We start from the raw sequence: 107,029 nt of genomic DNA on the forward strand, positions 1-107,029 counted from the left end.
GCGCGGGCGCAGCCCGCGCCTGCCTGGCCCCCTGCCGTCCGCAGGACGCAAGGCCGTAGGCCGCGCAGGGTCTTTCAATACTGCTTTACAGGTGCGGTGCCTGATCAATCTGCCCTTGCAGCCACCCGCGAAACGATCTGAGCGGTTCGGATTCCGCGCGGGATTGCGGCCAGACAAGATAGAAGTCCCCAAGGCTTACCCCCGGGCCGCGCCAGGCCGGCACCAGCCGACCCGCCGCCAAGTCGGACTCGATCAGGTAGCTGGGCAGCAATGCCACGCCCAGCCCGTGAATCGTTGCCTGCCCCATGGTCGAGAACTGGTCGAACAGCATGCCGCGTATGCCGGTGATCTCATGGCCTTGCGCGGCGAACCATCTTTCCCAGGCGTCGGGGCGCGTCTCGAGGTGCAGCAGGGGTGCATCTGTCAGCCAGCTGATGATCTCGGCGTCATCGGGCAGCAGGTCGGGTGAACACACCGGCAAAACGTCTTCACGCATGATGCGTAAGTAGTTCACACCGGCCCAGTCGCGCTGGCCAAAGTGAATCGCGGCGTCGAAATGTTCGGTGTCGAAATCGAACGGCCGCAGGCGGGTGTTGAGGTTCACCGTGACCTCCGGGTGGCGGCGCGCGAAATCCTGCAGGCGCGGAGCCAGCCAGTGCATGCCGAAAGCGGGCAGGATTGACAGGCTCAGTGATCCTCCGGTGGGGTTTGCTTTCAGTTTCAGGGACGCCTGTGCCAGTTGGTTCAGCGCGGTGCGCGCGACCTGTACGTATTCTTTCGCCGCCGGTGTCAGGTGCAAACGCATCTGGCTGCGCTGGATCAGGTCCACGCCCAGTTGCTCCTCCATCGACTTGAGCTGACGGCTGATCGCGCTTTGCGTCAGGGAAAGCTCGTTGGCTGCGGCCGAGGCGCTGCCAAGGCGGTCGACGGCCTCTAGCGCCAACAAAGAGGGGATCGAGGGCAGGAACCGGCGCGGCGCGATCATATGATGAATCCTCATACCTTTCGAATGGAATATCACTGGCATTTGCCGGGCGCCAGCCCGATACACATACAGGCTTTTCTTTTGGGTGACCGGTCAGGAAACCACGTGCTATCCAAGATGAAATCGCCCACCTGAAGACATGAAGACCGGGGAACAGGCCATGGATCGCGCTCAGATCGTTCACGAAAACTTCCTGACGCGGGTTGCGAAAGGTGACTTTCCCGAGGGCGCGACCCCGCAGTCGGGCCTCAGCAACACCGCCGCTGTTTCGCTGTTCCGCTCTCAGGTTCTGAGCCGCGCGCTGGATCGGACCAGCCGGGCGATGCAGAAGGCAGGGCAGGGGTTCTATACGATCGGTTCATCCGGGCATGAGGGGATGGCAGCGGTTGCCCACGCACTGCGCCCGACCGACATCGCGTTCCTGCATTACCGCGACGCGGCGTTTCAGATCGCCCGGGCCGAGCAGGTGCCCGGCCAGCAGATCGCTTGGGACATGTTGCTCAGCTTTGCGTGTTCGAAAGAAGACCCAACCTCGGGCGGGCGGCACAAGGTGTTGGGGTCAAAGGCGCTGATGATCCCGCCGCAGACCTCGACAATCGCCAGCCATCTGCCCAAGGCCGTTGGTGCGGCCTATAGCCTTGGCGCAGCCCGGCGGCATGACCCTGAACATAGGGAACTGCCCGGGGACGGGATTGCGATGTGTTCCTTCGGGGATGCCTCGGCCAACCATTCCACCGCGCAAGGGGCGATCAACACCGCCGGGTGGACCAGCGTGCAATCCACGCCGCTGCCTCTGCTGTTTGTATGCGAGGACAACGGCATTGGCATCTCGGTGAAAACGCCCAAGGGTTGGATACAGGCGTCGATGGAGCATCGTCCGGGCATAAGGTATTTTCAGGCCAACGGGTTGGACATCTATGAAACCTACGCCGTGGCGCAGGAGGCCGCCGACTATGTGCGCACGCGCCGCAAACCGGCCTTTCTGCACCTGAAAACCGTGCGTCTTTACGGTCATGCGGGGGCGGATGTACCGACCACCTATCTGCCGAAGTCCGAGGTCGAAGCCGATGAAGCCAATGACCCCCTGCTGCACAGCGTGCGCCTGCTGGATCAGGCGGGTGCTTCGTCACCTGCGGAAGCGCTGAAAATCTACGTGGACACCTGCGCCCGCACCGATCGTATCGCGGCCGAGGCGGCAACCCGCCCGCATCTGGGTAATGCCGCCGAGGTGAAGGCCAGTCTGATCCCGCCGAAACGTCCCTGCAAACCCACCAATGGCCCCAGCGCCGAAGTCCGATCCAAAGCCTTTGGCGGGGACATGCGCGCGATGGATGATCCTCAGCCCATGAGCCGCCTGATCAACTGGGCGCTGACCGATCTGATGCTGGAACATGGCGAGGTCGTCTGTATGGGCGAAGACGTGGGCCGCAAGGGCGGCGTCTATGGCGTGACCCAGAAACTGCAACAGCGGTTTGGCCCGGACCGGGTGATCGACACGCTGCTGGATGAACAGTCCATTCTGGGGCTGGCCATCGGCATGGGGCATAACGGGTTTATTCCGATCCCCGAAATCCAGTTCCTCGCCTATCTGCACAATGCCGAAGACCAGATCCGGGGTGAGGCCGCGACGCTACCGTTTTTCTCGAACGGTCAGTTCACCAACCCGATGGTGCTGCGGATTGCCGGGCTGGGCTATCAGAAAGGGTTCGGCGGGCATTTCCACAATGACAACTCTCTGGCTGTGCTGCGGGACATTCCCGGCGTGATCATCGCCTGCCCCTCCACCGGGGCGGACGCAGCGCAGATGCTGCGCGAATGCGTGCGGCTGGCGCGGGAAGAGCAGCGGGTGGTGGTATTTTTGGAACCTATTGCCCTTTACCCGATGCGAGACCTGCAGGACGCGCAGGATGGTGGGTGGATGACGACCTATCCCTCGCCGGATCGGCGGATTGCGCTGGGTGAGGTTGGCGTGCATGGGGATGGCACCGATCTGGCCATCGTGACCTATGGCAACGGACATTACTTGTCTCGGCAGGCCCTGACCGAATTGGAGGCCGCTGGCGTGAAAACCCGGATCATCGACATGCGCTGGCTCGCGCCGCTGCCGGTCGACGCGCTGCGCGAGGCCACCAAACCCTGCACGCATGTTCTGGTCGTGGACGAATGCCGCCGCACCGGCAGCCAGTCCGAGGCGCTGATGACGTTCTTCGCCGAGGAAAGCCCCGATACCCCAACCGCCCGCGTTGTGGCCGAGGATTGTTTCATCGCCACCGGCCCGGCCTATGCCGCTCCGTTGCCGTCGAAAAATGGCATTGTCGCCGCTGCGTTGGCTCTGACCGGAGGCCGCTCATGACCCGCACTGCCGTTGTGATCTGCCCCGGGCGGGGCACCTATAACAAACCCGAGTTGGGCTATCTCCACCGCTATCATGCGCAGCGGATGGACCTGTTTCACAGCTTTGACGCCATCCGCGCCGAGGCGGCGCAGGAGGCCGTCACCGCGCTGGACGGCGCCAGCCGTTATACGGTCAGCAAGTATTCCCGCGGAGATGCGGCCTCACCCCTGATCTATGCGGCCTCGCTGGCAGATGCGCAGGCTATTGCTGAAGACATCGACGTGGTCGCGGTCACCGGCAATTCGATGGGGTGGTACATCGCCCTGGCTGCAGGTGCTGCCCTGTCACCGCAGGACGGGTTCTGCGTGGTGAACACGATGGGCACGCTGATGCAGGACCAATTGATCGGTGGGCAACTGGTCTATCCGTTTGTGGGCGACACTTGGGAAAACGATGCCGCCCAAAAAGCTGACTTGCTGGCCGATGTTGTGCGGATCAACGCGTCTGACGGGTGTGATCTGGCGCTGTCCATTGATCTGGGCGGGATGCTGGTTCTTGCGGGGAATGAGGCAGGCCTCAAGGCGTTCGAGGCTGCGCACCCCACAATACAGGACCGCTTCCCGATGCGGCTTCCCAATCACGCGGCCTTTCACACCGCGTTGCAGGCCCCCGTTGCGGCCGAAGGGCGGACCCGGTTGGGCGCCGAGATGTTTGGCCAGCCAGAACGTCCCCTGATCGACGGGCGCGGTAAAATCTGGTGGCCGGGGGCGACGGATACACAGGCGCTGTGGGATTATACGCTGGGCCATCAGGTGACCGAGACCTATGACTTTACCCGCGCGATCCAGACCGCCGCGCGTGAATTTGCACCTGACCTGTTCATCGTGACAGGTCCGGGCGCGACGCTGGGCGGTGCGGTGGCGCAATCGCTGGTTCTGGCCGACTGGCATGGCATGTCCGACAAGGCCGCGTTTCAGGCACAACAGGACGCGCAGCCTTTCCTGATCGCCATGGGCCGCGACGATCAAAGGGCGCTTGCAACCGGCTGATCCAGCCCCGATGATCCGCGCACATTCAAGGAGCCCTGCGTGAGCGACCACAACCAGCCTCTCTGGCTGAAAACCTGCCCGGAGCATGTGGAAAGCCTGCCTCTGACCGGCGATATGTCCGTTGACATGGCGGTGATCGGTGGCGGCTACACGGGCTGTTCCGCAGCGCTGACGGCGGCGCAGGCCGGGGCGTCGGTCTGCCTGCTGGAGGCGCATGAGATCGGCCATGGCGGTTCGGGCCGCAATGTCGGGCTTGTGAATGCCGGGCTGTGGCTGCCGCCCGACGACATTCGCCAGTACCTTGGGGACGAGGCCGGGGATCGTCTGATCGACCTGCTGGCCGCCGCCCCCGGTGATGTGTTTGATCTGATCGACAAACATGACATCAACTGTGCACCGGTGCGGAACGGAACCCTGCATTGCGCCCATTCGGCCAGGGGACTGCGGGATTTGCAGATCCGGCACGCGCAGCTATCCGCCACGGGTGCTCCGGTTGAGTTAGTGTCTGCTCACCAGACAGCGCAGCGCACCGGCAGCGCCGCGTTCCAGGGCGCTCTGTTCGATCCCCGCGCGGGGACAATCCAGCCGCTTAGCTATGTCCGGGGCCTTGCCCGCGCCGCTGCTCGGGTCGGGGCACGTATTGCGACCCGAAGCCCGGTGCAGTCCATGCAGCACAATGACGGTGTTTGGACGTTGAAAACCGATCAGGGCACGGTGCGTGCGAAATCGGTGATTCAGGCCACCAACGCCTATCATCAGGGGCTGCAGACATCCGCCCCGGAATTTGTGCCGGTCTATTACTTCCAGTTCTCCACCGCGCCGCTGTCGGACAATCTGCGTGCCAGTATTCTGACAGGCGGAGAGGGGTGCTGGGATACCGGCCTGATCATGACCTCGTTCCGCATGGATGCCGAGGGCCGCCTGATCATCGGCGCGATGGGCGATCTGGGGCACGCGGGCCGCGCCGCCCATACCGCCTGGATCAGACGCAAACTGGCCGAGCTGTTCCCGCAATTGGCCGACCAGCCGCTGATCGAGGGGTGGCATGGGCGGATCGCCATGACCTCGGACCATATTCCCAAGATCACCCAGATCGGCCCCAACGCCCTGTCGGTGCATGGGTATTCCGGGCGTGGCATCGGACCGGGCACCGTTTTTGGTCGTCTTGTGGCGGAAAGCCTGCTGCAGGATAACCCATTGCTGCTGCCAGTTCCGGCAGTTGCAGAATACCATGAGAACTGGACGGGCCTGCGGCGCGCTTACTTTGAAATCGGCGCGGCGCTGACCCATTTCGTGAAGGCACGGTTCTGATCGCGGTATCCTAGACCTGCAACGCTGCGGCAACGGCTTCGATCCGATCACGCAGCCAGCGATGAGCCGGATCGTTGGTCGAGCGCTGGTGCCAGACCATGTAGATCGAAACCGGCTCGCACTCGAACGGCAGCGGCGCACAATCCAATGCCGCCAAAGGCCCCTGCTTCATCAGCAGCGTGTCGGTCGAGATCAGATCGCTGCCCTTCACAAAGGACGGGATGGCATTGAAATGCGGCAGGGTCACGGTGGGTGGCCGGATCTGGCTCTGATCCACGCCGCGCATCACGGCCCGAGAGCTGCGCCCGTCGGCAAATCGCACCTCGACATGTTCGGTTTTGCAATAGCTCGGCCAACTGTCCGGAGGCGTGCGCCGCGCAGCATCGTAGAAGATCATCAACGGGCTGATCAGCACGCGTTTCTGAAAGATATCCGGCCCGTCGGGGGGCAGAGGGGTCAGCATCAGTTGGCACCGATCACTGCGCAGCAGGTCCGGATCGGGGACGCCTGACGGAATGAACCCCAGACGCAGCCTGACGCCTTCGGCCCGCAATGTGCGTAACAGCGGCGGAAAAATCAGCTCGCGTGGCATGTCGTTGGTCGCAATCTGGATGCCGATCTCTTCGGCCAGAGGGTCAAATGGACGGTCATCGGTCAGCGCGCGCATCCCGTCCAACACCTGTTGAACCGGCTCTTTCAGGGACAGGGCGCGCTCGGTCGGCGTCAGGCCCTGACCCGAGCGTACGAACAGCGGATCACCCAGCACCTGCCGCAGCTTGGCCAGCGTGTGGCTGATCGCCGATTGGGTCACGCCCAGACGGTCAGCGGCTTTCGAGACCGAGCTTTCCTCGAGGATGATCAGAAAGGTCCGCAGGACCTTGCCGTCCAGATCGGTAAAATCAGTTTTGCTCATACCATCTATGACTAGTCATGAATGGATTTGCGGTCCAGCGCGCATTAGGTGACATTGATCATCAGGAGGCACACGATGGGGATCCGCTTTTTCTCGGACAAGAACCGGCCGGTTCATATGGGCAAATACCCACTGGAGCGGCTGGCGCGGCAGGCGGCCATACCAGACTTGTCCGCGGTGAAGCCGATGCAGACGCTCAGCTTTCATCGCCCGGATCAGCCCGAAAGCATAGTCAACGCAATGGGTGAGTTTCAGGCGATGATGGATGCCATCCGCGATGGGTTCGTGAACCCGGTGGCGTCTCAGATCCCGGCCAATCCGTCACAGCGTGCCAATCACCTCAAGGCGTTTGGCTATTTCAATGATGCCTCGATGATGGGGTGCGGCCCGCTGCCACCCGAAGCGATGCTGCCCGAACCCCGTCGCAATCCCGATATCGACCGTCTGGCCCATGCGCTGAAAACGCGGCAGACCAAGACGCTGGCCTCGGGGATCGATCTGATCATGGCTGACCTGAAGGACAGTATGGAGGCTGCGCCCAAACCGATGGACAGGCATCGCCACGCCATCGTCTTTCTGTACGAACACAACCGCGATCCTGATCCCGGGGAACCCGGTGCAGAGTGGATCGGCGACGCGCAGGATCATCGCGCCTGCCTGCTGGCGACCGAGAATGCGGTGGTGATCGCCAATTATATCCGCCTGCTGGGCTTTGACGCGCGGGCGCATACGGCAATGTCATCCGAGGTCGATCTGGGCAGGCTGGCAGTAGCGGCGGGTCTGGCCTCGGTCGAGGACGGAGACCTCGTCGCCCCGTGGCTGGGCAGGCGGTTCGGTCTGGCCGCCGTGACCACCGAGATGGAGATCGCCCATGACCAGCCCCTGCAACCAATGGCGCAGCAGCCGTGGTTCCGTACTCAGGGACCTGCTTGGTGGCTGGGCGCGGGGTTTGCCAAGAATGCGATGAACCGTGACGCTTACGCCAGACGGCGTTACGTGGACGGGGCGCATCCGTTTGAAAACCTCAAGCGGGTTGAGGAGCCGACCACCTATATCGATGAGGAGAACGTCGCCCGCGTCCCCAAGCGCGCCGACATGTTCGCGCGGGCGCAGTTCGGCGACATGGGCAAGCCCCTGCAGGATGCGGCCAAGGGCGGGTATTATGTGCGCAAGGCCGCCCCCAGTTGCGCGCAACGCCGCGCGCTGGGCGCGTTTGTGTTGCTGCAGGACGGCGACAGCGCCGACGCGACGCCGCCGACCGATGCTGTCCGCAACGCCGCGAGTATCAAGGCGGCGACTTACTTCCTTGGCGTCGATGCGGTGGGCCTCAGCCGGTGCCCGGACTGGGCGTGGTATTCCCATGACGCGACGGGCGAGGAGATCACTCCGACCCACGATCAGGCCATCAGCATGATCATTGATCAGGGCTATGAAACGATGGAGGGCGCCAGCGGCGATGACTGGATCAGCGTCGCCCAGTCGATGCGCGCCTATCTGCGCTTTTCCCTGCTGGGCGGGGTGATCGCGCAGCAGATCCGCAACCTCGGCTACAAGGCCAAGGCGCATACGGTGATGGATGGAGAGGTGCTGCAACCTCCGCTGCTGCTGCTGTCTGGGCTGGGTGAGGTTAGCCGCATCGGCGAGGTCATCCTGAACCCCTATCTCGGCCCACGCCTGAAATCCGGTGCGGTGACGACGGATATGCCGTTGGCACATGACAAGCCGATAGATTTCGGGCTGCAGAGGTTTTGCGAAACCTGCAACAAATGCGCGCGCGAATGCCCGTCGGGGGCGATCACCGCCGGGCCGAAGCTGATGTTCAACGGCTATGAAATCTGGAAGTCCGACAGCCAGAAATGCGCCACCTACCGGGTGACTACTCCGGGTGGCGCAATGTGCGGGCGGTGCATGAAGACCTGTCCGTGGAATCTGGAGGGTATCTTCAAGGAACGCCCGTTCCGCTGGGCCGCGATGAACATCCCCCAGGCCGCGCCTGCTTTGGCCAAGCTGGATGATGCCGTGGGCAATGGCGGGCTGAACGACGTCAAGAAATGGTGGTGGGATATCGAGTTGCAGCCGGATGGGGCCTATCGCCCCTCGGAACACGCCCTGAACCGGCGCGGTCTGCAAACCGATCTGGATCTGAAATACGAGGACCAGACGTTGGCCGTTTACCCCGCCTATCTGGCGCCACACCCCTGGCCCTATCCCTTTGCGATGGACCGCGAGGCCGGGATCGCCGCTTATCAGGCAATGGTCACGGCCGATGAATACAAGGCCCGTAAAGCCGCAGGCGATATGTCTGTGATCCACCGCTATACCATCGCCGGAGACGCGCCGGTGATGCGGGTCGAGCTGACCAAGGTCGACAAGATGACGGCGGATGTAACCAAATACGAATTCTCGACCCTCGATGGCGCACCCCTGCCCGAATGGACCGCCGGGGCGCATCTGGACGTGCTGGTCGCGCCGGAATTCCTGCGGCAGTATTCCATGTCCGGCGACCCTTCGGACCGGGCGATCTATCAGATCGGTGTATTGCGCGAGGATGAAGGGCGCGGCGGGTCGGCCCTGCTACACCGCATCTTCAACGAGGGGCGCAAGGTTTTCATCTCGAAACCGATCAACCATTTCGAACTGGATGAGACGGCGACCAAAACCTTCCTGATGGGCGGCGGCATCGGCATCACGCCGATGATCGCCTTTGCCCACCGTTTGCACGCTTTGGGTAAACCGTTCGAAATGCACTATTCCGCCAGCACTCGCGCAGATGCCGGGTATCTGGACGATCTGGCCACGATGCCCTGGGCGGATCACGTGCACTATCACTTTTCGGACGAAGGCACGCGCGCTGATCTGGACGTGATCCTGTCCGGCTATCAGGTCGGGTGGCATGTCTACACCTGCGGCCCGGACCGCTATATGGACGGCGTCATGCAGGCGGCGGAGCGGCAAGGCTTCCCCGAGGACGCCCGGCACCTTGAGTACTTCTCGGTTCCCGAACAGCCGGAATATGAAAACCATCCGTTCACCCTGAAGCTGATGCGATCGGGCCGTGAGCTGGCGGTTCCTGCAGAAAAAGATGCAGCTCAGGTGTTGAACGAGGCGGGCATTCACGTGGATGTGAAATGCGCGGACGGTATCTGCGGGGTCTGCAAATGCGGTGTGGTTTCCGGCGAAATCGAACATCGCGATTTCGTGCTGTCCAATAAACAACGCGAAAACGCTGTCATCCTGTGCCAAAGCCGCGCGGCGCAGCCGGATGGTGTGATCGAGCTTGACCTCTGAAATAAGGTCGGGAAACGACATCCGGTACCGGAAAAATTGGTCGCTCCTGCCATGGACGCCGGGGGGTTGCTGCACTAACGTCCCCTGCGAACCCCAGTCTACCCTGATCAACAGGTGCGAGGTAACTTCATGGATTATCACAGCCCCGCCAGCTTTGCCGAGGCGTCGGCTCTGGCTGCAAACGCAAAGGGCATCACGCGGTTTCTGGCAGGCGGCACGGATGTTCTGGTGCAACTGCGCTCGGAACTGGTGACGCCCGATACGCTGATCGACATCAAGAAAATTGACGGTGTGCGCGACATCGCCCGCAATGCCGATGGCGGCTGGACGCTGGGCGTCGCCGCCACTGGCGCCGAGATGACTGAACATCCCGATCTGGGCCGCGACTGGCCCGGCGTGGTCGAAGCGATGGACCTGATCGGCTCGACCCAGGTGCAGGGGCGGGCGACGCTGACCGGCAACCTGTGCAATGGCTCTCCGGCGGCGGATTCGGTGCCTGCAATGGTGGCGGCGGGTGTAACCGTAACCGTGACTGGCCCGGACGGAGACCGAGAGGTGGCCGTAGAGAACATCCCCACCGGCCCCGGCAAGACGTCGCTGGCGAAGGGAGAGGTGATTTCGGCTGTCAACATCCCGGCGCGGGGTGAGAATGGCGGCGACGCCTATCTGCGGTTCATTCCGCGGACCGAGATGGACATCGCCGTGGTCGGCGTTGGCGTGAACCTGCGTCTTGAGGGGGATACCATCGCCGAGGCGCGCGTCTCGCTGGGTGCTGTCGCTCCGACCGTTCTGCTGGTTGATGACTGCGCCAAGGCCATCATCGACAGCACGCTGGATGAAGCCGCGCTAGACGCTTTGGCCGCCGCAGCCTCGGCCGCCTGCAACCCGATCGACGACAAACGCGGTACGATCGCATTCCGCACCGAGGTCGCTGGTGTTCTGGCCAAGCGCGCCGCAAAAATCGCCTATGCCCGCGCCAAGGGAGAAGATGTATGAGCAAGTTCCACGTATCCACCACCGTGAACGGTGACGCGGTCGAATACCTGTGCGACCCGCGTGAAACTCTGCTGGACTGCCTGCGCGACAAGCTGAACCTGACCGGCGCGAAAGAGGGCTGCGGCACCGGTGATTGCGGTGCCTGCTCGGTCACTGTGGATGGCCGCCTTGTCTGTTCCTGCCTGATGCTGGGCGTTGAGGCTGACGGCAAGTCCATCGAAACCGTCGAAGGCATCGCTGATGGCGACGTCCTGCATCCGCTGCAGCAGAAGTTCATCGAACACGCCGCCCTTCAGTGCGGTATCTGCACCCCGGGCATTCTGGTGGCGGCCAAGTCGCTGTTGGAAAAGAACCCCAACCCGACCGAGGAGGAAACCCGGTACTGGCTGGCAGGCAACCTCTGCCGCTGCACCGGGTATGACAAGATCATTCGCGCCGTCATGGAAACGGCGGAAGAGCTGCGGGAGGCTTCGTAATGGCACTCGACGATCGCAAATCTGAGTTTACTTTCGTTGGCACCCGCCCGGATCGTCCGGATGGGTTGGACAAGGTCACGGGCCGCGCCAAATTCGGCGCCGATGCCTATGCGCCGGGGATGCTGCACGGGGCGATCCTGCGCTCGCCGCACGCCCATGCGCGGATCGTGAAAATCGACACCTCGAAGGCCGAGGCGCATAAGGATGTCAAAGCCGTCGTGACACGTGCGGACTTTGCCGAAGTGCCGTTCAAGCCTGGTCTGGAAGGTGAGTTCTGGAACGTGCTGGAAAACGTCATGGCCGGGGAAAAGGCGCTGTATGACGGGCATGCGGTGGCTGCCGTTGCCGCCACCTCGGCGCTGGCAGCACGTGACGCGCTGAAACTGATCGAGGTCGAATACGAGGTTCTGCCCCACGTCACCGACGTGGACAAGGCGATGGCGCCCGACGCACCCGTGATCCGCGAAGGTGCTGCGGACTATTCCGTGCCCGAGGGGATGCATCCGAATGTCGTGCGGTACCACGAAAGCGGTCACGGCGATGTTGAGGCAGGCTTTGCCGAGGCCGATCTGGTCATCGAAGACAGCTTTGCCACCGAGGCGACCCATCAGGGTTATATCGAACCGCACGCCTGTCTGGGGATGCTGGGCAATGACGGCAAGGGTGAGCTGTGGTGCACCACCCAAGGCCACTGGATCGCGCAGAAGACTTGCGCAGCTTTGCTGGGGATCGAAACCTCGCAACTGCGCGTCACCGCATCGGAAATCGGTGGTGGCTTCGGCGGCAAGACCACCGTGTTCATCGAACCCGTGGCGCTGGCGCTGAGCCGCAAGGCCAACCGTCCGGTCAAACTTGTCATGAGCCGGTCCGAAGTGTTCCGGGCCACCGGTCCGACCGCCTCGGCGTCGATGGACATCAAGATCGGGATGAAGAAGGACGGTGCCATTACCGCCGCACAGGGCGTCTTCCGCCTGCAGGGTGGGGCGTTTCCCGGTGCGCCGGGTGATTTTACTGCCATGTGCGCCTTTGCGCCGTACAACGTGACCAATGTTAAGCAGATCGGCTATGACGTCATGGCCAACCGCCCGAAACAGGCCGCCTACCGCGCGCCGGGCGCGCCGATGGGGGCCTTTGCGGTTGAATCGGTGATTGATGAGCTGTGCAAGAAGCTTGACCTCGATCCCATCGATGTCCGTCTGAAAAACGCCGCGCATGAAGGCACCAAGGCCAGCTATGGCCCCCGGTACGAGCGCATCGGACTGGTGGAAACGCTTGAGGCCGCCAAGGCCCATCCGCACTACTCGGCTCCGCTGAAACCGGGGCAGGGGCGTGGGATATCCTGCGGGTTCTGGTTCAACCACGGCGGTGAGACCAGCGTTTCGCTGGCCCTGTCCGAGGACGGCTCGGCGCAGCTGATGGTCGGCACGCCGGATATTGGCGGCTCGCGGGCTTCGATGGCGCTGATGGCGGCCGAGGTTCTGGGTATTCCCTATGAGAACATCCGTGTCACCATCGCTGACACGGCAACGCTGGGCTATAACGACGTCAGCCACGGCTCGCGCGTGACCTACGCGTCGGGCCTGGCGACCATCAAGGCGGCAAGACACGCTGTCGAGAAACTGTGCGAACGGGCAGCGGCCAGCTGGGGCATTCCAACCGAAGCCGTAAAATGGGAAAACGGCTGCGCGGTGCCTTCGGGCCCAAATGCAGGTGACTTCGACCCGCGCCCGCTGGCAGACATTACCGCACATATGGGGTCGACCGGTGGTCCGATCTCGGGCCATTTCGAAGCCACGCCCGAAGGCGCAGGCGTGTCCTTTGGCACCCATATCGTCGATGCCGAAGTTGACCCGGAAACCGGCAAGACCAGCGTCACCCGTTATACGGTCATTCAGGATGCCGGTAAGGCAATCCACCCGACCTATGTGGAAGGCCAATTCCAGGGCGGTGCCGCACAGGGCATCGGCTGGGCGCTGAACGAGGAATACATCTATGGCGACGACGGCCGCCTGCAGAACTCGATCTTCCTCGACTATCGCATCCCGGTGGCCAGCGACCTGCCGATGATCGACACGGTGATTGTCGAAGTGCCCAATCCCGGCCACCCGTTTGGTGTGCGCGGTGTGGGCGAAACGGGCATAGTGCCGCCTCTGGCCGCCATTGCCAATGCGGTTTCGCACGCAGCGGGTGTCCGCATGCGGCAACTGCCGATGTCGCCGCCGCGCATCCTTGCGGCGCTCAAGGACAATGGTTGAGGTCCACCTCTGGTCCGGCCTCCGGTCTCTGACCGGGGGCCTGCAGGTGGTCGAGGTTCAGGCCAAAACCACCGGTGAACTGTTGCGGGAATTGGTACGGGTGCACCCGCAGCTGCAGGGGCCGATTGATGCGGGTGTGTCCATTGCCATCGACGGACGCGTGATCGCCAGCGGGTTAACCGAACCGATTCCCGAGGGCAGCGAGGTCTACCTGATGCAGCGTTTGCGGGGCGGTTAAGCCTTGGGCGACCACGGTTCGCGGTCGACCATACGGTCGGCTTCGGCAGTGATATCGTTCATGTGCTGCTCAAGGCTTTGGCGCAGTTCTTCGATCTGTTCTTCCGAGGCTTTGCGCGGCACGGTTTCGGTCCATTCGCGGCACAGAAACACACCCTTGTTGCGCCAGGGCCGGGGCATCAGCAGGCGATCCCATGTGCCCGCCTCGCTGCCATGCTGCGCGGAAAAGGTGATCCCGAATACCCGTTTGCCCGAGGTGCGCGCCCAAACCAGAGGCACCGTCGACAGCACCCGTTCCGGCCCGCGCGGGCCATCCGCGGCGATGCCGATGGAAATCCCCTGCTTCATCTTGCCCAGCACTTCGCGTGACACGGCAACGTTGCTTTTGTGTTTGCTGGCCATGGCAATCGTGTCCATGCCGAACAGCTTTTGCACGCGTCCGACCATACTGCCTGCCCGCGCAGAGGATGTGATCGAACAGATACGCCCCTTGTCCAGTGGGAAGAAATAGGGCGATTGCGCCAGCCGCTGATGCCACAGCACAACGATGACCGGTTCACCCTGTTCGACCAGTTGGTCCAGTTCCTCGTACCCGATGCGCTGCCAGCTTGTGTTGCGGTTGACCATCCGGATATAGCTCGCAATCCGTCGAGCGGCCCAGTTCAGAACGGCTTCGCTGTTGGCGATCTTCTTGCGGATGCTCACGGTTGGGGTCCTTTGTGCTGACCAAATCGTGTCTTATAGAACTCAACGCCGCGCGCAACTTGTTTGTCAGGTGCATTAGTCGCGCGGAATCTGAAAAAGCCTCTTGAGTCCGTCGCGCGGCTGGCATATCTGAGGCGCACCTTAGGGGTATAGCTCAGTTGGTAGAGCGACGGTCTCCAAAACCGTAGGTCGCGGGTTCGAACCCTGCTGCCCCTGCCATTCCAAACAATCTTTTGGACTTAGCTGCGCGCACAGGGGCAGTGGTTTTCCGTGCTGTGTGAACCGGTCCTGCTTTGATGCTGTAATACGCCTAAACTCAGACAGCTTCAGCGGGGCGAGATCACCTTGCTTGTTCGTCAGGCCAGCAAAGCCTGGTCTCCGATGGTTGTGCTGTGTCGGGTCGGCATCGTTTTCGCGTCCTGACCGTCGATCGTCAGGGCAAGGTCCTTGTAGAAAGCCTTGCTGTCGAACCACCACCGATGGGATTTGGTCCTGTTGCGTTTTCCTTTGGGGACATCTCGCTTGTACTGATGGTCGCAAAAGAGGTCCCAATGCCCCTTTGAGGTCAGCTTGGGCATTCCGGCACGACCGATGCGAGGCTTCCCGCCATTCACGATGCCGCTGGAAAGTGCCAGAACCTTGTCCATGCCGCTGTAGTAATTGGTAAAGCGTTTGCTGCGTTTTTTCAGTACAAGATCCCCCCACGCCCCTTTTTCAAACCAGGCCGCCTCTGCATCGCCCGACACGAACATGACCTGATCTGCGGACCAGACCTTTTTGCCCGGTCCCGCGGAATCACCGAAATCGGAAAAGGCCCGCAGCACGACCAAAGCTCCCATCGAATGCGCAACAACGTGAACCTTGGGTCTGGGAGACATTCCCAACAGTGCCAATATACCGTCGCCAACGAAATGGGGGGCGACCGCCTTGGCATCGGCCCGGTCCCGGTCATAGGTGTGCAGTGATCCATCGCTGGGCCAGTCAAACGCGATAACCGCGCCTTTGTGCCCGTTGGACCTGAGGCCGGATTCTATTTTCTCCAAACGATCCAGCATGTCCTTCTGGCTTGTGTTGAAGCCGTGAACATAGATCAAGACGGATGTGTCTCCGCCCTGTTGGCGCACGAGGTCCAGCCATTTCGCCTTTTTGACTATGCTGCCCTTGCGAATGCTGCCATCCGCGTTCTTCTTGGTAATATTGACATATCTCGTTTTTGCCGCTGGCTTCAGGGTGAACTTTTTCTTCTTGGAATTGTACGTGCGGCGGGAAAAAAACAGTGCCATGTCATGAACTCCATTTTGTTTAATGCCTGAATTCTGGCACGAACTGCTGTTTCTGCAAAATTCCCGACCTTGAGGGTCGCGGTTGGGAAAGCCACCAAGCCCCGCGCGGCTGGTTGCGCGGGTGCTGTCAGACAGGTTGTTGTTTCGGTGCGCGCGATCCGGCCAATCCAGGTTTCCTCTGTCACCGGAATGGCATAAGGTCCCGTCCATTACGAACACGCGGATGGGGATACATGTCGCGCTTTGATGGATACTTCCTGCGGCAATTGCTGATTCTGTTCGGCTTTTTCACGCTGGTTCTGGTCGGCGTGTTCTGGATCACCCGATCCGTCAGCCTGTTTGACCGTGTGATCAGCGGTGGCCAATCGGCGATGGTCTTTCTGGAATTCACCGCCCTGACCCTGCCGACGCTGATCCGGACGGTGATGCCGATGGCGGTGTTCGCCGCTGCCGTCTATGCCACCAACCGCCTCAGTCGCGAAAGCGAGATGACGGTGATGTTGGCCACCGGTTCAAGCCCGTGGCGTCTGGCGCGGGCCGTCGTTCTGTTCGGTCTGGTGGCCGGGTTGATGATGGCCGTCATCAGCGTCTTTCTGCGCCCGGCCTCGGTCGAGCAACTTGAGCAGCGTCAGGCCGAGGTTGCCGGTGACGTCACAGCGCAATTGCTGAACGAGGGCGAGTTTCTGCACCCCACCTACGGCGTCACGGTCTATATCGGCGAGATTGATCTGGATGGCACCCTTTCCGAAGTCTTTGTCTCGGACCGGCGCGATCCGGTGAACCCGGTCAGCTATTCGTCAAAGACGGCCTATCTGGTCAACAACGACACCGGTATCCACCTTGTCATGCTGGACGGAATTGCACTGCGTCTGGATCAGCAGGGCCTGACCTTGTCCTCGACCCTGTTCGAGGATGCCTCGTATGACATTTCCCAGCTGACCAACACCAACAATATGGCCAAGCGCAGCCTTGAGGCCATTCCAACGATCGAGCTTATGCGGGACCGCGATGCGATCAGCGCCTCGGAAGAGTTCACCAAAGGCGAGCTGATCGACGAGCTTCACCAGCGGTTTTCCTGGATTGCCATATGCGTCGCCGTGGCCATGGCCGGATATGCGACCCTGATGCTGGGAAGCTTCTCACGCTTTGGTCTGTGGCCTCAGATTCTGGGTGCCTTTACCATTCTGGTTTTGCTCGAGGGCGTGCGCGGCTTTGTTTCGCCTGTTGTGATCGAAGATCCGAACATGTGGGGCTTGCTGTACCTTCCGGCCATCATAGGCATCGCCATTTCGTGCCTGTTCCTGCTGATCGCCGGGCGGCCGTTGATGCGCAGGCGGTACAGGGATGCGCCGGGCGCGCTGTCGCGGGCTTAGACCGCCGCGCGCAGGTCGGTCAGACAGGTCAGGATGTCCGCGCTGGTGGTGCTGCCACGGCGGGTCACCAGATACAGGGGCAGCATCAGGTCGATGGCTCCGGCCACTGGGGTCAACTCACCTGCGGACAGGTGATCCCGTATGACATATTCCGGGAAATACCCGGTCCCGCCCCGCCGCAGAACATAGCGTAGGGCCATCAGGCAATTGCCCAGAAACAGGGTTTGCCCCGCCGCCTGTCGCGCCGCCGAGCGCACGTGATCCTGATACACCTCGCCCAGTTCGAGATTGACGAAGACCGGGTCGCCCGTGTTCGGCGTTTCAACCAGCATCAGGCGTTCGGAGTTCAACTCATGCGCCTGAATGCGCGGGTCGGTCGGCTGTTCATGCGTCAGCGCCGCGTCCAGAACCTGAGTGGCGACCGCGTCTATCATATTCAGGTCATGGTCATAGTTCAGCGTCAGCAGCAGATGCCCAAGGCTCTTTTCGAACCGCACGGCCAGATCTACCAGCAACGGGTCCCAGATGCTCAGCTGCGCACCAAGACGCAGCGTGACCCGGTTCTGCGTTTGCGCGGGCAGATCGTGCGAGGCAAAGGACCACAGCGACAGCATTTGTTCCGCATAGGGCCGGAACTGCCGCCCGAAATCGGTCAGGCTGGTTCCCCCGGCGCCGCGTGTGAACAACGGCTTGCCGGTTTCCTCTTCGAGCAGGCGGATGCGCGCGCTGACGGCCGTCTGGGTCACGTTCAGCTTGCGGGCCGCGGCGTGAAAGCCACCGGTTTCGGCCACGCACAGAAAGGTCTCGATTGCCTTGAGTTGCATGCCGAAAGTATTTTTTCATCGTGGTGATAAAATCAATTCATTTTTTTGATTATTCGATCCGGGCTAATCTGACGCCAACAGATCAGCCAAAGGACCGCACCATGCTGGACAAAAGCCACAAACCCACCTGGACCAGTTTTGAAGAGGCCACCAAGGCCGACTGGGACGCTGTCATGGAATATGAAGAGGCGTATAACGCCGCTCTGCCGGACCGGATTCTGGACGCAATCCGCTCGTTGGACGAGGACTGGACGCCCTATCCTGTCAACCGCTACCAGCACAGCCTTCAGGCCGCGACCCGCGCCTATGAGGATGGCGCGGATGAGGAACTGGTGGTGGCCGCGCTGATCCATGACACCGGCGATATCCTGTCGCCCTACAATCACGGTGAGCTGTCAGCGGCGATGATGAAACCCTATGTCAGCGAAAAGACCTATTGGATTCTCAAGCACCACTGCGTGTTTCAGGGCTATTACTACAACCACCATCTGGGCGGCGACCGCAACGCGCGCGACAAGTACCGCGACAGCCCCTATTGGGAGGACTGCCGCTATTTCTGCCATGAATACGATCAGAAAGCGTTCGACCCGGATTACCCGACCAAGCCGCTGGAGTTCTTCGAACCCATGCTGCGCCGCATCCTGAACAAAGGCGAGGGCCACATGGAATTGAACCAGACCGCCAAGGATTAACAGGCGGCCATCAGGCGATAGACGATCTGAGCTGCTGTAAAGTCCCAGGCGGCATTGCCGTCCGGGGCCAGTTCAACCACGTCGAAGCCCACGCATTTGCGGCCCTTCAGGGCGTGTTCGACCAGCCGCAGCGCCTGATAGTACCCCAGCCCACCGGGCACCGGTGTGCCGGTTGCGGGCATTTGTGACGGGTCGAGCCCATCGACGTCAAAGCTGACATAGACCAACTCGGGGAAATCTTCGGGCAGGTCGACGGCGTGGATGTTGCCGGTGACCAGTTCCTCGGCATCCACGTGGAAGATATGGTTCTTCACACGGCTCTTGGCCTCTTCGATGGAAAAGGCCCGCACGCCGAATTGCGCCAGCTTGATGCCTTCCTCAGCCAGCAGATGCATGACCGAGGCGTGGGAATGTTTTTCACCCTGATAGGCGTCACGCAGGTCGGCATGGGCGTCGATCTGTACGATGCCGATGGGCTGGTTCAGTGCCCGCGCAACCCCCATGACCGCGCCGTAACTCAGCGAATGCTCTCCGCCCAATGTCACCGGTACTTTGCCCGCGCGGACGGCGGCCTCGGTGCGCTGGGCAAGGCGTTCCATGATCTCGGATAGCGACGCGTCACAATCCACAGGCTCTTCGGTGAAGATGCCCTCGACACAGGGCTCAGCGTGGCCAGTGATACGCTCAAGTTCGCTGCTGGCCTCAATGATGGCCTCGGGGCCTTTGGCAGTGCCGGATCCATAAGACACGGTGCGCTCCAGCGGCACCGGGATCACGCGGAACCGGGCGTCTTCGGAGCGCTCTGACGCGGTGAGTTCGCTGTCGAGGAAAATGCTCATGAGAGTCTGTCCTTAAAGTCGTCATAGCCGAACTGCTTGATGATTTTCAGTTCGTCCGTTTCGCTGTTCCACAGGGCGATTGTGGGTAGGGGAACACCGTTGAACGTGTTGGTTTTGACCATCGAATAATGCGCCTGATCGAGGAAGGCGAACCGCTGTCCGATCTCCAGCGGTTTGCCCCACGTGTAATCTCCGATCACGTCGCCCGCCAGACAGGACGGGCCGCCCAGACGGTAGGTGTGGCCTGCCTCGGCCTCGTCCATCAGGGCGGGGCGATAGGGGGCCTCGATCACGTCGGGCATGTGGCAGGTGGCCGAGATATCGGTGATGGCAAGGTTCATGCCATTGGTCGGCAGGTCGAGGATTTCGCCGACCAGAATGCCTGCGTCCAGCGCGACGGCTTCGCCGGGTTCGAGATAGACGTCGATACCGTAAGTCTCGCGGATGGTTTTGATGAAGGTTACCAGCCCGTCGCGGTCGTAGTCGTCACGGGTGATGTGGTGACCGCCACCGAAATTCAGCCATTTGAGCTGGCTCAGGTAAGGTTTGAGTTTCGGTTCGACGGCGTCCCAGGTGCGCTGCAGCGGTTCGAACCCCTGTTCGCAGAGCGTGTGCATGTGAAGACCGTCCACGCCGGTCATAGTCTCAGCGGTCAATTGGCTGACCGGCGTACCCAGGCGCGAGCAGGGTGCGCAGGGATCGTATTTTGGGATCTCACCCTCGGAATGTTCCGGGTTGATGCGCAGGCCGATCTGAACATTTGCGGCTTGGGCCTTGGCAAGGAACCGGTCCTTTTGCGCCGGAGAGTTGAAGATGATGTGGTCGGACAGCGACAGGATATCGTCCATGTCGGCATCTTTGTACCCGGCGCAGAAGGTTGCGACCTCGCCACCGTATTCTTCGCGGCCCAGACGCGCTTCGTAAATGCCGCTGGCGCAGGTGCCGCCGAGGTGCTGGCGGACAAGTGGGGCCAGCGAGAACATGGAGAACGCCTTGAGAGCGCTGAGGACATGTGCACCTGATCGGGTGCCGATGTCAGCAAGGATGGTCAGGTTCCGTTCCACGGCCTTTTCGTCGACCACAAAGCACGGCGTGGGCACACGGCTGAGGTCGAAATCGCGGAAGGCTCCAGCGTCACCGGCTTGGGTGGTCATCATGTCGGACATGTCCGGCGTCTCCGATTGGTGGAGAGGCCGGGGGCGCTGCCCCCGGACCCCCGGAGTATTTAGGAAAAGATGAAGATCAGAAGCTCACTGGCCCATCGAGTTCGTGGACCTGCCACGGCAGACCGTGTTCGTTCAGCATATCCATGAAGTCATCGGGGTCGAGCTGTTCCATGTTCCACACGCCCGGCTGGGTCCAGTTGCCTTTCAGCACCTGTGCCGCGCCGATCATGGCGGGGACGCCGGTGGTGTAACTGACGGCCTGGCTGCCGACCTCGGCATAGCATTCTTCGTGGTCGCAGATGTTGTAGATGTAATAGGTTTTTTCGCCCGAGCCGTCCTTGGCCTGACCCGTGGCGATGTCGCCGATGCAGGCCTTGCCCTTGGTTTCCGCGCCCAGATCGCCAGGATCGGGCAGCAGGGTTTTCAGGAACTGGATCGGGATGATTTCCTTGCCGTCATGCATCACCGGGTCGATGCGGGTCATGCCGACGTTCTCCAGCACTTTGGCGTGGGTGATGTAGGCGTCGCCGAAGGTCATCCAGAAACGGGCACGCTCGATCTCGGGGAAGTGGGTGCTGAGCGACTCCAGTTCCTCATGATACATCAGGTACATGTTCTTGGGGCCGATGGCGGGGAAGTCGAACTCGACCTTGTGGGTCATAGCGGGGCTATGTTGCCATGCGCCGTTCTCCCAGTGGCGGACCTCGGCCAGCACTTCGCGCAGGTTGATTTCCGGGTTGAAGTTGGTGGCGAATTCCTGATCGTTGCTGCCGCCATTGGCGTCCAGAACGTCGATCTGACGGATGGTGTCCAGCTTGTGTTTTTTGAGCCATTTGGCGAAGACGCTGGTCACGCCCGGATCGAAGCCCGAGCCGAGGATGGCGGTCAGACCGGCCTCTTTGAAGCGCTCCTGATAGGCCCATTGCCAGTGATATTCGAACTTGGCCTCGTCTTCGGGTTCATAGTTCGCGGTGTCGAGATAGTTGATGCCGGCCTCGAGGCACGCATCCATCAGCACCAGATCCTGATAGGGCAGGGCGAGGTTGACGAGAATTTCAGCGCCGGTTTCCTTGATCAGCTTGACCGTGTCTTCGACCTTATAGGCGTCGAGTTCGGCGGTTTTTATATCAACGCCGACGCGGTCCTTGACCGCCGCAGCGATGGCGTCGCATTTCGATTTTGTGCGGCTGGCCAGGGTGATCTCGGTGAAAATACCCGAATTCATCGCCATCTTGTGCACGGCTGCGTGGGATACGCCGCCTGCGCCGACAACCAGTGTTTTGCCCATGGTGTGTCTCCTTTTTATTCGTAATAGGTGTAGCCGTTGATCGAGTCGCGATAGGCGCTCATCAGGGTTTTGCGGTCTTTGGCTTTCAGAGTACCGGTCGAGATCGCCTCGTCCACCATTTTACGGAAAGCGGCGACACAGTCCTGCGGGTCGAATTCGACATAGGACAGGACCTGGCTGATCGTGTCGCCCTCTTGTTCATGCAGCAGGTCAAACCCGCCATCGGCACGTAGGTCGATGGTGACGACGTTGGTGTCGCCAAACAGGTTGTGCAAATCGCCCAGAGTTTCCTGATAGGCGCCGACAAAGAAGACGCCCATGTAGTATTCGTCATTCTCGGGCAGGGAATGCACCGGCAGGCTGGGTGAGACGCCATCGGTCAGGATGAAGCGGTCGATCTTGCCGTCGCTGTCGCAGGTGATGTCGGACAGAACCGCGCGGCGGTCCGGTGTCTGGTTCAGGTTCTGCAGCGGCACGATCGGGTGCAGTTGGTCGATGGCCCAGACATCGGGAAGGGATTGGAACAGCGAGAAGTTGCAGTGATAGATATCGGCCACTTTCTCAAGCTGGTCATCGACGTCGGTTTCCAGCTCGTCGCTGGCCGCCAAGGCTTTGATCCGGGCCATCAGTGATAGGTAAACCCGTTCACCCCGGGCCATCTGGCGCAGGTCGACATAGCCGCGGCGGAACAGGGCGCGCAGCTCGTTGCGATAGAAATTGGCATCGTTCCAGCATTCCTGCAGACGGTCGCTGGACAGGTATCCCTGTACCGCCGCCAAATCCGAAAGGATATGATGATCATCAGCTTCGACCGCCGGGGCAGTTGCCGCGTCATAAAGCGTGCTTTCCAGCACGTTGAACACCAGCATGGACGACGTGGCCACCACGGCGCGGCCACTTTCGGTTACCAATGTCGGGTGCGCGACTTCGGCTTCATCCATCGCGTAGGCCACGGTTTCGACCACGTTGGCGCAGTATTCCTCGACCGTGTAGTTGATCGAGTTCTCGGCGGCCTTTTTCTCGCCGGTATAGTCCACGCCCATGCCTCCGCCGAGATCCAGATGGGTCAGCGGCACGCCCTCACGCGTCAGTTCGGTGTAGTACCGGCAGGCCTCGCCCACAGCGCGGCGCACATCGTTGACGTCCTGCACCTGCGAGCCAAGATGCGAATGCTGCAGTTTCAGGCAATGCAGCAAGCCCGCGTCTTTCAGCTTATCCACCGTCGCGACCAACTGGTCGGTGTTCATGCCAAAGGCGGACCGGTCGCCCGAGCTTTCCTCCCACTTGCCGCTGATCTGGTTGGTCAGTTTGACCCGCACGCCGATCAGGGGTTCGATGCCCAGCTCGTTATAGACCTCGATCACCGTGTCGGCCTCTTTCGGGCTTTCCAGAACGATGACCGTATTGAAGCCGATCTTGCGGCTGAGGATCGCCAGTTGGATGAACTCGGCATCCTTGACGCCGTTGCAGACGATCAGGGCCTGGCGCGACAGACGGTGGGCGAGGGCGATCACCAGTTCTGGTTTGGACCCGGCCTCGAGCCCGTATTCGTATTGCTTGCCAAATTCGACGATCCGGTCGACGACCTGCGCCTGCTGGTTCACCTTGATCGGGAACACACCACGATACTGGCCCTTATAGCCGACGCGGGCGATGGCATCGTGAAAACTCTGGTTCAGATGCGCGATCTCATGCTCCAGATATGAGCTTACGCGCAGCAGCATCGGCGCCTTGATGCCCCGGTCGTCCAGATCGTGCAGAATGCCGGGCAGGCTGATCGCATCGGCCTCGGGGGCCAAAGGATTGCGCAGACCGATCTCGCCATCCCCTGTCACCTCGATGAGGCCTTTGCCCCATTTTTCAACCCCGTAGATGGAATGCGGTGCGTCGGGCGTCTGTTTCAATCAAGTCGGTCCTTAACGTAGGGGTGCAAGTTTAGCGCCCGCCAATACGGCAGCAGATTGATTCGTCCAAGTGTAATCTATGTAACTGGATTTGCCGAATTCACGCGACCGGGCGAATTGGGATCAGGTGATTGTCCCATTGGCAGTCCGGTCGTGCGGAAATCTGGACCCCGGCGGTCAGTTCGCCGACGATTCCGGTGCCTGTGGTGAAAACGAAATCTCTGGGTCCGGGACCCAAGCCGCAGACGTCCTCCAGCGGGAAGGCACCGGTTAGCAGGCCGCTTGCGACGTTGAACCGGTGCAGGGCGTTGCCACGGGGGCAGGTGATGGCAACGGCCTCTCCGTCACCGGAAAAGGAGATGCTGCCGGCATAACCTTGCAACGTGCTTTGCTCGGCGTCAGGAGCCGACAGCAGGCGCGGCGCCTCGCCGCGACGGTGCAGGCCCAGCAGCGGCGGATGTTGCGCCTTGTCTCCCTGCCATTGCATCGCAAACGCTACCAGCCCGTCTTGGCGCACGGCCAGATGCCGGATCGAGTTCTTGTGCAGCGCCTGCGGCAGCTCCACCTGTTCCAGAACCGTACCGTTCAAGTCTAGGTAGGACAGGCGCGGTTGCATGGTTGGCAGGTTTAGTTTGGTACGCCCCATGTCAGGGTGGGTTTCGATGCCGCCATTGGCGATGACCAAAGTCTGACCATCGGGCATCAGCCGCATGTCATGCGGGCCAACGCCACCTGACGGGAATTCGCCCAGGCGTCTGTAATCGGCGGTGTCCCAGATGCCGATCACGCCCTCTCCGGCTTCATAGTCGTTCTCGGTGGTGAAAAGCCGTGTGCCATCGGGTGAGAAGACGCCGTGGCCAAAGAAATGGCGGCCTTCAGGGGCGGTCAGCCGGGTCAGCTCGGTGCCTGTGGCGCAATCAATGACCAGCGCGAAAGTGCCGGGACGGCGCGCGAAGGCCACCGCTTGCGCGTTGACGGGATGAGCTGCAGCCGCATGGCCGCGCGCTGGCAGGGGGAGTGAGAACAGGATATCGCCGCCCGTATCCAGCCCGGCCAGACGGTAGCTGCCGTCCGGAAACAACGCCGCTGCCAGATAGTCGGGCGCACCGACCGAGGCCCAGCCGCGCAGTGGGGTCAGGCTGCTTGCGGCCAATCCGGCCAGAAAATGTCGGCGGCTTGGCATGGGTCAGTCCCCGTCCAAGGAGTTGAACCCGGCGCTGATGCCCAGTGTCGGGCCAAGCTCGGTCGAGGCGATCTGGCGGATATCGTTGATCGACTGCTGCAACGCCTCGACCCGGAACCGACCCTGCGGATCGGCCACGCCTGCAAGTGCCGGATCGTCCAGTGCCTGCGCGCGGGTGATGGCCTTGTCGAACGCGCCATCCAGATCAGACGCGATCTGCGGGTGATCGACCGACAGATGCGCTGCCAGATGGCGCAGCGCGATCAAAGACAGCTCAACATGGCGCAGGGATCGTTCAGAGCGGCGGGCTTCGGCGCGGTTGGGGCGGGGGCGGTCGAACGTGCCCATCGGGCGACCAAGGCGGGTGTCGCCGGTGAATTCCAGACCGGTGACCAGTGCCTTGTAAAGCTCTTGCATCGCTTCGTCACCGGACCGATAGGGGCTGTTTTCGCCCGGTTGTGTCAGCGCCGTTGCGAAGCGTGACCAGTCGTCGTTCATCGCGCGGGCGTTCAGGTCGATATCGTTGGCGATGGCCTGTATCAGAGCGCAGCGATAGGCGTCGTTGCCCTGATCCGCAAAGCGCGGATCGTAAAGCATCTGTTCCAGCGCAAAGAACCCCCTTGCGGCGATCGAGGTTTCGGCAAAGGCCTCGGGGGTTTCGACGGCGTCGTCTTCGGCGGCGATCAGACCGGACAGGGCCTTGGGCGTGAATCCTTTGGTATCCGGCCAGAACGCCAGCGCAAAGGCCCGGTCACCGGTTTCCGAGGGGCCAAACCGCAGATGGCTGACCAAAATCCAGCCGTCAAAGGCCGTGTGATAGGCCGCGCGCAAATCGGGTGACGTCGCGGCGCAATCGGTTCGCGCCGCCTGTGCCAGTGCCCCTGTTGTGTCTGAAAACGCGGCGAAGCCGGGCAGGACATGTTCCTGGGCTGCAGCGGTCAGGATCGGGCCCCGGTCCTGCGCCAGCGCAGGGAGGGGCAACGTCAAGGCTAGGGCAAAGGCAAGCAAACGCATGGGTCAGAGGCTTTCGAGAAAACGGATCAGGGCATCGCGGTCGGGTTTGGGCATCGCTACAACCGTATCACGGGCGGCCTGAGCCTCGCCCCCGTGCCACAGGATGGCCTCGAGCAAGGTTTGCGCGCGTCCGTCATGCAGAAACTGGGTATGGCCCGAGACCTGCCGGGTCAGTCCAATCCCCCACAGCGGCGGCGTACGCCATTCGCGTCCGGTGGCGCGGGCTTCGGGGCGGCCATCGGCCAGCCCTTCGCCCATGTCATGCAACAGCAGGTCGGAATAGGGCCAGATCAGCTGAAAACTATGCTCGGGCCGGTTTTCCATGCGATGGGTGACAAAGGCGGGCGTGTGGCAAGAGACACAGCCGGTGTCGTGAAACACCTGCTTGCCGCGCAGAACCTGCGCATCGTCCACGTTCCTGCGTGCCGGGACGCCCAGATTGCGGCTGTAGAAGGCCACCAGATCCATGCCCAACTGGTCAACTTCAAACACGCGGTCGTCGCCATCGCCATGCGGAGCGTTCACACAAGCCGCTTGCGCGTCGGTGCAGTCACCATGACCCGCAGGGTAGAGCGGGCTGGAAATGCCGATATCGCCGGAAAAGGCCGCCGCCGATTGCTCCATGATCGTGGGCATCCCCGCCTTGAGGCCGAACCGACCCATCATCGGCGCGCCGAATTCCTTTGACCAGACGATGTTCGGGCGCCCGGAAATGCCGTCCCCATCCGCGTCATCAGGATCGGCATTGGCCAGCAAATCCTCGACCGGGATTGCCTCGAGCAGGCCCAGGCCGATCATCTGCGGCGCCACCCGCGGGCTGAGCATGGCCCCGGGGTGCAGCGGGCCGTATCCCAGATCCGCCGCCTGATAGGTCGGCTTGCGCAGGGTAACAGTTTCGCCATCGGACAGGGTCACGGCGACATCTTCATAGGTAACGTCCAGCCGGTATTCCGCCGCGTGTCCGGGCAGGGCCAGATCCTGCATCTGGCCGCCATAGTTCGGCTCGGGTTGGGTGGCGATATAATCCTCGATCTCGTCGTGGCCGTCACCCCCCGGGATCGAGACGCGCAGGAACATGGAGGTCGCATTGTCGCCGGGCCCTGCGGGCGTATGGCCACGCCCGTCCTTGATGTGGCAGCGTTGGCATGAGCGCGCGTTGTAAAGCGGCCCCAACCCGTCCGAGGCCAATGTGGACGCGGGCGAAGACACCCAGATCTTCTTGAACAACCCGTTGCCGACTTTGAAGTCCAGCTCCTGCTCAAAGCTCAGGTTGCCGGAGGGTTGCGAAAACGCATCGGCATCGGTGCGGACGCGGACCGTGGCGGCCCCGGCGGGCAATTCCTCGAACCGTTGCGGCGCGGCGAAATCTTCCGGTGCCACGATGACGTTGGCGATCCGGATGCGCTCATCTTCGGTTCTGGGTTCGAAATTGAGGTGGAGATCCTGCAGGTCGGCTGCGAGGGATTGGGTGGCCGCAAGGGCGGCCACCGTCAGGACGGCAAGGTTACTCGTCCTCGTCCATTTTCGATGCGTTGAGTTGCGCATAATTGGCTTCGCCAATCCTTTCGTACAGATCAAGCTGCGTTTCGAGGAAGTCGATATGTCCTTCTTCGTCGCGGATCAATTCCTCGAACAGGGACATCGACGCATAGTCACCGGCCTCGCGGCAGTATTCGCGCGCTTCGACATACAAGGCTCGCGCGTCATTTTCGGCAGCCAGATCACATTCCAGGGTTTCCTTGGGGTTCTGGCCAATTCTCAGGGGGTCGAGCTTTTGCAGGTTGGGGTGACCTTCCAGAAAGATGATCCGCTCGATCAGCTTGTCCGCGTGGCCCATCTCTTCGATGCTCTCCTCGCGGCTTTTCTTGGCCATGTGGCCAAGGCCCCAGTCCTCTTGCAGGCGGTAGTGCAGCCAATACTGGCTGACCGCCGTCAGTTCATGCCGCAGAGATTTGTTGAGATACTCTATGACTTTGGGATCGCCCTTCATCTTCACTCTCCTGTGGTGCTCCGGTGCGTAGCGCCCGAAGTTGCATGGGGACTTCCAGATTATCGCTGGAACGCATCATGTCTAGGAAAAGCGGCATACAGCCGCCGCAATCCGCGGATTTCCCAAGGGCATGATAGATCTTGCCGGGGGTGATGATCGCCTGAGCATCTGACGTCCGCATCCAGTCGATTGCGGCGCGGATATCGTGGTCAGTTATGTTGGTGCAGTGACAAACGATCATAGCGAATCTAGGCTCGATAGGTTCCCTACTTAATTAGTAAGGTATTTTATTTCTGTCCAGTCACAAACTGGCGTGATCAGAGTGCCGGAAGCATGAGTTCGCCCACGCTTCCGGCCTAGGAGAGTTTACTGGAAGACCGCGTCGGGGTTATCCAGGCTGTCCGAGCCTTCAAAGCTGATCTGGTCCAGACCCAGAGTGGTCACGATCCGCTCGATGGTTTTGGTCTGGTCAACCAGTCCGTTGACACCGCCCATGATCAGCAGTTCACCGCCTTCATTGCCGCGTTCCAGCATCTGGTCGTAGGCGAAACCGGCTTCGGCGGTCGATTTCAGACGACCCAGCGCCTGCATGGTGTTGGCCAGCTTGACCTTCATTTCAGCGTCCAGAGAAGGATCAGAGGCGATCACCAGATCCGACAGCGACGCGCCGCTGACAGGGGTGCCGTCGATACGGGTGTAGCTGCCCAGATAGACATTTTGAATGCCCAGCCCATCATAGTAGTGGCTGTTATGGGTGTTGTCCGAAAAGCAATCGTGCTCTTCCTCGGGGTCGTTCAACATCAGGCCCAGACGCATCCGTTCGCCGGCCTGCTCACCGTAGGACAGCGAGCCCATGCCGGTCAGAATGGCGCTTACACCTGCGGTTTCATCTGCGGACAGCGCGGCGCGTGCCTCGCCCCCTTCAGCCCATTGAGCTGCCATCCATTCCAGATCGCTGACCAGCAGTTCCGTCACGGCGTTCAGGTACTGCGCCCGACGGTCGCAATTGCCACCGGTGCAGCCGTCACCCTGAAGATAGTCGGTATACGGACGGTTGCCCGCACCTGCACCGTGGCCGTTCATGTCCTGGCCCCACAGCAGGAATTCGATGGCGTGATAGCCGGTGGCGACGTTTGCCTCAATCCCGTCAGCTTCGTGCAGGGTTTCAGCCAGCAGCTCGGGGGTGATTTCGCTGGCGTCGATGGTTTCGCCTGACAGCTCAAAGCTGGGGTTGGCGACCACGTTCAGCGCGGCGAACTCGTTTTCATCCGTCGGGCCACCATAGGACGCGTCGACATAGTCGATCAGGCCTTCGTCCAGCGGCCATGCGTTCACTTTGCCCTCCCAGTCGTCAACGATGGCGTTGCCGAAACGATAGACCTCGGTCTGCTGATAAGGCACGCGTGCGGCAACCCATGCGGCGCGAGCTGCGTTCAGGGTTGCGTCGGACGGCGCAGCGATCAGGGCGTTCATGGCCTCTTGCAGGGCTTTGGCCGCGATCAGGCTGTCATCGTATTTGGCTTCGGCAATGTTCGCATAGGTGTTCAGAACATCACCCTTCGACGGGGCGTCGGCGGCAACGGATGCGGATGCGATGCCAAGGGTCAGAGCGCTGGTAGCGGCGAAAAATCGGGTCATGAAGGCGACACTTTCCTGTCAGGTAAAATTTCACAGGCGCCGCCTCTGCGACGCATACTTCCTGATACCTGAGTTATTTAGTCGCCTATGTCAACCTGAGTTTTATCCTCGGATAAGCTGATCCTTGCTCTCCCCTTATTTGGCGGGGTCGCGTGGTCCGGGCCGAGATTGCGCCAATTTAGAAACATACTAAAATAAACTCCGTGATTCCCTGGTAGGTGGTGCCTGTTTATGAGAAGCGCAGCTCTCGCTCTGACTCTGATCCCTGCGGTCGCCCTGTCGCAGACGCAAGCGGGGATTGAGCATGAACATGGCACGGGTCATCTGGACATTGCGGTCTCAGGGGCCGAGCTGTCCTTGTCGCTTGTGGTGCCTGCTGCGGATATCGTTGGATTTGAGCGCCCGGCGCAAACCGATGAGGATCGGGCCCTGGTCGCCGGAGCGATTTCCGATCTGTCCAAACCGCTGGAATTGTTTGTCCTGCCCGAAGACGCGGCCTGTTTTACGGCAGCCGCCAATGTCACACTTTTGGCAGAAGGGCTTGGCCCCGAAGCCGAAATCGCCCCGTCTGCTGATCAGGACCAGCACACCGAATTTCAGGCCGACTACCAGATACAGTGTCAGACGATTGACGTGATCGACGCCATCGGTTTCGCCTATTTCGAGCGGTTTCCGAACGCTTTGAAACTGGTTGTAAAGATCGAGCGGTCCGGCGAAGTCCAGTTGCATGACGTCACGCGTTCCATGCCGAACCTGCCGTTGTAGGCAACCAGAGCAGTTTGTGTGGTCGTTGTGTGCGGCTGCCCCGTGCCGGGGGTAGTTCAGACGTCGATACAGACGACCAGAGAACCTTTGACCTGTTGTGCCTTGGGTCATCTACCAACCTTTGAGTGACCACATCCGTCCTGACGCGTCGAGATATGTGGCAGCGGCTTAGGAGCATAAACTCGCAAGCAAACATCGCCGGTGTCTTAGCCCGTGCCAAATCAGTTTCTCGCATTGGCGGTTTGCAGCCCAAGCCCAACAATGCTGCACGACACCTCAGTGTCGGCTTGCGTTGTATTGTATTGGAAACCGGGATAGGTTCCCGGCGTGAAGTTTGCTCGAGCCATAACTGCATTGCTGCTTGTCGCTTTGTTGGTCCTGATGACAGGGCTCGGCGACCGCGCGCATGCGATGTTTGAGAACTGCAATGGCGGGCATTGCGCACATCACCTGAACACGTCTGCAGACGACCACCATGCCGACCATGCTTCAGTCGCGCCGGGCGAAGGTGCACCGCATCAGCCAGACAGCGCGGCGCATGAAGGTTGCAATCCGTTCCTGTGCAATGTCATCGCGCTTGCAACTCCGGCTTCCGATACCAAACTCAACCAATCAGCGGTCGTGTTGGCGTGGCAGGTTACAAGCCTCTCGACGCTTGATGAACCGGACAACCCGGACAGGCCACCTAACCCTTGAAACAGATTTCCGACGCTGTTCACCGCAGTGAACACGTTCCAGTGTGCTGCAAATTATTTGCGGCCCCACTCTGTTACACAAGGTTAGGACCAGTACATGAACCGAAAATACCTCGTAATCGGCGCATGCGCCGTGGCAGCCGTCGCTGCCTATATCACTCTACGCCCCGCCCCAGTTGACGACATCGCGCAGTCGGCACCTGCCGAGGGGGGTGCGATGGTGGCCATCCAAATGCCACCTATCGAAGGAAATGCGGCCATCGGACAACGTATATTCGAAACCGCGTGCGCCGCGTGCCACGGAACTAACGCGGTCGGCGTTGAAGGCGCCGGGCCGCCGCTGATCCATGTCATCTATGAGCCCAGCCATCATGCGGACGAGTCCTTTCAACGCGCGGTCGAAGTGGGCGTCAGAAGCCATCACTGGCAATTTGGCGACATGCCGCCAGTTGAAGGCCTGACCCGTGGCGACGTGGCCATGGTCATCGACTATATCCGTGAAATCCAGCGCGCCAATGGAATAGACTGAGGAACCTCCGAATGAAGAAGCTCGCTACAATTGCATTGATGTCCATGCTTGCAACAAGTGCTTTTGCGCATTCAAGCGTTGATACCACCACACCCGAAAACGGCGCAACAATTGCCGAAGTGCCCTCTGAGATCAGTTTCAATTTCGCAGATGATTTTCGCCTGACAAAAGTTGACATGATCCATCAGGATGTTCATGCCGTCACGCTCGATCTGGGAGATCAGACCAGTTTTGGCCGCACGTTCAGGTTGCCGCTTCAAGGCATGGGTGACGGCACCTATCGCATCGAATGGCGGGGCTTGGGTGCGGACGGGCACGCCATGCAGGGCGAGTTCACGTTCACAGTGGATTGACCATGCCCGACATCTGGGGAATAGGCGCAATACTGTCCAAGCTGATGCTCTATGTCGGCATTGGCGGTGCGACTGGTCTTTTGATCATCCGGGCTGCTTTTGCTGATATTGTGTCACCCCTCAGCGACAGGATGCGTGTGCAGGTCGCGCTGTTGGCGGGGCTTGCGCTTGTTGCCTCTGTCTTTGGTTTCATGTTGCGCGGTGCCGCCCTGACGGGCGGAGCCGATGGCATGACCGATCCGGAAATGCTGGGTCTGTTGTGGCAGACCCCGGTTGGCGACGTTCTCGTTTTTCGGATCATCGGGACGGTTTTAATCATCGTCGGCGTGTTTATCCCTCGTGTTGGGCAATGGATCGCACTTGCCGGTGGAATGCTCGCCCTGTGGTCCTTTGCCTGGATCGGGCATGTCCCGGAACTGGAGGTAACGGGCGTCCGTTTCCTGTTGCTTCTGCACCTGCTGGGGATTGCGTTTTGGATCGGCATCCTCGGTCCGCTGCATTTCTTGTCGCGACAGCCGGAACATCTGGGCAATGCGGCCACGTTGGGGCATCGGTTCGGGCAGGCAGCTTCGGTTATAGTTCCCGCATTGATTTTGGCGGGGCTGCTGATGGCTTGGTTGTTGCTGGGCGATTTATGGGCGCTGACGACAACAGGATACGGGCAAACGCTGCTGATCAAGCTGGCACTTGTCGGCGCGGTCCTGACGCTGGCAACTGCAAACAAGCTCTACTTCGTTCCCGCCATGCAGGCGGGGGACGAAAAAGCCGCGCGCCATTTGGCACGCTCCATTGAAATCGAAACTGCGGTCATTCTGGTGGTGCTTGCGGCCACCGCGACGCTTACCAGCGTTCTGACCCTGCCGAATTGAGGAAATCCATGAACAGACGAGACTTCCTGATCACATCAAGCGCGGCGGCACTGGCTCCGCGCATCACTCTTGCATCGGCATCCGTGGAGTTGGTTGCACAGCCGGTCACGGCACAAATCCTGCCCGCGGGCGATCCGGCGACCCCGATGCTTGGCTTTAACGGCAGAACACCCGGCCCAGTGCTTCGCGCCCGTCAGGGCAGTACATTCGATGTTCGGTTTCTGAATCAGATCGACGAAGGCTCGGCGGTGCATTGGCATGGGATGCGCATTGACAATGCGATGGATGGCGTGCCGGGAATGACCCAGGACGTTGTCGAGACGGGCGCAGAATTCGCATACAGCTTTCAGGCACCCGATGCGGGGACGTTCTGGTATCACTCGCACAACCGGTCGTGGGAACAGGTTGCCAAGGGTCTCTACGGCCCGCTCATCGTTGACGAAATAACGCCACCCGATGTGGATCACGATCTGATCGTAATCATTGACGACTGGCGCATGACCGAAAGCGGCACGCTCGCCGACGGTTTCGAGAACATGCACGATCAGGCGCATCAGGGGCGGCTGGGCAATTATGCCCGCGCGCTGGTAGAGCCAAATACGCCGGTTCGGCGCGGTGACCGCGTGCGTTTGCGGTTGATCAACGTTGCGACAGACCGGATATTCCCGATTGAGCTTGAAGGTATCGACGGCAAAATTGTTGCTTTCGACGGTATGCCCCTGCCGCGCCCGCAAGTGGGTTCCAATCTGGTTCTCGCACCGGCTCAGCGTGCAGATATCATTGCGGATGTCACGTCAGCCGGTCAGATCGCCTTTGTCTTTCCAACGCGCGACGATCCCTACCTGCTGGGTGAAATCCCGGTTGAGGGTGTGAATACCATGCGGCAACCATCCGGGATTCCCGCGCTGCCACCAAATGAGCAGAAACAGCCGGATCTCGACACTGCCGTGGCTCTGACGCTTACCATGCAAGGTGGGGCGATGAGCCGCCCCGCAAGTACGCAAACAGATATTTGGGCGTTCAACGGACAATCCGGCCTGACGGATATGCCGTTTCACAGATTCGAACGCGGGCAAACGGCGCGCATTCGTCTGGTGAACGACACCCGTTTCCCGCATGGCATCCATCTTCACGGGCATCATTTCTTTGAGGTCGGGGCGGACGCTAGCTTGGGCGCATTCCGCGATACAACGCTTGTGGATGCGGGCGGAACCCGTGACATCGTTTGTGTGTTCGACAATCCCGGCAAATGGCTGCTGCATTGCCACATGCTGGGGCATCAGGCGGCGGGCATGAAGACATGGGTGGAGGTCGCATGAAACGCATTCTGACCCTCGTCACCTGCAGTATCGCGACCGGCGCATTTGCCGGCCACGAACTGGACGGCCGGGATTTGACTAATGGGCAGGCTCAATATGCCGACCAATGCGCGTCCTGCCACGGGGCACATCTGGAAGGGCAGCCCAACTGGCGCACACCCGACGAAAACGGCGTTCTGCCTGCACCACCCCATGATGAGACGGGGCATACGTGGCACCACGACAATCAGCTGCTGTTCGACTACACCAAACTGGGTGGCGCGCAGACACTGGCAGCACGCGGCATCAAAGACTTCAACAGCGGCATGCCGGGTTTCGCGGGCATGCTGACTAACGAGGACATATGGGACGTTCTGGCCTATATCCGCTCTACTTGGCCCGACGAGGTTCAGCAAATGCAGGCCAGCCGCAACCTGCCGCACGAGTAGAACCGGGGCTGCTGGTGCAGATTGCGGTATTGCCAAGCCGGTATGTCGCGCACTCACATCGGACGGCAATGTCGTCGTGACGTAGATGCCCTACAGGTTTTGAAGCGCTAAAAATGGATGGGTGTAACGCGCGAAGTCACGAAGAGTGCGACCAGCAGGATCGCGTAGGTTCCAAGGACCCAGAGGAACATGGAGTGCAAAGGCAGCGTCTTCATGCTCATGCTGTGACCGGGCATGCCCTCGATTGCGCCATTGGACATACCATCCATCTCGGAAGATACGTGACCGTTGCCGGGCGCCGGACCATCGGCCCCCGGTAGGGTCATGCATCCGTGTTTCAGGTGATTAGCGACCAGCCAGTAATTGACCGGGTATGCAACAAAGCCGCCGACAATTGTTGCCAGGCTCATACGAAACCAGAAAGTCGGCGAGAGCGGATCTTCTGATTCAGGCCAAGCCGCCGCCAAAAGGACCATTGTCGGAATCATGCCCGTCATCACCATGTTCATCGACACGGTCTCTGCGAAAAACGTCTTTCGGACCGCTTGCGAATAACTTCCATACATCGAAAGCATCATAAGGGCCTGAAAGATGAAAAGCCCCGAGACGAAACCGAATATGTATTCGACGGTGATGTCCCATCCATTCTGTAGCGCGAGGAAATGAACCAGGATTGCAGCAGCAATGATCCCTGTGGCGTCTCCTGCCAAACAGTGCATTTCGCTGTTGACCCCTTGTTTCCAGGTCGCGCGCGTAAAGCGGTCATGCCCTCCCGGAAACGGTCGGCGGCAGGTGGTCAAATAGAAAAACAAGCCGACTGGCCCCGTGTAGACGGTCACAAGAATCCAGGCCATGCGCTGAACCCAACTGGTCACGCCATTGCTTACTGAATCCCAAACAACGAAACTCACGCTGGCGCCGGTCAACAAAAACCAGACAAGCATCGCACCGTTGAGCACATCGAACTCCTTAAATTGCGAACTCTGCTAATGGCACGAAGTATCGGCGCGGATGTGATGCCAAGCAATACAAGACACATATCGCGGTCAATGGGTAAAGAATTTTGCGCAAGCCGGTTGTTTGGCGGCTTTGATCGCTCGCTTTCGATGGCCGAATGGCAGTGAATGGCTGCTTTGGGAATACTGTCTTTGGCGGGGCAGCAGCTTCCGGACAATTTGGGATTGCTGAATGCCATTTCCACACTCAATGCGTTCTGCGGCTATCTATAGGATGCGCGAACCAACGAGATCGTCTGGGGCCAAATTTTGTGGATTGGTGGTAGCGGAGGAGGGACTTGAACCCCCGACACGCGGATTATGATTCCGCTGCTCTAACCAACTGAGCTACTCCGCCATGAGTGAGAGGCGATGTAAGGGAGGGGCCGGAGAGGGTCAAGAGGGAAAAGGCGGTCACAGTCGAATTCTTTTTTACCCCGATCAAACCGCCTTGGGCTTGGCGCGGGCGGCTTCGGCGATCTGGCGGATGAACGCGGCACAGGTGTCCGGCTTGGTGATCAGGATCATGTGACCCGCCCCGTCGATCCGTTCGTTGCTCAGGCCGAATTGCGCCATCGGATCGCCCTGTGTCCTCGGTGGCAGGATCGCGTCCTGCGTTCCGTACAGAATCCCTCCGGGCACGCTTAGTTCTCCGTATCGCGCCATCTGCGCCCCTAGGCTGGCGTCAAGGCCCACAACATCCTGCGACCCGGTAACAAAGGCCGACGGCCGCAGCCCCAGCGCGCCGCCCGCACGGTCGAGAAAATCGGCGGGCGCAGGTTCCGGAGCAAAAACCACGTCCAGCGTGTGTGGTGCGGTTTTGGCAGCCAGCGGCACGGCCAGAGTGTTGCCGATCAGGCTCCGCAGCCACTCGGTACGAATCTCCAGCGGTTTGAAGACCTGCGGCGTGGATGGCAGTTTGTGCGTCAAAGGCGCCAGCAGGGCCAGGGCCCTGATCTTTTCAGGTCGGTCCAGCGCCATCGCCAGCGAGACCGCGCCGCCCAGCGAATGGCCGACCAGAATCGCGTCAGTGATGCCCTTGGCGTCCAGAAGCTCCTGTATCATCCGCCCCTGTTCGGGCAGGCGCCCCAGATCGGCCGAATCCCGGGTCGAATACCCGCAGCCAGGCCGGTCGACTGCAATGACGTGGTAGTCATCGGTCAGCATATCGACCAGCGCATAAGTGAAATGCTGCAACTGTCCGGTCAGGCCGTGGATCATGACAATGGTCTGGTTCGACGGATCACCCCGCTCGACATAGTGAATGCTGCCGCCGTTTACGGGGATGATATCGCCCATCTGCGGGACTCGCTTTTGCCCATCGGTGGTCAGTTTTCGGGTCCACAGGTTCATGCCGATGAAAAACGCAACGATCAGAACGAGGATAGTCAAAAAAGTCATCTCAGCGGTCTCCGCCTTGAGGTGGGGCAGGGTGGTAATGTTCCAGCCCGGACCGGGCCATACGCTTTTCATACTCGGATACGGTGCCCGGCCAAAGTGTTGTATTGCGGCCCTCGTCGTCCTGATACCAGGAAGAACACCCGCCCGCCTGCCAGACGCTGTTTGTGTGTCGGTCTCGCATCTCTTGCGTAAAGGCGGCCTGTTTGGATGGGTCGGGCGTGATGGCGTGCAGCCCTTGGCGGTGCATCTGATCCAGCACGCGGCCGATATGGCGGACTTGGGCCTCGATCATCAGTACGACCGAGTTGTGCCCCAACCCGGTATGCGGCCCCAGCAGAATGAAGAAGTTCGGAAATCCTGCGATGGCGGTGCCCAGATTGGCCTGCATACCCTCGGCCCAGGCGGCGCGTAGGGTCAGTCCGTCCGCGCCGGTAATATCCAGACGCTCGGCCATGTCGGTCACATGAAAACCGGTGCCCCAGATCAGAACATCCGCGTTGAACCGGCTGGCATCCGACGCAATGATCTGATCGCCGTCAATCGAGGCCACCCCGTGCGGAACCACCGTCACGTTGTCCCGCGCCAAGGTCGGGTACCAGTCATTCGAACTGAGGATACGTTTGCATCCGATCCGGTAGTCCGGGGTCAGACGTTGGCGTTCTTCGGGGTCGGTGATCGCCTTCTCAAGCGCCTGGCGCCACATCTTCATGGCGAAATTCACCATCCGCTCTTCGCCGCGAAATACGCGGTGGCGGTATTCAAAGATCATGTAGATCAGCTTGCGCCTGAGACGGGGCAGCGCCGGTACGCGCCGATAGAGGGCGCGGACCCACGGCGCAATCGCCCCGTCCGGGCGGGGCAGGACATAGGGCGGCGTCCGCTGGAAGATGGTGACATGCGCGGCCGTTTTCGCAATTTCCGGCACGAACTGCACGGCTGAGGCGCCGGTTCCCACTACCGCGATGCGCTTGTTTGCGAGGTTCGTGTCATGGTGCCACTCGGCGGAATGGAAGCGCGGGCCGGGGAAGCTGTCGGCCCCGGAGATATTGGGAATGCTGGGATGGTGCAGCGCGCCGATGGCCGAGATCAGAAAGCGCGCCGTCCAGCGGTTCCCGTCGTCGGTTTCCACCTGCCAACGGCTTCCGTCCCATTGGGCAGATTTCAGCCGTTGGTGGAAGTGGCACAGGTCATACAGGCCCTCATCACGGCAGACCTTCTGCAGATAGGTCTGAATCTCGGCCCCGCCCGCATAGGCGCGGCTCCAGTCCGGGTTCAGGTGCGTCGCCATGGAATAGAGATGCGAGGGAATATCGCAGGCCACACCGGGATAGGTGTTTTCACGCCATGTTCCGCCGATGTCCCCCGCTTTCTCAAGGATCGCGATGTCGGTGATCCCGCGCTTGCGGGCCTCCAGCGCCATGATCAGCCCCGAAAACCCGGCCCCGATGATCAACATGTCCGTACTGCGCTCCATGCGCCCGCCCCTCCCAAAGCGACCGTGATGGTTCGGTCAGACTATAAGCCGGAAAGGCTTTGTGAACAGCCTGCCCTGGGGTCAGGGACGGGTGTTCGATCAGAGTTTTGCCATCGGACCCGACCCGACCCGGCCGGACTGTGCCCTGACAGCATTCCTGATGTGCAGGTGCTGTGCGGCGCGCACGGCGGGCGGATGATCGGTCGCCGTGGCTTTGAAATGCGCCCGGAAATCATGATCCGGGTGCAATGATCAAGCATCGCATGAGCCAGGCTAAGCCAAGTGTTAGAATTTTTCCGGGTAAAGTCCTGAGGCCAGTGCGTTAAAAGTGTATTTTTTAATCACGTCTGGGGATAGTGTCGCAAATCTACAGAATATGTCGGTTCCAAAGGGATCAGCCGGAAAACGTCGATATAGGCAAGAAAACCAGCAAGTGCATCGTTTGGGCGGCAATTCGGCCATTTTGCCCAAATGGAACGATCAGGGACCTGCCCCGCCAGAGGAATGGTGATGCACCGCAGGGGACCGGGTCGAAGACAAGATCAAGATTGGAAGCTCACGTAAAGATGAGTTCAATCCAGCTATACAGTCAACACGGAGGAAAACATGTCGCTACCCGAACCATTTACGGATGTTGAGATAGAAACGGCCGATGCCGGTTTCTATGAGAATTACAGCGTTCCCATCGCGCTGATCAGTAAGGCCATCATGGTTGGTCTGGTCCTGTGGGCGCTTGTGTTTCCCGCCAATGCCAACAGCACGCTGGGCAGCCTGAACGGCAGGCTGCTTGAGACTTTCAACAGCTTCTACGTCGTCATCGTAGGTCTGTTCTTCTTTTTCCTGGCCATTGTGGCCATCATCCCCGCCACCGGCCGCCGGATCATGGGGACGCCCGGGGAAAAGCCCGAGTTTTCGAATTTCTCCTGGTTTTCGATGATGTTTGGCGCCGGTCTGGGCGTGGGCCTGATGGTATTTGCCACGGCCGAACCGCTGGGCCTGTGGGGGTCGAACCCCGTTGTGGTATCCGGTGCGGTCGAGGGCAATACGCCCGAGGCGCTGCAATCGGCCTATCGCTTCACCTACCTGCACTACGGTTTCCATGCCTGGGCGATCTATGTCGTCACCGGCCTGTCGCTGGCCTACTACGCCTATACCCGTGACATGCCGCTGACGATCCGCTCGGCGCTGACACCGCTGTTCGGCCGTTTCGTCAACGGATTCTTCGGCCATGTGGTCGATGTTCTGGGCGTTGTCGCAACGATCCTGGGCGTGTCCGTGACCATCGGTTATGGCGTCAGCCAGTTCATCGACGGCCTATACGCTATCACCGGGATGGAGTGGGTCATGGATCTGGGCGGCGAGGTGCCGACCCCCAGCAAAGTGGGTCTGATCTCTGGTCTGGTTGTAATCATGAGCCTGTCGATCATCTCGGCGGTATCCGGGGTTGGCCGCGGCGTTAAGTACCTGTCGAACCTGAACCTGGTACTGTCGATCATCCTGCTGGGGACGTTCGTGGTGTTCGGTTCGTTCGTCTTTGCCATGACCACCTATGGCACGGCGATGGTCGATTATATCCTGCACTTCATCTCGCTCAGCTTCGGTGCCTATGGCCCGCTGTCGACCGAGGCCTTTGCGGCAGCTCTGCCCGAGGCCGCGCAGGCGCATGCCAACGACCTTGTGGGCGGCGCGACCAATGCCTGGGGCAGCTTTGCCGGGTTCAAGGAGGGGCTGGAAGGTGCAGCCGCCGAGCTGGACGAAGAAACGCTGGCCGCAGTCTATGCTGCGGGCGAGCAGGGCCGTCAGTTCGGCTGGCAGGCCGGTTGGACCACGTTCTACTGGGCCTGGTGGATCGCGTTCTCGCCCTTCGTGGGCCTGTTCCTGGCGCGCATCTCCAAAGGTCGCACCGTGCGTGAGTTCATTCTGGGCTGCGTCTTCGCTCCGGCGCTGGTGTGCTTTGCCTGGATGACCGTTCTGGGGGGCACCGCGATTGATCTGGAACTGGCCGGTGCCGCAGAGGGTGCGATCATCGGGGCCTCGAACACCAACAAGCTGTTCGTGACACTGTCCTACATGATCGACGGCGGGCTGCTGTCCATGCTGAACGTCATGTGCGTGATCCTGATCATGACCTTCCTGGTGACCTCGGCGGACTCGGGCATTCTGGTGATGAACACCATCATGTCCGGCGGCAGCCAGGAAACCGGCATCAGGCATCGCATCATCTGGGGCGTTATCCTGACGGCCGTGATCGGCGCGCTGATCCTGGCGGCGGGTGAAAACAACCCGATGGATGCGCTGCGCAATGCGATGATCATCGGCGCGTTGCCCTTTACCATGGTGATGGGCCTGATGTGCATCGCCTTGGGTAAGGCGCTGTTCCGCGACAGCCTGCGCGACAAGCATGGGGTTGAGGCACAGGCGGCCGAGTAAGACCTCGTCGAAGACCAAATCAGGCGCCGCCCCCTTGGGGGCGGCGTTTCCTGTTTCAAAAGCGGTGTCGCTTCCTGCAAGCAGATATCGCAATCAGTGAGGTGAAATGTCCGCGAATCCCCCAATCTGGGAAGCAGGATTGGAGGATTGCCCGTGAACATTCGAACCGCATCCCGTGCTGGTGGCCGTTCAGCCCGCCGCGCCCTGCGCACCGCCCCGAACTTTGAAATGCTGCCCGGCCTGACCCGCGGTATCCCCTTGTGCGAGGTGATGGACGGCAGTCAGGTTGAACGTATCGACAACGCCTCGATGGACATTCTCGAAAATGTCGGCGTCCAGTTTCGCGACGCCATCGCGCTGGAGGACTGGAAAAAGGTTGGCGCCAGGGTCGAGGGTGAGCTGGTCTATCTCGACCGCGGACTGGTGCGCGAATTGATCGCCACGATCCCAGGCGATTTCACCTATCACGCACGGGACCCGAAAAAGAACGTACGGCTGGGCGGGCCGCATTCGATCTTTGTGCCGATGACCGGTGCGCCGTTCCTGCGCGATCTGGACGATGTGCGCCGCAACCCGACGCTGGACGATCTGGCGATGTTCCACAAGCTGAGCCACATGATGCCCGCGCTGCATTCCAGTGCGCATCACATCGTCGAACCCTATGATCACCCGATCAGCCAGCGGCATCTGCGGATCACCTATTCCTCGATGAAACACTCGGACAAAACGTTCATGGGCATGACCACTTCGCCCAAGAACGCCGAGGATGTGATGGACATGTGCGCCATCCTGTTCGGCGAGGATTTTCTGGAGGATCACCCCGTCACCACCGGCAATTGCAACGGCAACTCGCCGCTGGTCTGGGACGAAACCATGCTGGGTGCGATGCGCGCCTTCTGCCGCCGCAACCAGCCGGTCCTGTGCTCACCTTTCGTGCTGGGCGGGGCGAACACGCCTGCCAGCGTTCCGGCCACGGTGGCGCAACTGAACGCCGAGGCGCTGAGCGCGCTGGCCTACACGCAGGTCATCCGCAAGGGGGCGCCTGCGATCTATGGCCATTACCTGTCGACCGTGTCGATGAAATCCGGTGCACCGATGGCGGGCACGCCCGAGATCAGCCTGATGAACTTCATGATCGGTCAGATGGCACGCTACTACGGCGTGCCGTGGCGGACCTCGAACACATTGGGCGGGGCCAAGACGTTCGACGCGCAGGCGGGGTACGAATCCGCCACCACGCTGCAGGCGGTGGTTCATGCTGGTGCCAACTATATCTGGCATAGCGCGGGATGGAACGAGGCCGGGATGCATTGTTCGGTCGCCAAATTCATCGTCGATGCGGAACAATGCGCCATGGCCTATCGCATGGCCGAGGGCCCGAAATGGCACGATTTCGATCAGGCCATCGCGGCGGTGCCCGATGTCGGCCCCGGCGGCCATTATCTGGGCCACCCGCACACGCAGGACAACTTTCAAAGTGCCTTCTTCATGCCTGAACTGTTCGACAACAACTCGATCGAACAATGGCAGGCCGAAGGCAGCGTTGAGATCACCGAACGCGCCCTGAACCGCGCCCGGTCGCTGCTGGCCGAATACCAGGAACCCAAGCTGGATGAGGCCAAAAACGAGGCGCTGCTGGACTACATCGCCCGGCGCGAGCGGGAAATCCCGGCCGCCGACGAGCTGAACCAAAGCTACTGAGGAATTCTCCCTGCACCTTACCCGCCCGGACCATCGGGCGGGTTTTTTCATCCGGAGTGAAAATGGACTTGAACGGAAAAACAGCCCTCGTGACCGGGGCTGCCGGCGGGATCGGTGCCACCATTGTGCAGCGTCTGCGTCGGGCGGGCGCGCGGGTCGCGGTGGCCGACCGTGTGACCGAGGGGATCGAGGCAGAGGCCCATCTGCCCGGCGATCTGCTGGACGCATCTTATGCCGATGCGCTGCCCCGCAATGCAGCCGAGGCCTTGGGTGGTCTGGATATCGTCATCAACAATGCAGGCGTCATTACGCGCGGTTCGGTCACCGAAACATCGGATCAGGACTGGGCGCTGTCGCTGGGCGTAAATGTCGAGGCCCCGTTTCGTATCTGCCGGGCTGCAATCCCGATCCTGGCCGCGAACGGAGGTGGCGCCATCGTCAACACCGCATCCTGTTGGGGCCTGCGGCCCGGCCCGAACCACGCGGTTTATTGCATGACCAAGGCCGCGATCGCCTCACTGACCCAGTGCATGGGCATGGACCACGCCCATCACGGCATCCGCATCAACGCCGTCTGTCCGAATGAGGTGAACACGCCGATGCTGCGCTCGGGCTTTGAAAAGCGCGGGTTCGATCCGGATACCGCAGTGGCCGAGCTGGGCCAGACCGTTCCGCTGGGTCGCATCGCCGAGCCCGAGGACATTGCCGATGTGGTGATGTTTCTGGTTTCGGATTCCGCACGCTATGTTTGCGGCGCGTTGTTGGAAGTGAACGGAGGGAAGCCGGTCTCATGAGCCGATTTGAGGGCAAAACCGCGCTCGTTACTGGCGGGCGCAGCGGAATTGGCCGGGCCATTGCCGCGCGGCTGAGGCTGGACGGGGCGCGTGCGTTCACGGCACAACGCGGCTCTGATCCCGATTTCGATGGTATCGCGGCCGATTTCTGTGATCCCGACAGCCCGCAAGCCGTGGTTGATCAGGTGATCGACCGGGCAGGGCGGCTGGACATTCTGGTCAACAATGCCGGGATGATGCAGGAGGCATCGGTCGTTGAGATGAGCCTTGAGGACTGGCAGCGCAACCTGGCGGTCAACCTCACCGCGCCGTTTCTGCTGATCAAGGCGGCACTGCCACATCTGCGTCAGGCGGGCGGCAACATCGTCAATATCGGGTCGATCGAAGGGCTGGGCAGCAATCCCGGCCACGCCGCCTATTGCGCGACCAAGGCCGGGCTGCACGGGTTGACCCGTGCGGTGGCGGTGGATCACGGGGCCGAGGGCATCCGCTGTAACGCTGTCGCGCCGGGCTGGATCGATACTGAACTGAACCTGGATTTCATCGCATCGATGCCGGATCCCGAAACGTTCCGCGAGGATATCAAGCGTATCCACCCCATCGCCCGAACCGGCGCACCCGAGGAGGTCGCGGCGCTGGTTGCTTTTCTCGCCTCGGACGAGGCCAGTTTTGTCACCGGGCAGATCTATACAGTAGATGGCGGGCGCATGGCCAAGCTGAGCCTGCCCTGATCACTCGTCCCGCGCCTTCCACTCCTTCCAGCGCAGAACGGCATTTGCGCCGATCTCGCGGAAAGGCTGCGGTGGCAGGCGCTTGGGTTGATCTTCGGCCTCGAAATACTCGGTGATGTCCGAACTTTGCCCGCAGGCGCGTTCTGCGGCTGCGATCCCGGTCAGGGTCCCGCGTGCGGTGCCCAGCCCGTTCTGGACGCACCCGGAATAGACCCCCGGTTCAATCTCACGCGTGACCGAGACGCTGTTCAGGCTCAGGCACAGGTGACCGGCCCAATGGTACTCCATCTCAATCCCCGCCAATTGCGGGAACCGCTGGTCGAACTTGCGCTGCATCACCCGCGAGGCCCGGCCCAGATCGCGCGTGGTTGCGGCCATGCCGGGGCGCAGCGCCGCGCAGGTGCGGGTGATGACGCGATTGCCGCCCTGTCCGCTGTCGATCCGCCGCATCGTGGTACCCATCGGATCGGACGGGGTCACACCCCATCGCGGCTGTCCTGCCAATCGGGCCAATGCGTCGGCGTCCAACTCCGGCGTCATCGCGGCAAACAGGAACAGTTGCATCAGGCGGTCCCGCTCGATACCGAAGCTTTCCAGATGGCCGTTGACCGTCAGGATCACCGCGCCGGTGCTGACCGATCCGCGCTGGGTTTGCACCTGCCACGCGCCGCCTTGTTTTTCGAACCCGGTGACAGCCGAGTTTTCGTACAGCCCCACGCCGTCCCCGACCAGCCCGGCTGCCAACCCGCGAATGTAACCCGCAGGCTGCAACATGACCGTGCCAGGTGTGTAGAGGCCGGACCGGTAGTGGCGCGAGCCGGTCAGGTCGAGCATCTGCTGCGGGTCCAGCATTTCGCTGGTTTCCCCCAGCGTCTCCAGATGTTGCGCATAGCTGACGTTATGGGCGTGGCCTGCCGCACTGGCCGCGCCATTCACCTTGCCCGCCGGATCAAAGAAGTTCGGGTCGATCCCGTATTGCTCGACCGCTGCGCGGGCAAAGGCGATCGCCTGCCTGTTAAGTGCGATCATCACCCTGTCGTCGCCCGCCCCGGCATAATCGTCCGAGGCCAGATCATGAGGCAGGTCGATCATGAAGCCCGAGTTTCGCCCCGCTGCGCCCTCGGCCACGCGTCCGGCCTCCAGCACGACGATCCTGGCGTCGGGTTGCAGTTGGGTCAGGCGCCGGGCCGCCGACAGCCCGGCGAACCCGGCGCCTACGATGGTGAAATCAGCGGTCAGGTCACCGTCCAGTTCCTGCGCGGGCGGCTGCGCGCCAAGGATGGCGCTCCACGCCGCTGGCCCGCGATGGACCGGCAGGGTTCTGGCGGTATAGGCGCTCAATCGACTGCCTCATCCGCGTCATCGGCCAGATCGATCCAGATGGTTTTCAGCTGGGTGCACTGGTCATGCGCGTGGACCGAGTTGTCGCGGCCACCAAAGCCCGACTGTTTGTAACCGCCGAAGGGCGTGGTGATGTCGCCCTCGCCAAAGCTGTTCACCGTCACCGTGCCCGCCCGGATAGCCCGCGCACCCCGGATGGCGCGTTTCGCGTTGGCCGTGAAGATCGAGGCACAGAGACCATATTCGGTGTCATTGGCGATCTTGATGGCCTCGTCAAAGCCGGAAACCTCAATCACCGACAGGACCGGGCCGAAGATTTCCTCGCGCGCCAGGGTGGAGTCGTTGCCGGGAACTTCGACCACGGTGGCTTCGACGAACCCTTTGTTGGCCTTGCCACCGATCACCACATTCTCGGCCTGATCCAGATAGCCGCAAACCTTATTGTAATGGCCTTCGCTGACCAGCGCACCCATGCGGGTTTCGGGGTCCAGCGGATCGCCGATATTCCACTGTTTGGCGTGGTGTCCTATGCGTTCCAGCAATTCCGCTTTCACGTCCTTGTGCACGATCAGCCGGGACGAGGCCGAGCAGTTCTCGCCCATATTCCAGAACGCACCGTTGACGATATGCGCGGCCACACGGTCGAGGTTTTCGGCGTCGTCCATCACGATGGCCGGGTTCTTGCCGCCCATTTCCAGCACCACCTCTTTGGCGTTGCTTTCCGCCGAATAGGCCAGGAACCGCTTGCCGGTGACGGTCGAGCCGGTGAAGGACACCATGTCGATATCCATATGCCGCCCGATGGGTTCGCCCACATCCGCACCGCCACCCGGAACGACGTTCAACACGCCGCGTGGCAGGCCCGCTTCCATCGCCAGTTCGGCCAGACGCAGCGCGGTCAGCGTGGTTTCCGCCGCCGGCTTCACCACCACCGTGCACCCCGCCGCCAGCGCAGGCCCGATCTTCCATGCCAGCATCAGCAGCGGGAAGTTCCACGGCAGCACCAGACCCACAACGCCAATCGGCTCGCGCACCACCATGGCGATGTGGTCGTCGCTGGCGGGCGAGACCTGATCATAGATCTTGTCGATCGCCTCGGCGTGCCATTTCAGGCAGTGGATTGTCTCGGGCACATCGACGGTTTCGCAGTCATAGATGGTCTTGCCGCTGTCGATGCTCTCCATCACCGCCAGTTCACGGGCGTTGCGGGTCATCAGTTTGCACAGCCGGATCAGTACGTCCTTGCGGTCCGAGGGGGGCAGTTTCGACCAGCGGCCATCGTCAAACGCCTCGCGCGCCTTTTCGACGGCAAAGTCCACATCCGCCGCGCCGCAAGCCGCAATGTCTGCCAGCTTGTCGCCGGTCGCGGGGTTCACCGTCTTGAAGGTCTCACCCGAGACCGCCGGACGGAACGCGCCGTCGATGAATGCGCCGGTTGGCAGGGTCAGTCCCGCGGCGATGGATTTGTATTCGTCCTGTGTCAGCAGATCCATGCTTTACCCCTCCGCCACGATGTCAGCGATTGTCTTTTTCAGCACGCGGGTCACCTGTTCCAGCGCGCGCTTGTCGTCCTTGTTCAGACCCTTCAGCGGAGCCCGCATTACACCTGCGTCAATCCCGTTCATGGTGACGCCGTGCTTGATGGTCTGGATGAACTTACCGCCCTGTTCCAGCACCCGCATCAACGGCATCATGGCAGACATGATCCGGCGGCCCTTGGCAAAATTGCCCTCGATCACGCAGGCCTGATACAGCGCCACGTGCTCGGTGGGCAGGAAGTTCGACCCGCCGCAGACCCAGAACGGCGCACCCCAGGCGAAGAACTCCAGCGCCTGATCGTCCATGCCACAGCCCAATTGGATATGCGGATAGTCGCGGGCCAGCAGGTGCACCCGGTTGATATCGCCCGAGCTTTCCTTGATGCCGCAGAAATTCCGGCTGCGGCCGACGCGGTCCAGGAATTCCTCGCCCATCATCGTGCCGGTTCGGTGCGGGTAGTTATAAAGCATCACCGGCAGGTCAGCGGCCTTGTCGATTGCCAGCGCGTTCAACGCGTTTTCGCGGTCGGTGGGAACCGAATAGGGCGGGCTGGCCAACAGGATCGAATCCGCGCCGATCTCACGCGCACCAGAGGCCAGCGCAACCGAATCCGATGTCAGCATCGCGCCAGTGCCAACGACCAGCGGCAGCCGGCCCTTCAGGCGCTTATGCGTGAACCGCGCCAGTTCCAGCCGTTCATCGACCGTCTGGGCATAGTTCTCGCCGGTCGAACCGCCCGAGATCAACCCGTGCACACCGTTCTCGATCAGGTATTCGATCACGTCGGACAGGGCGTCCCAATTCACGCTGCCATCCTCGTGATAGGGCGTGACCACAGGGGTATAGATCCCTTCAAATCTGAAAATCGGGTTCATTCCGTCCTCATGCAGGTTTCGAAAGCGGCGGGACGCCCATCGGGACATCCAGCGCGTCAGGCATCACGAACAGTTCGATCTGATCGCGTGACAGGTTCCAGTGATCCTCGGCCAGCTGCGCAGCAGCCGCCTCGTCGCCCGCCTCGATGGCGGCGATGATGGCGTCATGCTGGGTGCTTGCTTGGGATAGGTTTTCGGACATTTTGGCCGTCTGCGGCCGGTAAAAGGTCATCCCGATCCGGGCGTGATCGATCAGCAGCCGGTTGAACGACGGCAGCAGGTAGACATTGCCGGACATCGCGCCGGTCACGTCGTGAAACCGGTTATTGGCCATCGCCCGATCCTCGGGCGATCCGGTGCGCAGCGCGGCTTTGAAGGCCTGCTGCGCCTCTTTCAAATCCTCAATCTGCGCGCGGGTCGCGTTCTGAGCCGCCAGCCGCAGGACCGCGCCATAGACCATCGGCGCGGCCAGGAAAAAGTCGCGCAGTGTCGTGTAGGACATCTCGGACACGCGGGCGCTGCGGTTGGTGCGCAGGTCCAGATAACCTTCGCCCGCCAGTTGCCGGAACACCTCGCGCAGCGGTGTGCGCGAGAGGCCGAACGCATCGGACAGATGCGCCTCGTCTAGGTCCGCACCCGGCTTTAGGCGCAGGGTCAGGATGGACACCCGCAGATGCTCGGTCAGTTGGGCTTTGCGGGATTTGGCATCGTCTTTCATCCATCCCTCCTCAAATGTGTCGTGCGAATCGCATCGCAGCTTGCGTGCACATTCTGTACTCTGGAAAAATACATCTTGTATACAGAAAAAAATCATGCAGCATAGACCATCGACTACGCCAAGCTGAACGGAACGCCTGATGAGCCAGCCGCGCCACATCACATTCATTCTGATCGAGGAATTCTCGCACCTTGCCTTTTCCTGCGCGGTTGAACCGCTGCGAATCGCAAATCTGGTCAGTGGTGAAGACCTCTATGACTGGACCTTCCTTTCGGAACATGGCGATCAGGCGGTCTGTTCCAACGGATCGGTCACGCTGGTGCATGGTGGCTTGGAGACGCTTCCGAAGACCGACCAGTTGTTCGTGCTTTCAGGCATCCATATGCGCAACCATGTAACGCGTGCGTTGCTGGCAACCTTGCGGCGCGAAAGGGCGAAGGGAACGGCCATCGGTGCATTGTGCTCGGGCGCCTGGCTGCTGGCCGAGGCCGGTTTTCTGGATGGAATGCAGGCTGCGATCCATTGGGAGTACCATGATGCCTTCATGGAGGCGTTCCCCGAAGTGAACCTTGTGCGCAGCGTCTTTGTGGCTGACGAAAAGCACATCACGGCCTCGGGTGGCACAGCGACGGCCGACCTGATGCTGCACCTGATCGGGCGCGATCATGGTGAGGAGCTGGCGGTCGCTGTAGCCGATCAGATGGTCTATAATGCGGTGCGCAATGCCACGGCGAAACAACGGGTGTCTCTGCAGTCGCGCAACGGGATGCGCAACGCCCATCTGGCCAAAGCAATCCACATCATGCAGGGCTGTATCGAAGCGCCGGTGTCGCCGTCACAGATTGCCGAGGATCTGGGCATCTCGACCCGGCAGCTGGAACGGCTGTTCGGCAAATACCTCAACACATCACCAAAGAAGTACTTCATGGAGCTGCGCCTGGAGCGCGCCCAGAAACTGCTGCTGCAGACCGAGGCATCGGTGACCGAGGTCGCCATGGCCTGCGGGTTCGAAAGCCCCGGCCATTTCTCGCGCGTGTACCGGTCCAGTTTTGGCGTCACACCACATGCGCAGAAAAGCAAAATCGATTGACTGTAAGCGGCGGGGGGAGCTGCTCTGGCCGTCGGCGAGCCCGGTTGGTCAGGCGCTCACCCCCTGGTCCCGCTCGTACCCCCTCGTTAAATTCAAACTCGTAAACTGATCAGCAGGATTGAGCTTTGATAGACGCCAAAATGGGCATAACTATTACAAGAACGTGTCAGATATATGTAGGTTTTGGTCCAAATCACCGCGTGTGTCCCAATTCAGACGGCGGGAAAACCTGCACAAACAGACACATATTGAGCCCCAGAGACCACTTGTATTTGCCTTGAAGCCTGCTTTGTGGCATTTTTATTATGCCAGCAAAGGGACAATTTCTGCAAAAAATGGCGTTAAATCGCAACCGATTTATTTCGAGAGTTTCCAAGTCCTCATCAGGAGTTAACGTTGGAGGACGCGTATGAATTTGGAATCCCACCAAGCCGCCGTGGAATTTGCGCCGCGTATTATTTCTATTGCCAGACGTGAGCGGCAGATTTGCCAGGCCTCCAAAGCGGCCGAAATCGCGTTTGAACGTATCGCCGGTGCGGCAGCTGACGGCGTTGCGATGCAAAGTGAATTGCAGGATCGGGTTTTTTCCATCTTCCGCTGGTATTTTCTGTCGGCCTTTTGCACGCGCCTACTGACGGATGCCGCGCATCGGCTTGAGCATCAGACCTTGCAGGTGTCGGTAGATATCTTCAGCGCGGTCAAAATGGTTCTGACGGAAAGTGAAATCGAACGCTCGATGGCGTTGGTCAGTGTCGAGCGCACCTCCCCCACGGTGGTGCGGGCCAATGATATCGGCAGCCGCGGGCACACCGTGGGCTGGGTTGCCGCCGGGTTGCATGAAAAAGGCCGGGATTTCCCGGATGAAATTCAGAATGCCCTGGCCGGTGCGCTGGCGGCCTCTGCCCGGATCAACTGATCCCGCAGCAGTAATTGCCCTTACGTCAGGTTCCGACAGCGCAGTTTACACAAGCGCAAATCCTTGCGTACGATCCGGGTGAATTCTTCCGATTGATTTAACGCAAGGGTTTGTAACCATGTCAGAAACACTGGACCTGCATAAGTTCGAGAACCTAAGCCCCTTTCAGATCAAAGACGAACTCATCAAGCTGGCTCAGAAAGAGTCGCGCCAGATGGCTCTGCCTTATCTGAATGCCGGGCGTGGCAATCCCAACTGGATCGCCACCAAGGCGCGCGAGGCGTTCTTCCTGCTGGGGCAGTTCGCCATGACCGAAGCGCAGCGTCACCGCTATGAACCGCAGGTCGGGCTGGCGGGGATGCCGCAGGGGCCGGGCTGTTGTGACCGGCTCAAGGCCTATTGCGCCGACTCGGTTGCAAGGAACGGCCCCCCGGGCGCGGATACGCTGGCCGCCGTTGTGGATTTTGCGATTGAGAAATTTGGCTTCACGCCGGACGATTTCGTGCTGGAACTGACCGACGGCATCGTCGGCGACCACTATCCGATGCCAGATCGATGCATGAAACACAATGAGGCGATCGTCCATGAATACGTGATGTGGGCAATGTGCGCGGGGCATCGGCCGGACGCAAAGTTCGACATCTACGCCGTCGAAGGTGGCACCGCCGCGATGTGCTATATCTTCAAGGCGCTCAAGAACCAGCGCTTGCTGAACGCGGGCGACACTATCGCGCTGGGCACGCCGATCTTTACGCCTTATCTGGAAATGCCGGTGCTGGAAGACTACGGGCTGAACGTGGTGGATGTGTCTTCGGAAGAGGAAGATCATTTCCAGCTGACCGACGAAGACCTTGAACAGCTGGCCGACCCGAAGGTCAAAGCGCTGTTTCTGGTCAACCCGGGCAACCCGTCCTCGGTCGCGATCAGCCCCGAGGTGATGGCCCGGCTGGTCGAGTTCGTCAAAACCCGGCGTCCCGATCTGATCATCCTGACCGATGACGTCTATGGCACGTTCATTCCGAACTTTCAGTCGGTGATGGGGCACCTGCCCGACAATACGATCGGGGTCTATTCCTACTCCAAGTATTTCGGCTGCACCGGCTGGCGGCTGGGCGCGATTCTGGTGTCTGAGAACAACATCTTCGACAAGATGATCGCCGAAGCCCCAGAGGAGACCAAGGCCGTCGTCAACGCGCGGTACGAGACGCTGACACCGGATCCGTCCTCGTTCAAATTCATCGACCGGATCGTCGCGGATAGCCGCGATGTGGCGCTGAACCATACGGCGGGACTGTCGCTGCCGCAGCAGGTAATGATGACGCTGTTCTCGCTGGTCGAATTGATGGATGAGGACAAAGGTTATCAAAAATTCTGCTGGGGCATCCTGAAACACCGTTTTGATGAGCTGGTCGATGGGATGGGCATCGACGTGCCCGACAACCCGCTGTTCGACCGGTATTACGGCATCATCGATTTCGAATTCTGGCTGCGCAAATATGTCGGCGAAGAGGTGGTCGAGTGGATCAAGGAAAATGTCCACCCGCTGGATATTTCGTTCAAGCTGGCGCAGGACCACGGGATCGTGCTGCTGAACGGGTCGGGTTTTGATGCGCCCAATTGGTCAGCGCGGGTGTCCTTCGCCAATCTCGATGACAGCGCCTATCGTCAGATCGGCCGTGCGGTGCGGGCGGTGGCTGTGGGCTATGTGCAGGCCTATCGCGCCTCGAAAGGGTTGCCGTTGCACGGCTGAACAAAGGCGCAGGGGGAGGGGCCGAAATGGAAGTGATCGGGTCGATCTTTGGCCACCATCCTGCCCTGGCCCTGTTCTGCAGCCTCGCCCTTGGCTACGCGTTGGGCAAGATCACCATAGGCTCGTTCACGGTGGGATCGGTGGCCGGTTGCCTGCTGGCCGGCGTCTTGGTTGGCCAGACAGGGGTGGTGGTGTCGGATGACCTGAAACAGGCGTTTTTCCTGCTGTTCCTGTTTTCCATCGGTTACCGGACGGGGCCGCAATTTTTCCGATCCCTGAACCTGCACGCCTTGCCGCAGATTGCCGTCACCGTTTTGCTGTGTGTTGTGGCTCTGGTCGTGGCCGCGCTGCTGGCCCCGCTGATGGGGCTGTCGGTCGGTATCGCAGCGGGCCTTTTGGCGGGCGGTGTGACCGAAAGCGCCACGCTGGGGGTGGCGATAGACGCCTTTGCCAAAACCGGGGCCGACGAGGCCGCGCAGCAGATTTTCGATGGTGAGATCGCCACCGGTTTCGCCGTTGCCTATTTCGTCGGCGTGATCGCAACGATCTTTTTTCACACTCAACTGGCGCCCCGGTTCTATGGCCGGTCACTGAAAGAGGCTTGTGCGGAACATGAGGCCGAGCTGGACAACAATGGCGCGCCGATGGTGTCGGAACACCGCGATTTTGAGGCCCGCGCCTATCGTATCAATCCCGAATTCGCGGGCCGTCGCATATCCGAGCTTGAGGCCCGCGTTCCCGACCATGTCCGCGCCTTTTTCGACCGGGTGCGACGCGGGGACAAGATCCTGCCGACCTCGCGCGATATGGTTCTACAAGAGGGCGACATCGCCGCCATTGCGGGCGTGCGGTCCTATCTGATCGATCACACTGCCATGCTGGGGGAAGAGGTTGAAGACCCCGAGCTTCTCGATCTTCCCGTGCAAACCAACGATATCGTTGTGACCAATAAAGAGGTGGTCAACCAAACCCTTGCCGAACTGTCCGCCCGCCCCGAGGCGCGCACCATCTATCTGCGCGGTATCATGCGCAGCGGCGAGCGGCTGCCGATCTTTCGTGGCGTGACCCTGCACAAGGGCGATGTGCTGACCGTATCGGGCACCCGCAGCCATATCGAAGATGCCGCCGCGCGTTTGGGCTATCTGGACCGTGAAACCAACAAGACCGACATGGTCTTTGTGGCCTTTTTCATCCTGCTGGGAGGGCTGATCGGCATCCCTGCGCTGAAATACGGTGCGATCGAGCTGGGTCTCGGCACCTCGGTCGGGGTGCTGCTGGGTGGGCTGGTGGCGGGGTGGCTGCGCTCGGTCCACCGGACATTTGGCTTTGTGCCCGAGGCGACACTGTGGATATTCGACTCGCTGGGGCTGTGCGTGTTCGTGGCCTGTGTCGGCATAACTTCGGGGCCCAGCTTTGTGACGGGGGTGATGAAAAGCGGGCCATCGCTGATCTTCGGCTCGGTCGCGATTGTGCTATTGGCCCACGGATCGGCGGTGATAGTCGGCCGCAAGGTGTTTGGGATAAACGAGGGCGTTCTGGCTGGCACCTGCTGTGGGGCAGGGACCTCGGCACCCGGTTTGGCTGCCGTGCAGGAGGCCGCCCAAAGCCAGGTTCCGACACTGGGTTACGGCCTCGGCTACGCCGTGGGCAACGTGCTGCTGGCCCTGTGGGGCTCGGTCATCGTGATCCTGTTGATGTAGCTTACGGCACGAAGGCCACAACCAGCGGGCCCCAGAGCGTCAGGAAGATGTTCGCCACCGCATAGGTCATGGTGAAGGCGGGTGTCGGGGTTGCGTTCCCGGTCTTTTCCAGCAGCGTCGCGAAACCCGGATTGCCGGATCTGGACCCGGTTACAACCGCGCAGGCCTCGACCGGGTTTTTGATGCGCAGGACGAAATAGTTGATCGGGAACTGAACGATCATCGGCATCAGCGTGACGACGACACCCAGCAACAACAGGATGATGCCGTATTGCTGTATCGCCTCGAGCGCGGGCTTGCCGGCGTTCAGGCCAACGACCCCGACAAAGACCGCAAGGCCAAAGCTCTGCAGGAAATTCGCGGCACCCCGGTTGATGCCGCCGATCTTGGGCCGCCGGATACGCATGTATCCGATGATCAACCCGGTCACGAGGCATCCAAGACCAGACCCAAGCGCCACTTTTGTACCTGCGATGACAAAGCTGATTTCGCCGATCAGGTAACCGACAGCCACGCCGATCCCCAGCGCGATAAAATTCGTGACCGAGGCCGCGGGCGGCACATAGCCCGCAACTTTCGACACCCGGTTCAGATCGTCCTTGTGTCCGACGATTGAAACCTCGTCGCCCGCGTGGATTTCGGTGTTGTGCAGAACGGGCACGTCATGCCCCATGCGCGTGATCTTCGAGATATGGACCCCGCGGCGTTGATCCGCCGTCAGTGCGTCGCGCAGCTCTGACAGGGTCTTGCCTGCCAGCTTGCGGTTGGTGATGACGACATTGCGGCGCTCTTCCACGATAGTCAGTTCGGGCGGGTACTCTCCGATCTCGCCACTTGCGGTGCCTTCGAACTGCGTCAGGGTCGCAACCAACGCGGATACGACAATTACATCTCCGGCGCTGACGACAGTTTCGGGCGTTGGGTCAACCGGAGCACCGTTTTGCAGGAGCTTTTCGACAATCAGATCGCCGTCATATCCACCTTCGATGGCTTTCACCGTTTGCCCCGCGATGGCGGCGTCGGCATTCACCTGATAGGCGCGGGCGTCGAACCGGTTCATCGGGAGGAATTCGCCTTCCTCCAGCTTGCGGCCGCCGCCGCTGAGTTTCTGGGCCAGCTTGATCGCCTCTTGCCGCAGGTCGACGCGCATGATGATCGGGATGACGCTGACCGCAAGGATCGGGCCGATCGAGCCGAAGATATAGGTGACCGAATACCCGACCGCGATGTTGGTCTTGAGCTTTTCGGCCTTATCTGCGGCCAGCCCCAGCAGGTCGATGGCGTTTCCGGCGGTGCCGATGATGGCCGATTGCGTCAGCCCTCCGGCGGCCAGACCGGCCGCCAGCCCCTTGTCCAGCCCGGCTAATCGAGCAACGACTATGACAAAGAACAGCCCCCAAAGGGTCATCATGAACGCTGCCAGCAGCTTGGTCAGGGCGGTTCGGTTCAGGGCTGCAAAGAACTGCGGCCCGCCGTTGTAGCCGACCATGAAGATGAACAGCGAGAAAAAGACGTTCTGAACATCGGTGCTCAGGTTGATGCCGCCGATCTGGCCCACGAAGACTGCCACCAGCAGGGTACCGGCGATGCCACCCAGTTCGAACTTGCCGACCCGGAATTTGCCGACGCCGTATCCCAGGCCCAGACAAAGAAACAGCGCCATGATCGGATAGGTGCGAAGCTGTTCTGTGATCAATTCCATCTCAAACTCTCCAGGTTGCAAGTCTGGCTTTAACACCGCCGCAAAAGACGTCTCAGGACGCTGATAAATCTTGGAAATTCAGATTACATGCACCGCGCTGCGCTTAGGGTAAGCATCGACTTTGCGTTCTGTCAAATGGCCACTAAGACCCAGAGCGCGCGAGGGTGGCCGGAACCCGGACGATACATCCCGACCGTTGTATCAAAGTCCGATTGAAAGCCCTGCGGATATGCGGTTCCAGCCTGCGATTGCAGCTAGTCGTGACCGTCGCAGCAATGTGTCCTGTCGGCCTCAGCCCCGACTATGGCCGATGCTAGTATTGCGCAGGGCGAGCCTGTTTTGGCTGCGATTGATACCGCAAAGACCCGCCATGAAGTTTTGATCTCGGTTCCGGGCAAAAAGCGCCGTCTCCGGCTTAGAGGTGAAGCTGGTGTCGTCGGTCGCATGTTTGCCATTCTTGGTCCTTCGTTTCCTAAACATAATGATGGACCAGTTCGGTTGGAGAGGCTCATGTGTTTTTAGGCTGTTATTTAAAGCCAAAGTGATGGCGTATAAAAGAGATCGCTCAACATGTTCCCAATCGCAAACAGCGCTTGCCGCTGGCATGGGCCTAGCCGGTCCTTCTGCCAAAAGTGCCGGGCATCGACGTGCCGGCCGTATTCCAGTGCGTCTCTGGCAGAACGACACAATATTCCGGCACAGTTTTGGGCGGGGGCGGCCTAATTTCTTGCATTGGCGCGGAGTTTCAGAAGACGCCTCTATTTGCAAAAAAGCGAAATTAAATTACGATAATGTCGCATAATACGGATTGCCGCATGTAGCTCTTGAAGGGCGGCGTGCTGGCATGGTTCAATTTTCTGGCCAACCCGGCGCAGCAAGCCGCTGGCCAAGAAAACGGGGAAGTTTCGCCTTCCCGCTAATGTTCGCAAGGTGCGCCAACGTCCATTCAGGACACAAAAAAAGCATCACGAACGACCAACATGGAGATATCAGATGAAAAAACTTGCAACGCTTTTGGGAGGCGCATCGATGGCGGTCGCAGCACCGGCGATGGCTGCAGATATCGTGATCGGCGTGCCGAATTGGCCGTCGGTGAATGCCACTGCGCATATTCTGAAGGTGGCGATCGAACAGAACCTTGGGCTTGAGGTCGAGCTGCAGAACGGGACCAACCCGATCGTGTTCGAGGCGATGGATTCCGGCGCCATGCATGTTCACCCCGAAGTCTGGATGCCGAACCAGCAGAACCTGCATGATACCTATGTCACCGACAAAGGTACTGTTGCCTTTAACCCCAACGGTGTTGAAGCGTTCCAGGGCATGTGCGTCGACAAGGCGACTGCGGATGCCAACGATATCCGTTCAATCGAAGATCTGACCAACCCCGATGTTGCCGCGCTGTTCGACAGCAATGGCGACGGTCAGGGCGAGGTTTGGATCGGGGCGCCGGGTTGGGCCTCGACCAATGTCGAGAAGATCCGCGCCAAGTCTTATGGCTATGATCAGGTGATGGAGCTGACCGAGATCGACGAGACGGTGGCCTACGCCAATCTCGACAACGCGATCAAGGCGGGCGATCCGTGGGTCGGGTTCTGCTATACGCCACACTACGTGTTTGCCCTGCATGACATGCAGATTCTGGAAGAGCCGGCCTATGACGCGTCCAAGTGGAACGTGTTGCAGCCCACCGACGATCCGGACTGGCTTGAGAAATCCGAGGCCGGTGTAGCCTGGGATCTGGCCTATCTGCACCTGCACTATGCAAAATCGCTCGAGGATGAGTTCCCCGAAGTTGCCCAGTTGCTGGCGAACATGAAGCTGGACACCGACACGGTCTCGGCCATGACCTATGCGCTGGTGATCGAGGGCAAAGAGCCCGCAGCCTATGCCGAGGAATGGGTGGCTGCCAACGAAGATGCCGTTCTGGGCTGGATGTCTCAGTGATTGATACCAACCGGAATTGAATACCGGACAGGCCGTCGGACATGTCCGGCGGCCTGTTTTGCATCAAAGGGACAAGTATGACCGAAACAGTCGTAAAACTGACGGATGTGTGGAAGATCTTTGGCGCTCGGGCCGAAGAGGCCATGGAAGCCGTGCGGAACGAAGGCATTGGAAAGCCCGAGGTTCTGGAAAGATTCAATTGCGTCGTGGGTGTTCAGGGGGCCACCTTCGATGTGCCGCGGGGCGAGATTTTCTGCATCATGGGCCTGTCGGGTTCGGGTAAATCGACGCTGGTGCGGCACGTGAACCGCCTGATCGAACCGACCTCGGGCAAGATCGAGATTCTGGGCCATGACGTGTCGCAGATTTCCGAGGCCGAGCTGCGCCGCATCCGGGCGCAGCAGATCGGGATGGTGTTTCAACACATGGCGCTGATGCCGCACCGCTCGGTTCGCGATAACGTGGCTTATCCGCTGGAAATTCGCAAAGTGTCCAAGTCCAAGCGCTGGGCGGTCTCGGATCACGCGCTGGGTCTGGTGGACCTGACCGGTTACGAAGACCGTCTGCCCAAAGAGCTGTCGGGCGGGATGCAGCAGAGGGTGGGGATTGCCCGTGCGCTGGCCTCGGACCCCGAAATCCTGCTGATGGATGAACCCTTCTCGGCCCTTGATCCGCTGATCCGGCTGCAATTGCAGGATCAGTTCAAGGCCCTTGTGGCGCAGCTGCAGAAGACGACGCTGTTCATCACGCACGATCTGGATGAGGCCATTCGCATCGGCCACCGCATCGCCATCATGAAAGACGGGGTGATCGTGCAGATCGGTACGCCCGAAGACATCGTTATGAACCCGGCGGATGATTATGTGCGCGAGTTCGTGCAGGGCATCTCGAAACTGAAACTGGTAAAGGCGCATTCGATTATGGAGCCGATGGGCAGCTATTCCGGCCCGCTCGACGGGGCGCCGCGCGCCGATGAGGGCGCGGATCTGGACCAGCTGATCGATCTGGCCGTGAACACGGACATGCCGGTCGTCATAACCGATTCCGGCAGCGACGTAGGTATCGTGACCAAACCGCGTCTGCTGCGCGGAATTCAGGGAGGCAAAAATGACTGATGCAGCAATGGAAATGAAAGTCACGGCCGCCTCCGATATCGAGGTCGACCGCGAGGCACTGGACCAGTCCATTCACGAATTCGTCGGTCCGAATGGTGACTACTACGTCACCGCGTTTCACAAGATCCACGATGCCACCAGCGCATTGCCCAATACGTTCAATGTCTGGGCGGCGGTGCTGGGGCCGTTCTGGTCCGCCTCGCGGGCCATCTGGGGGATGTTCTGGACCTTCCTGATCCTGGAAATCATCGCTTGGGTCCAGATCGGGCGCGGCGCCTGGGGCAATCCCGGTGCCGATTTGGCCGAACGGGCCGAACGTCAGCAGACGCGCGCCAACGAGTTGCTGGAGCGTGCGGCGGCCGCAACCGAGCAGGCCGATATTGACCGGTTCAACCGTCTGGCCGAGAATATTCAGAAGGCAGCGGACAGCAGTCTGGCGCAAGCACAGGCGGCTCAGGCCGAGGCGTCGGGGATCATGATCACCGGACTTCTGATGCTGCTCGTGTTCAAGCTGGCTCAGGGGTTCTACGCGGACCGGGTCTATGAAAAGCAGTACTCGAAATGGCGGATCGATCCGACCAGCACGGAAAGTGGTCGGTCGACGCGCAATACGGTTCTGGGCGCGATTCTGGTGGCCGCGATTGCACCGCTGATCATCTACAAGTTCACGGTGAATGCGTCGCTGGCGATGTTAGATGCTTTCCCGGAACAAGAGGTGTCTGCGCTGATACTGGGTGAGGGCGAGGGCACGATCTTCTCGAACCTTGCCAGTTGGATGGAGGCACAGATCGACGCCGCCGCCGCCGCTGGTGGCGATGTCTTTGACGGCATTGTCGCCGGTGTCCGCTCGGTTCTGGATGCTTTGACGATCGCTCTGATCGGGTCGCCGTGGCCGGTGGTGATGCTTGTCATCTGCGTGACCGCGTGGCGTGCGGCGGGGCCGCGCGTGGCGATTTTCACCGCGTCCTCGCTCGCGTACATCGCCCTGCTGGGCTACTGGGATGTGGCGATGGAGACGGTTGCGCTGGTTGGAGCCGCGGTGTTGCTGTGCGTGGTGTTCGGCATCCCGCTGGGCATCTGGTTCGGTAAATCTAAGCGAGCCTATCGCGCGGCGGAACCGGTGCTGGACCTGATGCAGACACTTCCTGCCTTTGTCTATCTGATCCCGATCATCGCCTTCTTTGGCACCGGTAACCCGCCGGGCATTCTGGCCACAATCATCTTTGGCATGCCGCCGGTCATTCGCCTGACGGCACTGGGGATGCGAGGTGTACCGGAAAGCATCAAAGAGGCAGCGGTCGCCTTCGGTGCCTCCAAGTGGCAGTTGCTGAAGGATGTGGAAATCCCGCTGGCCTTGCCATCGATCATGACCGGCGTGAACCAGACCATCCTGATGTGTCTGTCGATGGTTGTGATCATCTCGCTGATCGGCGGCGGCGGTCTGGGCAAGGAAATCCTTGAGGCGCTGCAATATGCGGCCAAGGGTCCGGGTCTGCTGGGCGGGTTCGCCATCCTGTTCCTTGCCATGGTGATGGACCGGATCGTGCAGGGCGCCTTCCGGCGAGAAGACGAGAAAATCTAAAGCACACGCCCCCGGTTGCCGCCGGGGGCGTTTTTCTTAGACCGGGGAAGACAATGACCGATCGCTATGAACAGTCCATGATGGACAATCTCTATTGGTGGGGCGTACCCACCTTGTTCCGCTGCCCGAATGAGGGGCCCGAAGGGAAAGACATCGCGCTGGTGGGCGTGCCGCATTCAACCGGTAACGGCACGACCGAGCGGGATCAGCATCTGGGCCCCCGCGCCTTGCGCCATGTCTCGGCGGTGCAGCGCCGGGTGCATTCGGTGTTCGGGATCGATCCGTGGAACAGCGCGAAAATTGCCGACGTGGGCGACGTGCCGTTTCCGCGTGCGAACAACAACGAGGACTGCATCGAACGCATCACTGCCTTTTACAAGGATATCGACGCGGCAGGGGCGCGGCCGGTGTCTGTCGGAGGTGATCATTCGATCACGGGCGGGATCGTGCAGGCGCTGGGCAACGGCAAGCTGGCGGGTGGAGGACCGGTCAGTTTCCTGCATCTGGACGCGCATACGGACGTGTTCACCAAGGTTGACCACTTTCTGGGCGCCAAGAAATCGGCGGCCCATTGGGGAGCGTATCTGGCAGATCAGGGGCAGGTCGATCCGACCCGGTCAATGCAGATCGGGCTGCGGGGCCATCCGCGCAGTCTGGACTGGCTGCAGCCGTCCTATGACTATGGCTACAACATCGTCACCATGCGCGAATTCCGTCAGCGCGGGCTTGAGGATGTGGTGGCGCAGACGCGCGAGGTTTTGGGGGATCGTCCGGTCTATATCACCTTCGATCTGGATTGCCTCGACCCGACGGTCGCGCCCGCCGTGTCCAATCTGGAACCCGGCGAGAAGGGCTTCGACATTGACGAGGCGGTCGGTATTCTGCGGGCCGCGCGGGGCCTGAACATCGTGGGCGGAGATGTCGTCTGCATGATGCCCACCAAGGACAGTCCCAACAACATCACCGCCCTGACGGCGGCGGCGGTGATGTTCGAGATGATCTCGATGATTGCCGAAAACGTCAGTTAGCGGCGCGCATCCACCGCCTGCGCCAGCACGCAGAGCAGTTCGAACATCAGCGAGATGCCCAGCCAGGCCGTGCCGCCCTCGGGGTCGAAGGGCGGCGCGACCTCGACCAGATCGGCGCCGACCAGATTGACGCCCGCCATCTGGCGAATGACCTGCTGCGCCTGAAAGCTGTTCGGCCCGCCTATTTCGGGCGTGCCGGTGCCGGGGGCATAGGTCGGGTCCACAAAGTCGATGTCATAGGTGCAATAGGTGGGTGCGGTGCCGACAATGCTGCGCACTTCGGCCATCACGTCGTTGATGCCCCGGTCGAACAGTTCCTCGATCCGGATGATGCGGATGCCTTGTGCCTCACCCCACTCGATATCCTCGGTGTTGTAGGCGGTGCCGCGGATACCGACCTGAACAAAGCGTTTGGGGTCCACCAGCCCTTCTTCGACCGCACGGCGGAACGGGGTGCCGTGGGTGAATTTGTGGCCGCCGAAATAGGTGTCGAACAGGTCGGTGTGGCTGTCGAACTGAATCAGCCCCAGCGGACCGGATTTGGCCAGCGCGCGCAGGACGGGCAGGGTGGTCAGGTGGTCGCCTCCGGCGGTCAGGGGGGTGATACCGCGCGCCGTCAGATCGGCGTAGAAACGGGTCACCCGGTCCAACGTATCCTGGATATCCACCGGGTTCGGCGCGACATCGCCCAGATCGGCGCAATTGACCATGGAAAAAGGCGCAACGCCGGTCACCGGGTTCATCGCGCGGATCATCGTGGAATAGTCCCGCAACTGACGCGGCCCGTGCCGTGCGCCGGGGCGGTTGGTGGTGCCGCCGTCCCACGGAATGCCGACCAGAGCCAGCTCAACTTCGGCAATACGGTCGTGGTCCAGCGTCATGCTGGGTAGTCGCATGAAGGTGGGAATGCCGGCAAACCGGGCAAGCTCCATCGCCGAGACCGGCTGAAAAAACGAATTGGTCATGTGCTCCCCCTCACTGGCTCTGGGGCGAGCCTAGCGACAGTTTCAAGACTTGGGAATGGGTTGGCGCGTTCAGATCAGGATGCGAAAACGCTTGCGGATTTCGGCGTCCTGCGCGTCGGTCAGGTATTTGGGGTGATGGGAGGCCAGAACCTCTTTGGCCTTTGCGCGCGCGGATGACCAGGCGTCGGTTGCGCCTTCCTCTTCCCATGTGCGCGGCTCGTTCCTGTCGGCGAGGGATGGGTAGAAATAGTCCCGCTCCATCGCCTCATATGTATGGGTGCTGCCAAGGAAATGGCCGTCCCCCAGAACCGACTGACAGATCGCGTCAAAGCCCAGATTCTCTTGGGTCACTTCAATTCCTCGCAAGGCCCGATAGGTGTGAGAGTGCATTTCGTCGTCCAGAACAAACGCCTCGAAACTGGCCCCCAGCAGCGATGCGGTCATGCCTGAGCTTTCATAGATCAGGTTGCCCCCGGCCAGCGCGGCGGCCAGAGAGGTCATCGCCTTTTCAGCCCCATATTGCGCGTCGATGGCTTTGGCGTCGGTCATCGACGCGGCCACGCCCGAGGGCAGGCCCAGCCAATTGGTGATCTGTGCCGACGCTGCATTCAGAATGGCGGTTTCTCCGCTGCCCCCGGCGAAGGAGCCGGTGCGCAGGTCCACGATGAATGGCCAGTTGGAAAACACCATCGGAAAGCCGGGCTGGATCGCGTTGACCATCACAAGGCTGGCCAGCGTCTCTGCCAGAGACTGCGCCAGAAACCCGGCCAGAGTGGCGGGGGCCGTGGCTCCGGCCTGCGCGGCGGTTATGCAGGACATGGGAATGTTGTGGGCAACGCATTCATAGACCACGTCCACCGCATCCTCTCCATAGCGCAGCGGAGAAATCACCGGGCTGATATGGGCCTTCAGAAAGGGCCGCTTGGCAAACTCGCCTGGCCCCCCGGCCACGATATCCAGCATTTCGACAATGGGCGCGACGTTTTCGGCCAGCGTGAACGAGGTGGCCACCGGTTTGGTCGTGTTGCGCACCAGCGCATAGGCCGTGTTGATGTCCAGATCGCGCACATCGGGTACATCGGTCGCCACGCAGCAGCGGGTAAACCAGCTGACATTGGCCAGCGTATCCTGCAATCGGGTGAAGTCATGCAGATCGACCAGTGTGGACGGCCGGTACAGCCCGCTGTCGAGGTCCAGCGTCTGCACGGCCGCGCCTCCGGTGCCAAAAAAGACGCGATCACCGCCGACCTCGATCGAACGGGTTTCATCGCGGCCGTGGAACGTGAATGTCTTGGCAGCCGCCCTGACTAACCGTTCCACCATTTCGCGTGGGAAAACCAACCGGTCCTGTTCTCCCGACTGGGCGCCCGCCGCCCGTAAGTCGGCGGCCAGACGGTCAGGCACATTGCCCATGCCCAGTGTCTGGAGCAGACGCAGGGCGGTGTCGTAGATTTGCTCAAGCTCAGTTGGGGACAGAGGTTTGAACGCCCCCCCTTTCTGGCCGGGCGGGCAGGGGTCGACTACAGGCTTGGCCGCGCGCTGGGCGTGCCTGGCCCGCCGACCGCTTCGTTTGCCACCTTCCAAGGACATGCCGCTCCTTTCCCGCTCTCCCTTCGGGCACACTAAGCGGCGACTCTGCCCCGCGGCAAAGGGGAACTGCAAATTTCAGAAACCTCAATAGCAGTTTCGATTTTTCCATACAGTCACTGCCCCTATTGTCGGTTCAACCCGTTCTTACGCAAGACTTGTTCTGGACCAAAGGGAGCAGAGCCAATGAAATCGCGCACCAAAGTTGTTGTTATCGGGGGCGGGATTGCTGGATGTTCAACGCTGTACCACCTGACGCAGGAGGGGTGGGCAGATGTGGTTCTGGTGGAACGTAACGAGCTGACCTCGGGCACGACATGGCATTCCGCGGCGCAGGTGACGAATTTCGGTATGAACCAGACGATGGTCGGTCTGAAATCGCACTCGATCCAACTGTATAAGGAACTGGCCGAAGACCCGGACTATCCGATCAATTACCACCACGGAGACGGCGGAATTCGCCTTGCGAATACCGAGGCGCAGATGCAGGGGTATCGCCATTTTGCCTCGATGGCGCGCGGGATGGATGTGCAGTTCGAGGTGATCGACGCCGAGGAATGCGCCCGCCGTCATCCGCTGATCTCAACCGAGAATCTGATCGGCGGTTTGTGGGATCCGATGGATGGCGACATCGACCCGGCGCAGCTGTGTCAGGCGCTGGCGCGCCGGGCGCGCAAGGCCGGGGCCGAAGTTTACCGCAACACGCCAGTTGTGGCATTGACTCAGCACGGCGATGACACCTGGACCGTTCACACCGAACATGGCGATATCGCCTGCGATATCGTTGTGAATGCCTGTGGATACCGGGTGAATGAGGTCGGCGCGATGATGGGGGTGCACCATCCGGTCGCGTCTATGGAGCACCAGTATTTCCTGACCGAAGAGATCCCGGCCATTCGGGATGCAGGTCACAGGATGCCGCTGCTGCGCTGTCCGATCAGCGACTATTATTGCCGACAGGAAAAGAACGGGCTGTTGCTGGGGTTCTACGAACAGGACTGCAAGACATGGGGTATGGACGGGATTGACCCGAATTTCGTCAACGCCCTGTGCCCGGATGATCTGGACCGGGTGACCGATGTGTTGGAGGGCGCATTTGCCCGTATGCCCGCATTGATGGAGGTCGGGGTCCACACGGTCGTCAACGGCCCGATCACCTATACGATCGACGGTGCGCCTCTGGTCGGGCCGATCCCGGGCAAACGCAATGCCTTCTGCATCATCGGCCTGCGCGCCGGCTTGGGTGAGGGTGGTGGCCACGGCTGGCTGCTGGCCCAACAGATTGTGCATGGTGAGGCGTGCTATGACACGTGGTGTCTGGACCCGCGGCGGTTCACTGGCCATGCGAATGTGGAACTGACAGCGCTGAAGGCCATCGAAGATTATCAGAACGAGTTCCGGTTTCACTTCCCGCATGAACACCGCCCTGCCGGACGGCCTGCCAAGACGACGCCTCTGACCCCCGTTCTGGCCGCCGAGGGCGCAGAGTTCACCGTCGTCAACGGGTGGGAGAGGGCGGAGTATATCAAGCCCACCCCCGATTTCTCGCCGTCCCTCAGTTTCGATTTTGACGAAACATTCGATCTGGTCGCGGCTGAGGTCGCCAATGTTCAGAACGGCGTCGGGCTGGCCGAGGTGAACGGGTTCAACCGGATTGAGATCACAGGCGCGGACCGGCATGCTTTTCTGGACCGAATGTTCTGCGGTATCGTCACGCGGCGCGACGGTCGGGTCGGGCTGGGCTATCTGCTGAACCATCACGGCATGGTCAAGGCTGAGGCAACTATCGCCAACCTGCCCGCCAGCGACCGAGGGCCGGATCGTCTGTGGTACGGGTCCGCAGCAGCCAGTGAGTTTCATGACATGGACTGGCTGACTCAGCACCTGCGCGCCGACGAAGACGTGCACCTGCGCAGCCTGACCAACGACCAGACCATTCTGGTTCTGGCCGGCCCCAAGGCGCGCAATGTCTTGTCCGCCAGCGCGCGCGGCGACTGGTCCGCCGAAGCTTTCCCGTGGCTCAGCCTGCGCGAATGTTTCGTCGGCATCGCCCCGGCCACGGTGATGGGCGTCAGTTTCTCGGGCGAGCTGGCCTATGAAATCCATGTTCCCAACGCCTCGCTCTACGCAGCCTATCTGGCGTTGCGGCAGGCCGGAGAGGCCCATGGGCTGAAACTGTTCGGTGCGCGGGCGGTGGAGTCCATGCGTTTGGAAAAGAGTTTTCTGCATTGGAAAGCCGACCTGATTGCGGAATTTGATCCCTTCGAAACCGGCCTCGACCGCTTTGTGAAGCTGGACGAGGGCGATTTCATCGGACGGGATGCCTTGTTGAAGCGACAGGCCGGGGGGCCACGAAAAAAGCTGGTCGCCTTGCAAGTTCACGCCACGCAGCAACCTGCCCATCCCGGGGCGTCGTTGATGCAGGGCGAACGGGTTGTGGGCACGATCACCTCGGGCGACTGGGGGCATCGTACGGGCCTGAACCTGGCGCATGGCTTTGTGCAACCCGATCTGGCCGATATCGGAACTGAAATGGAATTGGATTCCTGCGGTCAGCGCGTGCGCGCGACGGTTATCCCTCGTTCACCTTATGATCCGGGTTTTGAACGTATCAGGGCGTGATCCTCCGGCTAACTTCGCCATTGCCGTTTGCATCAATCTTTGCTTGGGTTGTTTCGAAGAAACCGAAACAACGGGTGCGCGGTGTCCAAATCTCTGAGTCTTCGCTGGCTGGAAGTCTTCCGGCTGGTTGCCAAGTCGGGATCGATCCAGCAGGTCGCGTCGGAAACGGGGCTGTCGATCAGCACAGTCTCGAACCATTTGCGCAGTCTTGAGGGCGCGCTGGGCGTTGATCTGGTTGACCACGGGCGCCGCCCGATGGGGCTGACCCCAGCGGGCGAGGTGTTTGCGCGTTATGTCCGTGACGGGCTGACGGTGCTGAAACGGGGCGAGGCCGAAATCCGTTCCGGCAACTGGAAGCACGCGACAGACCTGCGGCTGGCCCTGATCGACGATTTCGACAACCAGATCGCGCCGGACCTGTTCCGCTTTCTGGCGCACGCTCTGCCGCGTTGCAGCTTTCGCCACTACACGCGCCCCAGTCATGAGATCCTCACCAATCTGCAGGAACATAAGCTGGATGCCGGGGTCGCCACGCGTCCCTCGGAACGGACTGACGGCCTGATCGAATACCCGCTGATGCGCGACCCGTTTATCGTGATCCTGCCCAACACGTTCCGCGGTGAACCCGAAGACCTGCTAAAACCGGATGCGGAATTGCCCTTGCTGCGCTATTCGCGGGACTACATGATCGGCAAGCAGATTGAAATTCAACTAACCCGCAGCAAGTACAACCTGCCCAACCGGTTCGAGATGGAGTGCAATCACTCGATCATCGGTCTGGTCGCCGAGGGCAGCGGCTGGGCGATCACGACCGCCGCCTGTTTCCACCGCGCGCAGAGGTTCCATGACAGCGTCCGGGCGCTTCCGTTCCCGGGGCGCAACTTTGTCCGAACAGTGTCCCTGTTCACGACCGAGGTGTATCCCGAGACGACCTCGAAGCTGATCCAGAAAGTGATGGCAAAGCTGATCCGCCAGCATTTCACCGACCCGATGTGTGAAGCCCACTCCTGGTTAAAGGACGATTTCCGCACCATGGAGGCCGAGGCTGCTTAGGCGCTGGCCGGTGGGCCAAGGGATTGACGTTCAACAATATGCGTAGCCAGCCGTGTGCCTGTGCCCGGGGTCCGGCTTTCCAGCATATCGACCAATGCCACCGCCGCCCGGCGACCCATTTCCCGGTGGGGCACATGCACGGTGGTCAGCGCAGGGGTGGCGACCTGGGCCAGTTCGATATCATCAAACCCGGTGACTGAAACATCCTTGGGCACCTTCAATCCCATCTCGCGCGCCCGATGCAGCGCACCGACGGCCAGAACGTCATTGCCGCACAGAATGGCCGTCGGTCGGGTGTTCTTTGACATCAGTCTGGAAAAGGCCTCGGCACCGTTTTCGATCTGATAGGGGGTTTCGAGGATCGTCAGATTCGACGGGGAAAGCCCGCTGTGCCGGACCGCGTCCCGTATGCCCTCGACCCGCAGGCGTGCGCGATCATTGCCTGCGGTGATGCCGGAAATCACCCCGATCCGTTGATGGCCCAGCCCGATCACGCGCTTGGCCAGTTCGGCCATCGCCGCGCGATTGTCAAAACCGACCGACGCAATCTGCGCTTCGGCCAGAAAGGACCATGCGATCATTACCGGGATGTTGCGGCGCGCGAGGTCCTTGTAAATCTTGGGGCTTCGGTCATGCCCGATCAGCAGCACCCCGTCCGCACCGCGCGCGACCAGCGTCCGTATCTGCTCTGCTTCAAGGTCGGGGTCGTAGGCCGAGCTGGAAACCAGCAGGGTGTAACCGCGCTGATGCAGTTCTTCCTGAAAGGCCTGCAGGCCGCGCGCAAAGATCGCATTCTCCATGGTGGGAATGATCGCGCCGATCGTCCAGGATCGCTTGGCCGCCATCACCCGCGCGGCAAAGTTCGGCGTGTATCCCAGCCTGTCCACTGCCGACAGAACGCGCTGACGCGTCGCCTCAACCACCCGCTCGGGATCATTCAGACAGCGCGATACTGTCGCTGTCGAAACGCCAGCCAGCTTGGCGACATCATCCAATGTGGGCGCGGATCGAAGTTTCGGCATTTTCAAACCTGAGATTTGCTTTTGCCAAAAAGCCTAACCTCAAGTGAAACTTAAGAAAAGTGGAAATGTAAGCGCTTGCATTTTTGATGTAAGCGCTTACAAATCTCGATGAGCCGAATCCGGGAAAAGGCCAAAGAATAGGAACCGCTGCCCATGCCTCGTGACTATTTGAAAAAAGCGACTTTGACAGCGCAATCCCATGCCTCTGAGGTGCATGATACGGTCAGGACCATCCTTGCCGATATCGAGGCAGGCGGTGATGCAAAGGCGCTGGAATACGCGGCCAAGTTCGACAAGTTCGACGGCAATGTCCTGATGACTCAGGACGAGATCGACGCTGCCATCGCAAAGGTTCCGGAAAAGCTGAAGGCCGATATCCGCTTTGCCCATGACAACGTGCGCCGCTTTGCCGAAACGCAGAAGGCAACCGTGGCCGATGTGCAGACCGAAATCGTTCCGGGGTTCGTTGCTGGCCAAAAGGCAATCCCGGTGGACGCGGCGGGCTGCTATGTGCCCGGCGGGCGCTATAGCCATACTGCCAGCGCGATCATGACTGTCACGACCGCCAAGGTCGCCGGATGCCGCCACATCACCGCCTGCTCTCCGCCGCGCCCGGGCGAGGGGGTTGCGCCCGCGATTGTCTATGCCGCGCATATCTGCGGGGCCGACAGCATTCTGGCCATGGGCGGGGTGCAGGGTGTGGCGGCGATGACCTATGGCCTGTTCGGTCTGCCGCGCGCCAATATTCTTGTGGGTCCGGGCAACCAGTTCGTGGCCGAGGCCAAGCGCATTCTCTACGGCAAGGTTGGCATCGACATGATCGCAGGCCCCACCGACAGCCTTATCCTTGCCGACAACAGCGCGGATGCGCATGTGGTTGCCACCGATTTGGTCAGTCAGGCCGAGCATGGGTACAATTCTCCCGTCTGGTTGGTGACGGATGACCGTGAATTGGCGCAGAAGGTTTTGGAATTGGTGCCGGTACTTATCGATGACCTGCCCGAGTTGAACCGCGAAAACGCCGCCGCCGCGTGGCGCGACTATGCCGAGGTGATCGTCTGTTCGGATCGCGAAGAAATGGCCGCCTGTTCAGATGAGTACGCGCCCGAGCATCTGACCGTTCAGGCCGAGGACCTGGATTGGTGGCTGGACCGGCTGACCTGTTATGGGTCGTTGTTTCTGGGGGAAGAGACCACCGTGTCTTATGGTGACAAGGCCACCGGCACCAACCACGTTCTGCCGACCTCGGGCGCGGCCAGCTATACCGGGGGGTTGAGTGTGCACAAATACATGAAGATCGTCACCTGGCAGCGGGCCACGCGCGAAGGATCAAAGCCCGTCGCCGTTGCAACCGCGCGCATTTCCCGGCTGGAGGGGATGGAAGGTCACGCCCGTGCCGCGGATGTGCGTCTGGCCAAGTATTTCCCGGATGAGCAGTTCGACCTGCGCGCAGATGGGTGAATCCCGGATGCCCGTTGATCCGTCGATGCGGGAGGCTCAGAGCCGAAAATGCACCGCACTGCCTTGCGGGAAATCACTTTTTTCGGCACCGTATACACTTACGGCCGAGGATTTCCGGCAGACCGCACAGGCCATTTTGACGGCCGTCTGTGGACCAAGGTCCGACAGAAACGGAGGGTTCCATGTATAAGAAAATTCTTGTTCCAATGGCGCTGGATCACGGCATTTCGCAGCATACGCTGGAAGTGGCCCGGGCGCTTTCGGCGGAAGACAGCGAAATTATTGCGCTGCATGTTTATGAGATGCCGCAGGGCTCGGTCAGTGCATATCTGGACAAGGACGCGGTGGCTGACGGGTTTCGAGCGGCGACCAATTTGCTGCGTAAAAAGACCGAGGAACTGGAGGGCATTCAGCCCGAGATCGTCAAGGGCCATACCGCCCGGACCATCATCGACTATGCCAACTTCAACGGCTTTGACTGCATCGTCATCGGCTCGCACAAGCCGGGCCTCAGCGACTATTTCCTGGGCTCGACCGCATCGCGGGTGGTGCGTCATGCTGGCTGTGCCGTGCATGTGCATCGCAGGATCTGAACCCACAATCGCGCCCCGGCGCCCCAAGCAGGACGGACAGACCGGATATGAACATAGACAAGAAGATCACGGATGATCTGGTCGCAAACGATATCTCGTTTGTCACCACTGTGCCGTGCAAGCAGCTGGCCGGGGTTATCGAGGAAATCGACAAGCGCGATGGTATCTATCACATCCCCTCGAACAAGGAAGACGAGGGCATGGGTCTGTGTGCGGGGGCATGGATGGGTGGCAAGCGCCCCGCCATCATCATGCAGAACACTGCCATCGGTGTGACGATCAACACGCTGGCGACGCTGATCCAATATTACCGGATGCCGCTGCCCATGCTGATTTCCTATCGTGGAGAGTTGCGCGAACCCATCGCCTGTCAGGTGGAAATGGCGGTGCATACCAAGGCCCTGCTGGCGCAGCTGAACATCCCGACCTACCACTTCCACCATCAGTCGGATGTGGCTGAGCTGGACGCGATCCTGAAATACACCTTCATGTGCAACAAGCCGGTTGCCATTCTGACCGACGCCAATTTCTGGGGAGGCTATGGCGACCAATGATCCGTTCTGAAATCCTGAAGGAAATCGCCCCGATCCTGCGTGATCAACTGGTCGTCTGCAACATCGGCATCCCCAGCCAGGAGCTGCACGCCATCGATGACCAGCCGACCAATTTCTACATGCTGGGCACGATGGGGCTGGCCTCGTCCATCGGCCTGGGGCTGGCGCTGTCGCAGACGAAGCCAGTGATCGTGATCGATGGGGATGGATCCATTCTGACCAACCTAGGCACGCTGCCGACCATCGCGAACAACGTGGCCGACCACTATATTCTGTTGATCATCGACAATGGCTCTTACGGGTCAACCGGAGATCAGCCGACCTATGCCGGGCGGAAAACCTCGCTGGCGAAAATGGCCGAGGCTGCAGGCTGTGACCACGTGATCGAATGCCCCGCCGAGGACACCGGGCGCGTGCTGCAAGAGGCGTTGGATGCCAGGCAGATGACCATCATCGTCAGCAAGTGCGAAAGCGGCAACGCCAAGATGCCGCCGATTACGATGGACCCGGTGGTGATCCGTGATCGGTTCATGAAGGCCGTTCAGACGTGAGGAAATCAAGGCGCGGAAATGATGCTTCTTCCGCGCCTTCAGGGCCGTTTTACCGCGCGTGTTCCAATAGCTGACCGAACCCGGTGATAGGCTCTTTGATGTTCAAAAGCTGCATAGCCTGAAACAGCATCGCCTGATTTGAGCTGATCACGGGCTTGCCGACCGCGTCTTCCAAGCGGGCCAGAGCCTCGACGCTGCGCATGTCGGTGCAAGACAGAACCAGCGCGTCGGCCTCGGGGTGATCCGCCGCGCGGCCCAGTTCAAAGACGGCCTCGGGGTCCAACGCGCCCTGGCCTTCGTTATCCAGTGCCTCGGTCACCTCGGAGCGCTGGATGGTCTCAAACCCCAACTCGGCAAGGAACCCAATCGCCATATCGTTGATCGCCGGAACATAAGGCGAGGCAAATCCGATGCGCCGGGCACCCAGCGTGGTCAGGGCGTGAACCAAAGCCCCGGCCGCAGTGACCGTTTTGGCTCCGCTTGCGGCGCTGATCCGTGTGGCCAGATCACGGTCAAACTCGGGGCCATGGGTCAGGGTGGCCGAGGTGCATCCGTAGAATACCACATCCGGCTTTGCCCCCATCAACAGGCGCAGGGGTTCATCCAGATCGGCGGCCCCCAGATCGTGCATCTGGGCCTCGTCCGGGATTTCGTCTTCGTCATAGCCGCCCATCCGGGCCACATGCAGCGAAATGCCCGGAGGGGCCATCAGCGCCAGATCGGGTTCGAGATTGGTGTTGGTGAAAGGGACAAGAACCCCGAACCGGGCGCGGCCTCTGGATGTGCTCATGGCTGCTCCTCCTGTTTCCATAGTTTCAGGGTGTCTACTGCCGTCTTCATCGCGTCCTGTGGTCCGACGGTCATGCGCAGGGTATGAGGCAGGCCCGCGCCGCCCTGCGGGCGCAGGAAGACGCCTTCGGAACGCAGCTTTCGGTCGGCACTTGCTGCGGCCTCGGGGCTACCCATGTTCAACAGCAGGAAGTTGGTGAAACTGGGGTAAGAGGCGAATCCTGCGTCCCTCAGGCTGGTTGCCGTCTGTTCGCGCAGAGCAGCCGTCATCTCGCAAGTCTCCCGCATATAGGCGTCGTCCCGCACCGCCGCTGCGGCGGCGATTTGAGCGCTGGCGGGGATGTTGTTCGGGTTCATCACCTTGCGCAGTTCTTCGGCGATGCCCGGCGGGAACAGTCCCCAACCGACGCGAAATCCGGCCATGCCGTATGCCTTGGAAAAGGTGCGCAGAACGACCGTGTTACCGTCGGCGACCATATCAAAACTCGGCTCGCCCAGATGGTCTGAGAACTCACCATAGGCTTCGTCGATCACCAGCAGGATGTCGGGCCGCAAACTTTGCCTCAATCGGACGAGTTCGGCTTTGGCGATGCGCGTGCCGGTCGGGTTGCCCGGATTCGCAACAAAGACGATTCCGGTGTCCGGTCGGACCGCTGCCAGCAAGCTATCGACACTGACAGTGACATCTGTTTCCCGGGCGGTGTCGAACCGCGCATCAGCCATACGCGCTGCCGTTTGAAAGAACGGATAGGCATGGGCCGGGGCCAGCACCGCCCGTTCCGGCCCCGAGAACACCCGGGCGAGGCAGCCGATCAGGTCGAGCGATCCGTTGCCACATAAAATACCATTTGCATCGATCCCGTGCAGGTCCGCCAGAGCGTTGCGCAGGTCCGTCCAGTCCGGATCGGGATACAGCATCGACGTCCCCATGGCCTGCGCCGCTGCCTCAATCGCTCTGGGGCTGGGCGGGCGCAGGCTTTCGTTTTGGGACAGCGAGATAAGGGGTTTGCCTTCAGGCGCTTCAAGGTCGGCAAGTGCATAAGGCGACATGCGCGCAATATGCGGGTGCGGGCGGGTCATGTTTGCCTCCGGTATTGGGTTCGGGCCATGTCCTGACTGATCAGGCCCGCGCGAAGGTCGTTTTGCATCGCGTCGTCCGAGCGTTCCTCGGGCGGGCCAAACCCGCCTCCGCCCGGTGTTTCGAACATCAGTGTTTCACCGGCTTTGATCCGAACCTCACCTTTGCCGGGCAGTTGGCGGTTGCCGGGCTGCACGGTGATACGTCCGGGCGCACCGTCCAACCCGCCGTCACGGCCCTTGGCGGGGTTCTTGATCCGCTCGACCGACAGAAACAGCATCAGGTCCTGATCTTTTGAGGCGCTCAGTTCAATTTGCTGCCCCAGACCGCCCCGCAGACGCCCGGCACCGCCGGAATTCGGCCGCAATTCACGGCGATGAAACAACACCGGGGCGACGGCCTCGGTGGTTTCGACCTGACTGCCCCAGACGCCGCTGGGAAATGCCGTGGCCGACAGGCCATCCAGCCGGGGCCGGGCGCCGGTGCCGCCGTTGAACACAAGCTCAAGCGCAAACAGGTCATCGCCGCGGTCAACCGCCTCGGGCGCGTGGCGCAGGGGCAGGTCGTACATGCAGGATGCGCCCTCGGCCGGGACCCTGTCGAGCAGGGCCTGCGACAGGCAGCCATAAACCAGATCAGGTGTCATCTGTCCCAGCGTATGCCGCATTGCCACCGGGGCCGGGGGCTGTGCATTCAGGATACAGCCCTCGGGGCCGGTCACCCGGAACGGATCGAGCGAGCCTGCATTGTTCGGAATATCCGCCCCGATGATGCAGCGCAGGGCAAAGACGGAATAGGCCGTGGCATAGTTCAGGGGCACGTTGATCCCCTTGCCGACGCAGGGTGCTGTGCCGTCGAAATCCAGCAGCAGGTGGTCATCTGCGATGGTAAGGGCGGCGTGCAGTTCGATCTCTTCATCATAGCCATCGACCTTCAGCACATGTTGCCACGTGCCCTTGGGCAGGGCGGCGATGGCCTCCAGTGTACCGCGCCGAGAGGTGTCGATGATGTAATCCGACAGCCCATTCAGATTGGTGAGACCGAATTCCTGCATCATCTGAACCAGCCGGGTGGCCCCGGCCTCGCAACAGGCGATCAGGGCATAGATGTCGCCTTCATTGGCGATAGGCTCGCGCGAGTTGGCTTTGACGATGTCCAGCAGCAGCGCGTTGACCTCGCCCTGACTGACCAGTTTGCAGGGTGGGATCAGCAGGCCTTCGTCATAGATATCCGATCCCTCAGGCCCCATACCCAGCCCACCCAGATCGACCAGATGCGAGGTGCAGGCGGTGTAGCCGATCACCGTGTCCTGATAGAACACCGGCATCATCAGCAGAAAGTCGTTCAGGTGCCCCGAGGCGATCCATGGGTCGTTGGTCATGTAGATGTCGCCGGGTTTCATCTCGCTCTGGGCAAAGCGCCCATGCAGGGTTTTGACCGCTTCGGCCATGGTGTTGATATGCCCGGGCGTGCCGGTGACGGCCTGTGCCAGCATCCGGCCTTGCGCATCGAATATCCCGGCCGAGATATCGCCGCATTCGCGCACGATCGGGCTGAAGGCGGCACGGATCAGCGCCTGTCCCTGTTCCTCGACCACGGCCAGAAGCCGGTTCCACATCACCTGCAGGCGTGTATCTGACTGGATCATGCTTTGTCCTCCTCTTGCCGGGTCAGCCAGATATTGCCCTGGCCGTCCACGCTGGCGCTGAAATCGGCGCTGACGAATGTGGTTGTCTGGGCCTCGACGATCAGCCCCGGGCCGGTGAGGGCCGCTCCGGGCGCCAGGTCAGAGCGGTTGAACACGCCCGCCGGGCGCCACGTGCCGGTGACGTCGCACAGGATTTGACGTTGTTCGTTTGCCGTGGCGGCGTGTTCCGCCGGACTGTCGGGACAGGCCTCATGCGCGGGCGCAGAGGAAGAAACAGACAGCCCCCAGTTCAGGATTTCGATGGTCATACCGGGTACGATCCGGCTGAATTGGCGGCTGTATTCTGCTTCGAAAGCCTCTCGCAAAGCGGTGAGGTCGGATGCGGTCAACGCTCGGCCGGGCAGGCGGATTTCGATCTCGTGACCTTGCCCATGATACCGCATGTAAGCGATCCGACGTTGCAGCAGCGCGCCCTCGGGCGCTCCGGCGCGGACAACCTGTTCTGCCTCAGCCTGCATGGCGTCGAAAAAGTGATTCAGCCCGTCGATATCCAGACTGTCCAACCGGGCATAGCGTGATCGGATGACCTCATAGGATACGGGCGCGAACAGGAAGCCGACCGCCGAACCCACACCCGGATCACGCGGGATCAGCACTCGCCGCATCCCGGCCCGCCGGGCCACGCGGGTGGCGTGCAGCGGGCCGTTGCCGCCAAACGCGATCATCAGCCGGTTGCCAAGGTCCTTGCCGGATTCGACCGCGTGCATCCGGCCTGCGCTGGCCATGCTTTCATCGACAATCTCACTGACCGCAAAAGCGGCCTGATCGGGGCTGAGGCCAAGGGGATCACCGACATCCTGCGCCATCGCCTGCGTGGCGGCTTCCGGATCGATCTGCAGCCGCCCTTCGGCAAAACGCCCCGGCTCGATCAGGCCCAGCGTCAGGTCGGCATCGGTGACCGTGGGTTTGTCGCCACCCTTGCCAAAGGCCGCGGGGCCGGGGTCTGATCCCGCGCTGTGCGGACCGACCTGAATGCGGCCCAGGCGATCAACGCTGGCGATCGAGCCGCCGCCCGCTCCGATCTCGATCATCTCGATCACCGGGATGCGCACCGGCATCCCTGATCCCTTGATGAAACGCTCGGCCCGCGAGATTTCGAACTTGCGCGCGGTCTGCGGGCGATAGTCGTCGATCAGGCACAGCTTGGCCGTGGTGCCGCCCATGTCAAAGGACAACACCTCGGCCTCACCTGTTGCCTCGGCGATGCGGGCGGCCAGAACAGCACCTCCGGCGGGGCCGGATTCCACCAGACGGATAGGCAGCCGGGCGGCTGTGTCCAGCGTGGTCATGCCACCCCCCGCCGTCATCATCAGGATCGGGCAGGCCAGCCCCATTTGCCGGAAGCGGGCCTCGAAGTCCTGCAGGTATCCAGCCATCAAGGGCTGCACATAGGCGTTGGCGATGGTGGTGCAAAGCCGGTCGAACTCGCGCGCTTCGGGGCTGACCTCGTGGCTGAGCGAGACGACCAGATCGGGCATTTGCTGCGCCAGCAGGTCGCGCAGCGCCAGCTCATGTATCGGGTTGGCATAAGCGTGCAGCAGGCAGATGGCGACGGCCTCGACCTCGAGCGCCCGCAGTTCGGCCACCAGGGGGCCGATACCTGCCTCGTCCAGCGGTTCCAGCTCTTGCCCGTTGGCGTCCATGCGTCCGCCGATGGTCAGCGAATGAGTGCGCGGCACAATCAGGTCGGGTTTGACCAGATCGATGGCATACTGGCTGTAGCGCCGCTCGTACGCGATTTCGAGGATATCGCGAAACCCGCGTGTGGTGATGGTGGCCGTAACGGCCCCCCGGCGTTCGATCAGCGCATTGGTGGCCAGAGTGGTGCCGTGGATGAACCCGGTCACCTGATGCCAGTTAGCACCAGCGACCTTCAGCACATGCGTTGCGCCCGCAACTGCGCCAAGGGTGGGGCGGTGCGGCGTGGTAGGGGTTTTGGTGGTGGCCACCACCCGAGATGCGCTGTCCAGCAGGACGGTATCGGTGAACGTACCGCCGATGTCGATTGCCATGCGCAATCCAACTGTTTGATTCATAGAGGTATCAGCCTGAAAAGGTGGAACAGACCCGAAGGCGGGTCAGGTGAAAACGGACTGTTCCCCGCGGGTCAGGCGACCAGATCGCACCCGGTTTCGCGACGCATCATCGGTTGTCGAAGGTTGGCAGTCACTGCTTCAGTTCTCCGTCATCTGATGGCCATGACATTGGGTGAGGAAAGCCCCCTCCGTCAACACTTCATTCGGGGGAGGCGCAGGTTTGGTGCAAAACCCGGAATATGATAAGACGATGAGCGCGGCGCATCCCATTCTGAAATGTCACGCAGTTTCATCAAAAGGGGGTAAGTCATGAAACTCATTCATTTAAAACAAAGCATTCTGATCGCCACGGGCCTGATACTGGCGGGCCTGTCTCCGGCGCTGGCACAGGATCGCGAGGAAAGTCAGGGCATGGTGCTGTTGCGCGGGCTGCCGACGCTGGACACCAGCCACAGCATTGCAATCATCGAACTGGACCCGGAATCGGAGCAGTTCGGCGAGATCCTCAGCGAGGTAGAACAGCCCGAGATGGTGCATCCGTTGCACCATCTTTACTACAGCCCCAGCGGTCGGCTTTATGCCACGGGGCTTGATCCGTCCTGCAGTCTGGCCGAGGTCGGGCTGTCCCGAGATGCGGGCGGTGCGCCGGTGATGTCCGGCTTTACCTGTCTGGACACGCAAGGGCAGATGGTTGGAGAAGACATCATGTGGACCAGCTCAAACGGGCAGGAATACATGTTCGTGACCTTCCTGGGCGGAACCGGAGGGGATGACGGCGGCTCGGTCGGTGTGTTCGATGCGCAGACCAATGAGGTCGTCAAGGTTATCGAAGCGCGCAAAAGTCAGGTCGGCGAGGGCGCGCCATATATCATGTATCCGCATGGCATCTCGGCTTTTGACGACCGTATGGTAGTGACTTCGACAGTTCATCCGGACCTGGCCACCGGTGTCGGCAATGTGCTGACGATCATTGATCTGAACACGCTGGAGCCCATCGAAAACATCACCATCGAGAAGGAAAAGCCGCTGAACTTCCCGTCTTCGCCGGTCGAAGTGCTGTTTGCGCGCCCCGACATGCACCCGGATATCGAACCGGCCATTCTGGCCAACACGATGTTTGGCTTCGAGACGTGGAAAGTGCCCTATGATGCCAGTTCCAAGACCTTTGGCGAGGCCGAAGTGATTTATAGCGGCGTTGCCAATGACACCGCCGTGCCACTGGAATTCTATGGCACCGAAGACGAGCTGTTCATCTCACATGCTCTGCCCGGCGTGGTGAAACGCTATGATCTGGCGGCTTTGCCTGAGCTGGTATCCAGCGGGCCGGATATCGTGGCCGATCCGGGCGCGCATCACATGATCTTTTTCACCTCGGCTTCGGGGCGTGATCTGATCGCAGTGCAGAACAATCTGCTGAATCTGGGCAATGGCGCTGACAATGACCCGACGGATGTGGATTTCATTGCAGGTCTGAACAGCCATACGATCTCGGTCCACGATCTTGAGACCGGTGAGCGTCTGGCCACGGTCAATATCAAGGATCGCTACAACAAGGGGATTGAGAACCTGGAAGGCCTGTTCGGCTCGGGCTTTGTCCATCACCATTAGCGGCCCGGAGGGGTTTATGCGCTGGGTGCTTTTGATCCTCGCCACTGCAGGGCTTGCGGTGGCGGGGTGGGTCGTCTGGGATCGCACGCGCGGCCCGGTGGCAACGCCGATTGCCGATTTCTCGGCACCGTTTGTGTTCGGTCGCTTTGCCGTTCCGCTCGACAATCCGCTGACCGAAGAGGCCTTCGCGCTGGGCCGGCACCTGTTTTATGACCCGATCCTGTCGGGCAATAATCAGGTGTCCTGCGCCACCTGTCACGTGCAGGCGTTGGCCTTCACAGACGGGCGCGCGAGATCGCCGTCCATGTCGGGCGGTGAACTGGATTTCAGCGCCATGAGCCTTGCCAACCTTCTGTGGGGGCAAGAGCGGTTTTTCTGGGATGGCCGCGTGACTTCTCTTGAGGAACAGGCGTTGCTGCCGATCCAGCACCCGGATGAGATGGGGCAGGATATCGACGCCCTGATGACCGAGCTTGAGGCGTCCGGCACCTATCGCCGCATGTTCCGCCAAGCCTATGGTGCGGTCACGCCTGAAAACATGGCCAGGGCGCTGGCCACCTTCATGCGGATGCTGATTTCGTCCGAATCGAAGTATGACAAGTACCTGCGCGGCGAGGCCCGTTTGACCGCGCAGGAGGAACATGGGCGCAAGCTGTTCATGGCGCATCCCGACACCAAGGTCTCGCTGCGGGGTGGCAATTGCATCGACTGCCACAGCCAGTTTCTGACTTCGGGCTTTCGCGATGCGCTGGACGGGTTCTCAAACAACGGTCTGGACCCGGACGATACCCTGCCTGATGGCCTGATGGCGGTAACGGGAAACCCGGCGCATAAGGGGTTTTTCAAGGTGCCAACCCTGCGCAACATCGCTGTCACCGCGCCCTACATGCATGACGGCCGGTTCGAGACGCTTGAGGACGTCATGAACCATTACAATGACGGCATCGTGGTCAGTGATACGCTCAGCCCCTTGATCCTTGAGGCAGACAACGCGCCCGAGGCTGGGCAGGACACAGTCGGCCTGCGCATGACGCCCGAGGAAATGCAGGCGATCATCGCCTTTCTGCACACGCTGACGGATGAGGCATTTCTGACCAACCCGAAGTTTTCCGACCCGTTTGACGGAGGTTCCTGATGAGACTGATCCTAGGAGTATTGGCCGTAGCAGCCCTGACCGCCGGGTGGTTCCTTCTGGGCTTCGGTCGGCAGAAAACCACCCCGATCACCCTGACATTTCACGCGCAAATGGGGGACCAGCCTCTGGTCTATGATCAGTTCGTCTATGACAACCCGGGTGGGGACGGGCAGTTCAGGGTTCGGGATTTCAGGTTCTACCTCAGCAATCTTTCACTGGGGCAGGGTGATGAAGCCTATGCGGAACCGGACAGCTATCACCTGTTGCGTTTTGACAATGAGGATAGAACGCATTCGATCACGCTGCCCGAGGTGCCCCTGAAATCCGTCGACACCGTGCAATTCCTGATCGGGGTTGATCCTGAAGCGAATGGCTCGATCGAGGTGCGGGGGGATCTGGACCCCAACAGCCAGATGGCGTGGAACTGGGAGGTCGGGTATAAATTCGTGGTCGTGGAAGGCGCGCTGAAACAGGGGGAAGACGTAGTCCCGCTGGTTTATCATGTCGGGTTCTCGGAAAATGCCCGCGAGGTCGAATTCATGTTGCCGCCGGACGTTTCTGCGAGCGATGACCCCGAGGTGCACTTGATCGTCGATCTGGCGAAGTTCTTCGACGGGACGGCGCAGGTGGACATGCAAGCACTGCCGTCGGTCAAATTCAACCGAACGGATGCCGAGATGCTGGCCGACAACTACGCCATCATGATCACTCTGGCCTTCTGAGGCGGGCTATTTTTGGGAAAATTCGGCGGTTCAGGTTGAAATTGCCCTCGACGGCGGGGGTGTGATCGGTGATTGTTTGCACGATTGGCCGGGTGGAAAAAGACCGCCCCGTCAGGGGAATAGACTGAACGCCGTGAAGGCGGACATAAGTTGCGTCGAAAAGACCAGCGAAGGGAGATGAAGATGAAAAAGTTTCTAGCAGCCGCTGCGGTTTCCGCGCTGTGCGCCACCGGCGCCTTGGCCGAGGTCAAGGTTGGCATGATCACTACGCTTTCGGGCGGTGGAGCAGGGCTGGGTATCGACGTGCGCGACGGGTTCATGCTGGCGATCGCGCAATCGGGTCGCGATGACATCGAAGTCGTGATCGAGGACGACCAGCGCAAACCCGACATCGCCGTGCAACTGTCCGACAAGATGATTCAGTCCGAGCGGGTTGATGTGATGACCGGCATCATCTGGTCCAACCTGGCGATGGCGGTTGTGCCTGCGGCCGTGAACCAGAACGTGTTCTACCTGTCGCCCAACGCGGGCCCGTCTCCTTTGGCCGGAAAAGGCTGCCATCAGAACTATTTCAACGTCGCATGGCAGAATGACAACCTGCATGAGGCCGCTGGCGCCTATGCCAATGGCGCGGGCTACAAGAACAGCTTCATCCTGGCGCCGAACTATCCGGCGGGTGTGGATGCGCTGACCGGGTATAAGCGGTTCTTCGAGGGCGATCTGGCTGGCGAGGTTTATACCGAGCTGGGGCAAACCGACTACGCCGCAGAGATCGCGCAGATCCGGGCCAGCGATGCGGACAGCGTGTTCTTCTTCCTGCCCGGTGGAATGGGGATTTCCTTCCTCAAGCAATATGCCGACAGTGGCATCGACAAGCCCGTGGTCGGTCCGGCCTTCAGCTTTGATCAGGGCATTCTGCAGGCGGTCGGCGATGCGGCGATGGGTGTGGTGAACACTTCGCAATGGAACAAGGATATCGACAACCCGACCAACGCGGCGTTTGTGGAAAGTTTCCAAGCCGAATATGGTCGTCTGCCCTCGCTTTACGCCAGCCAAGGGTTCGATACTGCCAATCTGCTGCTGTCTGCGCTGGACAAGGCCGATCCTTCAGATGCGAGGGCCTTCCGCAACGCGCTGCGTCTGGCCGAGTTCGACAGCACCCGCGGCGATTTCAAGTTCGGCCCGAACCACCACCCGGTTCAGACCATCTATGCCCGCGAAGTGATCAAGGAAGGCGATGTCTTCACCAATAAGATCATCGGCGTCGCGCTGGAAGAACACTTTGACGCCTACGGGGCCGAGTGTAAAATGTAACGACCTTCTGCCTGCCCCGGCCAACGGGGCGGGCAGACCACCGGAGTTTCCATGTCCTCGATCCTGATTATCGAGCAGATCCTCAACGGGCTGCAGTTCGGCGTCATGCTGTTCCTGATGGCGGCTGGCCTGACGCTGATTTTCGGCGTCATGGGGCTGATCAACCTCGCGCATGGCTCGCTGTATATGGTGGGGGCCTTTGCCGCCGCTGCCGTGGCAGGGGCGACTGGGTCATTCCTGCTGGCACTGGTGGCCGCGCTCGCTGCTGCGGCGCTCGCTGGCGCGATTGTCGAGATGGTTGTGATCCGAAGGCTTTATAATGCGCCGCATCTGGATCAGGTTCTGGCAACCTTTGCACTGATCCTGATCTTTTCGGAAGGAACACGCTGGGTTTTCGGGTCTTTCCCGCTGTTTCTGGACATTCCTGACGCGCTGTCGGGGCCGGTTACTTTGCCCGGTGGCATCGAATACCCGCTCTATCGCCTGACCCTGATCGGCATCGGGCTGGCCGTGGCCGTGGGGCTGTGGGCGTTGATCGAGCGCACCCGGCTGGGCATCCAGATACGCGCCGGGGAAAATGACCGGGAAATGATCGCGGCGCTGGGTGTCGATATCTCGAAGCTCTACACGCTGGTCTTTGCGCTGGGCGCGGCGCTGGCCGGATTGGCTGGCGCTTTGGTGGGTGCGATCCAGTCGGTTCAGGTGGGGATGGGAGAGCCGGTTCTGATCCTCGCCTTCGTGGTCATCGTTATCGGCGGCATCGGCTCGGTACGCGGAGCCTTCATCGGCGCGCTTTTGGTCGGGTTGACGGACACGCTGGGCGGAGTGTTCCTGCCCGAGATGTTCAAGCTGTTCATGGACAATGGCGCGGCGCAGAAAACCGGCTCGGCGCTGGCGTCTATGGGGATTTACGTGCTGATGGGGCTGGTGCTGATCTGGCGGCCAACCGGCCTGTTCGGAGCACGCGCATGAGGTTGAATGAAAGGTATCTGAACGCGCTGGTGATCGCGGGCTTGCTGGCGTTGCCGCTTTGGGCGGTTGTAGCGGATCAGCCGTTCACGATCACGCTGGTGACGCGGGCGGTGATCCTTGCGCTGGCGGCGGTGGGGCTGAACATCATCCTCGGGATCGGTGGCATGGTCAGCTTTGGCCACGCCGTGTTCTTCGGGATCGGAGGTTACGCGATGGGCATCCTCGCCTACCACGCGCAGACCTATACGGCGCTTGATCTGGGGCTGTTTGCAACCGGCGGCACCAAGTCCATGCCGGTGATCTGGCTGGTGGCGATGATCCTGTCGGGGCTGGTGGCGTTCTTCATCGGGTTGTTGTCACTGCGGACGTCCGGCGTGTACTTCATCATGATCACGCTCGCCTTTGGGCAGATGTTCTTCTACTTCGCGATATCCTGGGCGCAGTACGGCGGAGAGGACGGGCTGTCGATCTATGTCCGCAACGGTTTTCCCGGCCTGAATACGCTGGCGCCGATCCAGTTCTATGCCGTCTGTTTCACGCTGCTGTGTATCGTGCTGTTTCTGTTTGCGCGCCTTCAGGCCTCACCCTTTGGGCTGGCGCTGAACGCCGCGCGACAGACGGCCACGCGGGTCGAGACCGTCGGTTTGAACCCGATGCGGCTGAAACTGCTGGCCTTCGTGATTTCGGGCGCGATCACCGGTCTTGCGGGAGCGCTGTTTGCCGACCTGAACCGCTTTGTCTCGCCCTCGATGTTCAGCTGGCAACTGTCGGGGGAATTGATCGTGCTGATTATCATCGGCGGGGTTGGACGCCTGATGGGGCCGGTCATCGGAGCCTGCGTCTTTGTCGCCTTGGAGCATTTCCTCGGCGAACTCACCGATTTCTGGCACGTCTATCTGGGCGTCGCCCTGCTGTGCATCGTGCTGTTTGCCCGAGGCGGCCTGATCGGCCTGCTGACAGGGAAAGAGGGCGCGCATGTCTGATCCCGTTCTTGCCACGTTGAACCTGAACAAAAGCTTTGGGGCGCTCAAGGCCACCGACGAGGTCTCTATTGATCTGAGGCCCGGAGAAATCCACGCTATCATTGGCCCGAACGGGGCCGGCAAGTCGACATTGATTCAGCAGGTATGCGGTGGGCTGACACCAGATTCAGGGCAGGTTCTGCTGAATGGTCAGGATGTCTCGGGCTATTCTACTCAGGCACGGGCGCAGGCCGGGCTGGGGCGCACTTTCCAGATTTCTCAGCTTTGTATGGAGGATACGGTGCTGGAAAACGTGGTGCTGGGTGCAATGGGTGCGGAACGCATGGTGTGGCGGTTTTGGCGGCCCGCCCTGAAACGGCCTGAACTGCGCGACCGGGCCGAGGCCGCGCTGGAGCGGGTGGGCCTCAGCGATGAACGTGACACGCGCTGCGCCAATCTCAGCCACGGCCAGCGGCGGCAGTTGGAGGTCGCGGTGGCGCTGACACTATCGCCAAAAGCCTTTGTCATGGACGAGCCGATGGCGGGGCTTGGCGCCGAAGGCTCGAAACGGCTGACCGGGTTTCTGGACGGATTGCGTCGGGAAGCGCCGATCCTGCTGGTGGAGCATGACATGGATGCGGTTTTCGCTCTGGCCGATCGGATCAGTGTGCTGGTTTACGGCAAGGTCATCGCCACCGGTACGGCCGATGAAATCCGCCACAGCCCCGAGGTGCGTGATGCCTATTTGGGGGATGAGGCATGACCCTGCTGCGGCTTGAAAACCTGACTGCCAGCTATGGTGACAGTCAGGCGCTGTTCGGCGTTGACCTGCAGATGGCGCAGGGCGAGGTGACCGCTCTGATGGGCCGCAACGGGATGGGTAAGACCACCACGGTCAAGGCAATCTGCCGGATGATCCGGTCACAGGGCGGGCTGAAGCTGGACGGGCAGGACCTGCACGCGCTGCCCAGCCACAAGGTGGCCCGCAAGGGGGTGGGGCTGGTGCCCGAAGGCCGCCGCTGTTTTGCCGATCTGACTGTGCGCGAAAACCTGATCGCGGCGGCACGGCCCGGCGACTGGACTCTGCGCCGCGTGACCGAGCTGTTCCCCCGGTTGGGCGAGCGGAAGGGCCAGCGTGCCGCCTCGCTGTCGGGGGGCGAACAACAGATGCTGGCGATTGGCCGGGCGCTGATGACCAACCCACGCCTGCTGATACTGGACGAGGCCACCGAGGGCCTTGCCCCTATTGTCCGGCAGGAGATCTGGGCCGCTCTTCATCGTCTCAAGCAAGAGACGAATGTGGCAATCCTGTTGATCGATAAATCGCTGAAAGAACTGGCGGCGGTGTCTGACCGCGCAGTCATTCTGGCACGGGGCCGCACGGTCTGGTCCGGTGCAATGGCGGAACTGACCCCGGAGGTTTCCGAGAAATACGTGGGGGTCTGATCGCCCCTTTCAGAACCTGTAGGTGGCGCCCAGCACGGGCCCGGATTGATCGAATGTGTAGTCGTTGCCGTCAATGTCGTGATCGAACGAGATATAGCGATACCCGCCGCGCAGCAGCCATCTGTCGTTGATGGCGTAATCGGCCGTCAGCAGGACAGACCAGGTCTGGCTGCCGCTGCGAAACCCTCCGTAATCCACATAGGCCGTGCTGGTCCATGCATCGGACAGGGTGAACCGGGCGCGGACACCGACCACCGGATCGAACCAGCTGGCGTCGGCAGAACTGGTCTGCGATGGCGCTGCGCCCGGGGTCAGGGTGAAGTCCGTATCGGTGCTGTACCACCTGAAGCCGCCCGCCAGATCAACCTTTACGGACGGGTCATTGCGCACCCGGTATCCCAACAAAGCAGTAAGAAACTGCGTCTTGACCGAGGTTTCCAGTTCTGAGCCCGCTGGGCCGGGCGCGGTATTTCCAAAGGTCAGGTTTGTGTAATTATAGTCGGCCAGCACGCTCCATTGACCGTTTGTTGCGGCCAGCGCGCCCATGAAGGCAAAGTCCAGATTCTCCAGCGCGTCGGAAAAGCTGAGTGTCCCGTCAAGCGTGCCGGACGGGGTTTGAATGCTGGTCTCGGTCTCGGGCATGAACAGATAGATCGTGGCCTCGTAGGACCATTCGGATTGCTGCGCCAAAGCCATCGGTGCCACTGACGCAAGCAGGGCCGCCGCCGCACACCCGTTCAATCTTTGTTTTAGTGCCATTCCGTCCCTCCGTTTCGTCTGTGTCGCCCGGGGCGTGCGAGGTTACGCCGCCACGGTGCCGGCTGTTTCCGCGCGCTTGCCCACGCGATTGATGTCGGTGTTCGGGAAAAACTCGGACCAGACATGCCAGAACACACCGGCGCGCAAGGTCTCGACCCGGCGCAATTGTCCCTGATCCGACATACCCCAGAAATCGCAGCGGGTGACGGGCTGGCCGCTGTCATTGTACCAGACCCCGAGGCTTTCGTATTTCGGATCCAGGCTGACGACGACATCGCGCCCGCCAACGGTGGCGTTGACGATCCAGTTGTTGTCCACGACAAAATCGTCGGTCCAGCAGGCAGCGTCGGTGCCGATGGTGATCCCCCAGACATGGGTCTTGTTTGGCAACCGGTCGTCCGAGCGGTCCATGTTGTCCATCACGGGCGCGTCTTCCTGATGCTGGCGGCCGATGCCCCAGCCAAATGTGATCTCGGTCACCATGTCCAGCAGCCGCAGCAGAGGGTTGGTCGCGGGCATGTTCAGAAAAACCTCGCCATCGGGAAAGGCCTTCTGGAACCCGCGGAATGTCATCCGATAGGTCGGCCAGGGCTTCATTTGCGCCTCGGGGCGTATGGGGCAGGCGGGGCCATCGGCATTCGGGTCACGGTCGGCCTCGCGGAAGCCATAGATGTGCTGGATCGGCTCACCGGTTTCATTGTCACGCAGGATCAGATTGTTGCCGTGCTGGGCCAGCACTTCGAGATCCAGCCGTTTGCCTTCGATCCGTGGGGCGTAGCCCTGACCAAGATTGGCCATCGCGCAATAGGTCATGACCACGTCCTGTCCGCCCAGCCCGTCCGCGTCGCCCGCCAGATGAGGCCGCATGATCTGCGCATCGGGGTGCGCGCGGGCGTGGCCGTTATTGTCGATCACGATGACCGGCGCAGTGGGGCCGACATGTTTCTGCGCCTCGCTGATGGGAAAGAAGGCGGCATCATTCATCTGGTTGCGCAGGCCCAGATGCACCCAGACATAGGGAAACCCATACAGAAACAGCACCAAAAGCGCGGATATGATCCACAGCCAGAGCGGCCCACCACCCAGGATGAAATGTGCCAGAGTGGTGATTGCAAACGCGCCAAGTCCGATCCCGATTAGCCGGTATTCATGCCGGATGAAACGCACCATGTTCTGGCGTTTCACCTTCATCAGCATCTGCGAGATGTCACCCAGATCACGGAAATAGACGAACCCGATCCCAAGCGAGACAACCAGGCCAAGAGCGAAGAGTATATTGCCGACCATATGCACCTCCTGATCCGGTTTTTATTGCTGCGGTGAGGCGCGTTTGATCAAGAACGCCTCGACCGCCTGTTGGGTTTCGGGGCGGATGTTCTCGATCCCCTCATAGGGCACGCCATAGGCGGGGGTGGTGTCGGGGAATTTCTCTTTGCGCGCCATGTGGCGGCCCAGAATCCGTGCAAATTCCTGTCCGCCCCATGCGCCGACCTCGGTCGAAACCGAATACTCTTCACGCGTGTCCCGGTAGAGGTCAAAGAACTTTGCCAGAATCGCGCTTTCGCCGGGTCCGGGCAGTTTCAGCTTAAGCTGGTCTTTCACGATCGCCTCGGGTTTGTTCACCGAATAGACGATGACGTGGTCGCGCCGTGCCTTGGTTTCATCTGCGAACAGCAGGGCAGCGGACTGATCCACGCCATCCACCAGCCGGTCGCGCGGGATGTACTGATCCGCCCCGGCAAAGCGTGACAATGTCGTGTAAAGGTCCGAGACATGGATGATGCTGTTCAGCAGCCCGTCGGCCTCGATCATGCCGGGCCAGCGGATGAAGGCGTCGACGCGGATGCCGCCTTCGGTCGTGTCGCCTTTGCCGCCCGCGTAGATCAGCGGCGTAAACCCTGATTGCGGTGCGTATTTGGTGAAATGGCCATTGTCACCCATGACGACAACCACGGTGTTGTCCGCCAGCCCCAGATCGTCCATCCGCGCGAACAGATCGCCCAGCCATTCATCCAACAGCTGCATCTTGTCCACGTAGAGACCACCATTTACGCTTTCCGGTCCAGAGCGCCCCGCGCGGGTGTTATCCAGCGGGATCATCGGCCAGTATTGCAGGAAGAACGGCGTGTCTCCGCCCGCGAGACGGTCCAGTTCCTCCAGCGTCTTGTCCTGAAAGGCCTGGTTCATTTCGTCATATTTGGCGGCGTTCCAGCGCTCGCCGGGTTCCATGCGAATTTCGCGGATCGGGCTGCCGGTTTCGCCCTCGATCACGGTCATCATCGCGGCTGAGTCCGGACGGAACCAGCCGTCCAGCGTGTATTTTTCGTCATAATCCCGGATCGCGACCGCGACCTGTTCCTTGATCGCATCGTCGTTGAAGATGGTCAGCTGGCCTTGCTGATGGATGGCGTGCTGGGCGTAATCAAAGCCCTGATTCATGGCCCAGCTTTCGGCGATGTCGCCCATATGCCACTTGCCCACATGACTGGTGGCGTATCCGGCCTGTTTCAGCACTTCGGCCAGCGTCACCTCGTCCCCAGGCAAGCCAAAGCCGGCAATATCGACGGTGGTGTCGCCCATGCCCATCCGCACCGGCAGCCGCCCGGTCATCTGCGCCACGCGGGTCGGGGTGCAGGAGGGTTCGGTATACATCCGCACCATCCGCATGGCCTGATCCGAGAAGTCGTTGATGTTCGGTGTCTCGTATCCCCGCACGGCGTTCAACTCGGGGATGCCCATGTCGCCGAACCCCATGTCGTCAATCAGCACACTGACAATGTTCGGAGGCCTGCCCCCGTTGCTGTCGCGAAACGCAGCCAAAGCCTCATTGACGGCGGCGTCATCCTGCGCCCATTGCTCACCATGTTGGGCCTGAAGAATATAAAACTCTGCGTCGTGCTGAATGGGATTTTCCTGTGCCACAGCCGGTACAGCCGCAAGGCCCGTCGAAAGCGCAATCATCCAATGCAATTTCATTTTGTGTTCCCCCCCTTGTCAGACGCACCTTGCTGCCGACGCCGCAGGGTGACCTCACATTGAAACATTATGATATTTGCGCCAAGAATTCTACGGACCTGCATTCCTGCCGGTTTCCAGGCATGTTGCGGTTCAGCGCAGGGGTCACAGCCGCGCAGTCAAGTCGCGCGGCTGTGGGAAGGTTCAGGGGCGAAGAGGTCGCTTAAGCGGCGACTTCTTCCATCGGCAGTTTACGCGGGTACGGATCACCGCGCTTGTACGACCCGGCCGCGGTGAACAGAACATCGGTGGACGAGTTCAGACCGGTTTCCGCAGAATCCTGCAGGACGCCGATGATAAAGCCGATGCTGACCACTTGCATTGCGGTTGCGTTGTCGATGCCGAACAAGCTGGCCGCCATCGGGATCAGCAGCAGAGACCCTCCGGCCACGCCCGAGGCCCCGGTTGCGGCAATCGATGCGATGACGCTCAGGAACAGGGCTGACAGGAAATCGACCTGAATACCCATGGTGTGAACGGTTGCCAGCGTCATCACCGTGATGGTGATCGCGGCACCGGCCATGTTGATCGTGGCGCCAATGGGAATGGTGACCGAGTAGGTCTCCTCATCCAGATTCATGCGGCGGCACAGTTCCATGTTGACCGGAATGTTGGCGGCCGAGCTGCGCATGAAGAACGCGGTGATGCCGGATTCTCTGAGGCAGGTGAAGACCAGCGGATAGGGGTTCTTGCGGATGCGCAGGAACACGATCAGCGGGTTCACGACCAGCGCCATGAAGGCCATACATCCAATCAAGACCAACAGCAGGTGACCATAGCTGGCAAGCGTCTCAAAGCCGGTCTCGGCAATGGTCGAGGCCACGATGCCAAAGATACCGATGGGGGCCACGCGGATGATGGCAGCCACGATCTTGGTGATCGCGCCATCCAGATCCGACATCAGCGTTTTGGTCGAGTCGCTTGCATGGCGAAAGACCAGCCCAAGGCCGACGGCCCAGGCCAGAATGCCGATATAGTTGGCCTGCGCCAGCGCATTCACCGGGTTGTCCACGATTTTCAGCAGGATGTTCTTTACCACTTCGGCCAGACCGTCCGGGGCGTCCATCAGGTGGGGGGTGCCGGTCAGATGCAGAGTGACCGGGAACATGAAGCTGGCCACCACCGCAATCAGTGCGGCCGCGAAAGTGCCGAGAATATACAGCAGAACCACGGGCCCCATGCGGGCCTGACTGTCTTTCTTGTGGTTGGTGATTGCGGCGCAGACAAGGATCAGCACCAGCACGGGTGCGACGGCCTTCAGCGCGTCGACAAAGAAGTCACCCAACAGACCGGCAGCCGAGCCAGCGGCAGGCCAGAGGGTGGCAAGAAGGGCACCGGCCACAAGGCCGATGATGATCTGAGTAACCAGGCTACCGCGTAGAATAAAATTCATCGGGACCATCCTGTTTGACTGGGGCCTGCCGGGGATTGGATGCTCCGGATCAGGCGCGGTTAAGTTTCAAGATTGGGCGCTATATGGGCACTTTGGATCCAATTTAAACATCTGGACTTAACAAATAGGTCCAGATTGGGTTTTACGCTTACCGTTCGGGCGTTCCACATGGTCTGACTTTGGGGGTGTCCGTGGACACCCGTTTGAGGCTCCATGTGCAGGTTTGAACGGTCAGGCCGGGAAGGTTTGGCACCTGATCCGAGGCCCAGACACTGGTAACCGAAAAGCTGAACGGCGTATCTGTGGCGGCGGGGAACAACCGGGCGAGTTCCTTTGATGGAAAGGTGCCGCCGCAGGATTCAAAATACCCGCTGACCAGCTTACCATCAGGCGCCAGAGCAATCGAACCGGTATAAAGGGAATACTCGGCCCCAAGCTCTTGTTTGTCGGTGTAAAGCAGGTCGATGGAAATGCGGTCCCCGTCCTGAACAATTCCGGCGCGCATCGGGTCGGACCAGCTTGACGGCACGCCGTCCGTGGTGCTGTCGCAGGCATACATGCCCTCATACTGGCCGGTCAGTGAAAAGTTTTCTGCGTGCGCTGGTGCGAGACCACCGGCCAGAACAAGGGAAATGGCCTTAGTTACAGGAATGTATTTCGAGGTCATAATGGGCTTTCCTCTCCAATGCGGACAGGGATTGCGCCGTCACAAAATATCAGAGTGCTTCTCAATCACCTGGCCAAAATGATGCCGCCAGAGGTCCACGCCCAACGCGCCGCTGCGATCCAGCGAAGACCCGACGACCGTATCCGCAATTATGGTCGGTTGCAGCCCCGCGTCAAACAGGGCGAATCCTGCAGCCAGAACACAGGTGTCGGCCTGTATGCCGCAGACCAGAACGCGGTCGGCCTTCCAGGCGTGAAACTGGTCGATCACCTCCGGCGGTGGGCCGTAACCGTATTTCAGCACGGTGTGGTCGGCCTGAACAAGGCTTTCATCGACCGATCGGGGCTTCCATCCCAGTTGCCGAAAAAAGGGAACTTTCGCCTCGTCATGGCGTTCGACCGTGGCGATGGACGGGAAATGCGACGCCAGTAACTGGCTGCGCTCGATCAACCAATCCGGCGGATCAAAGCTGGGTTGAACATCGACAACCAGTACGGCCTGTTTCAAAACGCGCCTCCGACGTTATTCATACCGCCTGATGGACCTCGATGATATTGCCCTCGGGGTCGTGGAAGAACAGCTGGTGCCATTCCTTGGCGAAGGCGGTGCCATAGTCCGAATAGGGAATGCCGTTGTCGTCCAGCAGCTTCTTGAACGCCTCAATATCGTCGGTGCGAAAGGCGATATGGCCGCGTTCGACGGGGTTGATCGTCTCGCCATGTTTGAACGCGACGTCGAGGTTTCTTTCGGCCAGATGCATCTGCATCCCGCCATCGGTCGCGAAACGGATCTTGCCGCTGTAGCCTTTGTCGTCGGTTTCGTCGGGGCGAGGGAAGTTCTCAATCGGGATATCATCCAGCCCAAGGACCTGCGTGTAGAACCGGTGCAGCCGGTCGACATCCTCGGACACAAAGTTGATGTGGTGGAATTCGAGCTTCATGCGGGGCTGGCCCTTTTGGTTGGTGCGCGGCGCCAGAAAATCGCAAGAACCGGCAACTGGCAAGCCCTGCGTCAAAGGGTTTGATATGGCAGGAAAATGCGCAAGTGGACGCGCCCAGAAAACCGTTGCGCCAGTGCGGGGATGCGAGGATAGTTAAGGTATTACAAGCTCCCGAGGGTCTTATGAAACCTTCTGCCCTGTTTGTTTGCGCATTGATCCCCCTGTTTCTGCCCGACCCGGCAGCGGCCCAGTCCGACGCGGCGCCCAGTGTGATGGTCGCTCAGGTGATGCTGCAGGACCTGCGGAAACAGGATCAGTTTGTCGGTCGTGTCGTGGCGGATCAAAGCGTTGATCTGCAGGCCCGGGTCGAGGGTTTTTTGGAAGAGGTCAGCTTTACCGAAGGAGGAACGGTTGCCAAGGGTGACATGCTGTTCCGGATCGAACGGAAGAAATACGCGGCCAGTGTGGCCAGCGCGCAAGCGGCGCTGAAAAGTGCGCAGGCCAGTGCGCAGTTGGACAAGGCTGCGTTGGACCGGCAGCAGGAGTTGTTCGATAAGGGCGATATTCCGCAGGCTGTTCTGGACACGGCTTTGGCGACCTACGCCGCCGGACAGGCCGCTGTGGATGAGGCGCAGGCCGATCTGAAGATAGCGCAGATTGATCTGGACTATACGGAAATCCTCAGCCCGCTTGATGGGCGTATCGGGTTGTCAGCAGTGGATGCGGGTAATCTGGTAAGCTCGGATACCGGCGTTCTGGCAACGGTCACCAGCGTTGATCCGATACTGGTCAGCTTTTATGTCAGTGAGCCGGTTCTGCTGCGTGAACGGCGCAAAGGTCGGATCACGCCGGGTGACATCAAGCTTACCACGGACATCAAACTGGCGGATGGTGAGACCTATTCCACCCCCGGCAAAGTGATCTTTGTCGGCGACAGCGTCAGTCAGGACACCGACACGATCGAGCTGCGCGCCAGTTTCGCCAACCCTGACGGGGTGCTGATCCCCGGCCAGTTTGTAACTGTCAGCCTGACGGGGTCCGAAGACCCCAAGGTGCTGACCGTGCCGCGCAATGCGGTGCAGTTCGACAAACAGGGGTATTTTGTGTTCGCGGTCGACAGCGACAGCAAGGTCCACCGGAAGGATATCGAAATCGGCACCCAGACCGCGACCCGCACGCAGGTCACATCCGGGCTGTCCGAGGGCGACCGCGTGGTGGTGCAGGGGCTTCAGAAAATACATGACGGGCTGGTCGTGAAAGCGGTCGACAGTCAGGGATAGGCCGGTTTGATCGCGCGTTATTTCATCAACAGGCCGCATTTCGCAGCCGTCATCGCGATCTTGATGGTACTGTTTGGTGCGGTTTGCGTGCGTCTGATCCCAATCACCGAATACCCCCACATCACGCCGCCGCAAATCTATGTCGATACCTCGTATCCGGGGGCGGATGCGCAGGTCATTCTGGAATCCGTCGCCACCCCCATCGAAGAACGCGTGAACGGCATTCCGGGCATGTTGTCCCTGTCCTCCAAAAGCTCGAATAACGGCAGCTATATGCTGAACGTATCTTTTGAGCTGGGTACCGATCCCGACGTCGCGGCCGTTGAAGTGCAGAACCGTATCGCGCTGGCCAGTTCCGAATTGCCCTCGGCCGTGTTGCAGCAGGGGGTCGAGGTAACCAAGCGGTCGGGCAACATGATCATGGTGATCAACCTGACCTCGCCCGACGGATCGCGGGATGAGCTGTATCTCAGCAATTTTGCCGCCGATTTCCTGCACGACCCGTTGCAGAGGTTGCCGGGCGTGGGGTCGGTGTCGCAATTCGGTCAGTTGGAATACAGCATGCGGGTCTGGATCAACCCGGTCCGCATGGCGGCGTTGAACATCACCGCTGCCGAGGTGGCCGACGCGATCAAGGATCAAAACGTTATCGCCGCCGCCGGTCAGGTCGGGGCGCCCCCTTTTGCCGACGGGCAGACGGATTTCCAGTTCAAATTACGCGCCGAAGGCCTGCTGCGCGATGCCGAGGAGTTCGGGCGGATCATCGTCGCCTCGGACCCCAGTGGTTCCGTCACCCGGCTTGAGGATATCGCCCGGATCGAGCTGGGCGCGGCGACCTATTCCGGCTCGACCAAGCTGAACGGCAAGGACTCGGCCACTGTTGCGGTCTATCAGGAAAGCACTGCCAACGCGCTTGAGATTTCCGACACCCTAAGCGCGCTGATGAAGGAGCTGTCGGCGAAGTTCCCCGAAGGTGTCTCGTACGAGATCACCTATGACGTCACTGACGCGGTGCGCGTGTCGATCCGCGATATCATGACCACGCTGGCCCTGACGGCGGGTTTGGTGATCGGCGTGACCTTCCTGTTTCTGGCCAGCCTGCGCGCCACCATTGTTCCAGCCATTGCCATACCGGTGTCGCTGCTGGGTGCGGTAGCGCTGATCTATGCCATTGGGTTCAGCGCCAACATGATCACCCTGTTCGCGTTGGTTCTGGCGATTACGCTGGTGGTGGATGACGCGATCATCATCATCGAGAACGCCGAACGTATACTGCGGGACGAAGGCTTGGATCCGCGCGATGCGACGCTGAAAGCGATGTCGCAGGTCAACCGGCCGATCATCGCCACGACTTTTGTTTTGGCGGCGGTGTTTGTTCCGGTGTGTTTCTTTCCGGGCGTGACGGGCACGATCTATTTCCAGTTCGCGCTGACGATCATCTTTGCCTTTGTCCTGTCGGCCGTGAACGCTTTGACCCTTGCGCCGGTTCTTTGCGCGATGATGCTGAAGACCGACAGCAAACCCATCGGGCCGCTGGCCGTTGTTCCAACAGTGATCGTTTGGGTACGGCGTCAATACCTGCGCCTTGTGTCGCTGATGCTGCGCTATATGGCGGTGTCCCTGCTGGTCTTTGCCGGGGCCGTGGGTCTGACGGTGTACCTGTTCAAAACTGTCCCCACCGGCCTGATCCCGCAGGAAGACAACGGCGTTCTGATGGCGTCGATGGAGCTGCCAGACGGGGCCTCGCTGCAGCGCACGCAGGCGTTCATGGACAAGGCGGGCGCGCTGATCGAACAGACACCGGGGGTCGAGGACGTCACCGTTGTCTCCGGCCATTCCATGCTGGCCGGGGGGCGCCCGAACGCGGGCATGGCCATCGTCACGCTGAAACCATGGGATCGGCGCACCAGCCCGGATCAGCAATGGTCCGCGATCATGCACAGCCTTGAACATCAACTGGCCGCGCTGCCCGAAGGGGTGTCCTACGCCTTCCCGTTCCCCACCATTCACGGGTTGGGCTCGACCGGGGGGATTTCGGTTGAACTGCTGGACCTTGGCAATGGGGACGGGGCGCAGTTGGATGCGGTGATGACCGGTTTTGTCACCGCCCTGAACGCCGCGCCCGAATTTTCCCGCGCGCATGGCAATTTCTCGGCCCAAAGCCCGCAATTCAAACTGTCCGTCGACCGCGACCGGGCCGAGACGCTGGGCGTCAGCGTGGCCGATATCTTCACCGCGTTGCAGGCCAATCTCAGCTCGTATTTCGTGGACAACTTCATCCTGAACGAACGTGTCTATTGGGTGGTGATCTCGGCCGATGCCGAATTCCGCCAGACGCTGGACGATGTGGACAACATCTATGTCAAAAACAGCGCCGGAGAGTCTCTGCCCCTGCGCAACTTTGTCAGCAACGAACCGGTTCTCGCGCCGGATACGGTGCCGCGCTACAACCTGTTCACGGCGGCTTCGGTCAGTGCGCAGCTGGCGGATGGGGTCAGTTCCGGTGACGGCATCATCGCCATGCAAGCGATCGCCGACAACACCCTGCCGGATGGCTTCAGGATCGACTGGTCTGGCGTCACTCAGCAAGAGGTAAAAGCGCAGGGGCTTGTCCCTTACATCATGCTGTCGGCGCTGGTGCTGGCCTACCTGTTCCTTGTGGTGCTGTATGAAAGCTGGATCTTGCCGTTTTCGATCATCACCTCAGCCGTCTTTGCGCTGTTGGGTGCGCTGATCCCGCTGGTGCTGCTGCCGTTTCTGAACAGCAATATCTTTGCGCAGGTCGGGATGGTGCTGCTGATCGGGCTGGCGGCGAAAAAGGCGATCATGGTGGTCGAGTTTGCCAATCAGCAACGCGAAGGCGGCGCCAGCATCCGTGACGCGGCCCTGATAGCGGCGGAAATCCGGTTCCGGCCCGTCACCATGACCGGCCTGTGTTTCATCGTGGGCGTTCTGCCTCTGGTGTTGTCCAGCGGGGCAGGGGCGGCAGCGCGGGTTTCCGTCGGTTATCCGGTTTTGTTTGGTATGATCCTCGACAGTACGCTGGGGCTGCTGATGATCCCGGTGCTGTATGCAGCGTTCCAGAGCCTGCGCGAATGGTTGGTCACTCTGGGGCAGGTTCGCCGCAAGACCTGAAAATTGTTGCAGTCTTTCAGGGTTTGCCGGATGCTGAACGGCACCGGAACCGAGGCGGGCGCAAGCAACATGTCGCTGCAAGACCCCTTTACGGACTTGAAAATCGAACGGCAGGACAGCGGGTTTTACAAGGGCTACAACCTGCCGATTGCGCTGGTCAGCAAGATCGCCGTGTCGCTGCTGGTGCTTTGGGCGCTGGTCTGGCCGCTCAGCGCCAATGACACCCTGCGGTCATGGAAATCGGGCCTGCTGAGCGAGTTCAATATTTTCTACGATCTGTCGGTCGCGCTGTTTGCCTTTTTTCTGATCGTCATAGCGATCATTCCGGCAACCGGTCGGATGCGGTTGGGGGGTGATGACGAACGGCCCGAGTTCACCAACTTCTCATGGTTTTCGATGATGTTCGGGGCAGGGCTGGGTGTCGGCCTGATGGTCTATGCCACCGCCGAACCACTGGGCCTGTGGGAAACCAATCCGCTGACCGTTTCGGGCGAGGTTGCCGCCAAAAGCCAAGAGGCGATCACGGGGGCCTACCGGTACACGTTCCTGCACACCGGGTTTCACGCATGGTCGATCTATGTGGTGACGGGGCTGAGCCTGGCCTATTACGCCTATACCCGCGATATGCCGTTGACGATCCGCACCGCGCTGACGCCTTTGCTGGGGGAATATTCCAACGGTGTGGCGGGGCATGTGATCGACATTCTGGGCGTTGTGGCCACGATCCTCGGGGTGGCGGTGACCATCGGGTACGGGGTGTCGCAGCTGGTGGATGGTGCGTTTCTGATCACCAGCGCGGACTGGCTGATGGATGGAGTGATGAAGCCATCCACTGCAGGTCTGATCGTGGCTCTGGCGACCGTGATGGTGATGTCGACCCTGTCGGCGGTCTCGGGTGTGGGGCGCGGGGTGAAGTACCTGTCGAACCTCAATCTGGTCCTGTCGCTGGTCCTGCTGGCGGTGTTTATCATCTTCGGCTCGTTTGCCTTTGCCCTGACGACCTATGGGCAGGCGTTGGTGGATTACATCATCAATTTCGTCCCGCTCAGCCTGCAGGCCTATGGCCCGATGTCCGAGGCCGAGTTTGCCTCGGCCCTGCCCCCCGAGGCCGCCCCTTTCGTGGCCGAACTGTTTCCCGCTGCAACCGACGCTTGGGGCACGCGCGACAGTTTTCTGGCCGGGCTGAGCGGTGAAACAGCCGCCTTGCCTGACACCGCGAAACATGCCGCTTATGAGGCCGGAACACCGGGGCGGTTGTTCGGCTGGCAATCGGGTTGGACCACGTTCTACTGGGCATGGTGGATCGCCTTTTCCCCTTTTGTCGGGCTGTTTCTGGCGCGCATCTCACGCGGGCGCACGGTGCGTGAGTTCATTTTGGGCGCGGTGATCGCGCCGTCGCTGGTCTGTTTCGCATGGATGACCATTCTGGGCGGTTCGGCCATTGATCTGGAGCTGCACGGAGACGCCAATGGCGCGATCCTGTCGGCCTCGACCACGGCAACATTGTTCGTGACCCTCAGCCAGATGATCTCGGGGCACATGCTCGTGATCGTCAGCTTCATGTGCGTGGTGCTGACGATGACCTTCCTGGTGACCTCGGCGGATTCAGGGATACTGGTGATGAACACGATCATGTCGGGTGGGGCCGAGGAAACCGGGGTCATGCATCGCATCCTGTGGGGCGGCCTGCTGACGCTGGTGATCGGGACGCTGCTGATCGCGGGCGGCGGCGGGCTTGAGGCGCTGACCAATTCGATGATCATCGGCGCGCTGCCCTTCAGTGTCGTCCTGCTGCTGATGTGTGTCGCGCTGGCCAAGGCCATGATCAACGACCTGCGCCGCGCGCGCTATGATGAAAGCCCCTCGGAACGTTAAGCCCGTCTGAGGTTTTCTTAATCTTTCCGCCGGGGCGCGCTTCATGAAGATTGCGTAACTTTGCATGGACTGTCCCACGCGGGGCGAAAGGATCGGAGGTCTCGGGCATTCCCGGCAAACACAGGAAAGGGGCGCGTCATGGCGGACGTTCAAGGTTACGCACCACTTTTTGAACCCATTCGCCTGGGTCCCGTTACTGCGAAAAACCGCTTCTATCAGGTTCCCCATTGCACTGGGCTGGGTCACGTGCGCCCCCGGGCCGAGGCCGCCCTGCGCGGGATGAAGGCCGAAGGCGGCTGGGGCGTCGTTTCCACGCAAGAGACCGAGATCCACCCGACCTCGGATCTGGCCCCCTTTGCCGAAGGGCGCTTGTGGGACGCGCGCGATATCCCCGCGCTGCGGCTGATGACCCACGCGGTGCATGAACATGGTGCCTTGGCGGCCGTTCAACTGGTCCACAATGGCAGACATGCAACCAACCTGCTATCCCGCGCGCCGGTACTTGCGCCCTCGGATATGGCGATCTCTGCCTGTCAACCGAAACAGGGGCGGGCGCTGGACAAGGCCGATATTCGCGCGCTGCGGCGCTGGCATCGTGAGGCTGCTCTGCGCGCCAAAGAGGCCGGGTTCGATATCATCTATGTCTATGCCGGCCACGGGATGACTCTGGCTCAGCAGTTCATGCTGCCCCATCTGAATACGCGCAGCGACGAATACGGCGGATCGCTTGAAAACCGTGTGCGCCTGACCCGTGAGCTATTGGAAGACACCCGCGATGCCGTGGGGGACACCTGTGCCGTGGCCTTCCGGTTCGGCATAGATGAGATGCTCGGCCCCGACGGGATGCAGGCGGCCGAGGAAGGCCGGGGCGTGGTCGAGCTGTTGGCTGATCTGCCCGATATCTGGGACGTGAATGTCTCGGACTGGGCCAACGATTCCGCGACCACCCGGTTCCAGCCGCAGGACGGGTATCAGAACGACTATCTGTCTTACGTCAAACAGGTGACCGACAAGCCGGTTGTGGGGGTCGGGCGGCTGACCTCGCCGGACATGATGCTGTCGATGCTGCGCAAGGAGATCGTGGACCTGATCGGCGCGGCCCGCCCCTCGATTGCTGACCCGTTCATCCCACGCAAGATTGAAGAGGGCCGCATTGACGAAATCCGCGAATGCATCGGTTGCAACATCTGCGCCGCTTCGGACGGGTTGGGCATTCCGATCCGCTGCACCCAGAACCCGACCATCGGCGAGGAATGGCGGCGCGGCTGGCACCCCGAACACATCGCCGCTCGGGGGCAGGCGACGCAGACACTGGTCGTCGGTAGTGGCCCCGCCGGGCTGGAATGCGCCATGCAACTGGCGCGGCGTGGATACGAGGTCACTCTGGCCGAAGGCGCGATGGACTTTGGCGGGCGGGTGTTGCGGGAAAGCCGGTTGCCGGGGCTGGCGGCCTGGGGGCGGGTGGCCGATTACCGGCTGAACGACCTGCACCAGCGCGCCAATGTGCAGATGTTCGCAGAAAGCACACTGGATGCGGATCAGGTGATCGAACTGGGCATCGAACATGTGTTTCTGGCAACCGGAGCCGCATGGCGTGCCGACGGCATGGGGCGCAATACGCGCCGCTCACTGCCGCTGATCGACTCGTCGGCTTTTGTCTACACGCCTGACGACATCATGGCCGGGTCCGAACCCGAGGGCCGGGTGGTGGTCTATGACGATGACCATATCTATCTGGCCGGTGTGATCGCCGAGAAACTGGTGCAACTAGGATGCGAGGTTGTCTTTGTGACACCGGAAAGCACGGTATCGAGTTTCTCGGCCTATACGTTGGAACAACACCGCATTCAGGCGCGGCTGATCGAACTGGGCGTGGATATTCGCTGCAACCAAACATTGGGCCGCATTGCACCCGACTGTGTGACCACGGCCTGCGTCTATTCCGGGCGGGTGTCGCGGGTTGAATGTGCGGCGACCGTGCTGGTGACCGAACGGCAGCGCAACACCACCCTTTTTGATCAGTTGCAGGGTAAGGGGCTGATAACGCTTGAGTTGATCGGGGATGCCGCCGCGCCGGGCCTGATTGCCGATGCGGTATTCGACGGCCACCGCGCCGCGCGCGACTTTGAACGGCCCAAGGAGGCCGCCGAACAGGACTGGTTCCGCCGGGAAATCACCGATCTGCGAAAGGAGGCACCATGACCCAGACCATTGCTCCCAAATCCCGCCGTCGCGGCGGCGGCCGCGCGGCGCGTATCGCGCAACAGCAGGCCAGCACCGGAAATGAGGCGGTGCACGGCGGGCTGCCCGGTGGCCGCTATCGCCCTCTGTCTCAGGCCGATATGCAGGCCATCCACCGCGCGGCCCTGACCGTGCTGGAGCGGACAGGTCTGGCCGATCCGTTTCCGGAACTGCTGGATCTGGTGCTGCCGAAAGGCGCGGTTCTGAGCGACCACAACCGCCTGTGCTTTCCGCGCGCGCTGACCGAAGATCTGCTGTCCAACGCCGCGCGGGAGTATTATGTTCATGCGCGGGGGGAACGCGCGGGCAAGGATGATATGCACTGCACGGCGCAAAGCGTGTATTTCGCCAACTCCGGCACCGCCGTCACAACTTTTGACGCGCAGACCAAATCCTATCGCCCGTCCACGCTGTGCGATATCTACGATTTCACCCGGCTGGTCGATAAGCTGGACAATATCCACATGCTGGGGGCCACGGTGCTGGCCACCGATGTGACCGACGATTTCACCCATGACATGAACATGGTCTACGCCATGCTGTCGGCCAGCCAGAAACCGGCCTGTCTGGCGTTCCGGAACCGCAGCCACATTCCGCACGCAATCCGCATGTTCGATCTCGCCTCGGGCGGTGAGGGGTCGTTTCTGAAAAAGCCTTCGGTGGTGTTTGGCGGCTGTCCGATCGTGTCGCCCTTGCGCATCGGTCGCGAGAATATGGAGATACTGATCGACACTGCCAAACTGGGCCTGACCGTCGATCTGGCCGTCCCGCCGCAGGCCGGGGCCACCGCACCCGCGACACTGGCCGGAACGCTGGTGCAGGCGGTGGCGGAAACGCTGGCCTGCGTCGCCATTGCCAACCTGATCACACCGGGCTGCCCGGTCAGCTTTGCGGCCTGGCCCTTCATCACCGATCTGCGCAGCGGGTCGTTTACCGGTGGCAGCGGCGAGCAGGCCTTGATCGGGGCCGCCGCCGTACAGATGGGCAATTTCTACGGCCTGCCGACCTCGGTCGGGGCGGGGATGACTGATGCCAAGCTGCCCGACGCGCAATATGGGTTGGAAAAGGCGCTGACATTTTCTCTGGCCGCCCATGCCGGGGCCAATCGGGTGTGCGAGTTCGGTGGTATGCTGGGCAGTCTGATGGGGTGCAGCTTCGAAAGCATGGTCATCGACGATGAGGCTGGCGGCATGATCCTGCGGTCCCTGCGCGGCATCGAGGTGACCGACGAAACCATGGCCGTTGACGTGATCCACAAATGCGCCATCGGCCCGGGTCATTTTCTGGGCAACCCGCATACGCTGAGCTTTATGAACTCGGAATTCCTATACCCTCAGCTGATGGACCGCGAACGTACCGATACGTGGGAAAGCGCGGGCAAGGTCGATCTGCTGCAGCGTGCGCAAGACAAGGCGCAGGCTATTCTGGGGGCGCATTTCCCCAACTATTTCGGCGCCGAGGACGCCCGGGTGCGCGATGAATTCCCGATTGTTCTGAAAGCGGAACAGATGCGAGGCCGCCGGAGTTAGGGCGCAAAACGGCCCCGGCCTATCTGAACTCGAACCAGATCGAAAAGGCCGCGCCGTTGGTGGCGGGCAGCAGGGCAATATCCCCGCCATGCGCGCGCAGCGTGTTGCGGACGATGGCCAGCCCCATGCCGGTCCCGCCCTGATCGCGTTTTGTGGTGAAAAACGGGTCAAACACGCGGGCCGCGTTTCCGGTAGAAATCCCCTGCCCATCATCGCACACCGTCAGGGCAATCTGCGTCTCGTCTGGCGCGGCGGACAGTTTCACGACCTGCGCGCCATGCTCCGACGCGTTGCTCAGCAGTTGCCGCAGCACGACTTGCAGACCTTTGGGGCCCATCGGGATGGTCACATCACCACCGTCGATCCGCAGGTCGAGGTCGGGGAAGTCGCTGCTCAGCCCGTCCTGTAACTCGTTCAACGAGGTCACTCCGTCATGACGCGACTCGCGCGCGCGGGCGACCTGCCGCATGGCGTCGATCTGGTGCTCCATCTGCACGCCCGCGCTGGCGATCTGATCGACCAGACGCAGGTTCTCGGCCGAGAGGGTATCATCATCGCGCAGCAGTTCCGTCGCCGCGCGGAGGGTCGCCACGGGGGTTTTCAGCTCATGCGTGACGTGGTCCGAGAAACTGCGGATCGTTGTCTCGCGATTGCGCAGGGTTTCGGCCATGTCGATGACGCTTTGGGCGGTGGTGCCAAGTTCCCGGGTGCCGAACCGCGCAGGCGGCGACAGGGGGTCGGCGGGGTGCCGAACGACCTGGGTGGCAAACCGTTCCAGCGCAAAGATCGGCCGCAGCAACAGCCGGACCAGCAGCCAGCCCAGAACGGCGGTGGCAGCGGTGATGATCAGTGCCAATAAAACGGCGGCATTCCGATAGCCCAGTTCCGGTCCCAGATAGCGAAACGTCACCAGCCCGGTCAGCGACAGCAGCAATGTGCCGCACAGGGCTCCACCCAGTACGAACCCAAGGCCCGGACGCCACTTGCGCCTCATTGCGCGGCACCCTGAATGCGGATGCCGACGCCGTGCACGGTTTCGATCACGCCTGAACAGCCCGCCTGTGCCAGTTTGCCCCGCAGGTTTCTGAGGTGGCTGTCCAATGTGCGGTCCGAGACCTGAGACAGTGCGCCCCAGACCGCCTGTATCAGCTGCGCCCGGCTGTGCACCTGGCTGGGGCGCTCGATCAGCGTGGCCAGCAAGGTGAACTCGGTTGCGGTCAGGGGCACGGTGGCCTCATCAAACCTGCAAATATGCGCACCGGGGTCCAGCGTGATCCGGCCGTGGGTCAGGATCGCGTTGGGGCGCGGCCCGGCCGAGCGTTTCAGGATTGCCCGCACCCGCGCCACCAGCTCACGCGGGCTGAAGGGTTTGGTGACGTAATCATCGGCGCCCATTTCCAGCCCCAGTACCCGGTCGATCTCATCATCCCGCGCGGTCAGGAACAGGATCGGCACCTCGGACCGGGCGCGGATGCGGCGGCAGACCTCAAACCCGTCCATCTCGGGCAGGCCGATATCCAGCACGATCAGGTCCGGTGCTTCGCGGGCGGCGTGGGTCACCGCGATCTGGCCGTCGCTGGCCGTGACCACCTGAAACCCCGCCCGTTCCAGTGCCAGACTTACCAGCTCGCGCAGGCGGGGGTCATCGTCAACCAACAGGATTTTCATTGCGCCTCGCTTTGCGTGTTTGCTGCAAGATAGCCATTCACGCGCGCGGTGCGAAAGTCCCATTCGCGCCAGTTTGGGTCGGTTGGGTCGGGATGCACACAGCTTTGCGCCCAGTCCGGGATATGCGGGATCGGTTGCAGCGCCACCTGTGTCGACATCGCTTTGGCCGCAGTATGCCCAAGGCTGCACAGATAAAGCCAGTCTGTAGGGATCGTGTTGTCCGAGTCCGACGCGCGCGAGAGTGTATCCGTTGCAATCAGGGCGGCGAAATTGATGAACGCGCAAGCATAGAGTGTCCCAGCGCCCAGAGCGGCGACCCGCAGCATCAACCACGCCGAGGACCGGCCCCGCTGCACCTGCCATGCCACCATCGCCAGACCGATCGCCACCAGCCCCATCCAGATCACCGCATAAACGCGCAGATAGGTCAGGCCATAGGAGTCGATATACAGGTCCAGCCGGAACGCGGCCGACAGGGTCAACAGCACGTTTTGCGCCAACCAAAGCAGCAGAAGGTACTTCAGCGCCGGGCTTCGTTCCGAAAACGGGCGCGCTGCCAGCGCAAAACCTCCGGCCAGCAAGGCGGTCGCCAGCAGAGGATAGGCGCCGCGGTGTGCGTAGGTGGCATAGCTCATCCCGTCGGGCAGGGACGCGCCGCCGAACAGGATCGAGAAATCCAATACGCTTTGCAGGGCCAGCATGAGGTTGAACAGAACCAGCGCCCGAAAGACCGACCCGGCATTCAGAAAACGCGGAACATTCCAGCCGGGTAAGGTCAGCGCGGTTGCCTCGTCCGGAGCGGGGGCGGTCAGGACCGGCCAGATCAAAAGGGCCAGTCCGATCCAGAACATTGCACGTCGCAGCAGTACGAACAGATCGAAATCCACCCGAAACACTCGTACCAGCATATGTTCAAGCACGGGGTTCGCGCTGATCAGCAGGGCGCTGAGGACCATTACGCCGCCCAGCGGAAACGCCCAATTGCGGAGGAACATGTGGACCGAGGTACGGCTGGAAGAGCTGTGAGAGGCAACCCGAGTGCGCCAGCCCCGGATGTGGGTCGCGCAGGCCAAGACGCCAGCAGTTGGAATCCGTTTGATCAGGCCGAAGACGGCGCTTGTGAGCCAGGGCAGGCTCTCACGGGCTTTGAGCTCGGGCGGTATGCGCAACAGGGCCACGGAACCAAGTAGCCCGGCGACAAGGAAGACCAATGACAGAAGTTGGACATGTTCCAGAATGGGTAACGTGGCCAGCAGCAGCACCCCTTCAGAGACCAGCAGCCTGCTGCGGGTCGGGTTGCAAAACCTGACCGCCACAAAGATGCCCCATGCAAAGAGGGCCAACGAAAGTCCGGGCCAGTACCCCCAGAACAGAAAATCTCCCAGCAGAACAAGAAGGATCAACGCGGCAAATCGGGGGGATTTGCGAATATGTTCCAGTATGTCGCCCGGTGGGGCCGAAGGAGGCGTCTGGTCCAGAGATGCGCCGCCTTCACTGGCCAGCCACCAGCCGTCATGGGCAAGCGACCGAGGCAATCCACGGATGATGAGTTCTTTGGGCATGTCGTTCTCCTGCTCGGGTTTCCCCAAGCGTGAACGCGCGGCCTGCAGATAATCCGCACCAGTTGTGCAGATTTCGTGCAGATATGCAGAAAACCGTCTTTTGCCTTAGTGCGTGTGGCGGTGCCCCGACAATTCCCCGGCAAATCGCCGGTTTCGGACGTCTGTTGTGGTCAGGTTATACTGCGCCCGAAACGCTCGTCCCAAGGCAGCGGCGGATGAAAACCCGGTCGCCGTGGCAATCTCGGATTGCGGCATGTTGGTGTGTCGCAGCAGACTGTGGGCACGCTCCAGCCGAAGCTCTCGATACGTGATCAGAAGCTTGACGCCCGTCTTGCCCAGAAACCGCCGCTGCAGCTGGCGGGTGGATGCGCCAACAGTCTGAGACAGATCTGAGATCTTCAACGGATCTTCAACATTTTCCAGCATTGCTCCGATCGCCTGCCGCACCATAGGATCGGCTCCGGACCGTTGGATCAGGCGGGCGGCAAGCTGGCTGGAACAGGTACGGTCCGGCTCGGTCAGGCCGATATAGCCGCGCAGGGTATCGGCCAGATGCTCGCCGTGATCCAGCGCCACGCAGTCGGCCAACAGCCGCAGCGCGCTCAGCTTGGTCGCGGCGCTGTGCACGCGGTTGTCGGGGGATCTATGCGTGCCTGTTTGGCAGTCAGCAAGGCCGATTTCCTGTGCCGCTGCCGCAAAGTTCGGGTGGATGGCGGCGGTTGTTTCACCGGCCCGCCCGGTCTGTGCCAACAACAGCACCGCCCCGCCAACCAGTATGGACCGCGACGCCAGGTTCAAAATCTGCGATATCCGGGCTTTGTCTGCCGCGCCGCAAGGCCAGGCTTTGTGGATGTCTCCCCAGAATATCGCCGTACGACCCGCCCAATGCAGAGGGTCGCCCGCAGCGCCCGTCGCAGCAGAACGGACATTCACGACATAGATGTGGTCTTCGACCAGATCGTTCAAAGCGTCGAAAAACTCGGCAATCATCTCAGTCGACGCTTTTGCCTTGGGATCATTCAGAAAAACGTCGATATACCGCGTTCGTTCAAACGCTCTGTTGGCCGGCCGTGCTTGGTCGTTTCCGAGGACATAATGTTTCATCGTTCCTCCACCTGCCATTCATGGGGTCGTCCCCCGCCAGTTTCCCGGCGGGGGGTGTTTTTTCACTCGGCTGCGTCTTTGTATGCGTCCATTGGAGGGCATGTGCAGACGAGGTTTCTGTCTCCGTATGCGTTGTCGACGCGGTTGACGGGGGA

89 protein-coding genes and 2 tRNA genes are annotated in these 107,029 nt (G+C 60.9%); 49 read left to right on the forward strand and 42 right to left on the reverse strand.

Annotated features, from left to right (window positions below; translation table 11 throughout):
• Positions 1-85: 85 nt before the first annotated feature.
• Positions 86-985, reverse strand: coding sequence for a LysR substrate-binding domain-containing protein (locus ACR0DO_RS16110; protein WP_480560237.1), 900 nt, complete (start codon positions 983-985; stop codon positions 86-88).
• 160 nt (positions 986-1,145) lie between these two features.
• Between ACR0DO_RS16110 and ACR0DO_RS16115 the strand changes: the two genes are divergently transcribed.
• Genes ACR0DO_RS16115 through ACR0DO_RS16125 form a run of 3 tightly spaced genes read left to right on the forward strand, consistent with a single transcriptional unit; the run spans position 1,146 to position 5,680 of the window.
• On the forward strand, positions 1,146-3,338 hold the full coding sequence (locus tag ACR0DO_RS16115) for a dehydrogenase E1 component subunit alpha/beta (RefSeq protein WP_480560239.1): 2,193 nt from the start codon (positions 1,146-1,148) through the stop codon (positions 3,336-3,338).
• Positions 3,335-4,369 (forward strand): ACP S-malonyltransferase, encoded by a 1,035-nt coding sequence (locus ACR0DO_RS16120; protein ID WP_480560241.1) that lies wholly within the window; start codon positions 3,335-3,337, stop codon positions 4,367-4,369. The genes ACR0DO_RS16115 and ACR0DO_RS16120 overlap by 4 nt, the downstream gene beginning before the upstream one ends.
• Before the next feature lie 39 nt (positions 4,370-4,408).
• Entirely contained in the window at positions 4,409-5,680 is a 1,272-nt protein-coding gene (locus ACR0DO_RS16125) for an NAD(P)/FAD-dependent oxidoreductase (RefSeq protein ID WP_480560243.1), read from the forward strand.
• Between the two features lie 10 nt (positions 5,681-5,690).
• On the opposite strand, the gene ACR0DO_RS16130 is transcribed toward ACR0DO_RS16125, so the two are convergent.
• Positions 5,691-6,593: a LysR family transcriptional regulator gene (locus tag ACR0DO_RS16130; RefSeq protein WP_480560245.1), complete on the reverse strand. Its 903-nt coding sequence runs from the start codon at positions 6,591-6,593 to the stop codon at positions 5,691-5,693.
• A 75-nt stretch (positions 6,594-6,668) separates the two neighbouring features.
• Between ACR0DO_RS16130 and ACR0DO_RS16135 the strand changes: the two genes are divergently transcribed.
• The 5 genes from ACR0DO_RS16135 to ACR0DO_RS16155 all read left to right on the forward strand — a co-directional run bounded on the left by ACR0DO_RS16135 (position 6,669) and on the right by ACR0DO_RS16155 (position 13,846).
• A complete protein-coding gene (locus ACR0DO_RS16135) occupies positions 6,669-9,881 on the forward strand; it encodes a reductive dehalogenase (RefSeq protein WP_480560247.1) in 3,213 nt (1,070 codons plus the stop codon).
• Between the two features lie 129 nt (positions 9,882-10,010).
• On the forward strand, positions 10,011-10,877 hold the full coding sequence (locus ACR0DO_RS16140) for an FAD binding domain-containing protein (protein WP_480560249.1): 867 nt from the start codon (positions 10,011-10,013) through the stop codon (positions 10,875-10,877).
• On the forward strand, positions 10,874-11,353 hold the full coding sequence (locus ACR0DO_RS16145; protein WP_480560251.1) for a (2Fe-2S)-binding protein: 480 nt from the start codon (positions 10,874-10,876) through the stop codon (positions 11,351-11,353). The genes ACR0DO_RS16140 and ACR0DO_RS16145 overlap by 4 nt, the downstream gene beginning before the upstream one ends.
• Positions 11,353-13,608, forward strand: coding sequence for a xanthine dehydrogenase family protein molybdopterin-binding subunit (locus ACR0DO_RS16150; RefSeq protein WP_480560253.1), 2,256 nt, complete (start codon positions 11,353-11,355; stop codon positions 13,606-13,608). Before ACR0DO_RS16145 ends, ACR0DO_RS16150 begins: the two co-directional genes overlap by 1 nt.
• Positions 13,601-13,846: a MoaD/ThiS family protein gene (locus ACR0DO_RS16155; protein ID WP_170447620.1), complete on the forward strand. Its 246-nt coding sequence runs from the start codon at positions 13,601-13,603 to the stop codon at positions 13,844-13,846. The genes ACR0DO_RS16150 and ACR0DO_RS16155 overlap by 8 nt, the downstream gene beginning before the upstream one ends.
• Here the strand turns inward: ACR0DO_RS16155 and ACR0DO_RS16160 are convergent.
• On the reverse strand, positions 13,843-14,550 hold the full coding sequence (locus ACR0DO_RS16160; protein WP_480560255.1) for a lysophospholipid acyltransferase family protein: 708 nt from the start codon (positions 14,548-14,550) through the stop codon (positions 13,843-13,845). The two genes, ACR0DO_RS16155 and ACR0DO_RS16160, sit on opposite strands and share 4 nt — an antisense overlap.
• Before the next feature lie 143 nt (positions 14,551-14,693).
• Between ACR0DO_RS16160 and ACR0DO_RS16165 the strand changes: the two genes are divergently transcribed.
• Positions 14,694-14,769, forward strand: a tRNA-Trp gene (locus tag ACR0DO_RS16165).
• A 137-nt stretch (positions 14,770-14,906) separates the two neighbouring features.
• Here ACR0DO_RS16165 and ACR0DO_RS16170 read toward each other — a convergent pair.
• On the reverse strand, positions 14,907-15,833 hold the full coding sequence (locus tag ACR0DO_RS16170) for an alpha/beta fold hydrolase (RefSeq protein ID WP_480560257.1): 927 nt from the start codon (positions 15,831-15,833) through the stop codon (positions 14,907-14,909).
• A 233-nt stretch (positions 15,834-16,066) separates the two neighbouring features.
• On the opposite strand from ACR0DO_RS16170, the gene lptF reads away from it, so the two are divergent.
• Entirely contained in the window at positions 16,067-17,206 is a 1,140-nt protein-coding gene (gene lptF, locus ACR0DO_RS16175; protein WP_170674528.1) for an LPS export ABC transporter permease LptF, read from the forward strand.
• Here the strand turns inward: lptF and ACR0DO_RS16180 are convergent.
• Entirely contained in the window at positions 17,203-18,030 is an 828-nt protein-coding gene (locus ACR0DO_RS16180; RefSeq protein WP_480560259.1) for a LysR family transcriptional regulator, read from the reverse strand. The two genes, lptF and ACR0DO_RS16180, sit on opposite strands and share 4 nt — an antisense overlap.
• Positions 18,031-18,131: 101 nt before the next feature.
• Here ACR0DO_RS16180 and ACR0DO_RS16185 point away from each other — a divergent pair, with 101 nt between their 5' ends.
• Positions 18,132-18,722 (forward strand): HD domain-containing protein, encoded by a 591-nt coding sequence (locus ACR0DO_RS16185; protein WP_480560261.1) that lies wholly within the window; start codon positions 18,132-18,134, stop codon positions 18,720-18,722.
• Here ACR0DO_RS16185 and speB read toward each other — a convergent pair.
• The 10 genes from speB to ACR0DO_RS16235 form a co-directional block, all read right to left on the reverse strand.
• Positions 18,719-19,561: an agmatinase gene (gene speB / locus ACR0DO_RS16190; protein ID WP_480560263.1), complete on the reverse strand. Its 843-nt coding sequence runs from the start codon at positions 19,559-19,561 to the stop codon at positions 18,719-18,721. The two genes, ACR0DO_RS16185 and speB, sit on opposite strands and share 4 nt — an antisense overlap.
• Positions 19,558-20,727, reverse strand: a complete 1,170-nt coding sequence (nspC, locus tag ACR0DO_RS16195) for a carboxynorspermidine decarboxylase (RefSeq protein ID WP_480560265.1) — start codon at positions 20,725-20,727, stop codon at positions 19,558-19,560. The genes speB and nspC overlap by 4 nt, the downstream gene beginning before the upstream one ends.
• Positions 20,728-20,803: 76 nt before the next feature.
• Positions 20,804-22,015 (reverse strand): saccharopine dehydrogenase family protein, encoded by a 1,212-nt coding sequence (locus tag ACR0DO_RS16200; RefSeq protein WP_480560266.1) that lies wholly within the window; start codon positions 22,013-22,015, stop codon positions 20,804-20,806.
• A gap of 14 nt (positions 22,016-22,029) precedes the next feature.
• On the reverse strand, positions 22,030-23,919 hold the full coding sequence (gene speA / locus ACR0DO_RS16205; protein ID WP_480560268.1) for a biosynthetic arginine decarboxylase: 1,890 nt from the start codon (positions 23,917-23,919) through the stop codon (positions 22,030-22,032).
• Between the two features lie 100 nt (positions 23,920-24,019).
• Positions 24,020-25,102, reverse strand: a complete 1,083-nt coding sequence (locus ACR0DO_RS16210) for a DUF1513 domain-containing protein (protein ID WP_480560270.1) — start codon at positions 25,100-25,102, stop codon at positions 24,020-24,022.
• A 3-nt stretch (positions 25,103-25,105) separates the two neighbouring features.
• On the reverse strand, positions 25,106-26,116 hold the full coding sequence (locus ACR0DO_RS16215) for an imelysin family protein (protein ID WP_480560272.1): 1,011 nt from the start codon (positions 26,114-26,116) through the stop codon (positions 25,106-25,108).
• A 3-nt stretch (positions 26,117-26,119) separates the two neighbouring features.
• Entirely contained in the window at positions 26,120-27,661 is a 1,542-nt protein-coding gene (locus tag ACR0DO_RS16220) for a di-heme oxidoreductase family protein (RefSeq protein ID WP_480560274.1), read from the reverse strand.
• Complete coding sequence (bfr, locus tag ACR0DO_RS16225; RefSeq protein ID WP_170447646.1) at positions 27,621-28,106, reverse strand: bacterioferritin; 486 nt, start codon at positions 28,104-28,106, stop codon at positions 27,621-27,623. The genes ACR0DO_RS16220 and bfr overlap by 41 nt, the downstream gene beginning before the upstream one ends.
• The gene (locus ACR0DO_RS16230; RefSeq protein ID WP_170447647.1) at positions 28,054-28,347 is read right to left on the reverse strand and encodes a (2Fe-2S)-binding protein; all 294 of its coding nucleotides are present in this window, start codon (positions 28,345-28,347) and stop codon (positions 28,054-28,056) included. The genes bfr and ACR0DO_RS16230 overlap by 53 nt, the downstream gene beginning before the upstream one ends.
• A 125-nt stretch (positions 28,348-28,472) precedes the next feature.
• The gene (locus ACR0DO_RS16235; protein ID WP_480560277.1) at positions 28,473-29,744 is read right to left on the reverse strand and encodes an imelysin family protein; all 1,272 of its coding nucleotides are present in this window, start codon (positions 29,742-29,744) and stop codon (positions 28,473-28,475) included.
• A 231-nt stretch (positions 29,745-29,975) separates the two neighbouring features.
• Between ACR0DO_RS16235 and ACR0DO_RS16240 the strand changes: the two genes are divergently transcribed.
• The 7 genes from ACR0DO_RS16240 (at position 29,976) to ACR0DO_RS16270 (ending at position 34,702) form a co-directional block, all read left to right on the forward strand.
• Positions 29,976-30,509, forward strand: a complete 534-nt coding sequence (locus ACR0DO_RS16240) for a ZrgA family zinc uptake protein (RefSeq protein ID WP_480560279.1) — start codon at positions 29,976-29,978, stop codon at positions 30,507-30,509.
• 354 nt (positions 30,510-30,863) lie between these two features.
• Entirely contained in the window at positions 30,864-31,205 is a 342-nt protein-coding gene (locus ACR0DO_RS16245; RefSeq protein ID WP_480560281.1) for a hypothetical protein, read from the forward strand.
• Positions 31,206-31,301: 96 nt separating this feature from the next.
• The gene (locus ACR0DO_RS16250; protein ID WP_480560283.1) at positions 31,302-31,733 is read left to right on the forward strand and encodes a c-type cytochrome; all 432 of its coding nucleotides are present in this window, start codon (positions 31,302-31,304) and stop codon (positions 31,731-31,733) included.
• A gap of 11 nt (positions 31,734-31,744) precedes the next feature.
• Positions 31,745-32,086, forward strand: coding sequence for a copper resistance CopC family protein (locus ACR0DO_RS16255; protein ID WP_480560285.1), 342 nt, complete (start codon positions 31,745-31,747; stop codon positions 32,084-32,086).
• Positions 32,087-32,088: 2 nt separating this feature from the next.
• Entirely contained in the window at positions 32,089-32,955 is an 867-nt protein-coding gene (locus ACR0DO_RS16260; protein ID WP_480560287.1) for a copper resistance D family protein, read from the forward strand.
• 8 nt (positions 32,956-32,963) lie between these two features.
• A complete protein-coding gene (locus ACR0DO_RS16265; protein WP_480560289.1) occupies positions 32,964-34,274 on the forward strand; it encodes a multicopper oxidase family protein in 1,311 nt (436 codons plus the stop codon).
• The gene (locus tag ACR0DO_RS16270; protein WP_480560291.1) at positions 34,271-34,702 is read left to right on the forward strand and encodes a c-type cytochrome; all 432 of its coding nucleotides are present in this window, start codon (positions 34,271-34,273) and stop codon (positions 34,700-34,702) included. The genes ACR0DO_RS16265 and ACR0DO_RS16270 overlap by 4 nt, the downstream gene beginning before the upstream one ends.
• A gap of 107 nt (positions 34,703-34,809) precedes the next feature.
• On the opposite strand, the gene ACR0DO_RS16275 is transcribed toward ACR0DO_RS16270, so the two are convergent.
• From ACR0DO_RS16275 to ACR0DO_RS16290, 4 genes are all read right to left on the reverse strand, one after another.
• Positions 34,810-35,661 (reverse strand): DUF4396 domain-containing protein, encoded by an 852-nt coding sequence (locus ACR0DO_RS16275; protein ID WP_480560293.1) that lies wholly within the window; start codon positions 35,659-35,661, stop codon positions 34,810-34,812.
• A 317-nt stretch (positions 35,662-35,978) separates the two neighbouring features.
• A tRNA-Met gene (locus ACR0DO_RS16280) sits at positions 35,979-36,055 on the reverse strand.
• Positions 36,056-36,138: 83 nt separating this feature from the next.
• Positions 36,139-37,098, reverse strand: coding sequence for an alpha/beta fold hydrolase (locus ACR0DO_RS16285; RefSeq protein ID WP_480560295.1), 960 nt, complete (start codon positions 37,096-37,098; stop codon positions 36,139-36,141).
• Position 37,099: 1 nt separating this feature from the next.
• The gene (locus ACR0DO_RS16290) at positions 37,100-38,572 is read right to left on the reverse strand and encodes a flavin-containing monooxygenase (RefSeq protein ID WP_480560297.1); all 1,473 of its coding nucleotides are present in this window, start codon (positions 38,570-38,572) and stop codon (positions 37,100-37,102) included.
• A gap of 606 nt (positions 38,573-39,178) precedes the next feature.
• On the opposite strand from ACR0DO_RS16290, the gene ACR0DO_RS16295 reads away from it, so the two are divergent.
• From ACR0DO_RS16295 to ACR0DO_RS16310, 4 genes are all read left to right on the forward strand, one after another.
• Entirely contained in the window at positions 39,179-41,002 is a 1,824-nt protein-coding gene (locus ACR0DO_RS16295) for a BCCT family transporter (RefSeq protein WP_170674556.1), read from the forward strand.
• Positions 41,003-41,155: 153 nt separating this feature from the next.
• Positions 41,156-42,703 (forward strand): trimethylamine methyltransferase family protein, encoded by a 1,548-nt coding sequence (locus tag ACR0DO_RS16300; protein WP_480560299.1) that lies wholly within the window; start codon positions 41,156-41,158, stop codon positions 42,701-42,703.
• 62 nt (positions 42,704-42,765) lie between these two features.
• Complete coding sequence (locus ACR0DO_RS16305) at positions 42,766-43,497, forward strand: SDR family NAD(P)-dependent oxidoreductase (RefSeq protein ID WP_480560301.1); 732 nt, start codon at positions 42,766-42,768, stop codon at positions 43,495-43,497.
• A complete protein-coding gene (locus ACR0DO_RS16310; protein ID WP_480560303.1) occupies positions 43,494-44,228 on the forward strand; it encodes an SDR family NAD(P)-dependent oxidoreductase in 735 nt (244 codons plus the stop codon). Before ACR0DO_RS16305 ends, ACR0DO_RS16310 begins: the two co-directional genes overlap by 4 nt.
• Here ACR0DO_RS16310 and ACR0DO_RS16315 read toward each other — a convergent pair whose 3' ends face one another.
• Genes ACR0DO_RS16315 through ACR0DO_RS16330 form a run of 4 tightly spaced genes read right to left on the reverse strand, consistent with a single transcriptional unit; the run spans position 44,229 to position 48,701 of the window.
• Positions 44,229-45,569 carry an NAD(P)/FAD-dependent oxidoreductase gene (locus tag ACR0DO_RS16315; RefSeq protein WP_480560305.1) on the reverse strand — a complete coding sequence of 447 codons (1,341 nt, stop codon included), beginning with the start codon at positions 45,567-45,569 and terminating at the stop codon, positions 44,229-44,231. It abuts the gene before it with no gap.
• Positions 45,566-47,062, reverse strand: a complete 1,497-nt coding sequence (locus ACR0DO_RS16320) for an aldehyde dehydrogenase (RefSeq protein ID WP_480560307.1) — start codon at positions 47,060-47,062, stop codon at positions 45,566-45,568. Before ACR0DO_RS16320 ends, ACR0DO_RS16315 begins: the two co-directional genes overlap by 4 nt.
• Positions 47,063-47,065: 3 nt before the next feature.
• Complete coding sequence (locus ACR0DO_RS16325) at positions 47,066-47,983, reverse strand: dihydrodipicolinate synthase family protein (RefSeq protein ID WP_480560309.1); 918 nt, start codon at positions 47,981-47,983, stop codon at positions 47,066-47,068.
• Positions 47,984-47,990: 7 nt separating this feature from the next.
• Complete coding sequence (locus ACR0DO_RS16330; RefSeq protein ID WP_480560311.1) at positions 47,991-48,701, reverse strand: GntR family transcriptional regulator; 711 nt, start codon at positions 48,699-48,701, stop codon at positions 47,991-47,993.
• A gap of 139 nt (positions 48,702-48,840) precedes the next feature.
• Between ACR0DO_RS16330 and ACR0DO_RS16335 the strand changes: the two genes are divergently transcribed.
• The 4 genes from ACR0DO_RS16335 (at position 48,841) to aspT (ACR0DO_RS16350) (ending at position 54,157) form a co-directional block, all read left to right on the forward strand.
• The gene (locus ACR0DO_RS16335; RefSeq protein WP_480560313.1) at positions 48,841-49,791 is read left to right on the forward strand and encodes a GlxA family transcriptional regulator; all 951 of its coding nucleotides are present in this window, start codon (positions 48,841-48,843) and stop codon (positions 49,789-49,791) included.
• Between the two features lie 409 nt (positions 49,792-50,200).
• Positions 50,201-50,707 carry a hypothetical protein gene (locus tag ACR0DO_RS16340; protein WP_480560315.1) on the forward strand — a complete coding sequence of 169 codons (507 nt, stop codon included), beginning with the start codon at positions 50,201-50,203 and terminating at the stop codon, positions 50,705-50,707.
• Positions 50,708-50,825: 118 nt separating this feature from the next.
• The gene (locus ACR0DO_RS16345) at positions 50,826-52,457 is read left to right on the forward strand and encodes a bifunctional aspartate transaminase/aspartate 4-decarboxylase (protein ID WP_480560317.1); all 1,632 of its coding nucleotides are present in this window, start codon (positions 50,826-50,828) and stop codon (positions 52,455-52,457) included.
• A gap of 26 nt (positions 52,458-52,483) precedes the next feature.
• Entirely contained in the window at positions 52,484-54,157 is a 1,674-nt protein-coding gene (gene aspT, locus ACR0DO_RS16350; RefSeq protein WP_480560319.1) for an aspartate-alanine antiporter, read from the forward strand.
• Position 54,158: 1 nt separating this feature from the next.
• Here aspT (ACR0DO_RS16350) and aspT (ACR0DO_RS16355) read toward each other — a convergent pair whose 3' ends face one another.
• A complete protein-coding gene (gene aspT, locus ACR0DO_RS16355) occupies positions 54,159-55,859 on the reverse strand; it encodes an aspartate-alanine antiporter (RefSeq protein ID WP_480560321.1) in 1,701 nt (566 codons plus the stop codon).
• Between the two features lie 993 nt (positions 55,860-56,852).
• On the opposite strand from aspT (ACR0DO_RS16355), the gene ACR0DO_RS16360 reads away from it, so the two are divergent.
• The 4 genes from ACR0DO_RS16360 (at position 56,853) to ACR0DO_RS16375 (ending at position 61,528) form a co-directional block, all read left to right on the forward strand.
• Positions 56,853-57,803 (forward strand): ABC transporter substrate-binding protein, encoded by a 951-nt coding sequence (locus ACR0DO_RS16360; protein WP_480560323.1) that lies wholly within the window; start codon positions 56,853-56,855, stop codon positions 57,801-57,803.
• Positions 57,804-57,880: 77 nt separating this feature from the next.
• Complete coding sequence (locus tag ACR0DO_RS16365) at positions 57,881-58,918, forward strand: glycine betaine/L-proline ABC transporter ATP-binding protein (protein ID WP_170447700.1); 1,038 nt, start codon at positions 57,881-57,883, stop codon at positions 58,916-58,918.
• Entirely contained in the window at positions 58,911-60,500 is a 1,590-nt protein-coding gene (locus tag ACR0DO_RS16370; protein ID WP_480560325.1) for an ABC transporter permease, read from the forward strand. The genes ACR0DO_RS16365 and ACR0DO_RS16370 overlap by 8 nt, the downstream gene beginning before the upstream one ends.
• A gap of 53 nt (positions 60,501-60,553) precedes the next feature.
• Positions 60,554-61,528, forward strand: a complete 975-nt coding sequence (locus ACR0DO_RS16375; RefSeq protein WP_480560327.1) for an arginase family protein — start codon at positions 60,554-60,556, stop codon at positions 61,526-61,528.
• Here the strand turns inward: ACR0DO_RS16375 and ACR0DO_RS16380 are convergent.
• Together ACR0DO_RS16380 and ACR0DO_RS16385 are read right to left on the reverse strand one after the other, a co-directional pair.
• Complete coding sequence (locus ACR0DO_RS16380) at positions 61,525-62,493, reverse strand: agmatinase (protein ID WP_480560329.1); 969 nt, start codon at positions 62,491-62,493, stop codon at positions 61,525-61,527. The two genes, ACR0DO_RS16375 and ACR0DO_RS16380, sit on opposite strands and share 4 nt — an antisense overlap.
• A 69-nt stretch (positions 62,494-62,562) precedes the next feature.
• Complete coding sequence (locus ACR0DO_RS16385; RefSeq protein WP_480560330.1) at positions 62,563-64,083, reverse strand: trimethylamine methyltransferase family protein; 1,521 nt, start codon at positions 64,081-64,083, stop codon at positions 62,563-62,565.
• A gap of 183 nt (positions 64,084-64,266) precedes the next feature.
• Here ACR0DO_RS16385 and ACR0DO_RS16390 point away from each other — a divergent pair, with 183 nt between their 5' ends.
• Both ACR0DO_RS16390 and ACR0DO_RS16395 read left to right on the forward strand, forming a co-directional pair.
• Positions 64,267-66,702, forward strand: a complete 2,436-nt coding sequence (locus ACR0DO_RS16390; RefSeq protein ID WP_480560332.1) for a GcvT family protein — start codon at positions 64,267-64,269, stop codon at positions 66,700-66,702.
• 81 nt (positions 66,703-66,783) lie between these two features.
• On the forward strand, positions 66,784-67,755 hold the full coding sequence (locus tag ACR0DO_RS16395) for a LysR family transcriptional regulator (RefSeq protein WP_480560334.1): 972 nt from the start codon (positions 66,784-66,786) through the stop codon (positions 67,753-67,755).
• On the opposite strand, the gene ACR0DO_RS16400 is transcribed toward ACR0DO_RS16395, so the two are convergent.
• A complete protein-coding gene (locus ACR0DO_RS16400) occupies positions 67,752-68,777 on the reverse strand; it encodes a LacI family DNA-binding transcriptional regulator (protein WP_480560336.1) in 1,026 nt (341 codons plus the stop codon). The two genes, ACR0DO_RS16395 and ACR0DO_RS16400, sit on opposite strands and share 4 nt — an antisense overlap.
• 153 nt (positions 68,778-68,930) lie before the next feature.
• Between ACR0DO_RS16400 and hisD the strand changes: the two genes are divergently transcribed.
• The 4 genes from hisD (at position 68,931) to comE (ending at position 71,936) form a co-directional block, all read left to right on the forward strand.
• Positions 68,931-70,238 carry a histidinol dehydrogenase gene (gene hisD, locus ACR0DO_RS16405; protein WP_480560338.1) on the forward strand — a complete coding sequence of 436 codons (1,308 nt, stop codon included), beginning with the start codon at positions 68,931-68,933 and terminating at the stop codon, positions 70,236-70,238.
• Between the two features lie 182 nt (positions 70,239-70,420).
• Positions 70,421-70,831, forward strand: a complete 411-nt coding sequence (locus tag ACR0DO_RS16410; protein WP_480560340.1) for a universal stress protein — start codon at positions 70,421-70,423, stop codon at positions 70,829-70,831.
• Between the two features lie 47 nt (positions 70,832-70,878).
• Positions 70,879-71,385, forward strand: a complete 507-nt coding sequence (comD, locus tag ACR0DO_RS16415; RefSeq protein ID WP_170447720.1) for a sulfopyruvate decarboxylase subunit alpha — start codon at positions 70,879-70,881, stop codon at positions 71,383-71,385.
• The gene (comE, locus tag ACR0DO_RS16420; RefSeq protein ID WP_480560342.1) at positions 71,382-71,936 is read left to right on the forward strand and encodes a sulfopyruvate decarboxylase subunit beta; all 555 of its coding nucleotides are present in this window, start codon (positions 71,382-71,384) and stop codon (positions 71,934-71,936) included. Before comD ends, comE begins: the two co-directional genes overlap by 4 nt.
• A gap of 49 nt (positions 71,937-71,985) precedes the next feature.
• Here the strand turns inward: comE and ACR0DO_RS16425 are convergent, their stop codons facing one another.
• From ACR0DO_RS16425 to ACR0DO_RS16440, 4 genes are read right to left on the reverse strand one after another with little or no spacing between them, the layout of a single operon-like run.
• Positions 71,986-72,726, reverse strand: a complete 741-nt coding sequence (locus tag ACR0DO_RS16425) for a maleate cis-trans isomerase family protein (RefSeq protein ID WP_480560344.1) — start codon at positions 72,724-72,726, stop codon at positions 71,986-71,988.
• Positions 72,723-73,805 carry a pyridoxal phosphate-dependent aminotransferase gene (locus ACR0DO_RS16430; RefSeq protein ID WP_480560346.1) on the reverse strand — a complete coding sequence of 361 codons (1,083 nt, stop codon included), beginning with the start codon at positions 73,803-73,805 and terminating at the stop codon, positions 72,723-72,725. Before ACR0DO_RS16430 ends, ACR0DO_RS16425 begins: the two co-directional genes overlap by 4 nt.
• Positions 73,802-75,451 (reverse strand): hydantoinase B/oxoprolinase family protein, encoded by a 1,650-nt coding sequence (locus tag ACR0DO_RS16435; protein WP_480560348.1) that lies wholly within the window; start codon positions 75,449-75,451, stop codon positions 73,802-73,804. The genes ACR0DO_RS16430 and ACR0DO_RS16435 overlap by 4 nt, the downstream gene beginning before the upstream one ends.
• Entirely contained in the window at positions 75,448-77,523 is a 2,076-nt protein-coding gene (locus tag ACR0DO_RS16440; protein WP_480560350.1) for a hydantoinase/oxoprolinase family protein, read from the reverse strand. The genes ACR0DO_RS16435 and ACR0DO_RS16440 overlap by 4 nt, the downstream gene beginning before the upstream one ends.
• A 333-nt stretch (positions 77,524-77,856) precedes the next feature.
• Between ACR0DO_RS16440 and ACR0DO_RS16445 the strand changes: the two genes are divergently transcribed.
• From ACR0DO_RS16445 to ACR0DO_RS16480, 8 genes are all read left to right on the forward strand, one after another.
• Positions 77,857-79,155: a hypothetical protein gene (locus tag ACR0DO_RS16445; protein WP_480560352.1), complete on the forward strand. Its 1,299-nt coding sequence runs from the start codon at positions 77,857-77,859 to the stop codon at positions 79,153-79,155.
• A gap of 16 nt (positions 79,156-79,171) precedes the next feature.
• Positions 79,172-80,290: a cytochrome-c peroxidase gene (locus tag ACR0DO_RS16450; protein WP_480560354.1), complete on the forward strand. Its 1,119-nt coding sequence runs from the start codon at positions 79,172-79,174 to the stop codon at positions 80,288-80,290.
• Positions 80,290-81,012, forward strand: coding sequence for an MbnP family protein (locus tag ACR0DO_RS16455; RefSeq protein WP_480560356.1), 723 nt, complete (start codon positions 80,290-80,292; stop codon positions 81,010-81,012). Before ACR0DO_RS16450 ends, ACR0DO_RS16455 begins: the two co-directional genes overlap by 1 nt.
• Before the next feature lie 183 nt (positions 81,013-81,195).
• On the forward strand, positions 81,196-82,326 hold the full coding sequence (locus tag ACR0DO_RS16460) for an ABC transporter substrate-binding protein (RefSeq protein WP_480560358.1): 1,131 nt from the start codon (positions 81,196-81,198) through the stop codon (positions 82,324-82,326).
• A gap of 51 nt (positions 82,327-82,377) precedes the next feature.
• On the forward strand, positions 82,378-83,298 hold the full coding sequence (locus ACR0DO_RS16465; RefSeq protein WP_170403178.1) for a branched-chain amino acid ABC transporter permease: 921 nt from the start codon (positions 82,378-82,380) through the stop codon (positions 83,296-83,298).
• Positions 83,295-84,281: a branched-chain amino acid ABC transporter permease gene (locus tag ACR0DO_RS16470; RefSeq protein WP_480560360.1), complete on the forward strand. Its 987-nt coding sequence runs from the start codon at positions 83,295-83,297 to the stop codon at positions 84,279-84,281. Before ACR0DO_RS16465 ends, ACR0DO_RS16470 begins: the two co-directional genes overlap by 4 nt.
• Complete coding sequence (locus tag ACR0DO_RS16475; protein ID WP_480560362.1) at positions 84,274-85,023, forward strand: ABC transporter ATP-binding protein; 750 nt, start codon at positions 84,274-84,276, stop codon at positions 85,021-85,023. Before ACR0DO_RS16470 ends, ACR0DO_RS16475 begins: the two co-directional genes overlap by 8 nt.
• A complete protein-coding gene (locus tag ACR0DO_RS16480; protein ID WP_480560364.1) occupies positions 85,020-85,706 on the forward strand; it encodes an ABC transporter ATP-binding protein in 687 nt (228 codons plus the stop codon). Before ACR0DO_RS16475 ends, ACR0DO_RS16480 begins: the two co-directional genes overlap by 4 nt.
• Before the next feature lie 9 nt (positions 85,707-85,715).
• Here ACR0DO_RS16480 and ACR0DO_RS16485 read toward each other — a convergent pair whose 3' ends face one another.
• The 7 genes from ACR0DO_RS16485 to ACR0DO_RS16515 all read right to left on the reverse strand — a co-directional run bounded on the left by ACR0DO_RS16485 (position 85,716) and on the right by ACR0DO_RS16515 (position 92,480).
• Positions 85,716-86,465 (reverse strand): porin family protein, encoded by a 750-nt coding sequence (locus ACR0DO_RS16485; protein ID WP_480560366.1) that lies wholly within the window; start codon positions 86,463-86,465, stop codon positions 85,716-85,718.
• Positions 86,466-86,507: 42 nt separating this feature from the next.
• Positions 86,508-87,752: a DUF3179 domain-containing (seleno)protein gene (locus ACR0DO_RS16490; protein WP_480560368.1), complete on the reverse strand. Its 1,245-nt coding sequence runs from the start codon at positions 87,750-87,752 to the stop codon at positions 86,508-86,510.
• Positions 87,753-87,773: 21 nt separating this feature from the next.
• Positions 87,774-89,441, reverse strand: a complete 1,668-nt coding sequence (locus tag ACR0DO_RS16495; protein ID WP_480560370.1) for a sulfatase-like hydrolase/transferase — start codon at positions 89,439-89,441, stop codon at positions 87,774-87,776.
• Positions 89,442-89,643: 202 nt separating this feature from the next.
• A complete protein-coding gene (sstT, locus tag ACR0DO_RS16500) occupies positions 89,644-90,873 on the reverse strand; it encodes a serine/threonine transporter SstT (protein ID WP_480560372.1) in 1,230 nt (409 codons plus the stop codon).
• Positions 90,874-91,021: 148 nt separating this feature from the next.
• Complete coding sequence (locus ACR0DO_RS16505) at positions 91,022-91,540, reverse strand: hypothetical protein (RefSeq protein WP_480560374.1); 519 nt, start codon at positions 91,538-91,540, stop codon at positions 91,022-91,024.
• 39 nt (positions 91,541-91,579) lie between these two features.
• Positions 91,580-92,047, reverse strand: coding sequence for a cysteine hydrolase family protein (locus ACR0DO_RS16510; protein ID WP_480560376.1), 468 nt, complete (start codon positions 92,045-92,047; stop codon positions 91,580-91,582).
• A gap of 19 nt (positions 92,048-92,066) precedes the next feature.
• The gene (locus ACR0DO_RS16515; protein ID WP_480560378.1) at positions 92,067-92,480 is read right to left on the reverse strand and encodes a VOC family protein; all 414 of its coding nucleotides are present in this window, start codon (positions 92,478-92,480) and stop codon (positions 92,067-92,069) included.
• A 182-nt stretch (positions 92,481-92,662) separates the two neighbouring features.
• On the opposite strand from ACR0DO_RS16515, the gene ACR0DO_RS16520 reads away from it, so the two are divergent.
• The 5 genes from ACR0DO_RS16520 to ACR0DO_RS16540 all read left to right on the forward strand — a co-directional run bounded on the left by ACR0DO_RS16520 (position 92,663) and on the right by ACR0DO_RS16540 (position 102,540).
• Positions 92,663-93,760: an efflux RND transporter periplasmic adaptor subunit gene (locus ACR0DO_RS16520; RefSeq protein WP_480560380.1), complete on the forward strand. Its 1,098-nt coding sequence runs from the start codon at positions 92,663-92,665 to the stop codon at positions 93,758-93,760.
• Between the two features lie 6 nt (positions 93,761-93,766).
• On the forward strand, positions 93,767-96,895 hold the full coding sequence (locus tag ACR0DO_RS16525; RefSeq protein ID WP_480560382.1) for an efflux RND transporter permease subunit: 3,129 nt from the start codon (positions 93,767-93,769) through the stop codon (positions 96,893-96,895).
• A gap of 69 nt (positions 96,896-96,964) precedes the next feature.
• Positions 96,965-98,770 carry a BCCT family transporter gene (locus ACR0DO_RS16530; protein WP_480560396.1) on the forward strand — a complete coding sequence of 602 codons (1,806 nt, stop codon included), beginning with the start codon at positions 96,965-96,967 and terminating at the stop codon, positions 98,768-98,770.
• Positions 98,771-98,908: 138 nt separating this feature from the next.
• Positions 98,909-100,972, forward strand: coding sequence for an oxidoreductase (locus tag ACR0DO_RS16535; protein ID WP_480560384.1), 2,064 nt, complete (start codon positions 98,909-98,911; stop codon positions 100,970-100,972).
• Positions 100,969-102,540, forward strand: a complete 1,572-nt coding sequence (locus ACR0DO_RS16540) for a trimethylamine methyltransferase family protein (protein ID WP_480560386.1) — start codon at positions 100,969-100,971, stop codon at positions 102,538-102,540. Before ACR0DO_RS16535 ends, ACR0DO_RS16540 begins: the two co-directional genes overlap by 4 nt.
• Before the next feature lie 19 nt (positions 102,541-102,559).
• On the opposite strand, the gene ACR0DO_RS16545 is transcribed toward ACR0DO_RS16540, so the two are convergent.
• The 4 genes from ACR0DO_RS16545 to ACR0DO_RS16560 all read right to left on the reverse strand — a co-directional run bounded on the left by ACR0DO_RS16545 (position 102,560) and on the right by ACR0DO_RS16560 (position 106,760).
• Positions 102,560-103,534: a sensor histidine kinase gene (locus tag ACR0DO_RS16545; RefSeq protein WP_480560388.1), complete on the reverse strand. Its 975-nt coding sequence runs from the start codon at positions 103,532-103,534 to the stop codon at positions 102,560-102,562.
• Complete coding sequence (locus ACR0DO_RS16550; protein WP_480560390.1) at positions 103,531-104,208, reverse strand: response regulator transcription factor; 678 nt, start codon at positions 104,206-104,208, stop codon at positions 103,531-103,533. Before ACR0DO_RS16550 ends, ACR0DO_RS16545 begins: the two co-directional genes overlap by 4 nt.
• Positions 104,205-105,770 (reverse strand): DUF4153 domain-containing protein, encoded by a 1,566-nt coding sequence (locus ACR0DO_RS16555; RefSeq protein WP_480560392.1) that lies wholly within the window; start codon positions 105,768-105,770, stop codon positions 104,205-104,207. The genes ACR0DO_RS16550 and ACR0DO_RS16555 overlap by 4 nt, the downstream gene beginning before the upstream one ends.
• 105 nt (positions 105,771-105,875) lie before the next feature.
• A complete protein-coding gene (locus ACR0DO_RS16560; protein ID WP_480560394.1) occupies positions 105,876-106,760 on the reverse strand; it encodes a helix-turn-helix domain-containing protein in 885 nt (294 codons plus the stop codon).
• Positions 106,761-107,029: the final 269 nt, after the last annotated feature.

This window comes from Ruegeria sp. AM9 (assembly GCF_056540565.1).

Excerpts from the sequence above, each read along its gene's own strand:
- ACR0DO_RS16110 (WP_480560237.1), bottom strand. The coding sequence starts at position 985 with ATGATCGCGCCGCGCCGGTTCCTGCCCTCGATCCCCTCTTTGTTGGCG.
- ACR0DO_RS16115 (WP_480560239.1), top strand. The coding sequence starts at position 1,146 with ATGGATCGCGCTCAGATCGTTCACGAAAACTTCCTGACGCGGGTTGCG.
- ACR0DO_RS16120 (WP_480560241.1), top strand. The coding sequence starts at position 3,335 with ATGACCCGCACTGCCGTTGTGATCTGCCCCGGGCGGGGCACCTATAAC.
- ACR0DO_RS16130 (WP_480560245.1), bottom strand. The coding sequence starts at position 6,593 with ATGAGCAAAACTGATTTTACCGATCTGGACGGCAAGGTCCTGCGGACC.
- ACR0DO_RS16135 (WP_480560247.1), top strand. The coding sequence starts at position 6,669 with ATGGGGATCCGCTTTTTCTCGGACAAGAACCGGCCGGTTCATATGGGC.
- ACR0DO_RS16140 (WP_480560249.1), top strand. The coding sequence starts at position 10,011 with ATGGATTATCACAGCCCCGCCAGCTTTGCCGAGGCGTCGGCTCTGGCT.
- ACR0DO_RS16145 (WP_480560251.1), top strand. The coding sequence starts at position 10,874 with ATGAGCAAGTTCCACGTATCCACCACCGTGAACGGTGACGCGGTCGAA.
- ACR0DO_RS16150 (WP_480560253.1), top strand. The coding sequence starts at position 11,353 with ATGGCACTCGACGATCGCAAATCTGAGTTTACTTTCGTTGGCACCCGC.
- ACR0DO_RS16155 (WP_170447620.1), top strand. The coding sequence starts at position 13,601 with ATGGTTGAGGTCCACCTCTGGTCCGGCCTCCGGTCTCTGACCGGGGGC.
- ACR0DO_RS16170 (WP_480560257.1), bottom strand. The coding sequence starts at position 15,833 with ATGGCACTGTTTTTTTCCCGCCGCACGTACAATTCCAAGAAGAAAAAG.
- lptF (WP_170674528.1), top strand. The coding sequence starts at position 16,067 with ATGTCGCGCTTTGATGGATACTTCCTGCGGCAATTGCTGATTCTGTTC.
- ACR0DO_RS16180 (WP_480560259.1), bottom strand. The coding sequence starts at position 18,030 with ATGCAACTCAAGGCAATCGAGACCTTTCTGTGCGTGGCCGAAACCGGT.
- ACR0DO_RS16185 (WP_480560261.1), top strand. The coding sequence starts at position 18,132 with ATGCTGGACAAAAGCCACAAACCCACCTGGACCAGTTTTGAAGAGGCC.
- speB (WP_480560263.1), bottom strand. The coding sequence starts at position 19,561 with ATGAGCATTTTCCTCGACAGCGAACTCACCGCGTCAGAGCGCTCCGAA.
- nspC (WP_480560265.1), bottom strand. The coding sequence starts at position 20,727 with ATGTCCGACATGATGACCACCCAAGCCGGTGACGCTGGAGCCTTCCGC.
- ACR0DO_RS16200 (WP_480560266.1), bottom strand. The coding sequence starts at position 22,015 with ATGGGCAAAACACTGGTTGTCGGCGCAGGCGGCGTATCCCACGCAGCC.
- ACR0DO_RS16210 (WP_480560270.1), bottom strand. The coding sequence starts at position 25,102 with ATGCCAAGCCGCCGACATTTTCTGGCCGGATTGGCCGCAAGCAGCCTG.
- ACR0DO_RS16215 (WP_480560272.1), bottom strand. The coding sequence starts at position 26,116 with ATGCGTTTGCTTGCCTTTGCCCTAGCCTTGACGTTGCCCCTCCCTGCG.
- ACR0DO_RS16220 (WP_480560274.1), bottom strand. The coding sequence starts at position 27,661 with ATGCGCAACTCAACGCATCGAAAATGGACGAGGACGAGTAACCTTGCC.
- bfr (WP_170447646.1), bottom strand. The coding sequence starts at position 28,106 with ATGAAGGGCGATCCCAAAGTCATAGAGTATCTCAACAAATCTCTGCGG.
- ACR0DO_RS16230 (WP_170447647.1), bottom strand. The coding sequence starts at position 28,347 with ATGATCGTTTGTCACTGCACCAACATAACTGACCACGATATCCGCGCC.
- ACR0DO_RS16235 (WP_480560277.1), bottom strand. The coding sequence starts at position 29,744 with ATGACCCGATTTTTCGCCGCTACCAGCGCTCTGACCCTTGGCATCGCA.
- ACR0DO_RS16240 (WP_480560279.1), top strand. The coding sequence starts at position 29,976 with ATGAGAAGCGCAGCTCTCGCTCTGACTCTGATCCCTGCGGTCGCCCTG.
- ACR0DO_RS16250 (WP_480560283.1), top strand. The coding sequence starts at position 31,302 with ATGAACCGAAAATACCTCGTAATCGGCGCATGCGCCGTGGCAGCCGTC.
- ACR0DO_RS16255 (WP_480560285.1), top strand. The coding sequence starts at position 31,745 with ATGAAGAAGCTCGCTACAATTGCATTGATGTCCATGCTTGCAACAAGT.
- ACR0DO_RS16260 (WP_480560287.1), top strand. The coding sequence starts at position 32,089 with ATGCCCGACATCTGGGGAATAGGCGCAATACTGTCCAAGCTGATGCTC.
- ACR0DO_RS16265 (WP_480560289.1), top strand. The coding sequence starts at position 32,964 with ATGAACAGACGAGACTTCCTGATCACATCAAGCGCGGCGGCACTGGCT.
- ACR0DO_RS16270 (WP_480560291.1), top strand. The coding sequence starts at position 34,271 with ATGAAACGCATTCTGACCCTCGTCACCTGCAGTATCGCGACCGGCGCA.
- ACR0DO_RS16285 (WP_480560295.1), bottom strand. The coding sequence starts at position 37,098 with ATGACTTTTTTGACTATCCTCGTTCTGATCGTTGCGTTTTTCATCGGC.
- ACR0DO_RS16290 (WP_480560297.1), bottom strand. The coding sequence starts at position 38,572 with ATGGAGCGCAGTACGGACATGTTGATCATCGGGGCCGGGTTTTCGGGG.
- ACR0DO_RS16295 (WP_170674556.1), top strand. The coding sequence starts at position 39,179 with ATGTCGCTACCCGAACCATTTACGGATGTTGAGATAGAAACGGCCGAT.
- ACR0DO_RS16305 (WP_480560301.1), top strand. The coding sequence starts at position 42,766 with ATGGACTTGAACGGAAAAACAGCCCTCGTGACCGGGGCTGCCGGCGGG.
- ACR0DO_RS16310 (WP_480560303.1), top strand. The coding sequence starts at position 43,494 with ATGAGCCGATTTGAGGGCAAAACCGCGCTCGTTACTGGCGGGCGCAGC.
- ACR0DO_RS16320 (WP_480560307.1), bottom strand. The coding sequence starts at position 47,062 with ATGGATCTGCTGACACAGGACGAATACAAATCCATCGCCGCGGGACTG.
- ACR0DO_RS16325 (WP_480560309.1), bottom strand. The coding sequence starts at position 47,983 with ATGAACCCGATTTTCAGATTTGAAGGGATCTATACCCCTGTGGTCACG.
- ACR0DO_RS16330 (WP_480560311.1), bottom strand. The coding sequence starts at position 48,701 with ATGAAAGACGATGCCAAATCCCGCAAAGCCCAACTGACCGAGCATCTG.
- ACR0DO_RS16335 (WP_480560313.1), top strand. The coding sequence starts at position 48,841 with ATGAGCCAGCCGCGCCACATCACATTCATTCTGATCGAGGAATTCTCG.
- ACR0DO_RS16340 (WP_480560315.1), top strand. The coding sequence starts at position 50,201 with ATGAATTTGGAATCCCACCAAGCCGCCGTGGAATTTGCGCCGCGTATT.
- ACR0DO_RS16345 (WP_480560317.1), top strand. The coding sequence starts at position 50,826 with ATGTCAGAAACACTGGACCTGCATAAGTTCGAGAACCTAAGCCCCTTT.
- aspT (WP_480560319.1), top strand. The coding sequence starts at position 52,484 with ATGGAAGTGATCGGGTCGATCTTTGGCCACCATCCTGCCCTGGCCCTG.
- aspT (WP_480560321.1), bottom strand. The coding sequence starts at position 55,859 with ATGGAATTGATCACAGAACAGCTTCGCACCTATCCGATCATGGCGCTG.
- ACR0DO_RS16360 (WP_480560323.1), top strand. The coding sequence starts at position 56,853 with ATGAAAAAACTTGCAACGCTTTTGGGAGGCGCATCGATGGCGGTCGCA.
- ACR0DO_RS16365 (WP_170447700.1), top strand. The coding sequence starts at position 57,881 with ATGACCGAAACAGTCGTAAAACTGACGGATGTGTGGAAGATCTTTGGC.
- ACR0DO_RS16370 (WP_480560325.1), top strand. The coding sequence starts at position 58,911 with ATGACTGATGCAGCAATGGAAATGAAAGTCACGGCCGCCTCCGATATC.
- ACR0DO_RS16375 (WP_480560327.1), top strand. The coding sequence starts at position 60,554 with ATGACCGATCGCTATGAACAGTCCATGATGGACAATCTCTATTGGTGG.
- ACR0DO_RS16380 (WP_480560329.1), bottom strand. The coding sequence starts at position 62,493 with ATGACCAATTCGTTTTTTCAGCCGGTCTCGGCGATGGAGCTTGCCCGG.
- ACR0DO_RS16385 (WP_480560330.1), bottom strand. The coding sequence starts at position 64,083 with ATGTCCTTGGAAGGTGGCAAACGAAGCGGTCGGCGGGCCAGGCACGCC.
- ACR0DO_RS16390 (WP_480560332.1), top strand. The coding sequence starts at position 64,267 with ATGAAATCGCGCACCAAAGTTGTTGTTATCGGGGGCGGGATTGCTGGA.
- ACR0DO_RS16400 (WP_480560336.1), bottom strand. The coding sequence starts at position 68,777 with ATGCCGAAACTTCGATCCGCGCCCACATTGGATGATGTCGCCAAGCTG.
- hisD (WP_480560338.1), top strand. The coding sequence starts at position 68,931 with ATGCCTCGTGACTATTTGAAAAAAGCGACTTTGACAGCGCAATCCCAT.
- ACR0DO_RS16410 (WP_480560340.1), top strand. The coding sequence starts at position 70,421 with ATGTATAAGAAAATTCTTGTTCCAATGGCGCTGGATCACGGCATTTCG.
- comD (WP_170447720.1), top strand. The coding sequence starts at position 70,879 with ATGAACATAGACAAGAAGATCACGGATGATCTGGTCGCAAACGATATC.
- comE (WP_480560342.1), top strand. The coding sequence starts at position 71,382 with ATGATCCGTTCTGAAATCCTGAAGGAAATCGCCCCGATCCTGCGTGAT.
- ACR0DO_RS16425 (WP_480560344.1), bottom strand. The coding sequence starts at position 72,726 with ATGAGCACATCCAGAGGCCGCGCCCGGTTCGGGGTTCTTGTCCCTTTC.
- ACR0DO_RS16430 (WP_480560346.1), bottom strand. The coding sequence starts at position 73,805 with ATGACCCGCCCGCACCCGCATATTGCGCGCATGTCGCCTTATGCACTT.
- ACR0DO_RS16435 (WP_480560348.1), bottom strand. The coding sequence starts at position 75,451 with ATGATCCAGTCAGATACACGCCTGCAGGTGATGTGGAACCGGCTTCTG.
- ACR0DO_RS16440 (WP_480560350.1), bottom strand. The coding sequence starts at position 77,523 with ATGGCAATCGACATCGGCGGTACGTTCACCGATACCGTCCTGCTGGAC.
- ACR0DO_RS16445 (WP_480560352.1), top strand. The coding sequence starts at position 77,857 with ATGAAACTCATTCATTTAAAACAAAGCATTCTGATCGCCACGGGCCTG.
- ACR0DO_RS16450 (WP_480560354.1), top strand. The coding sequence starts at position 79,172 with ATGCGCTGGGTGCTTTTGATCCTCGCCACTGCAGGGCTTGCGGTGGCG.
- ACR0DO_RS16455 (WP_480560356.1), top strand. The coding sequence starts at position 80,290 with ATGAGACTGATCCTAGGAGTATTGGCCGTAGCAGCCCTGACCGCCGGG.
- ACR0DO_RS16460 (WP_480560358.1), top strand. The coding sequence starts at position 81,196 with ATGAAAAAGTTTCTAGCAGCCGCTGCGGTTTCCGCGCTGTGCGCCACC.
- ACR0DO_RS16465 (WP_170403178.1), top strand. The coding sequence starts at position 82,378 with ATGTCCTCGATCCTGATTATCGAGCAGATCCTCAACGGGCTGCAGTTC.
- ACR0DO_RS16470 (WP_480560360.1), top strand. The coding sequence starts at position 83,295 with ATGAGGTTGAATGAAAGGTATCTGAACGCGCTGGTGATCGCGGGCTTG.
- ACR0DO_RS16475 (WP_480560362.1), top strand. The coding sequence starts at position 84,274 with ATGTCTGATCCCGTTCTTGCCACGTTGAACCTGAACAAAAGCTTTGGG.
- ACR0DO_RS16480 (WP_480560364.1), top strand. The coding sequence starts at position 85,020 with ATGACCCTGCTGCGGCTTGAAAACCTGACTGCCAGCTATGGTGACAGT.
- ACR0DO_RS16485 (WP_480560366.1), bottom strand. The coding sequence starts at position 86,465 with ATGGCACTAAAACAAAGATTGAACGGGTGTGCGGCGGCGGCCCTGCTT.
- ACR0DO_RS16490 (WP_480560368.1), bottom strand. The coding sequence starts at position 87,752 with ATGGTCGGCAATATACTCTTCGCTCTTGGCCTGGTTGTCTCGCTTGGG.
- ACR0DO_RS16495 (WP_480560370.1), bottom strand. The coding sequence starts at position 89,441 with ATGAAATTGCATTGGATGATTGCGCTTTCGACGGGCCTTGCGGCTGTA.
- sstT (WP_480560372.1), bottom strand. The coding sequence starts at position 90,873 with ATGAATTTTATTCTACGCGGTAGCCTGGTTACTCAGATCATCATCGGC.
- ACR0DO_RS16505 (WP_480560374.1), bottom strand. The coding sequence starts at position 91,540 with ATGACCTCGAAATACATTCCTGTAACTAAGGCCATTTCCCTTGTTCTG.
- ACR0DO_RS16515 (WP_480560378.1), bottom strand. The coding sequence starts at position 92,480 with ATGAAGCTCGAATTCCACCACATCAACTTTGTGTCCGAGGATGTCGAC.
- ACR0DO_RS16520 (WP_480560380.1), top strand. The coding sequence starts at position 92,663 with ATGAAACCTTCTGCCCTGTTTGTTTGCGCATTGATCCCCCTGTTTCTG.
- ACR0DO_RS16530 (WP_480560396.1), top strand. The coding sequence starts at position 96,965 with ATGTCGCTGCAAGACCCCTTTACGGACTTGAAAATCGAACGGCAGGAC.
- ACR0DO_RS16535 (WP_480560384.1), top strand. The coding sequence starts at position 98,909 with ATGGCGGACGTTCAAGGTTACGCACCACTTTTTGAACCCATTCGCCTG.
- ACR0DO_RS16540 (WP_480560386.1), top strand. The coding sequence starts at position 100,969 with ATGACCCAGACCATTGCTCCCAAATCCCGCCGTCGCGGCGGCGGCCGC.
- ACR0DO_RS16545 (WP_480560388.1), bottom strand. The coding sequence starts at position 103,534 with ATGAGGCGCAAGTGGCGTCCGGGCCTTGGGTTCGTACTGGGTGGAGCC.
- ACR0DO_RS16550 (WP_480560390.1), bottom strand. The coding sequence starts at position 104,208 with ATGAAAATCCTGTTGGTTGACGATGACCCCCGCCTGCGCGAGCTGGTA.
- ACR0DO_RS16555 (WP_480560392.1), bottom strand. The coding sequence starts at position 105,770 with ATGCCCAAAGAACTCATCATCCGTGGATTGCCTCGGTCGCTTGCCCAT.
- ACR0DO_RS16560 (WP_480560394.1), bottom strand. The coding sequence starts at position 106,760 with ATGATTGCCGAGTTTTTCGACGCTTTGAACGATCTGGTCGAAGACCAC.